The following is a 109,682-nucleotide window of genomic DNA, read 5'->3' on the forward strand; positions in this document are numbered from 1 at the left end:
GGAGTGCCTGTGGTCCCCGCTGGTCGAGGTGATCACGCCGGCCGGGCGGCGGCTGGTGGACCTGCGTGAGGCGTTCCTGTCGCGGCGGGCGCACCGCTCGTTCGCCGGGTACGCCGACGCGCAGTTCCGCCGCCTCGACCCCGAGCGGCCGAAGTGGAAGCAGGCCATGCACATGATCCGGCTGCTGCTCAGCGGCCTGCACCTGGTCCGGCACGGGGAGCCGCTGGTGGACGTGCGGGCGCACCGGGAGCGGCTGCTGGCGATCCGGCGCGGCGAGCTGCCCTGGGCGGAGGTGGACGCCTGGCGCGCCGCCCTGTCGGCCGAGCTGTCCGCCGCGCCGAGCGTGCTGCCCGAGTCGCCCGATCGGGAGCGGGTGGAGGAGTTCCTGGTGGCGGTACGAGCGGAGCACCTGCCCGCGGGGCTCGCGTGAGCCCGGTGGGCAGGAAGGACGCGAACGCGCGCGCCCGCCGGGCGGACGAGCGCGAGCGGTCAGGCGGGTGGGCGGTCAGGACGGGAGGAGGGGGAGGAGGGCCTGGGCCTCGGGTTCGGAGAGGTCGAGGCCCAGGTGGGTGCGCAGCCACGCCGCCAGCTCCGCCGCCGAGGCGAACCGCTCCTCCTCCAGCCGCACCCGGGCGTCCGCGGTCGTGCGCTGGACCAGCACGTGCCGGGTGAACGGCGACTGCGGGTAGTGGGCGACGTAGAAGTTGGCCACCTCGAAGTCGCTCGGGTACTGGGGCTCGTCCGGGCGGAACGCGTACAGCTCCGTCTCGCCCGAGGACAGCACCCAGAACTCCCCGTCCCGCCCCAGCCGCCACCGCCAGGCCCCGTGCTCCAGCGTCGCCCCCTCCTCGAACGGCATCGGCTCCACCAGCCCCTCACCGCCGAACCCGACGTCCGCCAGCCAGGTGCGGCCCTGCACCCGGACGGTGAGCGTGGCGTGGGTGCGCGGCAGGTGGTGGCGGCCCAGCCGGATCCTGGCCAGGTGCCTGGTCACGGTGAAGCCGAGGCGTTCGAGCGCGGCGGCGAAGAGCAGGTTGTGCTCGTGGCAGTAGCCGCCGCGCCCGCCGGTCACCAGCTTGTCCTGGAGGCTGCCCAGGTCGAGCGAGACGCCCTTGCCGAGCAGCACGTCGATGTTCTCGAACGGGATGGCGCGCACGTGCGCCAGGTGGACGGCGCGCAGGGTCCCGGCCGTCGGGGTGCGCGGCCCGTCGTAGGCGATCCGCCCCAGGTAGGCGTCCAGGTCGAGCTTCTCAATGGCCCATGTCATGTGATCAACGGTCATGTGATCAACAATGGCGGGTTCGGGACCCGCCGCGCATCACGCGTTCACGGGATTCGCCGACAGAACCATCCTTATGGCGAAATTTCGGTATCCGGCCCGTTCGAATGCCCGCGCCATCGGCACGTTGCCCGCGTCCGTGTCCGCCGCGATGCGCTGGACCCCGCGCGCGGCGTGGCTGCGGGTGATCTCGGCGAGCAGGTCGTCCACGTAGCCGTGCCCGCGCCGCTCCGGCACCACCCCGATGTACCCCACGACCGGCCCGGCGTTGTTGGCCGACGGCAGGGCGACGCCGACCAGCTCCCCGTCGTGGCCGTAGGCCAGCCGCCACCACGACCGGTCCCCCGGCATCGCCCGGTAGTCGCGCACGTCCTCGCGCGCCTGCTCGACCGGGTCCATGGTGCGCAGGGCCTGGCGGGTGTGGAAGTCGAGCGTCCCGACCGCCACCCGGCGGAACGCCGCGACGAACGCCTCGTCGTCGTCATCGCCGCGGAAGACGAGCCGGCCGGAGGGCTCGGGCACGGGGGCGTCGCCCGCCGTCCACGCGTAACGCAGGCGTTCCAGCTCCTCGGTCAGCCCGGCGCGCCCCGCCGCCCGCCATCTCCAGTCGACGGCCGCGCGGGCCCTGGCGTCCTCGCGCCAGCCGTTGGACAGGAAGACGTGGTACGCCGGCGCCTCCCCGTACGCGGCGTGCGCCCGGTTCAGCAGCTCGGCGGCCAGGCCCTCGCGGTCGGCGGCCGAGGGGTGCGCGTACAGGCAGTCGAGCGCGAGCGGCCGGGCCTCGCCCGGGAAGCTCCACCAGACGGCCCGCGCCATGATCCGGCCGCCCGGCTCGTCCTCGGCGAGCCAGACGCGGTCGTAGCGGTAGTTGCCGCTCTCCAGGAACGACAGCAGCCGGTCGGGATGGGACCAGCTGATCGACTCGTCGACGACACACCCGAGCAGGCGGTCTAGATCGTCCTCGACGGCGGGACGGAAACGCATGAATCCTCCGAGAAGCAGAAGCGGGCGCGGCGAGCGCTCCGGAACATGCCGAACATCTCAGCGCCTCCTTTCTTCCGGCTTTTCGGCCTCAGCGGGCACTCTAGCGCAAAGTTCACGCCAGGATGGGCGGGTGACCTCCTTCGACGACGACGACACCCTGCCCCTCCAGCCTCCGGTCCGGCTGCCCGGCGAGGCCACCCTCGCGGCGGCCGTGCGCGCGGCGCCCCTGGCGGAGGAGCTGAAGCCCGAAGGCGACGACGCGGAGGTGCTGGCCGTCTGGGCGGAGCACTGCCGCGAGCGGCTGGCCGGGGACGAGGGGCTGCTGCTGGAGCTGATCCGGCTGTTCCTGTCCAGGGAGCCGCTCCAGGGCGAGGCGTCCGGGACGCTGACGGGGCTCGGCCTGGTGCGCCAGGCGGAGCCGTACACGCTGAGCTGGCTGGGCCTGTGGGTGGCGCGGCGGATCATCGCCGAGACCACCGGGCAGGACATCCCGGTCATGGGCTCGCTGGCGGAGGCGGACGCGGCGGCGCTGCTGCACGGGCTGCGGTCGTACCCGGAGGCCGAGCGCGCGGAGGAGCTGGCGGGCTGGCTCGCGCACCGGGACGAGCGCACGGCGGCGGCCGAGATCGCCTCGGTGCTGGCCTCGGTGAGCCCGCTGAGCCGGGCGGTCGGCGTGGAGCTGCTGACCTCGGCGCTGGGCGACGAGGGCCGCGCGGCCCTGTCCAGGCTGCTGGAGGAGCCGAAGCTGGGGGCGGTGATCGCGGCCAGGACCGGGCGCGAGGAGCGGCAGCCGGCGCCCGACGAGATCGCCTGGGTGCTGGTGGACATGGCGGCGGCGCTGCTGGAGTTCGGCGGCGAGACGGGCGAGGTGATCGAGTCGATCGCGATGGGGATGGGCTCCGAGGAGCAGGCGGGCACGATCGCGATCCTGGCCTTCGGCGATCATCCGTGGACGGGGCGGGTGCTGCGGGTGTTCATCGACCACCATCCCGACGACCGGGTGGCGGCGGCGGCCCGCAAGGCCCTGCGCCGCCTGCACGGCCTGGCCGACCTCCGCGGCTGACCGTCCCACGGACGCACCACCCGCGGCGACCCCGGCGGCCCCTCCCGGGGGCGGTGGAGTGGGGCCGGCGTTGCCCGCGATGGGCGTGTGGGCGCCGGGGCGCGGGTAGAGTCGTCTTGCGTGACTGAGCATGCGATCTCCCCTCAAACCGGCATCCTGGGTGACGCGTACGCCTGCGGCTGCGGCGTCATCCTCGGCGGCCGGATGTCGGCCGAGCTGCACGCCGCCGAGAACGGGCTGTGCTCGTCCTGTCTCGGCTCCGCCGAGGAGGAGCCGGCGCCCGGCCTGACGCGCCCCTGCGCCTCCTGCGCCGGCACCGGCCGGCGGCGTGAGCAGGTCACCTGGCAGCTCGCGCACGCCGAGGCCGAGCACCTGATCACCATCACCGTCGTACGCGGCGTCGTGGCCGGGTTCGACGGCCCCTTCCGCCTGTCGGAGGTCGCCGACACGGTGCGCAACGGCCTGGGCCTGCCCGCGGGCCGGCTGCCGGTCGGCCCCCGCGTACGCGATCTGCTGCTGCAGCTCCAGGCGGCCGGCGAGATCACCATGCTGTCGGCGCCGGACGAGATGGTGGGCACGGACATGGTCCTCTACCGCGACCCGCAGTGGCAGCGCGTGCGCACGCTGGGTTTCTGAGCCCACTACTTGACGGGCGATAGCAAGTACTTGCTATCGTCTGTCAAGTGACGACGACGGAAGACCACGTCGAGCTGGTGGCCGCGCTGATCCGGCTGCTGGAGAACCGGGTGCTCGACCCGCTGGAGATCCTGCTGGCGGCGAACGCGCCCGACGAGCTGGTGGGCCCGCTCAGGGACCGCCTGCGCGTGGAGGCCGAGGTCTGGGCCGCGCAGCTGCTGGGCCGCGACCGGCGGCAGGCCGGGCTGACCGCCGCCCGGCTGATCGCGGTGCTGTTCCCGGGCGACGAGCCCTTCGACCCGCCCGAGCAGTGGTGGCGCACCCCGCTGGGCCGCGCGGTGGCGCGCGGGGCCGGGCATCCCTCCGCGGTGGCGGTGCCCTACTCCACGGCGGGGGCGATGCTCGGGATCACCCGGCAGGGCGTCCACGACCTCGTCAAGCGCGGCAAGCTCGACCGGCATCCCGACGGCGGCGTCACGACCTCCTCCATCCAGGCCCGGCTCAACCGCCCCCAGGAGAGCGTCCAGTGACGCCGCGCGACCTGATCATCGACGACCGTCCCGTCCCCCTGGCCGTCCGCGACCACGGCGGGCACGGCGCGCCCGTGCTGCTGCTGCACGGCCTGGGCGGCACTCTCCTGCACTGGGACGAGGTGGCGCCGCTGCTGACCGGCTCGCACCGGGTCGTGGCGATGGACCTGCGCGGCCACGGCCTGTCGGGCGAGGGCCCGTGGGAGTGGGAGGCGGTCCTGGACGACGTACGCGCCGTGATCGGCCACCTCGGCCTGGACGAACCCCTGGTGGTCGGCCACTCCCTGGGCGGCATGGTCGCGATCCGGTGGGCGCTGCGCCACCCCGGCGGCCCCGGCATCGTCAACCTCGACGGCCTGCGCTCGTCCGAGACGCACCCGCGCCACTACGCCGCCGCCGAAGCCGGCCTCTCGCCGGAGGAGGTATCGCGGGTCGGGCCGCATCGGGGAGCTCATGCCGGCGCTGCGCGCGGGCATCCGCCGCGACCTGCTGCCGCTCGTCGCCGACCGGCCGCACCTGCGCGTCCTGGAGCTGGACGCCAGCCACAACCTGGTCGCCGAGCAGCCCGCGCAGGTCGCGCGGGCGGTGCTGGACCTCATGGCGGAGACCGCCCGTCGCGCCTGACCGCGACGGGCGGCTCCCCTGCCGGCCCGCCCGAGCCCGGGCAGGCACGGCGGCGGCTACCAGACGCAGGTGGAGCTGGAGAGCACCTGGATGCCGAGGATCTGGTACGGCTGCGAGTAGGTGAAGCTGCCGCCCGGGCTCACGCAGTTGATGTTGATCCCCTCGGCCGGGCGCACCCGCACGGCGTACGTGCTCCAGTTGTGTATCGATGTGATGGCCATGCGCGCCCCGTAATAACCGGGTGTCCCGGGCACGCAGAGCTGTGACGCGGACCCCGAGGTGACGCACACCTGGCCGGCGGAGGTTTCGGAGGACGCGAGCGCGGTGGACGCCGATCCGGCCGTCAGCGTCAGCGCGACGGCGGCGGCGCCGACGAAAGTCCTGGTGATCGCAGACATCTTTGCCCCATTCCTTCGATTCGTCTCGTGGTGGGCAGTGCGGTCGTCACCATCTCTCCCATCGATGATCCTCATGATGGCGCCGGTTACTCAACCCTGTACGGAAGAAGAGCCCGCGACCAGGACGACCACCGGACATTCAGCAGACATTTCTCCTGAATCGGGCAAACATTGCCATATGATCGTTATTGACGGTAAAGGCCAAAGGCGCGCACATGGTGATCAGGCTTCCTCGGCGGGCCCTGCTGGCGGCGATCGTCGTGGACCTGGTGATCCTGATGGCGCTCCTCTCGGGAGGCATGCCGCCCGACATGACGGGCCTGACGGCCGCCGTGGTGGTCGCGCCGTTCTCCTTGCTGGGGTATCTGGCCGCGTACCGGATGTTCCGGGCCGCCCGCGCGGCCGGGGCGACGGCGCGGGACGCCCTCGCGACGGTCGCGGACGCGCTGGTGCGGCCGCCGCGGTGCGGGCCCTGACCGCCTGACCATCCGGCCCGGGCCTCAGGGGCGGGCCGGGACGCGGCAGACGATCTCGCCGTGCAGGATCGAGATCCAGCCGTCCTCCGCCGCCGCCCACTCCAGCCACCCCTCCGAGATGCGGCGCAGGTCCGCTTCGGTGGCGGCGCCGGTGGCCAGGGCCCGCTCGGCCATGGCGGAGCTCAGGACGCGCTCGGCCCACATCCCGCCCCACCAGGCCCGGTCTTCCGGGTCGGCGAAGCACCAGGTGGAGGAGGTGGCGGTGACGTCGGTGAAGCCGGCCGCGCGGGCCCAGGACAGCAGCCGCCGCCCCGCGTCGGGCTCGCCGCCGTTGCCGCGGGCGACCCGCTGGTACAGGGCCATCCAGTCGTCGAGCGCGGGCACCCGGGGAAACCAGGCGAAGGCCGCGTAGTCGCTGTCGCGAACCGCCACGAACCCGCCCGGCTTCGTCACCCGCCCCATCTCGCGCAGCGCCCGCACGGGGTCGCCCACGTGCTGGAGCACCTGGTGGGCGTGCACGACGCAGAACGTGTCGTCGGGGAATGCGAGGTCGTGCACGTCGGCCACCGCGAAGTCCACGTTCGCCACCCCCCGGCGGGCGACCTCCGCCCTGGCCAGGGCGAGCGCCTCCGCGTTCACCTCGGACGCCGTCACGTGCCCGACCAGGCCGGCCAGGTCGGCGGTGATCGTGCCGGGGCCGCTGCCCACGTCGAGGACCTTCATGTGCGGCTTCAGGTGGGGCAGCAGGTACGCGGCCGAGTTCGCGGCCGTGCGCCGGCGGTGCGAGCGCAGCACGGACTCGTGGTGGCCATGGGTGTAGACGGCGTCCATCGGTGAACTCCCTCGTTCTTCGCGACGATGCGATCACCCTAGCGCGAGTCTCACCATTCAAGAGAAAACGTCTTGAAATACGAGACACGGACGGATCACCGCCCGCCGATCCGTACACTTGTCGCGAATCCTCCACACCGACAGGAAGGCGTTGATCGTGGGAGAGGTCCGGCCGATCGTGCACGTGGGCGATCCGGTGCTGCACACCGCGTGCGAGCCGGTCACCCGGTTCGACGGCGAGCTGGCGGCACTGGTGTCGGACATGTTCACCAGCATGTACGCCGCCGAGGGCGTGGGCCTGGCCGCCAACCAGATCGGCGTGCCGCTGCGCGTGTTCGTCTACGACTGCCCGGACGCCGAAGGGGTGCGGCACAAGGGCGTCGTCGTCAACCCCGAGCTGGCGCTGCCCGGGCTGGGCGAGCGGCGGCTGGACGCCGGCGACGAGGGCTGCCTGTCGGTGCCCGGCCAGTACGCGCCGCTGCCCCGGCCCGACCACGCCGTGGTGCGCGGCTTCGACGCCGGCGGCGCGCCCGTCACGGTCGAGGGCACCGGGCTGCTGGCGCGCTGCCTCCAGCACGAGACCGACCATCTCGACGGCTACCTCTACATCGACCGCCTGCCGGCCAAGCGCCGCAAGCAGGTGCTGGCCGCGTACCGGGAGACGCAATCCGCTAAAGCGGACATATAGCCGCTATAGTGGAGGAATGACGGGCGAAGGGGTGCTCTCCAGCGGGCTGTCCATGGCCGAGCTGGGGCTGCGCCTGCGGGCCGAGCGGCGGGCGCGCGGGTTGTCGATCGAGCGGCTGGCCGGGCTGAGCGGCATCAGCAGGAGCATGGTCTCCGAGGTCGAGCGGGGCGCGAAGACGCCGACCGTGCTGGTGCTCGACCGGCTGGCCACGGCGCTGGGCACCTCGATCTCCCGGCTGCTCGACGAGCCCGCCCAGAGCGCGCCGCGCGTGCTGCGCCACGCCGGGCAGCGGGTGCTGCGCGACCCGTCCGGCTGGGAGCGGCGGGTGCTGTCGCCGGTGCTGGGCGAGGTGGAGTTCGAGTTCATGCGCACCACCATCGGTCCCGGCGTGGACGCGGGCGAGTTCGCGCCGCACGCGCCGGGCTCGCGGGAGTACCTCGCCGTGGAGCGCGGCAGCCTGCGGCTGACGATCGACGGCAGCCCGTACGAGCTGGGCGCCGGCGACTCGGCGTACTACCCGGGCGACTGCCGGCACGCCTTCGCCAACGACGGCGCCACCGACTGCGTCTTCTACCTGGCCATGGAGCTGGGCCGGAAGACGGGCGCGGCCGGGCACCACGAGCCCCCGCCCGACCCGGCGCAGCACCCCGCGCCACAGCATCCCGCACCACAGCACGACGAACCACGGCACGACGAACCACGGCACGACGAACCACGGCACGACGGAACACGGCACGACGGAACACAGGGGGACTAGCCCGATGGACGAGCTGCGCCTGGCCGGCGCCAAGGCGGCCGCGATCATGGCCGACCACCTGGAGGGCGTCGGCGAGCGGCCGGTGTGGCGGCCGGTCCCGGACGGCGAGCTGGCCTGGCTCACCGGGCAGGAGCTGCCCGAGACGGGGCGGCCGCTCGACGAGCTGCTGGAGGACGCGCGGGCGCACGTGCTGCCGTACCCGATGGGCAACGGGCACCCGCGCTTCTTCGGCTGGGTGAACTCGCCGCCCAACCCGGCGGGCGTCCTGGTCGAGCCGCTGGCCGCCGCGCTGAACCCGAGCTGCGCCGGCGGCGACCACGCCGGGCCGCACCTGGAGCGCACGGTGGTGCGCTGGCTGGCCGGGCTGGTCGGCTTCCCGCACCCGCCCGGCGGCGGGCTGCTGACCAGCGGCGCGTCCATGGCCACCGTGATCTGCCTGGCCACCGCCCGGCAGCGGGCGGCGCTGGCCGACGGCTGGGACGCCCGCGAGGAGGGGCTGTCGGGACGTCCCGCCATGGTCATGTACGTCACCGAGGAGGGCCACAGCTGCCTGCACAAGGCGGCCCAGCTCCTGGGCCTGGGGGCGCGGAACGTGCGCACGGTGCCGGTGGACGGCGCCTACCGGATGGACGTGGCCGCGCTGCGCGCCATGATCGACGAGGACCTGGCCGCCGGGCTGCGGCCGTTCTGCGTGGCGGGCAGCGCGGGCACCGTGAACTCCGGCGCGGTGGACCCCCTCGACGAGATCGCGGACGTGGCGGCGTCGTACGGGCTCTGGTTCCACGTGGACGGCGCGTACGGCGCGCTCGGGGTGCTGGCCGACGGCGCGGCGCCGCACTACGCGGGGCTGGCGCGGGCCGACTCGCTGGCCCTGGACCCGCACAAGTGGCTGGGCGTGCCGGTGGGCTGCGGCTGCGCGCTGCTGCGCGACCCGGCGGCGGCGCGGGCGGCCTTCAGCCTGGTGCCGTCGTATCTGGTGGACGAGAACGCCGGCGACCTGGGCTGGTTCTCCGAGTACGGGCCCGAGCAGACCCGGCCGTTCCGCGCGCTCAAGACGTGGGCGACCCTGTCGCACCTGGGCCGCTCGGGCGTCAAGCGGCTGGTGGACCACACGACGGGGCTGGCCCGCACGCTGGCCGCGATGGTCGAGCGGGCGCCGGACTTCGAGCTGCTGGCCCCCGTCACCACCTCGATCACGGCCTTCCGCCACCTGCCCGGGGACGGCGGCGACCCGGACGCGCTCAACCAGGCCATCCCGGTCGCGGTCCAGGCGCGCGGCAACGCCTTCCTCACCGGCACCCGGCTGGGCGGGCGCGCGGCGCTGCGGGCCTGCTTCCTGCACCCGGACACGACCGAGCAGGACCTGGTGGTGCTGCTGGACGAGATCCGCCTGGCCGCCAAGGCTCTGTGACCCCCGAGGCCGTGTGACGCAAGGCCCTGTGCGCCCGAGGCCGTGTGCCGCAAGGCCCCGTGACGCGCGGGGCCCTCGTGCCGCGAGGCCCCGTGGACGCCCGGGCCCTGCGAGGGGCGGGCGCCGCGTCAGGAGGAGGGCTGGTCGCTGTCCTTCAGCTCGCCCCAGCCGTGCCAGCGCTCCACCTCGATCCAGGCGCTGACCCGGCCGCGGACCCGGTCGGGGTAGGGTCCGCCGGTGTAGTGCGTGGAGACGCGGTCGATGTCCTTCAGCCCCTCATCGTCGCGCAGCTCGGTCACCCGGCCGATGAGCGTGACGTGCGTGTACCAGTCGTCGGCCAGCACGGTCAGGCTCACCCGGGGGTCGCGGCGCAGGTGCTTCAGCCGCACCCGGCCCTCGTCGAGGTTGACCAGGACGCGGCCGTCCTCCCACAGGTACCAGGTGGGCGTGGTGACCGGGGTGCCGTCCGAGCGCAGGGTCGCCATGACGCAGGGGTTCGGGCGGCGCAGCAACTCGACGGCCTCCGGCGGCAGGGGCGGCTTGGACATGGGCACTCCTCGGGCTCGGCCGGCCGGATCGGCGCACGGCCTGGACACTCGTCCTCAGGTTAGACAACGCCGGCGCCGGTGATCGGTCCGGGGGTGTCAACGGGCGGCATCGTTCTCGTGCGGAACCGATGCCCAAGTCCGGTGAATCGGCCGTTCGCGCGGGTAGGGGGTCGACCGGACCGACCTACAGGAGGATCCCATGGCGAAGACCGTGGCAGATGTGATGACCGCCCATCCGGCGACGGTTGAGGCCGACCAGCCCGTGTCCGTCGCGGCGACGCTCATGCGCGACAACGACACCGGCGCGGTCATCGTCAACGACAACGGCCGCATGAAGGGCATCGTCACCGACCGCGACATCACCGTGCGCGTGGTCGCCGACGAGCGCGGCCCCGACACGCCCGTGAGCGAGGCGTGCAGCCCGTCCGTCGAGGCCGTCGGCCCCGACACCAGCATCGAGCAGGCCGTCCAGCTCATGCGCACGCACGCCGTACGCCGCCTGCCGGTCGTCGAGGACGGCCGCGCCGTGGGCGTCGTCAGCCTCGGCGACCTCGCGGTCGAGCGCGATCCGAACTCGGCGCTGGCCGACATCTCGGCCGCGGAGGGCAACCGGTAGTAGCGTCTGCCGTGTGTTCACCGTCGATGACGTACGGCAGTTCGCGCGCACGCTCCCGCGCTCCTCGGAGCACCTCATCAGGGACCGCGTGAAGTTCCGCGTGGGAAAGATCGTCTATGTGGCGTTCTCACGTGACGAGACCCTGATGGGGTTCGGGTTCCCCAAGGAGGAACGCGCGGCCCTGGTGGCGGCCGAACCGGCGAAGTTCCTGCTGCCACGGGAGTCCGACCTGCGTTTCAACTGGGTGGTGGCCCGCACGAACGCGCTCGATCCCGGGGAGATGCGGGAGCTGGTGCTGGAGGCGTGGCGGATGTGCGTGCCCAGGAAGGTACGCCTGGAGCAGGAGCAGGCCGGAAAGGTACGCCTGGAGCAGGAGCAGGCCGCCACCCGCACCACCCCCTAGACCGTCGCACCGGCTCTCCGGCTCTCCGGCTCAGGCGAGGCGGTCGATGCCGAGGGCGCTGATGAGGAGGCGTTCCTTGCGGTTGCCGAGCAGGCGCGCCGTCCAGTCCACGAAGCCGCCGTCGCCCACCTCCAGCCCCTTGCCGTAGACCTTGAAGCACAGGCCGCCGTAATAGCCGCGGCCCTCCTCCCTCTCCGGGTACGGCGTCGCGTCCAGCTCCGCGGCCACCCGTTCGAACCGTTCGTCCAGGACCGTGACCCTGGCCTCGGCGTCGGGCACCCCGCAGGCGCGCACGGCCCCGGTCAGGACGGCCAGGTGCTCGGCCGCGTGGCGGCGCTCGAACTCCAGGTCGCCGGGGTCCCGGCCGGCGGTGACCAGGGCGAACAGGGTGAAGTGGGCGTAGCTGACCGCGCCTTCGAAGCGCTGGGCGCGTACGACGCGTTGCAGGGCCGCCAGGCGTACGGGACGGGAGGGGTCGGCGCGGCGGCGCAGCGCCGCCTCCAGGGCGAGGGCGTTGGTGGGGTCGGCGGCCACCTCGCTGTTCCTGATCGTGGAGACCACCTTGTTCTGGTCGACCGGGCCCAGCGCGGAGTGGGTGCCGAGCGGCGCGACGGGGGCCAGGGCGAGCACCTCCACCTCTCGCGGCAGCGCCGACAGCACCGCGTCCTCGGCCCGCCGCAGCCGGTGGAACGGGATCTGCGCGGGGGCCACGAAGCGGTCGTGGCCGTAGCGCCGCAGGACGTCGGCCGGGGAGAGCGCCCGCGCCCTGCGCCGCATGACCTCCAGCATCAGCGTGGTCAGGTCGGCGCCGGACAGCCGCTCGGCCAGGACGTCGAGGATCTCGGGGCCACCCGCTCGTCGGAGCACCCGGTTCAGCGCGCTTGCTCTCTCCGCCATTCTCTACAACTATCAACGATCATGACAAAGCGCGATTGGGTTACCTGACCCCAGGCGTCCATCGGCATCCGAGCCCCGGCCGCTCGCCCCCACCCGGCGGCCTGCCCGCACCCGGCCGCCCCCGGTCAGCGGGTGACGCTGCGGTAGAGGTCGCGGGTGAGGGTGGTGATGCGCTTGACCGAGGAGCTCCACGTGCCGCCCGCCGGGTGCGCGGTCAGCACGGCCATCACGTAACGCTCGTCCTTGCCCGCCAGCCCGGTCGTGTGCAGCACCGGCCGCCCGTAGTCGGGCACGCCCGAGCCGGCGGCGCGCCGCGCGATCCACGAGATGGGCGCCCCGATGGCGCCTCCGGCGGAGCGGGTGGCGTGGGCGGCGCCGGTGCACCTGACCGGCGGCGTCGTGCCGAAGCCCGACCAGCCCTGCTTGACCGCCCACGGCCGGGGCACCCCGTCGGGGATGCCGAAGGTCTGGTCGAAGCCGTCGGCCCCGCACGGGGTGGCGCGCCGCAGGTGGCCCAGGATCGTCTCCCTGACCCGGGGCTCGGCCCGGTCGAGCAGGTAGCGGTAGGTGCGCACGATGTCGTACGCGCTCAGCGAGGTGTAGCCCCAGAATCCCGGCTTGGAGGCGGGCGGCGGCGTGGTGTCGGACAGGCCGAGCCGGCGCGCCTGCCTGACGATGATCTGGCCCTTGCCGAGCCGGTCCCAGAACGCCGAGGCCGCGTCGTCGTCGCTGGCGCGCAGCATGCCCTTCAGCAGCTTCGCGTCGGCCGCGGGCACGCTCTTGCGCCGCTCCAGGTAGTCGATCGCGATGAGGATCTTGACGACGGAGGCCGAGCGGTATTTGCGGTGCGCGTTCTTCGCGGCGACGAACCTGCCGGCCTGCCGGTCGAACACCACCCAGGCCGCCGTCGTGCCCGCCGGGACCCGCGGCGTCGCGCGGGACTGCTCGGCCCGCGCGGTGTCGGCGGCGTGGGCGGGGGCCGCGAGCGCGGCGGCGACGAGGGGCCCGGTGAGGAGCAGCGGGGCCAGGGTCTTCTTCGGCACCCGCCATAAATACCAGATCCTGTCGTCCCACTCTTGACCCTCCAACGAAAACGGGTATAAACACAGAAGAAACCAACTCGAAACGGCGGTGAATCAACATCATGTACGCCGAGGAACGGCAGCAGGAGATCCTGCGGAGAGCGCGGGCCGCGGGCCGCGTCGACGTGGTGACGCTGGCCGCCGAGCTCGACGTGACCACCGAGACGATCCGCCGCGACCTGACATCGTTGGAGCGGGCGGGCGTGCTGCGCCGCGTGCACGGGGGCGCGATCCCCGTGGAGCGGCTGGGCTTCGAGCCCGCGCTGGCCACCCGCGACGAGGTCATGACCGGCGAGAAGGAGCGCATCGCCAAGGCCGCGCTGGCCGAGCTGCCGGAGGACGGCTCGGTCATCATCGACGCGGGCACCACGACGGGCCGCCTGGTGCAGGTGCTGCCGGCCGACCGGGAGCTGACGGTGGTGGTGAACTCGCCGCCGCTGGCCACCGTGCTGGCCGCCCGCGCCAACCTGCACGTGATCATGCTGGGCGGCCGGGTGCGCGGCAAGACGCTGGCCACCGTGGACGACTGGGCGCTGCGCCCGCTGGCCAGTCTCAACGTGGACGTGGCGTTCATGGCGACCAACGGCTGCTCGCTGACCCGGGGGCTGACCACGCCCGATCCGGCGGAGGCGGCGATCAAGCGGGCCATGGTCAGGGCCGCGCAGCGCAGCGTGCTGCTGGCCGACCACACGAAGTTCGGCAACACCTACCTGTCCACGTTCGCCGAGCTGAGCGAGATCGACGTGGTGATCACCGACACGGGCCTCGACGTGGCGCTGGCCGCCGACGTGGCGGCGGCGGGCCCGGAGGTGATCAGGGCGTGATCGTCACCCTGACCCTGAACCCCAGCCTCGACCGCACGATCGAGATCGCCTCCCTCGACCGGGGCGCGGTCATCCGCGCCGCCGCCGCCCGGCTCGACCCCGGCGGCAAGGGGGTCAACGTCTCGCGCGCGCTGCTGGCCAACGCCGTGGCGAGCCGCGCGGTGGTGCCGTACGGCGGGGACGAGGGCAGGCAGCTCGTCCGGCTGCTGGCCGCCGAGGGGCTGGACATGGTCACCGTCCCCGTGACGGGCCCGACCCGGTCGAACGTCACGCTCGCCGAGCCCGACGGCACCATCACCAAGGTCAACGAGCCGGGCACCGCCCTGTCGCCCGCCGAGCTGGACACGATCGCCGAGGCCGTGCTGTCGGCCGCGCACTCGGGCGAGGGCGGGGCCGACTGGGTGGTGGCCTCGGGCAGCCTGCCGCCCGAGGTGCCGGCCGACGTCTACGCCCGGCTCTGCCGCAGGTTCGCCGGGGCGGGCATCCACGTCGCGGTCGACACCAGCGGCCCGGCCCTGGCCCGCGCGCTGGGAGCCGCGCCCGCGCTGGTCAAGCCCAACCTGGAGGAGCTGTCGGCGGTCACCGGCATGCCGATCCGCAGCCTGGGCGACGTGGTGGCGGCGGCGGGCGAGCTGCGCGCGGCCGGCGCGCGCACGGTGCTGGCCAGCCTGGGCGCCGACGGCGCCGTGCTGGTCGAGGACGGCGCCGTCTGGTACGGCGAGGCCGCCGTCACCGGCCCGCGCAGCTCGGTCGGCGCGGGCGACGCCATGCTGGCGGGCTTCCTGGCGGCCGGCGGGCAGGGTCCGCGGGCCCTGGCCGGGGCGCTGGCCTGGGGCGCGGCGGCCGTGCGCCTGCCCGGCAGCCGCATGCCGGGCCCCGCCGACATCGACCCGCGCGCCGTCGTCCTCGGGCCGCCCGACCCCGGCCGCCCGCTGTCCACCGCCGTCCCCGCCCCCGTGACCCAACCCGGCTGATCAACTGCTCAACCCCCCTGAAGGAGCACGTCCATGGCCGACACCTACACACCCCCGGTCACCGGAACCGGGGTCAAGGCCACCATCCAGCGCATCGGCGGCCATCTGGCCGGCATGATCATGCCGAACATCGGCGCGTTCATCGCCTGGGGCCTGATCACCGCGCTGTTCATCCCGACCGGCTGGCTGCCCAACGAGTCGCTGGCGAAGATGGTCGACCCGATCATCAAGATCCTCCTTCCGGTGCTCATCGCCTACACCGGCGGCCGGATGGTGCACGGGCAGCGCGGGGCGGTCGTCGGCGCGGTGGCCGTGATGGGCGTCGTGGTGGGCACGGACGCGCCGATGTTCCTCGGCGCCATGGTCATCGGCCCGCTGACGGCCTGGATCCTGAAATATGTGGACAAGTTCACTGAGCAGCGGACCAAGGCCGGATTCGAGATGCTGGTGGACAACTTCTCCGCCGGCATCGTGGGCGGCGCGATGGCCATCGTCGGCTTCTACGGCATCGGCCCCGTCGTGCAGGCCGTCACCACCGCCGCGGGCAACGCCGTCGAATGGCTGATCGTCAGCAACCTGCTGCCGATCGCCTCGGTGCTGATCGAGCCGGCCAAGGTGCTGTTCCTCAACAACGCCATCAACCACGGCGTGCTGAGCCCGCTCGGCGTGGCCGAGGCCGCGGAGACGGGCAAGTCGATCCTGTTCATGCTGGAGTCGAACCCGGGGCCCGGCCTCGGCCTGCTGCTGGCGTTCCTGCTGTTCGGGCCGCGCGCGATGCGGCCGAGCACGCCCGCCGCGATGATCATCCACTTCTTCGGCGGCATCCACGAGATCTACTTCCCGTACGTCCTCATGAAGCCCCGCCTCATCCTCTCCGTCATCGCGGGCGGCGCGGCCGGGGTGTTCACGTTCATGGTCACCGGGGCCGGCCTGGTCGCCACCCCGTCGCCGGGCAGCATCTTCGCCTATCTCGCGGTCACCCCGAAGGGCGGCTGGCTCGGCTCCAGCCTGGGCATCCTCGTGGCGGCCGGCGTGACGTTCGCCGTCGCGGCCGTCCTGCTCGGCTTCGGCAGGGGCGAGAAGGCGGAGCCCGCCGCGTCAGAGGAAACCGTCACCCAGAAGGAGAGCTGAGCCATGGCCGGCATCGACAGCAAGGACATCCGCAAGATCATCGTGGCCTGCGACGCGGGCATGGGCAGCAGCGTGATGCTCGCCTCCCAGCTCAGGAAGCAGCTCAAGGAGACCGGCGTGACCGTGGAGCACACCCCGGTCAACGCCATCCCCGACGACGCCGACGTGGTGCTGTGCCACGCGGGCCTGGCCGCGCGTGCGAAGGCGGCCGCCCCGGGTAAGGTCCTGGTGCCGTTCCAGATCTTCCTCGGCGACCCGGCGGTGACGCGGCTGGTGAACACCATCAAGAACGGCGGCACGGTCGATGCGTGACGACCTGCTCGACCCGCGCGCCGTGCTGCTGCGCGAGAGCGCGCCCGACCGCGCCGCGGCCATCCGGCGGTGCGGGCGGGCGCTGGTCGAGGTGGGGGCGGTCGCGGAGCCGTACATCGAGGCCATGCTGGAGCGCGAGCGCTCCCTCTCCACCTACGTCGGCGAGGGCGTGGCCATCCCGCACGGCACCGGCGCCGCCAAGGCGGACATCCTGCGCGACGCGCTCTGCGTGGTCCGCTTCCCCGCCGGCGTCGACTGGGACGGCGAGCGCGTCACGCTGTGCGTCGGCATCGCCGCCAAAGACAACGGCCACGTCCCGCTGCTGGCGGAGCTGGCCGAGATCCTGCTCGACCCCGAACGGGCGCGGGCGCTGCGCGAGGCCACGGAGGTCTCCCACGTGATGAAGGAGCTGACGGGATGAAGGTCGCGCGTTTCCACGCGCCGGGCGACATCAGGATCGAGGAGGCGCCGGAGCCGGTCGCCGGCCCCGGCGAGCTGAAGATCCGGGTACGCAACTGCTCGACCTGCGGCACCGACGCCAAGATCTTCAAGTTCGGGCACCACCACATCGTGCCGCCGCGCGTGATGGGCCACGAGATCTCCGGCGAGGTGGTCGGCACGGGCGCGCGGGTGCAGGTGATCGCCGCGATCCCGTGCGGCGCGTGCGGCGAGTGCCGGCGGGGCCGCCAGACGGTCTGCCCCGACCAGGAGTCGATGGGCTACCACTACGACGGCGGCTTCGCCGAGTACATGATCGTGCCGGCCAAGGTGCCGGCCGTGAACGGCGTCAACGCCATCCCCGACGGCGTCGGCTTCGCCGAGGCGTCGGTGGCCGAGCCGCTCGCGTGCGTGCTCAACGGCCAGTCGCTGGCGCGCGTGGGCCCCGGCGACGACGTGGTGGTGATGGGCGCGGGCCCGATCGGCTGCCTGCACGTGCGGCTGGCGCGGGCGCGCGGCGCGGCCCGGGTGTTCCTGGTGGACGTCAACGCCCAGCGCCTCGCGATGGCCGCCGAGCTGGTCCGCCCCGACGCGGCCATCGACAGCGACCCCGTGGAGCAGGTGCTCAAGCTGACCGGCGGCCGGGGCGCCGACGTGGTGATCACGGCGGCGGCGTCGGGCGCGGCGCAGGAGCAGGCCGTGCGGATGGCGGCCAGGCAGGGCCGGATCAGCTTCTTCGGCGGGCTGCCCAAGGACGACCCGGTCATCGCGCTCGACGCGAACCTGGTGCACTACCGCGAGCTGACCATCGTCGGCGCGAACGGCTCCAGCCCCGCGGACAACGCCGAGGCCCTGCGGCTGGTGGCCGAGGGGGCGGTGCCGGTGTCCGATCTGATCACCCACCGGCTGCCGCTGTCCCGCGTGCTCGACGGCATCGACCTGGTCAGCCGGGGCGCGGCGATCAAGGTCACCATAGAACCCTGAAGGAGGTTTGCGATGGCGCAGCGAACGGTGGCCGTGGCCTCTGCCGGCGGTCTGCACGCGCGGCCCGCCAAGCTGTTCGTGCAGGCGGCCGCGAAGGCGGGGGTGCCGGTGACGATCAGGGCCGGGGAGAAGACGGTGCCCGCCAGGAGCATGCTGGGGGTGCTGTCGCTGGGCGCCGTGCAGGGCACGGAGGTCACGCTGGAGGCGGACGGCCCCGGGGCGGAGGAGGCCCTGGAGACGCTCGCGGCGCTGCTCTCCCGTGACCTGGACGCGGAAGAGGCCCTCGATGCCTGACACCGGCGTTCCCCGTCCCGGCCCAACAGCCCCGACCGGCACCGCGGGTCAGGGCGGCACCCCCGGTCAGGGCGGCGGCTCCTGGGCGGGGGCGGCCGGGCGGCTCAGCGGGCTGGGGGTCAGCCAGGGGCGGGCGGCCGGGCCGGTGATGCGGCTGGCCGGGCCGCCCGAGCTGCCCGCGCCGCGCGCCGTCACCGACCCGGGCGCGGAGGCGGCCACCGTGGCCAAGGCGCTGGCGGCGGTCGCGGCCGAGCTCAACCGCCGGGCCATGGCCGCGGGCGGCGAGGCGGCCGAGATCCTGGAGGCGCTCGCCATGATCGCCGAGGACCCGGTGCTGCTGGAGGAGGCCGAGCGGCTCACCGGCGCCGGCCACGACGCCGCGCACGCCCTCGACGCCGCCTTCGCCCGGCACCGCGAGGCCCTGGCGGCACTCGGCGGCCACCTCGCCGAACGCGCCGCCGACCTCGACGACCTCAGGCACCGCGCGGTGGCCTCCGCGCTCGGCCTGCCCATGCCCGGCCTCCCCTCCCCCGGCCATCCGTACGTGCTGGTCGCCACCGACCTCTCCCCCGCCGACACCGCGGGGCTGGGCCCGGACGTGCTGGCGCTGGTCACCGAGCGCGGCGGCCCCACCAGCCACACCGTGATCCTGGCCAGGGGCCGGGGCCTGCCCGCCGTGGTGGCCTGCGGCGGCGTCATGGACCTCGACGACGGCACGGTGATCGGGGTGGACGGCGGCACCGGGGAGATCGCGATCGGCCTCACCGAGCTGGAGACGGCCGAGGTGGCCCGGGCCGAGACCGCCCGCAGGACCCTCCTGGGCACGAGCCGGGGCCCGGGCCGGACCGCCGACGGCCACCCGGTGAAGCTCCTGCTCAACATCGGCTCCGCCGCCGACCTCCGCCCGGCGGGGACGGAAGCGGGCCTGGCCGGGGTGGGGGCCGAGGGGGTCGGGCTGTTCAGGACGGAGTTCCTGTTCCTCGACCGCAAGCGGGCCCCGTCGTTCGAGGAGCAGGTCGGCGCGTACGCGGAGGTGTTCGAGCAGGCCGAGAGCGTGGTCGTGCGCACGCTCGACGCGGGCACCGACAAGCCGCTGCCCTTCCTCGGCCTGCCGGCCGAGCAGAATCCGGCCCTGGGCGTACGGGGGCTGCGGGTGGACCGGCTGCTGCCCGGGGTGCTCGACACCCAGCTCGACGCGATCGCCGCGGCGGCCCGGGACACCGGCACGCGGCCGTGGGTGATGGCCCCGATGGTCACCACGGCGGAGGAGGCGGCCGGCTTCGCCCGCCGGGCCAGGGCCAGGGGCATCGAGCAGGTGGGCGTGATGGTCGAGGTCCCGGCGGCGGCCCTGCGCGCGGGGCGGCTGCTGCGGGAGGTGGACTTCCTCAGCATCGGCACCAACGACCTGGCCCAGTACACGTTCGCCGCCGACCGCCAGCACCCGGCCCTGGCCGACCTGCTGGACCCGCGTCAGCCGGCCCTGCTGGAGCTGATCGCCCTGTGCGCGCGGGCGGGGCGGGAGGCGGGCAAGCCCGTCGGGGTGTGCGGCGAGGCGGCCGGCGACCCGCTGATCGCGCCGCTGCTGGTGGGCCTGGGCGTGACGAGCCTGTCCATGGCCCCGGTGTGCGTCCCCGCCGTACGCGAGGCGCTGGCCGGGCTCACCCACGAGGAGTGCGGCCACCGGGCCCGCACCGCCCTGGGCTGACCTACCCGGCGCGCACCCCGGATCAGGTGGCCGGTCCGGGGTCGTGGGCTCTGAGGCGGAGGGCGTCGCCCTCGACGTCCACCGTCACCTTCCCGTGCTCCCGGACCTCCCCCGTCAGCAACATGGTCGAGAGCCGGTTGTCCAGCTCCCGCTGCACCGTGCGGCGCAGCGGCCGGGCGCCGAACTCGGGCTGGTAGCCGCGCCCGGCCAGCCAGTCCTTGGCCGCGTCGGTGACCTCCAGCGTCACGTCCTGGCCGCGCAGGCGCTGCCGGGTGCGCTCCAGCAGCAGGTCCACGATGAGGCGGAGCTGCTCGCGCTCCAGCCGCCGGAAGATGATCGTCTCGTCGATGCGGTTGAGCAGCTCCGGCCGCAGGGAGTGCCGCAGCAGGTCCATGAGCTGCTCCTCCAGCCGCCCGGGATCGCCGGCGTCGAGGATGAGCTGGGCGCCGATGTTGCTGGTCATGATGACGATCGTGTTGGTGAAGTCGACCGTGCGGCCCTGGCCGTCGGTCAGGCGGCCGTCGTCGAGCAGTTGCAGCAGGATGTTCATGACGTCGGGATGGGCCTTCTCGATCTCGTCGAGCAGGATCACGCCGTGCGGGCGGCGGCGTACGGCCTCGGTGAGCTGGCCCGCCTCCTCGTAGCCGACGTAGCCGGGCGGCGCCCCGATCAGCCGCGAGACCGTGTGGCGCTCCTGGAACTCGCTCATGTCGATGCGCACCATGTGGTCCTCGCCGCCGAACAGCGCCGCCGCCAGCGCCCTGGCCAGCTCCGTCTTGCCCACGCCGGTGGGGCCGAGGAACAGGAAGCTGCTGATCGGGCGGTTCGGGTCCGACAGGCCGGCCCTGGCCCTGCGCACGGCCTCGGCGATCGCGACGACGGCCTCGTCCTGGCCGATGACGCGCTCGTGCAGGTGCTCCTCCAGGCGCATCAGCCGGTCGCGCTCCTGCTCGGTGAGCTGGGTGACGGGGATGCCGGTGCGGCGCGAGACGACCTCGGCGATGTCCTCCACCATGACCTGCGGCACGGCGTCCGCGCCCTGCCTGGCCCGGTCCAGCTCGGGCCGGAGCTTGTCGATCTGCGCGGCCAGCTCCTTGGCGCGGTCGAAGTCGTCGGAGGAGACGGCCTGGTCCTTGTCGCGGCGCAGCCCGTCGAGGCGCTGCTCCAGCTCGCGCACGTCGCTGCCGGGCGTGCGCGAGCGCAGCCGGACCCGGGCCGAGGACTGGTCGATGAGGTCGATGGCCTTGTCGGGCAGGAACCGGTCGGAGATGTAGCGGGCCGACAGGTTGGCCGCGGCGTGCAGCGCCTCGTCGGTGATGCGGACCTGGTGGTGGGCCTCGTACGCGTCGCGCAGCCCGGCCAGGATCTCGACCGTCTGCTCCACGGTCGGCTCGGCGACCAGGATCGGCTGGAAGCGGCGTTCGAGCGCGGCGTCCTTCTCGATGTTCTTGCGGTACTCGTCGATCGTGGTGGCGGCGATGACGTGCAGCTCGCCGCGGGCCAGGGCGGGCTTGAGGATGTTGGCGGCGTCCATGCCGCCCTCGGCGGAGCCGGCGCCGACCAGCGTGTGCACCTCGTCGATGAAGACGATGGTCTCGTCGGCGTGCGCCCGCACCTCGTCGATGACCTTCTTGATGCGCTCCTCGAACTCGCCCCGGTACTTCGACCCGGCCACCATGCCGGTCAGGTCGAGCGCGACGACGCGGCGGTCCTTGAGCGTGTCGGGGACGCTGCCGTTCACGATGCGCTGGGCGATGCCCTCGACGATCGCGGTCTTGCCGACGCCGGGCTCGCCGATCAGGCACGGGTTGTTCTTGGTGCGCCGCGACAGCACCTCGATGCACTGCTCGATCTCGTCCTCGCGGCCCACGACCGGGTCGACGCGGCCCTGCCTGGCCTCCTCGGTGAGGTCGCGGCCGTACTCGTCGAGGGAGGGCGTCTCCGAGGCGCCGCGCCCGTCACCACCGGCGGCGGCCCCGCCGCCGCCCGGCCCGGCCGCGCCGGACAGCAGGGCGCGCTGCAGCTCGTTCGCCGAGACGCCCTGCTCCTGGAGCAGGCGGGCGGCGATCGAGTCGGGGTTGGCGGCCAGCGCGAGCAGCAGGTGCTCGGGGCCGATGTACGACGACCGCAGCGCCCGCGAGATGCGCTGGGCGTCGAGGATGGCCCGTTTGGCGGCCGGGGAGAGCGTGGCGGGCGGCTCGGCGGCCGCGCCGGGGCCGGCGGCGGCGTCGATGCGGTCGCGCAGCCGTCCGGCGTCCACCCCGGCCGTGCGCAGCAGCGCCTGGACGGAGCCGGCGTCGATCAGCGCGTCGAGGACGTCGAGCACGTCCAGGTCGGCGGCGCCGCGCCGGCCGGCGCCCTCCACCGCCCGGCTCAGCGCCTCCCTGGCCTCGGCGCTGAGCAGCCGGCCCACGTCCACCCGCTGGACGCTGGGCCGGGACGGCGGCCAGCCCTCCATGCCGCCGAACACGCGGCCCGTGAGCTCCTCGAACCCGCGGAACGGGTCCCCGCCGAAGAACGACCTGAACGGCATGTCCGACATCTTTGTCCCCCTCGTACTCAGGGGACATCTAGCCGCGCGCGCCGCATGCCAATGCCAGTGATCGGCAAAGCCTTCCGACCGCTCCCGGCTCGGGGACCCCGGCCGGGAGCCTCCTCCCGGGCGGCACGATCTCGTCGATGCGGCCGAGCACGTCGTCGGTTCACTCCGTCGCGACCCAGTCGATGACGGGGGTGTCGCCCGAGACGAGTTCCAGCGTGCGGCGGGCCGTGCCGGGGTTCTCCAGCAGGGCCATGATGACGGCGGCCACGTCGTCGCGCGGCACCGAGCCCGGCGGCACCTCGGGCGCCAGCCGCACCAGCCCCGTGCCGGGCTCGTCCGTCAGGCGGCCCGGCCGCAGGATCGTCCAGGCCAGCCCGTCGCGGCGGCGCAGGTCCTCCTCGGCCTCGGTCTTGGCGGTGATGTAGGCGGCCCACACCTCGTCGGAGCCCGGCGCGGGTGGCCGGCCGGCGCCCATGGAGGAGATCTGGATGAAGCGCCGCACGCCCGCGCGCTCGGCCGCGTCGGCGAGCAGCACGGACGCGGCCCGGTCCACCGTGTCCTTGCGCGCCGCGCCACTGCCGGGGCCCGCGCCGGCCGCGAAGATCACGGCGTCGGCGCCCCGTACGATCCGCGTGACCTCCTCGACGTCCGCCCGCTCCAGGTCGCACACCACGGCCTGGGCCCCCGTGGCCTCGACGTCGGCGACGTGCGCCGGGTTGCGCACCAGCCCGACCGCGCCCGACCCGAGCCGGGCGGCCAGCCGCAGCGCGATCTTCCCGTGTCCACCCGCGATGATGATCCGCATGTTCGTCATGGTGTCATGGACGCATGTACGACTTCCCGGAGGCACCCACGCCCGCGTTCCTGTTCGACCTGGACGGCACCCTGATCGACAGCGTCTATCAGCATGTGGTGGCCTGGCGCCAGGCGCTGTCCGGGATGGGCATCGACCTGTCGGTGTGGCGCATCCACCGCCGGATCGGCATGAGCGGCGGACTGTTCGTCAGCGCGCTGCTGCGCGAGACCGGGCTCAAGCTGACCCGCGAGCAGATCGACGAGCTGCAGACCACCCACGCCGACGCGTACGAGCAGCAGGTCGGCTCGGTCAAGCCGCTGCCCGGCGCGACGGAGCTGCTGGCGGAGCTGTCGGCGCGCGGCGTGCCGTGGGCCATCTGCACCAGCGGGTACGCCCGCACCGCCCGTCTCGCGCTGGGCATGCTCGGCCTGCCGGAGGACACCCCGATGGTCACCCGTGACCTGGTGCGGCGGGCCAAGCCGGACCCCGACCTGTTCCTGGCCGGTGCGGCGCTGGTCCGGGTGGATCCGGCGCATGCCATGGTGGTGGGCGACAGCGTCTGGGACCTGCTGGCCGCCCGCCGGGCCGGCTCGCTCGGCATCGGGCTGCTGTCCGGCGGCTACGGCAGGGACGAGCTGGAGCGCGCGGGCGCGTTCCGGGTCTACTCCGACCCGGCGGACATGCTGGACCGGCTCGACGAGCTCGGTGTCCGGCAGAGCGACTGACGAGGGAATATCTCTGCGAACCACCGAGCTGGATCATGCGTATCCCTTGAAGAGGAGCTGAAATGGACTTGGCAGACATCGGCGTCACCGGCCTGGCGACCATGGGGCGCAACCTGGCCCGCAACCTGGCCAGGCACGGCTACGCCGTGGCCGTGCACAACCGGTCGCACAGCCGCACGCAGGCGCTGGTGCGGGAGTTCGGCGGGGAGGGCACGTTCGTGCCGTCGGAAGACCTCGCCGGCTTCGTGGCCTCGCTGAAGCGGCCGCGGCGCGCGATCATCATGGTGAAGGCGGGGGCGGGCACCGACGCGGTGATCGACCAGCTCGCCGAGCTGATGGAGCCGGGCGACATGATCGTCGACGGCGGCAACGCGCACTTCGAGGACACCCGGCGGCGCGAGGCGGCGCTGCGCGAGCGGGGCCTGCACTTCGTCGGCACCGGCATCTCCGGCGGCGAGGAGGGCGCGCTGAACGGCCCGAGCATCATGCCGGGCGGGTCGAAGGAGTCGTGGGAGGCGCTCGGCCCCATCCTCCAGGACATCTCGGCCAAGGTGGACGGCGTGCCGTGTTCGGTGCACGTGGGCCCCGACGGCGCCGGGCACTTCGTGAAGATGGTGCACAACGGCATCGAATACTCGGACATGCAGCTCATCGCGGAGTCGTACGACCTGCTGCGGCAGGCCCTGGGGGCGACGCCGGCCGAGCTGGCCGAGGTGTTCAGGGAGTGGAACCGGGGCGAGCTCGACTCCTACCTGATCGAGATCACCGCCGAGGTGCTCGACCAGGTGGACGCCGAGACGGGCCGGCCGTTCGTCGACGTCGTGGTGGACCAGGCCGAGCAGAAGGGCACCGGCCGCTGGACCGTGCAGAGCGCGCTCGACCTGGGCGTGCCGGTGACCGGCATCGCGGAGGCCACGTTCGCCCGCGCGCTGTCCGGGCATCCGGAGCAGCGGGCCGCGGCGCGCTCGCTGGCCGGGCCCGAGCTGTCCTCCGTCGGCGGGCGCGAGCTGATCGAGGACGTGCGCCAGGCCCTGTACGCCTCCAAGATCGTCGCCTACGCCCAGGGCTTCGACCAGATGGCGGCGGCCTCGAAGGAATACGGCTGGGACCTCGACCTGGGCGCCATGGCCACGATCTGGCGGGGCGGCTGCATCATCAGGGCCAAGTTCCTCGACCGCATCCGGGCGGCCTACGACGCCAACCCGGGCCTGCCCACGCTGCTGGCCGACCCGACGTTCGCCGGCGCGCTGGAGGCTGCGCAGGACTCGTGGCGGCGCGTGGTCACCACCGCGATCCAGATCGGCGTGCCGACGCCCGGCTTCTCCTCGGCCCTGGCCTACTACGACGGGCTGCGCCGCGACCGCCTTCCGGCGGCGCTGGTGCAGGGACTGCGCGACTACTTCGGCGCGCACACCTACCACCGGGTGGACAAGGAGGGCACCTTCCACACCGACTGGTCCGGCGACCGCACGGAAAGCCCGGCGTAGCCCTCAACCCTTCCGGCCCGGCCCGGCACGGGGCCCGGCGGGCCGGCGGGCGGCGCGTACCGGCCCGCCCCTCAGCCCTTCCGGCCCAGCACGGGGTTGGCGACCGCGGTCACCACGCAGAAGCCGATGGGTCCGGCGGTGTCGTGCATGGTCACCTGGCCCGCCGCGACGCCGCCGGCGCTCACGTGCCCGGTCGACTCCACCCCGACCAGCTCGCCCTCGGGCAGCCTGGCCAGGGTCAGCGTGTAGTCGGCGTTGATGAAGCGCAGCCCGTCGGCCTGGGCGTTGGCCAGCGGGCTGGCGAAGTCGGCGGCCAGCGCGACGCGGACGAACGGCGTCAGCGGCTCGTCGTCCACCAGCGGGTGGCTCTCCCGCATCCACGCCCGGCCGGGCTCGCCGAACGGGCTCACCCACCACAGGTCGAACGGCGGCCGCCAGCCGTCGCCCGCGGCCGGCGGCTCCTGGGGCGGCGGCTCGTCCCAGGCGGGCGTGACGAGCGCCCGCCGGCCGTCGGGCTGCTCGCCCTGGCGCAGCAGCACGGCACTGGCCCGGCCGATCACGCCCTGCTCGGTGGAGAGGGTGGCGTCGGCCACCCTGATCCGGCGCCCGTCCCTGACCAGCGCCGTCTCCACGGTGACCGGCAGCAGCGGGCTGTTGCGGAACAGGTCGACGGTGAGCCGGGCGAAGTGCAGGCCGGGCTCGGCGTGGCGCTCCTCCAGGGCGCGGGCGGCCAGCCCGCCGAGCAGGCGGCCGTGCAGCATGTCGGAGGACCAGGGGCCGCGGGCGTGCGGGGCGGGGACGAACTCGTCCCCCTTGCGCGTGAAGAACGCTGACGTCGACGACACAGAATGAGATTCTAGACAAAGATCCTGGGCGCAGCGCAGGCCTCTCACGGGCTGGCCTGAGGCCCGGCCGGTCCGTATGCTCCGGTGGATGCGTGATCCAGAAGAGGACCCCCGGCCGGTCCGGGGTGCGGTACGCGAGATCCGTTCCCCGCGGGAGACCGTCACCCTGGCCTACTCCCCCGACCTCGACGGCCTGGCCGACCCTGGGGAGATCGTGTGGGCGTGGGTGCCGTACGAAGAGGACCCGTCGCGGGGCAAGGACCGGCCGCTGCTGATCGTGGGCCGCACGGGGCGGCGGCTGCTGGGGCTGATGGTGTCGAGCAGGGGCGGCGACGGGCCCGACTGGCTGGAGCTGGGGGCCTGGGACCGGGACGGCCGGGTGTCGCACGTACGGCTGGACCGGGTGTTCGTGCTGGACGAGGACGACATCAGGCGTGAGGGCGCGGTGCTCGACGGCGAACGCTTCGCCCGCGTCGCGGCCCGGCTCATGAAGACCCACGGCTGGAACGCCGGCTGACCGGAACTTTCTTGAGCGGGTGCCGGTTACCGGGGGTCCGGGTGTTCGGCGGGCGCGGGGCGGCGCAGCAGGGCGGCGGCGCGCAGGCCCAGCCAGGTCAGCAGGGCGAGCAGGCCGACCAGGACGTACTCGATCGCGGGAATCCGGACCGGCTCGGCCACCGCGCCCGGGAGGTCGCCGCGCAGGCCGTACACGAGCGTGGCGGCGGCCACGTAGCAGGCGGCCAGCGCCCAGCGGGCGGCGGCCGGCAGGCCGAGCCCGTGCATCTGGGTGACGACGAAGACCCCGAGGAAGCCGAACAGGAACATCGGCCACATCCCGTCCGGCCCGGAGGTCATGACGGCCACCAGCGTGCCGTGCACGGCCACCGTGGCCTCCAGGGTGAAGGTCCACCAGCGGTTGGTGTGCGCGCGGGTGAGGAAGAGCGAGCCCTGCAGGAGCAGCAGGAACATGTAGAAGAAGCCGATAAGGTGGCCGGAGGTCGCCTCGGCCGGGTGGTACCAGAACGTGTAGACCGCCGCCCAGGAGAACAGGTAGCCGTGGTAGCGGCGGGCGAAGCCGGCCACGGCCCGGCCGAGGGGCGCGGGCCTGCCGAAGAACAGGCCGCGCCGCCGGTTCTCCATCAGCAGCACGGCCACCAGCAGCAGGATCACCGAGCCCTGCGAGCTGAAGATCGACACGTCCTGCGCCAGCCCGTCGTAGAACAGGTGGGTCTGCAGGACGTGCAGCGCGATGAAGCCGGTGTTGACGGCCAGCGCGACGACGTTGACCCGGTGCAGGCCGCCGGTGTAGCGGCGGACCCTGGTCCGCGCGTGGTGGATGAGCCACCAGAACGCGATCTGGTGGGCGGCGTAGCCGAGCCAGGCCGACAGCCGGGTCCAGACGGTGGGGTCGGGGAGCTTCCAGTAGTACCAGGAGGCGCCCTGGTCGGGCAGCAACTCGATGCCCTGCAGCCGCCCGCCGAGCAGCCAGATCAGCCCCGTGATGGCGGCGCTGGCCAGCACGCCCAGCAGCAGGACGCGGCCGGGACCGAGACCGGGCAGCAGGCCGGGGTCCCCGGGCGGGCCCGGGTTGCGGGGCGCGCCGGGCGGTTGCGACCGTCCCGGGTCCCGTGGCGCGCCGGGGCGTGGGGACCGGCCGGGCTCCCGGGGCGGGCCGGGCTCGCGGGACGCCGTCGCCGGGCGCCGTGCCATGAGGTCTCCGTCCTGAGGTCTTTCCATCATGGAATGTTTCGATTATGGAATGATGGTCCTCATGGCAGCAACCCGGGGCGGACCGTGACGGCGCCGGACGCGTTCCGGCTGATGGTGATGATGCGCGCGCTGAACGTGGAGAGCGACCGGTTCGCCGAGCGCTTCGCGGCCCGGCACGGGCTGCACCGTACGGACCTCAACGCGCTGGTCGTCATCCTCGACGCGGCCCGCGCCGGCACCCCGCTCACTCCGGGCGGCCTGGGCGCGGCGCTCAACCTCAGCCCGCCCGCCACCACCGCCCTGATCGACCGGCTGGCGCACGCCGGGCACGTGGAGCGGCGGCGCAGCGCCACCGACCGCCGCAAGGTCGAGGTCGTGCTCAACGAGCAGGCCGCCGAGCTCGCCCGCCGCTTCTTCGCCCCGCTGGGGCGGCACCTGACGGCGGCGATCGAGACGTTCACCCCCCAGGAGCGGCAGGTGATCGGCCGCTTCCTGGACGCCGGCATCCAGGCCACCGCGGCGGCCAGGGCCGAGACCGCCGGCCAGCCGGAGAAGACGCCCGGCCAAGCGGGAAGGACACCCGGCCAGCCGGAGAAGACGCCCGGTCAGCCGGGGAAGACGGCCGCCAACTCCGGGACGCGGGCGCGGTAGCCGTCCAGCAGGCGGCGCGCCGTCGTCACCGAGTCCACCAGCGGATGCAGCGCGAACGCCGCCACCGCCAGCGGCTCCGACCCGGTCAGCGCCGCCTCGATGGCCGTCTGCTCCACCGCCTTGACCTGCTGCGCCAGGCCCAGGAAACGGCCGGGCAGCGGGCGGGTGGCCAGCGGCCGCACGCCGGAGCCGTCCACCGCGCAGGGCACCTCCACGACGGCCTCCTCGGGCAGCCCCGGCACCGCGGCGCCGTTGCGCACGTTGAGGATCATGGTGGCGGGCTCGCCGCGGGCGATGGCCGCCATGAGGGCGAGCGCGATGCCCTCATAGCCCCCGGCCTCCAGGTCGGCCGCGTCGCGCTCGCCCGCGCCCGTGGCGTCGCGCGCCTCGGCCATGTACGTCGTGTCGCGCTCCCTGCGGGCCCGCCGCCACTGCGCCGCCGCGTCACCGGGCCGGGCCCGCACGCCGGCGTAGAAGCGTTCCTGCTGCTCCAGCAGCGACTCCCCGCGGGTGGGCCCGGAGCCGGCGGCCACCGACTCGCGCGCGAAGTAGTAGTAGTACAGGTACTCGTTGGGCAGCGCCCCCAGCGCCCGCACCCAGTCCGGGCCGAGCAGCCGGGCCTCCTCGACCCGCCGCAGCGCCGCGTCGTCGGCGAGCAGGCCGGGCAGCACGTCGCGGCCCTCGTAGGTGAGGTCGCACAACCAGCCGAGATGGTTCAGCCCCACGTAGCCGGGCGACACGCGCGCCGGGTCCAGCCCGAGCGCGGCGGCGGCCCGCCGGACCAGCCCGGCCGGCGAGTCGCAGATGCCGATCACGCGGTCGCCGAGCACGCGCCGCATGGCCTCGGTGACCATCCCGGCGGGGTTGGTGAAGTTGATGACCCAGGCGCGGGGCGCGAGGGCGGCGATCCGCTCGGCCACGCGGACCGCGACGGGCACGGTGCGCAGCCCGTACGCGACGCCTCCGGGACCGGTCGTCTCCTGGCCGACCAGGCCCAGCTCCAGCGCCACCCGCTCGTCGGCGGTGCGGCCCGCCAGCCCGCCGACGCGGATGGCCGAGAAGACGAACGAGGCGTCGCGCAGCGCGGCGTCCAGGTCGGTCGTGGTGCGCACGCGGGGCGCGGCGTCGTGGCCGGCGGCCAGGTCGCGCAGCACGTGGGCGATGGTCTCCAGCCGGGCGGGCGAGACGTCGTACAGGACGACCTCCTCCACGCGCGGCCTGGCGGTGTCGCGCAGCAGCGCGCCGTACACGAGCGGAACCCGGAACCCTCCGCCCCCGAGAACGGCCAGCCTCATCCTCACCCCTTCACCTGAACGGGACCTCTTCTCCGGCGCCCGGCGGGCCCCGCGCCCTAGGCCAGCAGGACCTGGGTGCCCGCGGCCGCGCAGGCGCGCAGCGTCGGCTCGTCCGCGCCCTCGTTCGTGACGAGCACGTCGACGTCCTCGGGCCCGCAGACCCGCAGCGCGCCCGTGCCGGGGAACTTGTGGCGGTCGGCGAGCAGCACCACCTGCCCGGCCGCGGCCATCATGGCGCGCTTGAGCGGCACCTCGGCGAGCGTGCTGTCCACGAGCTGCCCGTCGGGGCGCACGCCGCTGCACCCCAGGAACACCCGATCGGCCACCACCTGGCTCAGCGCCGCCTCGGTCAGCACCCCCACCAGCGAGTGGTACGGCCGCCGCAGCCTGCCGCCGAGCAGCAGCAGCTCGACCTCCGGATCGCAGCGCAGCACGTCGAACGCGGCGAGGCTGGAGGTGACCACGGTGACGCGGCGCCCGCGCAGCCGCCTGGCCAGCCGCATGGTGGTCGTGCCGATGTCGAGCAGGATCACCTCGCCGTCGCCGACCAGCCCGGCGGCGCGCGCGGCCACGGCCTCCTTCTCGCGCTCGTCGGTGGCGTCGACCGCGGCGAAGGGCCGCGCGGCGTCGGCGTCGAGCGCCACGTGCCCGCCGGCGCCGATGTCGGCGCCGGTGCCGGCGCGGGCCAGGGCGCCGCCGCGGACCCGGCGCAGGGTGCCGTCGCGGTCGAGCACCTCGAGGTCCCTGCGGATGGTGGACGGGCTCACGCCGAGCTGGCTCGCGAGATCGCGCACGCTCGTGGCCCCCGAGCTGCGGACGCGGCGCATGATCTCGGCATGCCTGAGGCGCTGGAGCACGGCCGGATCCTATCAGTCAAAATCGCGCACAAGTAAGCATCTTCCATCAATCGCCCGCAGGTAAACACTTGAATCGGGCGAGTAAACGTGCAAGATTGCGCACATCCCGGTGTGTCGAGGAGGACCCATTCCCGTGTCTGTCCAGGCGTACGACCCTCTCGCCGGCGAGCGCACCCCCGAGGGTCCGCAGTTCGACGTCTTCCTGGCCGGGACCGTCTTCCTGGACATCATCTTCACGGGGCTGCCCGCGATGCCCGCGGCCGGCACGGAGATCTGGGCGGAGGGCATGGGCTCGTGCCCGGGCGGCATCGCCAACCTGGCCATCGCGACCAGCCGGCTGGGGCTGCGCACGTCGCTGGCGGCGGCGTTCGGCGACGACGACTACGGCGACTTCTGCTGGCGCACGCTGGAGGAGCAGGAGGCGGTGGACCTGTCGCGGTCGCGGCGCTTCGAGCACTGGCACTCGCCGGTGACGGTCTCGATGGCGGTCGACCGCGACCGCAGCATGGTCACGCACGGCCATCCGGCCCCGCTGACGGCCTCCGAGCTGATCGGCCGGCCGCCCCGCTCCCGCGCGGTGATCGTGACGCTGTCGGCGGAGGAGCCGCTCGGCACGCCCGGCGGCGCGAGCAACTGGGCGGAGCTGGCGCACCGCGACGGCGCGCTGATCTTCGCCGACGTGGGCTGGGACCCGTCGGGCGTCTGGCCGCGCTCGCTGCTGGACCAGCTCTCCGTCTGCCACGCGTTCATGCCGAACGCGACCGAGGCCATGGCCTACACCGGCACCGAGACGGCCAGGGACGCGCTCTACGTGATCGCCGACCACGTGCCGCTGGCCGTGGTGACCGACGGCGCCAACGGGGCCATGGCGATCGACTCGACGACGGGCGAGGAGGCGTTCGTGCCCGCGCCGCGCGTGACGGCGCTCGACCCGACGGGCGCCGGCGACGTGTTCGGCGCCGGCTTCGTGCTGGGCACGCTGTGCAACTGGCCGCTGGCCGACCGGCTGGCGTTCGCCGGGGTGTGCGCGGCGCTGGCCGTGCAGCAGTTCGGCGGCTCGCTGGCCGCGCCGGGCTGGGGCGACATCGCCGACTGGTGGCACGAGGTGCGCGCGGCGGCCGACCACAGCGGCGCGTACGGCAGCGCGCTGGCCCGCCGCTACGCCTTCCTCGACCGGCTGGTGCCGTCGGTCCCGGTGGGCGCGGTCCGCCGCGCCGCCGCCACCATCGCCCGCTACGCCGACGTCGGCATGCCGCCGCCCGCTTCCCCGACCCCTGCCCGCGCCCGGGGCGAGACGCCCTCCCCGTCCGAAGGGGAGGAGCAGGACCCGCCCCGCGTGCCCGCGCAAAAGGAGCAGCCATGATCGCCCCGAAGCGACGACCCCGAGGTGCGCGGGCGGCGCTCGCGCTGCTGGCCGCGAGCGCCCTGGCCCTGGCCGGGTGCGCGCCCGGCTCCGGCGCCCCGCCCGCGCAGCCCTCCGGCGCCCGCGCCGGGGCGTCGGCCACGCCGGTCAACACCGACCCCGCCTCCCTCGGCGACGTCACCCTGACCGTCTGGGACCAGGAGGTGCGCGGCGGCCAGGCCGCCCAGATGGAGCGGCTCAACGCCGCCTTCCAGGCGAAATATCCCAACATCACGCTCAAGCGGGTCTCCCGCTCCTTCGACGACCTCACCACCACGCTGCGCCTGGCGCTGAGCGGCAACGAGCCGCCGGACGTCGTGGAGGCCAACAACGGCCGCTCCTCAATGGGCGCGTTCGTCAAGGCCGGGCAGCTGCGCCCGCTGGACGCCTACGCCGAGGCGTACGGGTGGAAGGAGCGCTACCCGGAGTCGGTGCTGAAGTACTCGCGCTACAGCGCCGACGGCAAGGTCTTCGGCGAGGGCAACCTGTACGGCCTGCCGCAGGTCGGCGAGGTCGTCGGCATCTTCTACAACTCCGCCAAGCTGACCGCCCTGGGCGTCTCCCCGCCCAGGACGTGGGCCGAGTTCGAGGCCGCGCTGGCCAAGGCCGCCGCCGCCGGCGAGGTGCCCCTGCAGTTCGGCAACCTCGACAAGTGGCCGGCCGTGCACGTCTTCGGCACCGTGCAGAGCCGCGGCGTGCCCGCCGGGCAGATCGGCGCCCTGGCCTTCGGCCGCAAGGGCGCCTCCTGGAACACCCCCGAGAACGTCAGGGCCGCCGAGCAGCTCGTGAGCTGGGTGGACCGGGGCTACTTCGCCAAGGGCTTCAACGGGCAGGGCTACGACGCGGCCTGGCAGGCGTTCGGCAAGGGCCAGGGCGTCTTCCTGATCGCCGGCACCTGGCTGCTGGCCGACCTGCGCGAGGCCCTGGGCGAGCGGCTCGGGTTCATGCTGCCGCCGGGCGTCACGGCCGGCGCGCCGCCGGTGGCGACCGGCGGGACGGGGCTGCCGTTCGCGATCACGGCCAAGAGCCCGCACCCGGACGCGGCGGCGGCCTACATCGACTTCATCACCAACGCCGAGGCGATGAAGGTGCTCACCGACACGGGCAACCTGCCGGTCGCCGACACCGGCGAGCAGACCGTGCCCGAGGGGGCGCAGCGGGACGTCTTCACCGCGTTCTCCACGGTCAGCGGGAAGGACGGGCTGGTGCCGTACCTCGACTACGCCACCCCGACGTTCGCCGACACGCTGGGCGCGGCGCTGCAGGACCTGCTGGCCAGGAAGGCGAGCCCGCGGGAGTTCCTGGCGACGCTGGAGAAGGACTACAAGACCTTCGCCGAGAGCAACGGCTGAGCATGGCGGCACCCCCCGGCGAGCCGCGGCGCGTCGCCTACCTCTACCTGCTGCCCGCCTTCGCCGTCTACGCCGCCTTCCTGCTCTATCCGATCGGGCGGGCGGTGCAGATCTCCCTGTACGACTGGGACGGCCTGACCCTCGGCACCTGGGCCGGGCTGGACAACTACGTGGCCGTCGTCGCCGACGAGGGGCTGCGGGCCGCGTTCGGGCACGCCCTGGTGCTGATCCTGTTCTACGCGGCCGGGCCGCTGGTCATCGGGCTGGCGCTGGCCGCGACACTCAACCACGCCAAGGTCCGCGGGCTCGGGTTCTTCCGCACCGTCGTGTTCCTGCCGCAGGTCATCGCCATGGTGGTGGTGGCGGTGGCGTGGCGGCGCGTCTACGCCCCCGACGGCACGCTCAACGACCTGCTCGGCGCGCTGGGGCTGGACGCGCTGACGCGCGGCTGGCTCGGCGAGCACGCCTTCGCGCTGCCGGCGGTCGGGGTGGTGGGCACGTGGTTCGAGACCGGGCTGGTGACGGTGCTGCTGCTGGCCGGGATGAGCCGCATCCCGCCGCAACTCTACGAGGCGGCGCGGCTGGACGGTGCGGGCGCGGTGCGGGAGTTCTTCGCGGTCACGCTGCCGTCGGTGCGCGGGGAGGTCGCGGTGGCGCTGACGCTGACGGTGATCGCGGCGCTGCGCACGTTCGACCTGGTGTACGTCACCACGCGCGGCGGCCCCGGCACCTCCACCACCGTGCCGTCGTACGAGGTCTACCACCGGGCCTTCGGGCTGGGCCAGGTCGGGTCGGCCGCGGCCATCGGCGTCACCCTGACCGTGGTGATCTTCGTGATCTCGCTGGCCGTCAACCGCTTCGCCGACAGGAGAACCACGTGACCGCGCGCCACCACGGGGGCAGGAGCAGGCAGGAGGCGCACGCGGGTGGGCGCCGGCCCGGGCGGGAGCGCGCGTCCGCACGAGACCTTCGGAAGGGCGGCGTGAGCACCCGCCGGGGCAGCGGAGACGGGAGGGCGAGGTGATCTCGCGCGGGGAGCGGGTGGCCAACTACGTCATCCTGTCGGTGTTCGCGGCGTTCGCGCTCGCCCCCGTCGTGGTGATCCTCACGGCCGCGCTCGGCCCCGCCGACAGCGGCGGCACGGCCGGGCTCGCCAACTTCGCCGCCGCGTGGGAGATCGGCCGGTTCGGCGACTACCTGCGCACCAGCCTCGCGGTGTCGGCGTTCGTCGTGGTCGTCAGCGTGGTGTTGTCGATCATGAGCGGCTACGCGTTCGGCACGATGCGCTTCCGGGGCCGGTCGGTGCTGTTCTACCTGTTCCTGCTCGGGATCATGATGCCGAGCGAGGCCGTGGCGGTGCCGCTCTACTTCGACCTGCGCACGCTCGGGCTCATCGACACGTTCTGGTCGATCTCCCTGCCGCAGGTGGCGCTGTCGGTGGCGTTCGGCACGTTCTGGATGCGGGCCTACTTCCGGGCCTCCAACCGGGCGATCGTCGAGGCGGCCCGCATCGACGGCGCGTCGAGCTGGCGCATCCTGTGGCGGGTGCTGCTGCCGCCCGCCCGGCCGGCGATCGTCACGCTGACCGTGCTGGTCTTCATGTGGACGTGGAACGAGTTCCTCATCCCGCTGATCATGGTGACCAGCGAGTCGCTGCGCACCGCGCCGCTGGGCCTGGCCTTCTTCCAGGGGCAGTACACCTCGGGGTTCACGTTGCTGGCCGCCGGCTCGGTCATCGTGGCCACCCCGGTCGTGATCTTCTACCTGTTCCTCCAGCGTCACTTCGTCCGCGGCCTGCTCCAGGGGGCGGTCCGCGACTAACTCCGGAGGTCCGATGCGCATCACATCCGCGTCCCGCCCCGCGTCCGGCGGCCCGCCCCGGGCCCGGCCGGCCCGGCCGGCGGCGCTGTCCGCCGTGGTCACGCTCGCGCTCGTCCCCACCGCGCTCGTCCCCACCGCACTCGTCCCGAACGGGCTCATCACGAACGGGCCCGTCCCCGCCGCGATCGCCCCGTCCTCACCGGCCGGGCAGACCTCGCCGGCCGGGCAGCCGTCGCCCGGGGCCGGCCCCGTGGACCTCGACGCGCTGTTCATCGGCGCGCACCCCGACGACGAGGCGTTCACCCTGTCGACGCTCGGCCAGTGGCACGAGGAGCACGGCGTGCGTACCGGCGTCGTGACCGTCACCAGGGGCGAGGGCGGCGGGAACGCCGTCGGGCCCGAGGAGGGCCCGGCGCTCGGGCTGCTGCGCGAGGCCGAGGAGCGCGCGGCGGTCGCGAAGGCGGGCGTGCGCGAGGTGTTCAACCTCGACGACGTCGACTTCTACTACACCGTCAGCGCCCCGCTGACCGACCAGGTGTGGGGCGGCGACACCCTGGAGAAGGTCGTCCGGCTGGTACGCCAGACCCGCCCCGAGCTCCTGCTGACCATGGACCCGGCCCCGACGCCCGGCAACCACGGCAACCACCAGGAGGCCGCCCGGCTGGCCGTCGAGGCGTTCTACGCGGCGGCCGACCCGAAGGCGTTCCCCGAGCAGCTCACCCGCGAGCGGCTGCGCCCCTTCGCGCCGGCCCGCCTGCTGACCGGCGGGGCGCGCGGCGCCTCGCAGACCGGCCCCGCCTGCGCGTCGACGTTCCGCCCCGCCAACGCGGCACAGAACGTGTTCGGCGTGTGGAGCGGACGGGTCTCGCCGAGCCGGGGCAAGACGTGGGCGGCCGTGGAGCGGGAGGCGCAGCGCACGTACGCCTCCCAGGGCTGGGCCGGCTTCCCGGACGTGCCGGCCGATCCCGCCCGGCTCGGTTGTGACTTCTTCACCCAGGTGGACGCGCGGGTGCCGTTCCCCGAGCCGGGCAGCGCGGCCGCCGCGGCGCCGACGGCCGTCCTCGACGGCGCGCTCACCAGGGCGGCCGGCACGGTCCCGCTCGGCACCCGGCTCGGCCTGCGCGCCGGCGCCTTCGACGTGCGGCCCGGGGTGCCGTTCACGGTGACGGCCGAGGTGACCGCGCCGCCCCGCGAGCCGCTCGGCCGCTCCTCGGTGACGCTGCGCGTGCCGGACGGCTGGCAGGTCACCCCCGGCTCCGTCGCCGGGAAGGGCGACCCCACCGGCGCACCCGCCACCCGCGACGCCGGCCCAGCCGGGCCCACCGCCCGGCACGCCGGTGAGCAGGGCGGGGCCGGCGAACTGGGGAGGATCGGGGCGGGGAAGCGTGGTTCCGCCACGTTCACGGTGACCCCGGCGGCGGGGGCGGCGGCGGGACGGGCGCGGGTCGCGGCCGTGCTCGCCACCGAGCGGGGCCGCGGCTACACCGACCGGCAGGTCGAGGTCGGCCCGGCCGTGCGCGGCGCGCAGCAGCCGCTGCCGCAGGTGGCCCAGTACGAGCGGTGGACGGCCGAGGTGGGCGTGCCGCAGGTGCGTGGCCTGGTCGCGCCCGTGCTCACGCTCCCGTCGGGCGGCACCAGGCAGGTCGGCGTGGTGGTGACGAACGTGAGCGACACGGCCCGCTCGGGCACCGTCCGCCTGGACCTGCCGGCCGGGTTCACCGCCGACCGCACCGAGGCCCCCTACACCGGGCTGGCGGCGGGGACGACGGCGACGGTGCCGTTCACGGTCACCAACTCCGACCCGTCGCTGAAGACGTCCAACGAGGGCGGCGACTACGCGTACACGATCACCGTCACCGGCCAGGACGGGCCGGCCACCGGCCGCGCGGCCCTGGAGCTGGTCCCGGCCGCCTCCGTGCCGCGGGCCGCCGCCGCGCCGGCCGTGGACGGGGTCGCGGGCGACGGCGAGTACCCGGGAGCCGTGCTCGACGTCTCCCGCCTGTGGGAGGGCGAGGCGTGCGCGTCGGCGGCCGACTGCTCGGGCACGGCCCGGGTCACCTGGCACGACGACACGCTCTACCTGCTGGTCCACGTGCGCGACGACGTCCCGGGCACGCGGCTGGCGGCCTCCGACTGCAAGCGGCACTGGCGCACCGACGCGGTGGAGGTCGCCCTCGACCCGCGCGGCACGTCCGAGAACACCTCCACGACCTTCAAGGCCGCGGTGCTCCCGGTGACGGCCGAGGGGCCGCCCTGCCACCTGCGCGACGCCGACAACCGGCAGGGCCCCGGCGAGCGGACGGCGCCGGGCATGCGGGTCGCCTCGAAGGCGGGCGACGGCGAGTACACCGTGGAGCTGGCGATCCCGATGGAGCTGCTGCCGGGCGCCGTGGACCCCGATCACCTGGGGCTCAACATCCTGGTGTACGACTCCGACACGCAGGACCGGACCGGCCAGACCCGGATCGGCTGGTCGACGTGGGGCGGGGTGCAGGGCGACCCGTACCGCTGGGGCGTGGCCGCCCTTCCCGGCTACCGGCCGCCGCCGGACCGGCCGACGACGCCGCCCGACGCGGTGATCCCGGACAGCGCGCTGTCCAGCCTCGACTCGCCGCAGTCGCTGGAGCAGTCCGTACGCGTGCGCGTGCCGCCGGGCGGCGCACCGGAGGCCACGGCGGCCGAGAGCGGCCGGGTGACCGCCGCCTCCGCCGGCCGCGACGGGGTCCGGGTGACGCTGCGCGCCGCCGCCCCGGGCGAGGCCCACCTGTTCGTCCGGGACGCGCGGGGCACGGCGGGCAGCCGCGCCGTGACCGTGCCGCGCGGGGGCACCACGGCCGTGACGGTCCCCCTGACCCGGGCCCTCGACGGCGGGGCGACGGTCGTGGCCGGCTGGCGCGCCCCGAACGGCGCGGCCACGGCCTCCCGGACGCCCGTCCGCTGACCGTCCCGGGCGGCCCGCGTCCCGGCCCGGCCGGAACGGGGGCCGCCCGCCGACGGGGGCGGGCGTCACCAGAGCCGCCGCGGGGCATCTACGCCTGCTGCCTGCGCACCATCTCGTTGATCCAGACGGGCGCGTACGGAGAGGTGCAGCCCGGTGAGGTCGGGTAGTCCTTGAGCACTTGCAGGCGCTCGCCGATGCCGATCGCGCGAGCGCGGTGCTCCGGATGGTCGATGCCGATCTGGGCCAGGCAGTGGTTCATCGCCCACTGCAGGCGGTCGGGGGCGGCCTTCATCTCGGCCTCGATGACGTCGAGCAGCCCGGCGAGGTCGAGTCCCTCGGGCTTCCTGGCCACGCGTTCGGTGGTCAGCGCCCAGCCGGCGCTCGCGACCACGGGGTCGGGGTCGGCGGACCAGGCCAGGCGCAGCTCCTCGGCGTACGGGCTCTTCTTGACCACGTAGTTCACGAGCCAGTCGTGCACCTTGGGGGCGCGGCTCTGGCGCACCATGGCGTCCAGCTCGTCCCGCCCGAACGCCTTCGGGCGGCACACGAGCATCGCCAGCAGCCGCGCCGCGGTGTCGCCGGTCTCCCAGAGCCGGCGGGCCAGCTCCTGCTGCGTCTTCAGCCGCTTGGCGAGCGCGCGCAGCTTGCCGAGGTTGACGCCGTGGTCGTCGCCGTGCCTCTCGTTCACCGCGCGTGCCCGGGGGTCCTCCAGCGCGGCCAGCTCGGCCAGCACCTCGGCCAGCACCTCGGCCGGCACCTCGGCCGGCACCTCGGCCGGCACCTCGGCCGGCACCTCGGCCGGCACCTCGGCCGGCGTCGCCTCGGTCGATGCCGTCGCCGTCTGTGTCGTCCCGGCCTGTGTCGTGTCAGCCTGTGTCGTCCCGGCCACCTCGGCCTCCTGTCCGTCGCGTCGCGTGCGACCTGCAGCCTACGACGCTTCCGGACCCCGGCCCACCGGCCGCCACTCGATGACTGTGCGTGATTGAACAACTACAAAACGGGTACGGACGGAGAAAGCCAACATCCCCCGGCGGGGGCGGAGCGTCGCCCCCATCCCTCCGGCGTGCCCCCCGCCCTCAGGAAAGGGAATCCCCGTGCCCAGCAACGAGCGCTGCTTCACCATGCCCGTCCACCACCATCTCGTCGCCACCTCCCCCCGGTACGCGGTCGCGCTGGCCGCCATCGAGAACGAGACCTTCACCAGGAAGAACGCCAGAGCCGCCGGCCGTGAGGAGGTGGTCACGATCCCGATCGTCGTCCACGTCGTCCACGCCACCGCCGAGCAGAACATCGGCCAGGAGCAGATCGACAGCCAGCTCAAGGTCCTCAACGAGGACTTCAGGAAGGCCAACCCCGACGTCGGCAAGGTGCCCGGCGTGTGGAAGGAGCTCGTGGCCGACGCGCGGCTGGAGTTCAAGCTGGCCGACAAGGACCCCGACGGCAAGCCGACGTCCGGGGTCATCAGGAAGGAGACCTCGGTCCGGGCGTTCGAGCCGGACGACGCGGTCAAGTACGCCGAGCGGGGCGGGTCCGACGCGTGGCCCGCCGACCGCTACCTCAACGTGTGGGTGTGCGAGCTGAACGGCGCGCTCGGGTACGCCCAGTTCCCCGGCGGCCCGGCCGCCACCGACGGGATCGTGATCAAGCACAGCGCGTTCGGCACGACGGGCACGGCCGCGGCCCCGTACGACGGCGGGCGCACCGCCACCCACGAGATCGGCCACTGGTTCAACCTGCGCCACATCTGGGGCGACGACGGCGACGGCTGCTCGGGCAGCGACTTCGTCGACGACACGCCCAACCAGGCCGGCCAGAACCGCGGCATTCCCACGTTCCCGCACGTGAGCTGCGACAACGGGCCCAACGGCGACATGTTCATGAACTACATGGACTACACCGAGGACGCCGGGATGTACATGTTCACCAAGGGGCAGGCGGAGCGGATGGACGCGGCGCTGGCCGGGCCGCGCTCGTCGTTCCTGCCCTCGCAGGTCCGCGAGAGCATGCGCCTGGACACGCCCGCCTGACCCACCCACCTGACCCATCGCCCGGCCCGTCGGGCGGCGCAGGCACGGAGACTCCCGTGACGGGGTATCCGCATGACAAGTGCGCCGATCCGGTGACCGGCCCGGCGCGCCCGGACTGCGATCATTGGGGCCATGCGTGTTGTGGTGATCGGGAGCGGCATCGTGGGGGCCGGCGCGGCCTACCACCTGAGCCGCAGGGGCGCGGCGGTGACCGTGCTGGACGGCGGCGCCCGGGGCGAGGCGACGCGGGCGGGCGCGGGCATCGTGTGCCCGTGGGTGGACCATCCGGAGGACGACGCGTGGTACCGCCTGACGAGCCAGGGCGCCCGCAGCTACCCGGCGCTGGTGGAGGAGCTGGGCGAGGACATCGGCTACGCCAAGGTGGGCGCGTTGCTGGTGGCCGAGGACCCGGCCGACCTGGAGCCGGTGCGGGCGCTGCTGCGCCGCCGCCACGCCGACGCGCCCGAGATGGGCGAGATCACCGACGTGTCCAGCCCGACCGAGCTGTTCCCGCCGCTGTCCGACACGCTGAGCGCGCTCCTCGTGCCCGGCGCGGCCCGGGTGGACGGCTGTTCGGTACGCGAGGCGCTCCTGCGCGCCGCCGTGGCCCGGGGCGCGCGGGTGCTCACCGGGACCGCGGCGCTCACCCCCGGCGGCGAGGTACTCCTGTATCCCCTGGAAACGACGCCCGAGGGCGGCGCCGGGGAGGGCGGGCCCGCCGCGCCCGCGACCGGCGCGGCCGACGGGTCCTGGCGGCAGGCCGCGCCCCTCTCCCCCGCCCCCGGCGCGCCGGGCGGGCCGCAGCCGCGGCGGCCGGCCGGTGAGGGCGTCCCGATCGAGGCCGACGCGGTGATCGTGGCCGCCGGCGCGTGGACCGGCGAGGTGTGCCGGCCCCTGGGCGTCGAGCTGCCGGTCTTCCCCCGGCGCGGGCAGATCCTGCACGCGACGCTGGAGGGCGTGGACACGGCGTGGTGGCCGATCGTCCTGCCCCGGATCGGCCCGTACCTGCTGGGCTTCCCCGACTCCCGCGTGGTGATCGGGGCGACCGTGGAGGACGTGGGCTTCTCGCCGCGCGTGACGATGGGCGGGCTGGAGGAGGTCATCGAGGCGGGGCTGCGGGTGGCGCCGGGGCTGTTCAACGCGACGGTGACGGAGACGCGGGTGGGCCTGCGCCCGGTCTACGCCCCCGGTTCGGCCCTCATCGGCCCGCTGACCGACCGGGTCGTGGTGGCGACGGGGCTGAGCGCGTACGGGCTGACGGCCGGCCCGTTCACCGGCGAGATCGCCGCCGCGCTGGCCCTCGGCGAGACGCCGCCCCTGGACATCACGCCCTACGCGCCCACCGGCCACTGAATCCCACCACAGCGGACAGATCCCAACCCTGCCCACCAAGAGCGACAAGGAGCAACGTAACATCGAAAACCTCCCCACCATGACGTCGTGGGGAGGCCACCTTGCCACCATTCGCACCACACCCACGCGGTGCCCTCGCGCCGCCACGGCCGCACGAGCCCCGACCGCATGGACCGCATGGACCGCATGGACCGCTGCCGGGTGGACCGCTCACACCGCCACGGCCGTCCCCGCCCGCGCCGCGACCGCGTGGGCTGCTCGCGCTGGTCGTGCTGCTCGGGGCCGCCGCCGGGTGTGCGGGCGGCCCTGTGGCCGCGCCGCCGTCGCCGCCGTCGCCGCCCGCCGCGCCGACGGGGGCCGGGCCCGTCGTGCCCGTTCCGCCGTGGCCCGCCGGGCGGCCTCCGTCCGGTCCGGTGGCGCCGCCCTGGCCGGCGGTGCCCAGCCCGTCGCCCAGGCCGCTGGCCCCCGGGGATCGTGAGCACCCGGGCGAGGCGCGCGTCCCCCACTCGGCCTCGGGCCGCTACGCCGTGGTCGGGGGCGGCGCGCCCGCCAGGCCGGGGCGCGGGGCCGTGGTGCGGTACCTGGTCGAGGTGGAGCGGGGGCTGCCGTTCGACCCGGCCGGGTTCGCCGCCGAGGTGCACCGCACGCTCAACGACGTGCGCGGCTGGGCCCGCTTCCAGCGCGTGGACCGGGGCCCGGTACGGGTCCGCGTCGCCCTGTCCAGCCCCGCCCTGACCATCCGCCAGTGCCGCCCGCTGCGCACCGGGGGCGAGCTGTCCTGCTGGAACGGCCGCCGCTCGGTCATCAACGCCCTGCGCTGGGCCACGGGCGTCCCCCAGTACGGCGGCGACCTGGCCGCCTACCGCCGCTACCTGATCAGTCACGAGGTCGGCCACGGCCTGGGCCACCGCCACCGCTCCTGCCCGGGCCCCGGCCGCCTGGCCCCGGTGATGACGCAGCAGTCGAAGTCGCTGGGCCGCTGCCGCCCCAACCCCTGGCCCTTCCCGCACCGCGCACCCGAGGACCGCTGACGCCCAGGGAACGCCGACGCCCGAGGGACACCGGCGCCCGGGGAACGCCGACGCCGGGGAACGCCGGCGGCCCGGTCGTGAGGGCGAACGCCGTGCGGGATCACGGGCGGGTGGCGCGGAACCGTTCGCCGCGGGCGCGGCGGACGGCATATGCGCTGGATGCCGGCCATGAACCGGAAGGTTTCCCGGCGTCCGTCCAGGGGGCCGCCGGTTTTCCGCGGGGCTGCCGTTGGGCGCCGGAGCAGGAAACGGTAGGTTCTTCCAACCGGACGAGATCGCCGTTCTGGCGACCTGGCCGCATCGCCGCACGCCGGGGGGGCGTGGGCGGCGCCGGCCACGCCGCTCCGAGGCCGCGCGATCACGTCCGTCGTCCTGTCGCGACTTCGTCGCAGAAATGGGAATGCCGGGGAGTCCCGATCGGTTTGATCGGGACGCGAAGACCTTCAGGGGAGTGTGGGCGATGGCAGGGATGCGGACGGCACGACGGGTCCTCGCGGGCGGTGCGGCACTGGCCGCGGCCGGGTGGGCGCTGCGTGAGGTGCCCGCCGAGCTGGGCGTGCGGCCGCTGACGTCGGGACCGGAGCGGGCGTCGAGGATACGCCGCTCGCCGCAGTTCAGGAACGGCTCCTTCGTGAACACGATGCCGGAGCCGACCTCGGGGCCGATCGGCGCGCCGCCCGTCGGCATGCTCGCCGAGCTGGCCAAGGACAAGAACCAGCGCCACCCCGCCGGGCCCGTCCCGCTGCGGATCCCGCCGTCGGACACGCCGCCGGCCGACGGGGTGCGGGCGATCTGGTACGGCCACGCCTCCACGATGGTGGAGATCGAGGGCAGGCGGGTGCTGCTCGACCCGGTGTGGGCCGACCGCGTCTCCCCCTCGCGGCTGATCGGCCCCAAGCGGCACCATCCGCTGCCGGTGGAGCTGGGCGAGCTGCCCCAGGTCGACGCGATCGCGATCTCCCACGACCACTACGACCACCTCGACATGGCCACGGTGCAGTCGCTGAACCGCACGCAGAAGGCGCCGTTCCTGGTGCCGCTGGGCATCGGGGCGCACCTGGAGCGGTGGGGCGTGGCCGCGTACCGGATCATCGAGCTGGACTGGGAGGAGGAGGCCGAGGTCGCCGGGCTGCGTTTCGTCGCCACGGCCGCCCGCCACTTCTCCGGCCGGTCCCTGGTCCGCAACGACACGCTGTGGGGCTCCTGGGTGATCGCCGGGGCGTCCCGGCGGGTGTTCTACGCGGGTGACTCCGGATATTTCGCGGGTTATCAGGGCATCGGGTCGGCGCACGGGCCCTTCGACCTGACGCTGATGCCGATCGGCGCGTACAGCCCGGCCTGGCCGGACATGCACATGACGCCGGAGGAGGCCGTCAACGCCCACCTCGACCTGGGCGGCGAGCTGCTGCTGCCGGTGCACTGGGCCACGTTCACGCTCGCCCTGCACCCGTGGGCGGAGCCGGTGGAGCGGTTGTGGCGGGAGGCCAAGGCCCGCAACGTCAAGATCGCCGTGCCCCGGCCCGGCGAGGCCGTGACCGCCTCCGCCGCCCCGGCGGTCGAGGGCTGGTGGGAGATGCTCCACTGACCCTCGGGGAGGGCGTGCCGATCGGCCCGCGGTGGCCCGGGCGTACAGTCGTCGCGTGAGCAACCTGGAGCTTGAGCCGCGGGAGATCCGCGGCGGCGCCGACGCGGGCGCCGGTCGCGAGGTGCTGATGGGGCGGGAGGTGCCGCTGGGCGGTCCGCGCGCGATGGCGGTGAGCAGGACCCTGCCGGGCGTGTACCGGCGCATGATCGGCGCCTGGTGCTTCGTGGACGCCTACGGGCCCGAGCCGGCGACCATGCGGGTGCCGCCGCACCCGCACACCGGCCTGCAGACGGTGAGCTGGCTGCTCGCGGGCGAGGTGCTGCACCGCGACAGCCTGGGCAACCTGCAGCGGATCCGCCCCGGCCGGCTCAACCTGATGACGGCCGGGCGCGGCATCTCGCACTCGGAGGAGTCGCCGGGGACGCTGCTGCACGGGGTGCAGCTCTGGGTGGCGCTGCCCGGCGAGCACCGTGACGTCGCCCCCGACTTCGAGCACCACGCGTCGCTGCCGGTCCTGTCGGGGCCGGGGTTCGCGGCGAGCGTCCTCATGGGGACGCTGGGCGGGGTGACCTCGCCCGCCACCGCCTACAGCCCGATGGTGGGGGCCGAGATCGCGGTGGACGGCGCGTGCGCGGTGCCGGTCGATCCGGCGTACGAGCACGGGCTGCTGCTGCTCGACGGCGAGGTGGCCGAGGTGGAGCGGGGACCGCTGGTGTACCTGCCGCCGGGGCGGGACGAGGTGCGGCTGTCGGGGCGCGGGCGGGTGCTGCTGATCGGCGGCGAGCCGTTCGCCGAGGAGATCGTCATGTGGTGGAACTTCGTGGGGCGCTCCCACGACGAGATCGCCGCCTACCGCGCGGAGTGGATGGAGGGCGAGGGGTTCGGCACCGTCGTGGGCTTCGACGGCGCGCCGCTCCCCGCGCCCGTCCTGCCGGGCACCCGCCTCAAGCCACGCGGCCGCGTCCGCTGACGGGGTGCGGTCCCCGGGGCGGGGCCGCCCCGGGGAGGCGGGCGGTCAGGTGAGGCGCTGGGCCTTGCTGAGCAGGCGCTGCGCCACCACCACGAACGCCAGGAACGCGCCGCTGACCACCTGCTGGAACGCCGAGGTCAGGCTGCCCACCTGGTTGATCAGGCTCTGGATGACCCCGAGCAGCAGCACCCCGGCCACCGACCCGGTGATGCCGCCCGCCCCGCCGGTCAGCAGGGTGCCGCCGATCACCACGGCGGCGATGGCGTCCAGTTCGAGGCCGATGCCGAGGATGGTCACGCCGGAGGAGAGCCGGGCGGCGTTCAGGGCGCCGGCCAGGCCGGCCAGCAGGCCGGACATGACGTAGACGTACACCTTCGTGCGGGCGACCGGCACGCCCATCAGCGCCGCCGCCTGCTCGTTGCCGCCGATGGCGTACACGTTCTGGCCGAAGCCGGTGCGCTGGAGCAGCACCATCGCGGCCAGGGCCAGGGCGGCGGTGACGTACACGGGGTAGGACAGGCCGAGGAGCTGGCCCTGGCCGAGCGCGGCGAAGGCGCGGTCCTCGACGAGGTAGGTGGTGGCGCCCTCGTCCGAGATCGCCAGCATCAGCCCGCGCACGCCGAGCAGCCCGGCCAGGGTCACGATGAACGGCGCCATCCCCGTGCGCGCGATCACCAGGCCCTGCAGCAGCCCCACCGCCCCGCACACCGCCAGCGGCAGCAGCAGCGCGACGAGCGGCCCGGACCGCGAGCCGTAGGCGGCCAGCACCCCGCCCAGCACGAACAGCGAGCCCACCGACAGGTCGATCCCGCCGCTGATGATCACGAACGTCATGCCGATCGCGATGATCGCCAGGAACGAGGACGAGACGACCACGCTGGCGGCGTTCTCCGGCGTGGCGAAGGAGTCGAAGGCCAGGCTGCCCACGATCACCAGCACGCCCAGCACCATGGCGGCGCCGTGCTGCTGGAGCGTCCTGCTGACCTGTTCGCGGTTCATCGGGTTCCCCGCTTCCTGGTGGCGTAGACGGCGGCCAGGATGATGACCGCCTGGACCATCTGGGTCCACGACTGCGGGAGGTTGTGCTTGATCAGCGTGGCCGCGAGGAGCTGCATGAGCAGCGCGCCCATGACCGTGCTGAGCACCCGGATGCGCCCGCCGGTCAGCGGGGTGCCGCCGACCACGACGGCGGTGATCGCCGACAGCTCGATGAACTGGCCCAGCGAGGTCGGGTCGCTGGCCTGCAGCCGGGCCGTGGCCAGCACCCCGGCCAGGGCGGCGAGCAGGCCGGAGATCACGTACACGGTGAGCAGCACCCGCTTGACCGGCAGGCCGGACAGCTCGCTGGCCGACCGGTTGCCGCCGATGGCGACCACCTGCCGCCCGAACGTGGTGCGCCGGACCACGAACAGCACGATCACGGTCAGCGCCGCCGCGATGAGCACGATGACCGGGATGCCGGCGACCGAGCTGCTGCCCAGCGCGATCAGGCCGGGGTTGCGGAACTCGACGAGCTGCGGCACCAGCACGTTGGCCAGGCCGCGCACGCCGACCAGCAGCGCCAGGGTCGCCACGATCGGCTGCACCCCGACGTAGGCCACCAGCGCCCCGCCCGCGGCGCCCACGACCGCGCCGCCGATCACGGCCACGACGAGCGCGGGCAGCCAGCCGTAGCCGAGGTAGAGCACGGTCAGCGCGGCGGCCAGCGCCATCACGGAGCCGACCGACAGGTCGATGCCCTGGGTGCCGATGACCAGCGCCATGCCCAGCGAGACGATCACGATGGGGGTGACCTGGACGAGCTGGGTGCGGAAGTTGGCGGCGTCCAGGAAGTGCGGGGTGAACAGCACGTTGAACAGCAGCAGCGCCAGCACGGCCGCGTACACGCCGTAGTCCTGCACCCACGCGTAGACCTGCGGTTTGAGCACGGCGGCCCGCCCGGCGGGGCGCCCGCCGCGGTCGTGGGTCAGCTCAGCCATCGGCCTGCTCCGCGATCGTGGCCATGATCCTCTCCTCGGTCACCTCGTCGCCCGACAGCTCGCCCACCACGGCGCCCTCGCGCAGCACGAGGATGCGGTCGGCGCCCTCGACCAGTTCCTCCAGGTCGGAGGAGATGAGCAGCACGCCGAGCCCTTCGCGCGCCAGCTCGTCGATGAGCGCCTGCACCTCGGCCTTGGCGCCGACGTCGATGCCGCGGGTGGGCTCGTCCAGCAGCAGCACCTTGGGCCGCACGGCCAGCCAGCGGGCCAGCAGCACCTTCTGCTGGTTGCCGCCGGACAGCTCGGAGACGAGCTGGTGCGGCGAGGCGGCCTTGATCCTCAGCCTCCGCATGAAGATCTCGACCACCTTGTCGATCCTGGCCTCGGAGACCACGCCGGCCCGGCCGAGCGCGGGCAGGGCGGCCAGCGCGATGTTCTCGCGCACGGACAGGGTGGGGATGATGCCCTCGGCCTTGCGGTCCTCGGGCAGCAGGCTGACGCCGGCCCTGATCGCCGCGGCCGTGGAGCCGCCGCGCAGGGGCGCCCCGGCGACGAGCACCTGCCCGCCGTCCAGGGGCAGCGCGCCGACGATGGCCTTGGCCGTCTCGGTACGCCCGGCGCCCAGCAGCCCGCCCAGCCCGACGACCTCGCCGGGCCTGACGCTGACGTCCACGCCGTCGAGGACGTGCCGCCGGGTCAGGCCGCGCGCCTCGACGACCGGGGCCTGCCCGTTCGCGCGGGGCTGGCCCGCGCGGTCGAAGCTGGTCAGGCCGGCCGAGCGCACCTCGTCGAGGTCGCGGCCGAGCATGAGCGCGATGAGCCTGAGCCGGTCCAGCCCGGCCAGCGGCCCGGTGTGCGCCAGGCGGCCGTCGCGCAGGACGGTCACCCGGTCGCACACGCGGTACAGCTCGTCGAGGCGGTGGCTGACGTACATGACGGCGATGCCGCGCTCGCGCAGCTTCGCGATCACGCCGAACAGCGTCTCCACCTCGCGCGGCTCCAGCGAGGAGGTGGGCTCGTCCATGATGACGACGCGGGCGTCCACCGACACCGCCCGTGCCAGGGCGACCATCTGCTGCGCCCCGACGCCGAGCGTGCGCAGCGGGCGGCGCACGTCGGTCTCGACGCCGTAGCCGGCCAGCACGCGCTCGGCCTCGCCGTACATGGCGGCGGCGTCGATCACCCCGAACCTGCCGCGCGGCTCGCGGCCGAGCAGCAGGTTGCGGGCCACCGACATCATGGGGACGAGGTTGACCTCCTGGTAGATGGTGGAGATCCCGGCGTGCTGCGCGTCCATGGGGGTGGCGAAGGCGGCGGGGGCGCCGCGGTAGCGCAGCTCTCCGCCGTCCGGCCGGTACACGCCGGTGAAGACCTTGATCAGGGTGGACTTGCCGGCGCCGTTCTCGCCGACGAGCGCGTGCACCTCGCCGGGGCGCAGGGCGAGGGACACGCCGTCGAGCGCGAGCACGCCGGGGAAGCGCTTGGTGACGCCCCGGGCCTCCAGCACGGGCTCCGGCCCGGCCACGGAATCAGCCGTCAACTCAGTACGCCTCACCGAGTGAGTCCTTGGCGTTGGTCGTGTCGTAGTCCCGGTCGGAGATGATCACCTTGTCGGGGATCGGCTCGCCGTCGAGGAACTTGCGGGCGGTCTCGAAGGCGAGCGGGCCGAAGCGCGGGTTGGACTCGATGACCGCGTACAGCCAGCCGTCGGCGATGCTCTGGACGGCGCTGCGGGTGCCGTCCACCGAGACGATCTTGATGTCGCCCGGCTCCTTGCCGGCGCCCTTCAGCGCGGTGACCGCGCCCAGCGCCATCTCGTCGTTCTCGGCGTAGATGCCGTTGATGTCGGGGTCAATAAAGATTCAAGGATGATCTTGCTCGCTGCGGGCGTACGCCCAGGTAGAAGCCTGTTTTGAGGTAGATCACAGGGGTTCCCCGTCCAGTCCTTTATGTCCTGTTATGTCCGTTTTCAAAAGATCATCAAGGGTCCGACTGCACATGGCTGCACATGGCCGAGAGCGAAAGAAGCAACGCAGAGCGATCAAGAACTGGAACGTTGCAGCCTCAACTGGAACGTGGTAGCGTTCTCGACGTCGCCCCAACCGGGGAGGCGCAAGGCCCGGCCCGCAAGGGTCAGACAAGGCGTCTACCAGGGAAGACGACAAACCGGGAGTTGACGAGCCAACTTTAAGTTGGTAACTTAATCCCAACAGCGCACCGCCGACGAACGGACACCCCGCAAGGGGGGCCAGGAGTCAGAGCGGGGACGCGCTCGCAACATGACAATCAGTGGGCACCATCGCCAGAAGAATGGTCCGGGACAGGTAGCTAAGCCGCAAGCGACCCGCCTGTCTCGTGAGGTGGAGAAGAGAAAAAGACGGCTGTCATTCGCCGCGCCCCAGTCATAAAAAGGTCCGTGAAACTTCCGCGTCCGAAAACCATGGGCTCGCATGTGCGAGCAATACTGGCTCTGGGTTGGAACCTGATTCGATAGCTTTCGAGCGTACGGGCTCGCATCTCGTGTCCGTACGTTCGGCCTTCTGTCGAATCCCTTCCCCAATGCGAAATGATGAGAACGCAAAGATGCTTCCCCTAACTCATCCCCTTATACACGGACGCAGGTTCAACATCGGGCCACCCGTGTGACCCCTTCAGGAGTACCAATTTGAAATTATTACATGATGCCCGATAAGGACTAGAAATGGCTGATCGCAAGATTGACCCCCTCGTACTTAGGCGGATGTTCGAGGAGGGCAAGACTTACCGCGAGATTGCAACGTATTTCAACGTGACCATCAGCGGGGTACAGCAAGCCGCCGAAAAGATGGGACTTCGTCGGCAGACCGTTAGTCACAAGAAGTACATCCCCTGGACCGTTGATGTCGAGCACAGACAGACCGGGCCGATTACGAACCTGCGTAACCTCAGCAAGGTTGCGCAGGGACAGCAGGTCCCCCTGGCCAAGCTGAACACTGGCCTGCGGTGGGCTACCCGCCTCTATGAGGACGGCCTGGACATCGACTACGACCGCACTATCGGGTTCTACGAGCGCCCGGCCAACGAGGACAACTGGCACATCAAGATGGTCCTCAAAGACGTGGGCGAGGCACTGAAACCCTCTCAGTCGCAATAAACGGCGCGCGGCCCCCTCGGAAGGGGGCCGTGCCCACCCCCTCAGAGATAAGGAAAGCCGAGTGGCATTCACCGGACCAGAGGACTTCAACGACGACTACACCGGCGACTCCATGGTGAACTTCTATGAGGCCACCTTCGCGCGGGCGGATAAGTGCATCGGCCCGGCCGGCACGCTCTATGAGATCTGCGCCACCGGTGGAAACGCGACGGTCGCCAACGTCATGGCCGCGCTCTCGCAACTCCCCCAAGACGTGATACTCCGCAACGCCTTCTACGACGAGTGCGACGAGGACCCCGACGTCTTCATCACCTTCTGGCGCGCAGCTTAAAAATTTTTACTTCCCAACTGGAAGTTGGAAACGCTATTGCACAGACGAACATCGGTATCCCGCCTCACGTCCATCGCCCGCTGCGGCCTGTCCTACGAACTGGAGCGCGTCCGACATCTTTCTTCTCTCCCAGCCGGGTGGCTCATCCAGGGGACCGCCATCCACGAGGCGGCCGACGCCTGGGAGAAGTCCCTCCGGCAGATGCCCGTCGAGCAAGCCCAGGAGGTCTTCAAGGCCACCTGGAGAAAGGAGATCGCCAAGGCTGACGAGGCCGAACCCGACCGCGAACGGTGGCTCGTAGGCGGCCGGAAGAAGGTCGTCAACGACCTGCGCGACCGCTACGAAGGCGGCCTGGCCCAGGTGTACGACTACATCGACTACAACCTCAGCGACCACGGCCTACGGCCCTACCTGCTGCCGGACGGGTCGCCCGCCGCCGAGGTGGGCTTTGAGATCGAGTTCGCCGACGTGGCCGTACGCGGCTACATCGACCTGCTCATGCAAGACACCCGCACGGGCGAGCTGCTGGTCCGCGACATCAAAAGCGGGGCCAAGACGCCGGCTGTGCCCTTCCAGCTCATCGTCTACCGCCAAGCCGTGCGCGAGGTCCTGGACGAGGACGTCAGCTTCGGCGACTTCTTCATGACCCGCGACGGCAAACCCACCCCACCCATCGACCTGACCACGCTCGACGAAGAACTGATCAAGGATTGGTTCGTCCGCCAGGTCAACCTGGCCGAGCAAGGTCTCTTCCTCCCCAACCCAGGCGACGCATGCCGCACCTGCGGCGTCGCCCCCCACTGCCCTCTCATGAACTAGGAGAACCATGAACAAGATCGAACGCTTCATCGCCGAGGCGGGCAAGAAAGGCGTCTATTCCACCAAGATCTACCGCAAGTTCGGCATCACAAGGGAGGAGTTGGAGGCGGAGCTGCCGGGGATGGCCGTCGAGACCTTCACGTTTCCCAGCACAGGCGGCAGGCCCGCGCAGGTCTACCGGTACGTGGGACCCGATCTGGAGGCGGCACCGGACCTACAAGTCGGCGGGGGCGCGACCAGCCACTTCGATGAGCTCAAGCATGTAGACGAGGAGGGCGAGCACTGGTTCGCACGCGAACTGCTCATGGGTCAGACATTCAAATATGCCAGATGGAAGGACGCGGAGAAGGCAGTCCATCGCGCCGTCACTGCGATCACCAACACTCAGGGCGTTTCCGCAGGTCAGGCCAATATTCGGGAGGTCCTGCATAATGTGCGGGTCGGCTTTGGGGAACGATCCGTGAAGGACTATCGGCTCACCCGCTTCGCCTGCTACATGATCGTGATGAACGGTGACCCGACTAAGCCAGAGATCGCAGCAGCGCAAACCTACTTCGCAGTTAAGACCCGAGAGGCCGAACTTGCGCAGTCCGCCCAGCCGGTCAAGCTGACCCGTCTGGACCTGGCGAAGTACTGGCACGAGGCCGAGGAGCGAGCAGCGATCGGGTCGGCCCGTGTCAAGGAGCTGGAGTCCGAAGTCAAGGAACTGGTCCCAAGGACCGTTGCCGCCTACGCCGCCGAGGAGCGCAACGACGGCCAAGCCGTCTGGGACCTCAAGGCATCGCTCGCTGACATCTTCGGATGCAAGCAGACTCTCGTCTTGAGGGCTCTAGCGGGCCTGAGTGCGCTGACAGCCGAGAGCAGAGGAGCGGGCAGGTACAAGTACCTGGTCGCACCCGAGTGGAAGGACGTCCTCTTCAACACCCCGAGCATCTACGAGGATGAGGAAGGCGTCGAGCACGTCTACGAGGACGGCCCTGTCCGTGTGAGGTCGGGCATGCAGATCGCATTCTTGAAGCGCGTGGAAGCGGTGCACAAGCAGCGGCGGGCGCTCAGGGCCGCCTGAATGCTGCTGCTCACCCACGCGAAGCGGAAGGCCAAATCCGCGGGTGCCCCCATCCCCGTCGTGTGGCAGACCCTCGCCGACAACACAGTCCACTTCCGCCGCTCTCAGGTCGCCATGGTGGCTGCCGCCCCAGGTGTCGGCAAAAGTGCGTACACCTTGAATCTGGCGATCCGATCAGGTGCTCACGGCATCTACATGTCGGCCGACAGCGACGAGGTCACCCAGGCCATCCGAGCAGCCGCGATCCTGACCGGCGACCGCGTCCAGGACATCGAAGCCGCCTACAAGCAAGAGAAGGGAGCCAAGTACGACAAGGCCCTCAAGGAGTTCACGCGGGTCTGGTTCGACTTCGATGCGGCACCGTCTCTGAAGGCCATCGAGGAAGAGGTACTTGCCTACGCCTACATGTACGGCAAGTGGCCTGAGCTGCTGGTTCTCGACAACCTCGCCAACGTCTTCGACGAGAGCGGCGGGGAGGGCTTCACCTCTCTGGAGTCCACCATGAGCTTCCTGGTGGACCTGGCCCGCAAGACCGAGGCCGCCGTCGTCGTCCTGCACCACGTGGTGGGAGACGCCGAGTCGGGCGATCAGCCGCTCAAGCTCAAGGACATCCGAGGAAAGATCACCAAGCTCCAGACCCTCGTGCTGGGCCTGGCCTACACCGACACCTTCACCCCGCAAGGCCGAGCGCTCGGGGTGTACGTGCTCAAGAACCGAAGCGGCAAAGCCTCGGCGGCCGGCGACCTGATGATCGAGCTGAACGCCGACCTGGACCGGATGCTCATCAACGACATGGAGCAAGGAGGAGGTGTGCCCGACGATGTATGGGAGGAGTTCAAGACGGCAGTCGAGGCCGAGGGAGCACCGGAGCGGCGCATCTATGAAGAGATGTGAGCGCTGCGGTCTCAACCGCCAAGAGCGCTTCTACAGCGGGCCGCGCGGCAGGATCTGCTCGACCTGCCAGAAGAAGGCCCGATCCGACGCCCACCACCGCCGCAGAGTCGGCAAGACCTACGGGCTGGAGCCCGGCGAGTATGACGTGCTGTTCGTCGCCCAAAATGGCGCCTGCGCCATCTGCCAGGGCACCAGGCGTCAGCGCCTGTCGGTGGACCACGACCACCGCGATGGAGTCGTACGCGGCCTGCTGTGCCGCATGTGCAACGGACGGCTGCTGACGGCAGCTCGTGACAGGCCGGACGTCCTTCGGGCCGCCGCCGCCTATCTGGAACGCCCCCCAGCGATCGACGTCCTCGGGTACCGCTACGCATCCGAGGAAGCCAACAACAACAGCCGCCAGAGGAGAAAGCGATGAAGTACTACAGCTCGACCCCGCCCCGCGACCTGTCCCGTCCCCACACCCGAGACAAGCGGCCCGGCAACCCGGCTGTCATGGCAGCGCTGGAGGCTGCCCTTTTGCGTGCCCGCAAACTGGAAGTTGGAAGCTAGTGGAGCTGCCCATCACCCCGCTCCTGGAGTACTTCGGAGCGAGCGTTCCCCACGTGGAGCAAGGAGGACGTTGGCGCTCGATGCGCTGCCCCTTTCCACGACGACACCCAAGCCTCGGCCAGCGTCCGGTACGAGGCGTTCAACTGCAACGCCTGCGGCACGAAGGGCAACGCCTTCACGCTGCTGCGGAGAGTCGAGCTAGATGAAGGCGATAGTCCCCAGTCAGTCCTCCAGGACGTTTACGGAGAAGACCTCGAAGGAGTACCACGACCAGCTCGACGACGAGGCTTTGGCCTACCTGACGGGCCCGGAACGCATGCTGTCCGAAGAGGTCATCGCAAGGTACAGACTCGGCGTCGTCCGTTCTCCTAGCCCCGGCCACGAGTCCGTACGCGGCTACCTGTCCATCCCCTACCTGACCCCGTTCGGGGAGTGCATCTCGATCCGCTTCCGGCGACTCGGTGAAGGCCCCGGACCCAAGTACCGCTCTACTGCCGGAGACATCCCCCGCATGTTCGGGACCGAGGCGCTCCAGCGCGGTACACGCAACATCTGCGTGACCGAGGGCGAGTTCGACTCGATCGTGGCCGACATGTGCGGCCTGCCCGCCGTGGCCATCCCCGGAGCCAACTCCTGGGAGAACGTCTGGCGAAGGCTGCTGGTGCAGTTCGACGCCGTCTACATGCTCCACGACGACGACGAGCCCGGCCGCGAGCTGGTGGCCAAGGTCGCCAACAGCGGTCTGGACAACGTCCGCCCCATCCCGATGACGGGCGGGGACGTTACTTCTTTCTACGCCGCCCATGGCAGAGATGGGCTCCGAGCCAAGCTCGGTGCCTGAACCCCATTCCCATACCCAGATACTGGAAGTTGGTAACACAGTGAACAGCGAGCAGCTCGCCAAGGAAGTCCTCGACGCCGTCCTCGCCGTGCAGGGCCGCATCCTCAGCGTCGGCGCGCAGCAGTACGAGGAGGAGCACGGCCAGAAGTTCGAGCTGATGAGCCTCCAGGAGATCATCCAGTACGCGATGGAGGAGGTCGAAGACGGCATCGCCTACAACGTGATGCTGCGCTACAAGCTCCGCCTTCTGAAGGACGCCATCGAGTCCGCCTTCGCGGGCTACGCCACCAACAAGGCCCGCCACGCCAGGCCCGCCCAGGTCGTCCCTGACCCCACCGTCACCCCGGCCCCTGCCCAGATGCAGGCCCCGATGCAGTCGTCGGCCCCGCAGCAGCCCCAGACGCTCTACCAGCAGTACGGCTCCGTCCCGGTCGGGGGCTACAACGTGGCCGACCTCATCAACGGGCGGTCCTACTGATGCACGAGTTCATCGAGCAGGCCGCAGAGGACGCCTGGACCGCCTTCGCCGAGCTGACGGCGAACGGCTTCGACGACGACCAGGCCGCCAAGCTCGTCCCCACCATCCTGTTCACCGCCGACAGAAGGGCTGGCAAGTGAAGATCGCCGGAGAGTGGGAGCTGGCTCCGGAGGAGCTGGCCGGCCTGTTCCAGGCCAAGGGGTGGTGCTACCACGTCGATGAGGGGCTGATCATCCCCAACGCGGCCACCCTCGAATCCATGCTCGCCAGGCTGGTGAAGGAGATCCTCACCACCCGCAAGGACATGGTCCAGGGCGGACGCTTCAAGGTCGAGAAGGACCCCGAGGCCCCCTACAGCTACGACCTGTGGCTGAACCTCGGCTACATCTGGGACGACGACGCCCTGTCCGACGAGGAGCGGGCGATGCTCGACCTCGGCGACGACGAGGACGACGAGTGAACGATCTCCTCATCCGGGCCCGCTACGCCGCGCTCAAGCGGCACAAGAAGCGCCAGCAGAACGGGCTGTGGTGCGAGGCCGACTGCGCCTTCCACACCGCCGCCAAGCTCACCGCAGAGAAGGTCTGGGCCACCCACATCGGGGGCTGGACCTTCATGTACTGCGACACCGTTGATCGTCTGGCCAAGGAGGGCCTGTGGGACTGACCAAGCGAATCGTCGTGATCAGCGACACCCAGATGCCCTACGAGGACAAGCGCGCCATGCGCAACGTCATCCAGTTCATCGGCGACTACCAGCCCGACGCCGTCTACCAGATCGGCGACCTGATGGACTACCCGACGCCGTCCCGCTGGAACAAGGGCACGCGCGGCGAGTACGAGCAGCTCGTGATCAAGCACTCCGACTACGGCAAGCGCTACTTCTTCGGGCCGATGCGCAGCGTCTACTCCGGCGAGTTCGGCGTCCTTGAAGGAAATCATGATCTTCGCCCGAGGCAGTACCTCGAAGATCAGGCACCCGCCTTGGCTGAGTTCAGCCAGGCGTTCCACTTCAGCCGCCTGCTCGACTTCGACGGCTTCGGAGTGAAGCTGATCCCGCCCTTCCACAAGGTGGGTCCGGACACCGTTCTGATCCACGGCCACGAGATCAAGGGCATGTCCCAGATCGCCGGAACCTCGGCCTACAACCACGCCGCCAAGGCAGGCGCCAACGTGATCATGGGCCACACCCACAGGTTGGGCATCCGCCGGCACACCTCCCAGTACATCGGAGGCAAGGCCACCCGGCGCTGGGGCTTCGAGGTCGGCAACCTCATGGACGTCCGCAAGGCCCAGTACTTGGGCGCGGGCGGTGTCGCGAACTGGCAGCAAGGCTTCGGCCTTCTCTACGTCGGCAAATACGACGTCAGCCCGCACGCCATCGACATCTTCACGGACGGCTCGTTCGTGGTCGAAGGCGAACGCTACGGCGCGCTCAAGCGCGCATCGGACGGCAAGTTCAAAGCCGCCGCGTAATTCCGCATGCCCTGATACTGGAAGTTGGTAACCCCTCCCTTGATTACCCCAGAGCACACCGACCTGCTCATGCAGGTCGCCGAATCGGTCGGGCGCAAGTACGCCCGCCAGTACCCCGCACTCGACGCCAGCGACATCGCATCCGAGATCACCACCCAGGTCCTCGGCGAGTGGCGGCACATCGAAGCCAAGCTCGACAAGGCCGCCGAGTACGGCCGCAGCGAGTACGAAGTCCTGCACTTCCTTCTTTCTCAGCGGGCCGGCGTCTACTGCGGCAAGCAGCACTACGCCTACATGATGAACACCGCCACGGCGGTCTACACCCCGCGTGAAGTGCGGGCGCTGCTCAAAGAGGCGTACTACAACCCCGACGCCTACACCACACCCAGCAAGGACCGCGACCACGGCGTAGGCGTGGAGTCCCAGAGCATCTGGGTCAACCTCGCCGACCTCCAGGCGGCCATGGAGCGGGTCAGCGACAAGACCCACGACGTCATCCTCGCCGCCTTCGGCCCCGAGGACCTCGGCCTGGCCGAGCCCGACCGCCGCCGCGTCAGCGACGCCATCGCAGCCGTCACCCGCGAGCTGAACCGACACACCAACTCCGGCCGCGCCACCCACGAGGGTCCCGGCGCACGCCGCGCCATGACCAACTCCGCAGCACAGGCCATCACCCGCAACCAGGAGAGCATCGCTTGACCACCTTCACCTTCGGCCCGACCGGCGAAGCCGTCTACTCCCGCACCTACAGCCGCACCAAGGCTGACGGGTCCAAGGAGACCTGGCCCGAGACCGTGAGCAGGGTCGTCAGGGGCAACATCGCCCTCATCGGTGATGGACACCGCGCCACCCCGCTCACCGAGCGCGCCGAACTGTTCAACCTGATCCACGACATGGCGCTGCTCCCGGCAGGCCGGCACCTGTGGGCCTCGGGCGTCCGAGGCAGGCAGTACCTGTTCAACTGTCACACCAGCGGCTGGACCGACAGGTTCAGCGAGCACTTCGAGTTCAGCTTCCTTCGCCTCATGGAGGGCGGCGGCGTCGGCAGCAACTACGACTCCCGCCACCTCCTGCCGTACGGCCTGGTCCGCCGCACCCTCGAAGTCCATATCGTGTGCGACCCCGGACACGCCGACTACGAGGCGATGAAGGCCGCGGGCTTGCTGTCGGAGCGCTACAGCCATGAGTGGGACTGGCCCATGGTGGTGGACGACAGCCGTGAAGGCTGGGCCGATGCCCTGTCCGACCTCCTGGACGCCTTCGTTCGCGAGGACACCCGCCACTTCACCCGCGTCTTCGACGTCTCCAACGTCCGCTGCGCGGGCAGCAGGTTGAAGACGTTCGGCGGAACCGCGAGCGGGCCAGCCCCGCTGGCCAAGATGCTCCACGAGGTGGCCGGCGTGCTCAACGCCCGAGTCGGCCGGAACGTTACCGCCCTGGACGCTATGCGGATTGACCACGCTATAGCCCAGTGCGTGGTGGCCGGGGGCAACCGCCGCTCGGCCCGGATGGCGATGCTCCCCTGGGACGATCCCGAGATCTTCACCTTCCTGCGGTGCAAGGAGGCCGGCGACCACTGGACCACCAACATCAGCGTCGTCATCGACAACGACTTCATCGACGCCATTTCGGGTGAGGCCAACAAGGAGACGCAGCTCCACGCCCTGATGGTCCTGGAGGAGATCGCACGCGGCATGTTGCTCAACGGCGAGCCGGGCGTGTGGAACAGGGACCTGTCCCAGGTGGGCGAGACCGGCAAGGTGTTCGCCACCAACCCCTGCGGTGAGATCGCCCTCGAACCCTTCGAGAACTGCAACCTGGGCCACATCAACATGGCCGCCTTCGCCTACCCCGACTTCTTCGACATGGAGGAAGCCGAGAAGGCCGCCCGCCTCATAACCAGGTTCCTCATCCGCGCGACGTACGGCGACGTCAACGACCCCAACCAGGCCAAGATCCTCGCCAAGAACCGGCGTATCGGTGTCGGCCTGTTCGGCGTGCAGGAAGCGCTGGCGCTCATCGGCGAGCGCTACAGCACGGCACCCAAGCGAGCCTACATTCGGGCGATCTTCCGCAAGCTCAAGGACGTCATCCGGGACGAGGCCCGCAAGTTCTCCTTCGCCCTGCGCATCCCCGAGCCGGTCAAGGTCACGACCATCGCGCCGACCGGCAGCATCGCCAAACTGCCGGGCACGACCGAGGGCATCCACCCGATCTTCAGCCGCTACTACATCCGCCGCATCCGCTTCTCCACCATCGACCCCGACCAGATGCGCCAGGTCGAGGACTACCGCTCCCAGGGCTACAACATCGTGGACGACCCACAGGCCGCCTCCACGGTAGTCGTGGAGATCCCCACGAAGGAGGCCGTGGTCGAACGGGTGGAGGCCGCCGGCCACTCCGGCAGCATCGTGGAGTCCGCCGACGAACTGACCCTCGATGAACTCCTGGCCTTCCAGGAGATGATCCAGACCGAGTTCGCCGACAACGCGGTCAGCTTCACCGCCAACCTCGACCCCAGCAAGTACACGGTCAACGAGGTGGCCGACCACATCTGGCGCTACAGCCGCACGCTCAAGGGCTTCACCGTCTTCCCGGAGAAGGGATTCGAGCTGGCCCCCTACGAGCGCATCACCGAGCAGGACTACCTCGACTGGGTGGCCGCCACCGGCCTGGAAGCCGTCGAGGACGGAATCGACGAGGACTGCGCCACGGGCGCATGCCCCATTCGCTGACCCAACGTACTGGAAGTTGGTAACACCATGAGCACATTCGACGAAGACCCCTGGGCCACCGACGCCCCCGCCGAGGACCCCTGGGCGGCCGAGGTCACCTACGCCGACCCGCCTCGTGACGAGGCCCAGGCCACCATCCCCCCGAGCAACACCACCCCGAGCAAGGAGAGCAACACCACCGTGAGCAACAACGCCGAGGCCAAGATCGTCACCATCATCAAGTACGGCTCGGGCTTCGACGCCCCATGGACCACCTTCCACTCCGCCTCGGTCGAGGAGGCCGAGGCCACCCTCAACGAGGCCAAGGGGCTGCTGGAGCTGACGGCGAAGGTCGCCAAGTACGCCAAGACGCTCGACTCGGGCGCGTCGGCCGCAGCCCCGCGCGGCGGCAACGGCGGCGGCCAGCAGCGCCAGTCCCCGCCCCCCGGCCAGCAGGGCAAGACCTGCGCTCACGGCGAGATGAAGTACGTCACCGGCAACGGCGCGAAGGGCCCGTGGAAGGCGTACTTCTGCCCGCTCGACCGCAACGACCCCGACGCCTGCAAGGCCGTCTGGGTCAAGTAGCCCGCTTCGTCATGCTCTGATACTGGAAGGTGGTAACTGGTGCGGGTCCACCGCATGAAGCTCGCCGGTAGGCCCGTCACCGGCATCGTCGTCGAGTCTGAGGGGGACCTGCCCGCCTTCGCCAACTGGGCCAAGCAGCACCGGGAGTTCGGGTTCGACAACGAGACCTCCAGCCTGGAGGTCTACCGGCCCGACTTCCGGCTGCGGGTCTCTCAGTTCTCCGCAGGCGACCAGTCCTGGTTCCTGCCCGTCGAGCGGCACCCCCGCTTCGCCTGGTACGCCGCCCAGACCCTCCGGCACGCCAAGCAGCTCTACATCCACAACGCGAGCTTCGACCTCCAGGTGGCTGACCGCTGCCTGGGGGTCCCCATGGCCGAGCTGTGGCCCAAGACGATCGACACCGGGATCATCTCCCGGCTGGTCGACTCCAGGGCTCGTAAGGAAGGCGGGCCGGGTCACAAGCTGGAGGAACTGACCGAGATCTACGTCGATCCGGTCGCGGCCAGCCAGATCAAGGGCTCAGTCGCCCAGCAGTGCAAGGAACTGAAGCTCAAGAAGGAGGCGTACTTCTCCCAGGTCTCGATCGACGACGAGATCTACCAGATGTACTCGCTCATGGACCCGGTGCTCGCCTGGGTCCTGGCCAAGACCCTCCTGCCCAAGGTGCCGGCCAGTGCCAGGCACCTGATCCCGTACGAGCACGAGATAGCCCGCATCTGCGCCGACATCAGCAAGAACGGCTTCCTGCTCGACCGGGACTACACCAGCGACCTGGCCACCCGTCTCCGCCAGGAGGAGACCTACTGGCAGATGGAGATCGAGCGGGAGGTCGAAAAGCTCGGCTTCATCGACGTCGAGGAGTTCAACCCCGGCAGCACGGATCAGGTCTTCGAGGCGCTGGTCTACATGGGCCACCTGGAGTTCAAGCAGACTCCGAGCGGCAAGCCCCAGGTGGACGATGACCTGCTGGAGTACCTGGCCGGGAACGGCATGTACTTCGCCCGCGCCATCAAGGAGTTCCGCAAGGCGGGCAAGTGGGCGGGCACCTGGCCGGAGAGCTTCCTCGCCAACGCCGACGAGGACGGCCGCTGCCACGCCAACATCAACACCCTCCAGGCCCGCACGGGCCGGATGAGCATCACCGGCATCCCAGCACAGACCCTCCCGTCAGGCGACTGGATGGTCAGAAGGTGCTTCCTCGCCGATGAGGGCCACGTCATGGCCAGCATCGACTACGCGGCACAAGAGCTGAGGATGGCGGCGGCGCTGTCCGGCGACGAGCGCATGTACCGCGCCTTCGAGCTGGGCGAGGACCTGCACCAGATCACCGCCGACGCCGCAGGCGTCAGCCGGGCCGTGGGCAAGATGGCCAACTTTTTGGTGTGTTACGGGGGCGGTTGGAAGGCCCTGGTCGAGCAGGCCAAGGTGCCGGAAGCCATCGCCAAGAAGACCATCGCGGGCTTCAACCAGGCGTACCCCGGCGTCGCCAAGCTGGCCAAGCAGATGACACGCCTGGCTGGCAAGCAGGGCTACATCGAGACCATCACAGGCCGCCGCCTGTACGTGGACCAGCAGCGCGCCTACAGCGCGATCAACTACGCCATCCAGAGCGCATCGCGCGACGTGACCGCTCGTGGCCTGATCAAGGCCGACAAGGCCGGACTTACTTCTTTCTTGCGACTGCCTATCCATGACGAGGTCGTCGCCAGCCTGCCCCTGAAGCAGGCGCCCACCCTCGCCAAGGAGATCGGCGAGTGCCTTCGGACCCAGATCCGAGGCGTGGACTTCATCACCGACCCCGAAGTGGCGTCCCGTTCCTGGGGCTCGCTCTACGGGGCTGACTTCTAAGGACCCCTCCCGTTGCACGTCTATCCCATCGCCTACACCCGCTTCCACGCCGACATCTTCGAGCTGAAGACCGGATTCCGCAGCGAGGCCGCGGCGACCGGTCCCGACGCTCTGGCCGAGGCCGCCGGCCGCCAGTGCTACGAAGCCTTCGAGCGCAAGAACCCCGCCACCGCGACCAACCGGGGCTACCTGGCCAACATCCTCGATCACCAGCACTACAGCGTGCTGGAGCACGCCTCGGTCACCTTCCTCATCCGGGGCGTGTCCAGGTCCCTCCTGGCCGAGCTGACGAGGCACCGGCACCTGTCCTTCTCCGTCGAGTCCCAGCGCTACGTGGACCAGACCGGCAACGAGCCCGTCGTCCCGCCCGCCCTGCGAGGGACCGACATGGAGGGAGACCTGCACGCCTTCCACGACCAAGCCCTCGACCTGTACGTCCAGGTACGCAACGAGCTGTCCGAGCTGGGCGTGCCCCGCAAGAAGGCCCGCGAGGCAGCCAGAGCGTTCCTGCTCAACGCCCAGCCAGTCGGCATGGTCGTCACCGGCAACCTCCGCGCATGGCGAGAGGTGCTGACCAAGCGGCACCACGTTGCCGCTGACGCCGAGATCCAGGAGCTGGCCCACGAGCTGCTGGTCTGGCTCAAGAACATCGCGCCGCACTCCTTCCAGGACTTCGACGCAGACACCGCGATCGGCAACGAGGAGATTCGCCGTGCCGCTTAACTTTAAGTTGGTAAGAAGGTTCGGGCTCGCCGTGAGTGCGGTGGGCCTGGCCGGCCTCACCGGAATCGGCCTGCACGTCGCCGTCAACCCGGTCAGCAACGAGGACACTTACGCGGAAGACACCTACGAAGACCCGCTGCTCGACGAGTGGGCCGGGGAGACCACCAGCACCACGCCCACCCCCAGCGCGAGCATCACCCGCACACCCACCCCGAGCGCAAGCGCCAGCTCGACCCCCACCAGGAAGCCCACACCCACACCGCCCCGGAAAGCGACGACCACGCCCAGGCCGGCCACCACGACACCGTCCAGCTCGGCGCTGGTGACCGGCGTCATGAAGGCGTCCTACTTCTGGGATGACGGATCGGGCACGGCCGGGGACACCGGCAAGCCCGCCTCCGGGCAGGACATGCGCAAGGGCTGCTTCGCCAGCCCCATGTGGCCGCTCGGGACGAAGGTCACCGTCAAGGCCCGAGGCCGGACCGCCACCGGCGAAGTGTGCGACTTCGGCCCCGGCTGGCCCGCCGAGAAGGCCACCGACCCGATCCTGCTCGACCTGGACACCCACACCTTCGCCTATCTGGCCGCAGGCAAGAAGCCGAAGACCGACTACGACGCCGGAGTGCCCGAAGGACACCTCCAGCTCACCGCCTACATAACCAAGTGGGGAACCGGCCGGTCCTACAAGGACCGCGACAAGTTCTGGCGCTCGGAGTTCTGGCTGCGCTCCAAGAGCACCCCCAAGCCGTCCGCGTCGACCAGCTCGCCGAAGCCGAGCACCGGCACGGTCGGCACCACCGCCGAGAACGAGGTCGTCCGCCTCACCAACGCCGAACGCGCTAAGGCCGGGTGCAAGCCGCTCAAGCACGACGCCAAGCTCCGGGCCGCCGCCTACGGCCACTCCAAGGACATGGCCACCAAGGGCTACTTCGACCACGACTCGCCATCCGGCGAAGGGCCGGGGGACCGAATCCGCGGCTCCGGCTTCTCACCCATCAGCACCTGGGGCGAGAACATCGCGGCCGGTCAACGCACGGCCGCCGAAGTCGTCAACGGCTGGATGGACAGCCCAGGCCACCGCGCCAACATCCTCCAGTGCTCCTACACCCACATCGGTGTGGGCCTCTCCTCTTACCACTGGACCCAGAACTTCGCCTCGCACTGAAAGGACCCCGTGGCCACCTACAACCAGTTCCGCATCCCCGAGGTGAACTCCTACATGGCTCCCGAAATGCCCACGTATATCGGCCCCAAGGGACCTGACCACGTCCGAAAGATCGCATCCGAGATCAAAGGCCGCGTAGACGTCCTGGTCGCCGAGATCAGGGCCCAGGAGCTGGCCAAGGCCGAACAGACGTCCCGCCACGCAGAAGCCCTGCGCAACCTCACCCAGCAGGCCAACGACCGCAGCCTCGAAGGCAAGGCCGAGCGCCACCTGGACCGCTACCGCAAGAAGCGCGACCGCGCACAGAAGGCCGGCGACATCGCATCGGCCGCCCTCATGGACCAGCGCGTCCGCACCCTTGAAGCCCTCCTCGAACTCTGAAAGGCGCCCGCATGGAGAAAGCCATCCAAGCCGTCCTCATCGGCTTCATGACCATCCTCGGCATCTTCATCCTGGGGGCCATCGGCCTCGGAGTGCTGGCCCTGGCCAGCGTGGTGCTCGGATGAACCTGTACTTCTTCAGCCCGAGCTGCGGGCCCTGCAAGCGGATCACCCCCAAGGTAGACCTCGCCATCAAGGCCGGCATCCCCATCCGGAAGGTGAACGTCGCCGAGGAGACGGGCCGCTACCTGGCGGCCGTTTTCGGCGTCAACGCCACGCCGGCCTATGTCGAGTTCGGAACCACCAAGGTCCTCACCGGCTTGGAAGTCTGGCAGGAGTTCTGATGAGAGGTGCCCACGGCAGCATCCACCGACGCGCCAGCGTCGAAGGGGCCTACCACGACTTCGAGCAGGAACACGTAGTAGTGCTCCGCACCACCCACCACGTTCACGGCACCACCAGCCACCACGTCACCCCCCTCAGCATCGAAGCCGCCATCAGGCTCCACATCGAGCTGGGAGACCTCCTCGCCGACACGATGTGGGACGACCCGGAGCCGCCGTTCTGACCACAGAGCACTGGATCGTCCTCGTCACCTTCGTGGTGATGCTCATCGTCTTCATCGCCGGAATGAACCTGTGACACCACGCGAGCTGGCAGCCACCTTCGGGTGGCTGTCCCTCTTCCTGACCATCGCCCACGCCGTGGGCCTGCCCACCCTGGAGATCTTCTGAACGACTACGAGGAGGTCCACACCCTCAGTGACCCCTACCCCCGCCCCGTCTACACCGGCCGCGACCGGCCCGACTGGGACACCTACTTCCTCCTCATCGCTGACGCCGTCGCACTACGAGGCGATTGTGAGAGAGACCGTGTCGGAGCTGTGCTCGTCAGCCGGGATCGACGCATCGTCAGTACTGGGTACAACGGGGTCCGCAGCGGCCTTCCTGGCTGTATCGAGCGCCCCTGCGATCGCGTTTCAAAGGCGCTACGAGGAGAGGAGATCTGCCCTGGCTACAGCGATTGCCGCAGCACTCACGCTGAGGCCAACGTCCTTCTCTACGCCGACTGGAGCGCCTGCCAAGACGCCCGCCTCTACACCAGCCGGCAACCCTGCACGAGCTGCCTGAAACTCATCCGAGCCGCAGGAATCCGCCTCGTCGTCTACCCCGGCGAACGCGCCGGCTACCCGAGCTACATGAGCCTTTAGGCCTACATCGGCGTAACGCGGGGAGGTGGAGCAGGGGGAGCCGCCCAGCGCTCCGCCTCCCGATCCCACACCTGCGCAAGGACAGCCTCGCACTCGACCGCACGCGGCAGTTCGTGGTCATACCGAGCGACCAGCGCCACATCCACCAGCCGCCAGCGCTCCTCCTTCTTCTCGATGAGCAGCCCAGGAGCCGGGAGTTCATCTAGCGGGAACTCGATCACCGTGGAACTCCCGCTCCGCACAGCCACCCGATAGCGCACTTCCCGCGTCTCGTCGTCCACGCCACCATCATCCCCCTGCGCCCCGCCCTGGACCCCCTCGGTCCACGGGCGGGGCTTCTTTCTTTTTTCTACAGACCACCTCCACTCTCTGACCGGGTCAGCGGGCACGGATTGCTCACGTGCCGGTTGGGGCAGCAGATCATCCCCACGGTGATGAAGCGGCCCCCGGCCAGCCATTCGCCCCACTGCACATCGACACCGCGTGGCAACAGATCGGCCGCCAGCTCCACACGGGTCTCCAACGGGATCTGGCTCCCTACCGCTCCGTGCCGATCAAACGTCTGGGACATCCACTCGACGGCCTTGGCCGCGTCATCGAATGTCTCGGCGATCCGCGACGCAGGTTTCGCCAGCCACAAACCCGTCCGCATCGGCGGCAGGGCCGAAGTGCGAAAGTCCGGCGAGGTAGGCCGGCGTTCACCCTCGCGCGCCAGGTCCGCCCCGTTACCGAGCCACGTGTAAGCGTGCCAGTGCATCGTTCCCCGTACAGTCGAAGGGGACGGCCCCCTGCCTGATTAGGGCGGGCAGGGAGCCGTCATTGTGTTGGTGAACTAGATGGTCGCGCTCTGGAACGCCTCCAGCTCGGACCTGGTGAACCGGAGCGTCCCGGCATCCGGCCGCTTGGAGTCGCGCAGGGCGAACGCGTCGCCCGCCCCCGGAATCGGGGCGATCTCGACGCAGGACTCACCCTCGCCGTCCTCGTTGTTGTTGCCGCCACAAAGACGACGGAACTCCAGTTGGCCGAGATCCCTGGCGTACAGATCCATCTGTCTACCTCCTCCACTCGGGTCCGGGCGACCCGAGGGTGGTGGCACGGCCGGCGACCGGGTTCATCGGGCACCAGCCGTGCGTCTGTGCCAGGAGCCCTGGCCGGGAATGGACGTGGTGTGAGCCAGGCGACCAGGGCTCCCACCCCAGCGGGGAAGCTGCTGGGGGAACTGCACCCCGGCTGAGATGCGGACCGGTCGAGACAGGAACAGAACGAAAATCAGCCGGGGCCGTCTCTGCACGAGGCCCTTGATCCTGAAGGCCACGCCTTGACCTTCGTGCGGGGGCAGATCAAGGGCCTCGCTTCCTGGGGGGTTCCAGGCGTGTCACCCCCGGCCGGGGCCCCCTCCGAACCCGAACCGGGGGTAGCTCATGCGACCCCGTCGAGCGCCTTGGCCTCGGCGCTCTCCACGGTGCCTTCGGCCCAGACCCACGGGCCATGCGCCATCCCGATCTCTGGGGGCTTGAGGCCGTCGAAGCGGTCAGCGGCAGCGGCCTTCTGAAAGGCCGCGTACGCCTGCGCCGTGGTCCAGAGCACCTGGGTGCGGCGATGAGCGATCGCGGGGTCGGTAACCTCGAAGATCACGTAGTCGCCATCCCGCTTCGGGCGCAGCGCATCCGAGCGAACCTTGGCCTTGAACTCCACCCACACCTTCGCGCTCATCAAGACGCTGTCCTCGGGGTCCGCCAAGTCGCACATCTCGACGATCGTGGACCGTCCGACCCGGCGCACTGCGAGGCGACTGTCCGGAGTGGCTTCTACCTTGGGCTTCCTGGCTGTCATCGGGGTCTCCGTGATACGGCGTTCTGGGTGGCTGTGCCATTCGACGCTAGGAGGAGGTGCTGCTTGGGTTCAAAGTTCTTGCCAATGTTTGCCACTATTCGCCGAGGGCTGCTCGGGCTGCGGCGATCCTGCGTCGAGCTTGCCCACCGAAGTCCGCGATGTCCCCCAAGGCTCTGAAACGCTCTGCGTACAGGGCGATCTCCCACCCCTGGGTAATGTTCAGCTCGCCCGACACCAACTCGACCTGGACCTGCCGGTCGTCGAAGATGTTGAAGCCCTCCACCGGCACAGCGTGCGCCGAAGAGGTCCGAGACGCGGCAAGAGGGATGATCCCGAGCGAAACTGTCGGCAGCCGCGTCACCTCCTCCAGGTGTGTGAGCTGGTCCACGAGAACATGGGCCTCGTACAGCCGGTAGCGCAGGGCGGCTTCCTCGATCAAGAAGATGAATTGGCGCCCAGCCCGACGCAAGACCCGCTGACGGCTCATCCGCTCAGCCACGGCCGCCGCCACATCATCGACTTGCAGCCGGAGACGGGCGCGAACGGAGGTGAGCACGGCCGTCGCGTAGGCCGGCGTCTGAAGCAGCCCAGGAATCAGCCGGGGCTGGTAGGTGCGCACGAGGGTCGAGCGCTCCCAGATGGGCCGGACACTCTTCTGCGCGCCCCGGAGGCCGGCGCGATTGATCCGGCGAGAGTCGGTCCACATCGTGGACACGGCCTTCTGCTCGGCTAGTAGCTCCTCGGTGCGCTGCTCATCGACCCCGCACACACGGCACCAGGTCAGCACGTCGGCAACGGACGGCGGCCGGGCGGCATGCTCAATCCTGGAGACCTTATCGACACCGCTCCACCCGGCAGCACGCGCCAGCTCCGTACCGGAAAGCCCGGCACGGAGCCGTATCTCCTTGAGCTGGTCGGCGAGCGCCTGCCGGGCGCGCTGCGCACTGGTGGAGGACGAGGATGGCACGGTGACAGTGTGCTTGATCGACGCGACTAGTTCGGAGCCGCTAGATCCGGTACCCCTCATGTGGGATAGCCGCAGCCCAGCACTCCTCGAAGGCCCTGGCACACATCCCGACGATGCCGGAGTCCTCCGTGAACTGCCTCCAGTGAACTTCTCCATCCCCGCCGTAGACGGAGAAGCGCACCAAGCGGTCATCCAGCACCCAGTACGGATTGGCAGGTATGGCAATCGCCGAGGCCAGCCGCCTGGGCAGCCAGCGCAGATCCTCGCCTGCGGCGAGTTGAGTCAGCGGCGCGACCTCGTACTGCCAGCGCATGTAGTTCGAGGCGGGCTCGGAGATCATCCTGACCCGCCTGAACTTCACCCCGCGCTTGATCGCTGGGGCGAGTGTGGCCGTCCACTTCTCGGCACCGGACAGATCCGTCCACTTCTCGCCCGCGAGCCACGCCTGATACCAGGGATCAGACGTCATGTGCTCGTCATGGATCTCCAGGTGAACAGCCGAGACGTGGCACGTCTCCAGGAGTTCAGCGAAGGTCGGCACCTTCTCGCTGGCCGCGAACGTCTTCATCCGGTCGTGGGTGCTCACCGGGTGCGTACCTGCGCTTTCCGGGCTCGTAGGTGCCATTGATCGCCTCCTGGATGATCGAGATCATTTGGGGGCCCAGCGAAATCACCGCCTCCCCCGGCAAGATCCTGCTGTCGGAGTTGATCCACGCCAGGGTCTCCGGATCGGTGACCTGCGGACCTTGGAAGAAGATCCTGCCGGTTTCGTGATCGACCCACACCGACTCGCACTCGTCGGAGGTGTTGTCGGGGTCTACGCCCACGAAATGTAGCGCCATCTTGGTGCTCCCATCGAACGGCTTGCCGGAGGTTGCCCCCCTTACAGTCGGTGAGCCTGAACGGACTCCTCGCGTCCGTCAAGGGCAGGTAACGGGAAAGGTCAGGACACCGCTGTAAAGTCGGGGCGAGGGATCAAGGATCGGGAGCGCGGAGCGGGAGCGTTGGCAGAAAAGGTCATCAGAGTGTGCGACTGGCACACGGAAGAGGTAGCGGCCACTCACCATAACGAGTGGACCAACTCCAAGGGCGAGCACCGATCCAACGACCTGTGCGCCGAGGACCAGAAGATCTTCATGAAGGCGTGGGAAGCCGTCGAGCGAGGCTCCAGCCTCGCCACCACCCGGTCGACCAAAGTGCCGGCCGCCGCCGCTACCCCGAAGAAGGCCAAGGGCCCGACCGAGGCCGCCCAGATGCGGGCCTGGGCCAAGCAGGAGGGCCTGGAGGTCAGCGAGTCCGGGAAGATCAGCTTCACGATCGAGCAGGCATGGAAGGCCGCAGGACGCCCAAATGTCCTGAAAGTGAACGATCCGTGAACTACACCCCAGGAGAGTAAAGGGCATGTAAGTCCTTGGGCTCGCCTTTACCGGAGCTTGGGTCACGAAACGGACATTGGGGCTGATACCGCTCTCAAGGTGGTTTAACTTTGGACCTGTGAACGCCACCCCGCTAGACAAGCGGCCCATCAGTCCCAGAAACAACGGGCCTACCGACCGCTGTAGCCCCATCGGTGACCTGGAGGTGCTCACGCACTCCACCACTGGGGTCCAGACAGTCCGCCAGCAGTTCAAAGACGGCTACATCTACGAGTACGTCATCCCCACCGGGGTCTGCATAGACCCCGAGTCAGCCCCTTACGTCATCCCCTTCTTCCAAGGACGCGTCCTCTCGACCCTCACCGAGGAAGATCTGCACTACGTCAGCGTCTGGGTGCCCAACGAGGAGCACCTCGTCTACGACATGGCCTTCGCGGAGACCGCCCAGCTCCCCGAGTGCTCCTACAGCAAGGCCATCGGCGAACCCGAGCTACTGCACGAGGCCGGCTACTTCCGAGCGACCCGGATTCGCTACAAGACGGGCTGGATGTACCAGGTCGAGACCACTCTCGGCCTGCCGTGGCCGGCCTTCAACGAGTACAAGTGCCTCGCCCCCACCTACCAGGCCCCTGTAGTGGCCGTCTTTCGACATAACACACGTATTGCAGCCAAGTTCTGGGTGTCCGACGAGAGAGCCAAGATGACGTACCGCGTAGAGATCAACCCGAACTGAGGTCCCAATGCTCCGAATCCGTCCCCTCCGGGGGCCGATACGGGGCCCCCGTCGCAGGGATTTCAGAGGCAGTTTCCGGGTCGGCGACATGACCCAGCTCCGCAGCCGCAATTAACCCCGTTTTCCTGGCCAGAATGGCCTCTGAGCGGGGTTTTTGTGTGTAATCAGATGAGCTTCCTGAAGTGCTGTATCTCTTGTCGAAGACGTTTTTGAAGATCAGTAGTCCTGAGAAGAGATTTCATGCCAAGGAGCCCCCGTTGCTTGTCATCTGCGTTGCTGCGCCTGAGAGCGAGCCATAGGTCTAGAACTTCTCTGGAAGCATAGAGTTCCAGTTGTGCAGATAGGGCTCTAAACTCCGCGCTTCCGAGATCGAAGGGTGCTGGCGACTCTCCGGGATAGTCAAGCTGCCAGACCCACACTTGTACTGCCTCGTACGCTTCTGCACGCTTAAGCCACAGCCGCTGATCTTGAGCGAGGCGGCGCTGGTGGCGATACCCGACCAGTGTGGCCATGATGGCGAGCGAAGCGACTGTCGCTGTGAGTGCTGCCGCGATCAGCGGCACAAGCGCTGGATCGAGCTTCATGCCTCCCAATATGACCATCCAACGGACAACGTCAATGAGGGCAGTTCTAGGGTCGCCGCGGGCGCCCTCGCCGGCGATCTCGCGTCAACCTGTTCTTGGGCCTAGAAGGGCCTCCTGAGCAGGGTTTTTGCGTGTATGCACCTCCTCGCCGGCCAACCCTCGAACGGCTCTCAGAAGGGCCTACAACACGATCCCCAGACTCGTACTTGGTCGGAGGAGGCAGAACCCTCGGGCTCGTGTTGAGCATGATCTTGGGTATCCCCCCACCCCTGCTGACCAGGCGATCCCATGATCGTCACGAGGGAGTGGGGCCGATGTAGAAAGAAGTATGTTTTCCGTGGTCAAGCCCACTTCTTTCTTCTTTCTGCGTGCCATCATCATGTGCTCATCGCTCATGATCACAATGCACTCATCACTCGTGATCATCACTCATCCCATGCCCCATGCCCTCATGCCCTGACCTACACAGCGCGCTTGCTCATGCCCTTGTGTGCGGTGGCCTAGTCCCCTACTGGCAAGCGCGCTCCCGTGCTTGTGGCTTGTCTCTGTGCGTTGTGCTGTGTGTGTCGCACGGGGGAGACAGGGGAGACAGGCGAGAGCCCTTGCGCGCCTTAGAGGCGCTCTCTGTAGGGGGCTTCCCAAGGGGACATCTCTGGGGACGTCCCAAGCGGCCAGCCCTTGTCAGGGCCTGCCCAACCGTGAGCCCCGGCCTAGCCCGTTGCACCGGCTAAGAGCGACCGGCGACCGGCGAGAGTGCCCCTTGTGGGGCCACTGCAACACCTCTTGCAAGCCCTATCGAGGGCCAATTTCAAGATTTTTTATAGCCTGATCATCTAGCGCATCGTCCCAGCTCAGACGGTACAGAGGGGTTGGAAACGATCTAACTTGAACGTGGAAACTGACTCAGATCGGCTTGACGCTTCCACATTCCAGGGGGCAATGTTCTGCCTGTCGCCAGGACGGCGGCCACCGAAACCCCCACCGAAAGGAGCACAGCACCGAAAGCCCCGGACCTCCGCAAGGGAACCGGGCAGGCGGGACCACTTCCCAGCCGGTGACCAAACGGGATCGCCCCGCGACAACAGCGGGGGCCGCCAAACCGTTTCTTGAGAACTTCATAGCGCGGCAAGACTGCCGGACGCGGATGGGGTGGCCTCGTGAGAGGCACCGATCTTGACACGGGCCAACAATGCACTCGAAGGGGGTGATACGGGCCTTGTTCAGCTCCGCTATGGATGGTCGGGAGTTCGCTAAATGGCGAACGGGACGCTCGTTATAGCTAGTCGCGTAGATATCCACCGCTTCGGCGGTGGTCATGGGATCACGAAATGCGTGGTCCTCTGATCACAACCGGGAGTTTCAATGGACTTCAACCCTTGCGCCTACCCGCACCGCGACGGCATCGAAATGCGCGACGGCTTGGGCGAACTCAAGGGCTTCACGCTGCGCGTGACCGATTATCACGGCTACACCTTTCACGAGGCTTACGCACGGTTCGGCGACAAGGTTCGGTACGTGGGTGACCACGCCGACGTGTGGACGGCCTACGGAATGATCGAAACGTACTACAGCACACAGGACTACTACGGCGATTACTACAGCCCCAACAGCGACTTTGTCACTGAGCAGGAAATGTTCCGCGACCACACCCAGTTCATCGCTCACTAGTCCACGGCATATCTATGCCCTCATTCTGTAAGTTGGAAGTTGAGAGTTGCAATGAAATTCAAGAAAGAGATCCGCGAACTGAACTGCGGGTGCGTGGTTGAGGTTCGCACCGATCCAGACGGGTGGACCTCCGTTCCCGGATATTCAGCCTGGTGCAAATACGCATATGTGCTGTTCGACAAGTTCCGCACCACACGTGGCAACCGAGAAGCGACGGAAGCGATTTCGTCTGCCCTCGCATCGCACGCAATCGACGATTGATCAACAGTCCCTGACCTGCGGAAACGCGGGAGTAAGCGCCTCGCATGCGATCAGGGACACACATTCCGGATTTACACCCCCTCCGCTCAGAAAGGCTTTGTCATGCCCATTTCGATTAAGCCCGACACCGAAACTCGTGAGCGTTACGTCAACAACATCATTCGCGTATTCGACTCGGCTTCACAGGATCAGCTTGAGCGCGGAATCAACTGGTATCGCACGGCTAACCAGCTTGCGACCATGATTTCCGGTGGAAACACGGTCGCTGGTGCGGGCGTTATTGCCGCCCTTTCCGCGAATAAGTCCTGGTCCGAGAACACGAAATTGGCCGCCCGCGCCTTTCTCAAAGGTGAGCCTTCCGGGCATGTGGGTGACGCGGTCAAGAAAGCCACTCGAATCATGGCCGGTGAATCGCCCAGGGTGGTTCTGCCTATGGCGAGCAAGACGGGCCACTTCTTCCGGTGCATCGCTGACCCGACCGATTCGGATGCGATCTGCATTGACCGGCACGCACACGACATTGCCGTGGGCGAGCGTTACGGAAATGCGGATAGGGGTCTTGGGTCCAAGGGCCGGTATGCGCTACTGGCCGACGTTTACCGCGAGGCCGCATCGCGCCTCGGATACCTCCCGCAGACCGTCCAGGCCGTGACCTGGGTGGTTTGGATCGAAAGGAAGAACGGCTAATGGAATGCCTAGTCATCTTCTGCGATGACGACGCGGTGTATTCGGCGCTCGTCGATACCGGAACGGTCATCTGGAAATACGAGCTGTGCGCCGGGCACGCGACCGGCGAAAAGCACCTCAGCGGCGACGTGGTCAGCCTGGAAAGGATCTGAAATGAGCGCTACGGATATCGGGGCCGTACTCGACCGACTGAAGGACTTTGTCTTCAGCGATAACGACATCTGGGCGGGAATGCAGGTGCGCTGCGCACACTGCGAGGTCCAGGTTTACGACGTCGAAGACGGCGACTGGCTCGAATGCATCATCAGCAACGCATTCGCTCACGTCTGCAAGGCGGGCTGATGCGAACGCAATGCATCGAATGCGACATGCCTGCCCGGTATCGGGATGTCGAGTACCCGGAAGACGTCTACTGCGGAGATCACGCGGCTGAGATCGCGTGCGACGGCTCACCCATCGAAAGGATCTGAACCCCCATGGAATCCCCGGTAATCGGCCTGGATTGGCTGTTCGACCTGTTCAAGGAAATGACATGCGACATGCATGGGTGCCCGGAAAAGGCCACCCACCGCGCCACCCACCGCAGTTTCTGGGCCAACGAATCCCGCTCCGGCGTCTACTGCGCCGAGCATCTGGTGCCCATGCGAATCGGTAAGTACTTCTACCGGCTGGTGGATTCGTCCCCTATCCCCTGAACGGAAGGTTGGGCCTGGCCGCCTACGGGCGGCCTTACCGAGCCATCCGCTCAAACATTCATTGAAAGGAAATGACCATGCTTAAGACGACTCCGGCCATCAGCGTCCACTTCTGGAACCTTGCCGAATACGTGTCCGGTCGCCACGTCGGGGATTGGGTTGACCTCGACAGGTGCGAGGACTTCGACGACTTCCGGTCCAAGGTTGCGGAGGTTACCCGCAACGCTGAGGAATGGATTCTGAGCGACTACGAATCCGACTGCGGTATCGCGTTCGGCGAACTCACCAGCCTTGAGACGGTCTGGGAGGCTCACGAGTTCGTCTCCACTCTCGACGAGCAAGAGCGTGACGCATTCGGTGACTACCTGGCGAACGCCGGGGGCGTTGAGTACCTGAGTGCGGCAATCGCGGAATTCGAGGACCGCTACCGGGGTCAGTGGCGCTCGCTTGAAGAGTTCGCGATCGACTTCGGCGCGGAGGTCTACTCCGAGTTCTTCAAGAACGTCCCGCCCGGCTTTGAGGTGTCGGTGGACGTCGTGTCATTCGAGCAGGACTTCTGGATCTCCGACAACGGCCACGTCTTCTGGCGTCACTGAAAGGACACGCGGACATGTACGAGCAGCCACTGTGCGAGTGCTGTGACCTGCCCATCGAGTGGTACCACGTCAACGACGGGGCCACGGAATGCGGCTACTGCCAGCTATTCAACCTACTGGGGATCAACGGGCGCGTTAGGCGCTGATGGACGAAATCGAATGCTGTGACCGGGGCATCGAGAACGGGTGCCCCGGAACGTGTGACTGGTGCGGGTTCAGCAACTGCCCGCATGCCGACTATGACGACCAATGCAAGGGAAATGGGAACTGCCATGAATGACCCGATCAGCTACGGATTCGCGGCCCGAGACTTCTACACGAGCAACGGCCTGGGTGACCCCGCATGCGAGGTCACCACAGCAACGGACATCATCGCCGACCAACTGCGGGCCTTGTTCCCCGACCAGTGGTACGCCGTGCTCCGGTCTGCGGTCATGCACGCACACGAGGAAATCCACGGCTGGGGTTCAGCCGAGAATCTGACGCTCGACATCGATGGACTGGAGATTCGCAATGCTGCTTGAGCCTTACACCGTCACGATTTCCGGGACTGAGCGGGAAGACGGCGAAGCCCCGTACACCTGGGTTGTCAATGCGAAGAATCCCCACGACGCCACCAACAAGGCGCTCAAGATTCACCTGACGGAAGCGACGTGCGTGGATCTCGACGACCGCGCCGAAATGATCGAGGCGCTCGCAGACCTCGAAATCGAAGAAGTGTATGAGGGTCTGCCCCCGGCGGACTGCGGTTACCACTGGAACGACATGCGCGAATCCGCGCAGGCGTAGCGGTTGGGCCTGGGCCCCTGCGGGGGCCCTTACCGAGCTTCTACCCCACCACCTACTTAAGCACTGAGGGAGATTTGTCGTGCCCGCGATCGTCACCAATGAAATGCCCGTCGCCACTGACGAGATGTTCACCGGCCCGATTGGCGCGATGGTCAATGAGCTGGATCAGTACACCGAAGGGTCCAAGGTCGGTGTGCTCGTGACCCTGCTGGCCGGGTTCAGCGCGGCCTTGGGTCAGGGGCCGAGTGTGGCCACGGGCAAGGGCTCCATGCCGCTGAGCTTCTGGCCGGTCCTGGTCGGCCCCACGGGTGTGGGCCGCAAGGGTACGGCCACGGGCATCGCCATGAAGGTGATCACGTCCGGTCTGGGGGCCTTCGGGGTCAACAACGTGATCTACGGTTGCCCGGCCACCGGCCTGGGCTTCGCCGCCGAGCTGTCCGAGCGTGCGATCCGCAACGTGTCAGCTCCGCTGATGTTCGTTGAGGAGGAGATGGACACCTTCGTGTCCAACGCCAAGCGGGACACGAAGATCGGCACATACCTGCGCAAGGCGTGGGACGGGGCCACGATCAACCACCGCACGAGCCAGACGGACCTGGTCATCATGAAGCCCCACGTCTCGATCGTGGGCCATATCCAGCCCCGCAACTGGGGTGCCATCTCCGGGTCCAAGGACGCCACGGGCGGCACCTACAACAGGTTCTTCCCGGTCTGGGTCTACCAGTCCAAGAAGCTGCCGGTGTTCTCGGCCAAGAGCCCTGACGAGGCCATCGAGAAGCTGGGCAACCGCTTCCGGCAGATGGTCAACTTCGCCCAGGAGATCACCGATGTGACGGTGCCCACAAAGGTGGCCAAGGTCTTCGAGTCCAAGCACCGGGAGATTTGCGACGCACTGACCACCGGGAACGAGGCTCTTGGCCAGTACACCGAGCGGGCCATGGCGTACATGATCCGCCTGGCCGGGCTCTACGCCCTGAGCGACAAGCGCACGGAGATCAGCGTCAAGGACTTCGACGCGGCCTTGGCCCTGATCACCTACATGGTCTCCACGGTGACCTACACGCTGCCCGAGGCCGAGGCGTCCGGCGACGACATCCCCGCCCGCGTCCTGGCCTTCATCCAGGAAGCCGGGGAAGACGGCGTCACCAGCACCGAGGTTGCCCGCAAGTTCCAGCGCGTCAGGGCCGCTGAGATCAGGGCGATTGTGGACGCCTGCGAGACGGTCAAGACCTCCAAGCTCCGGTCTGAGGGTGGGCGCCCCGCCACCTTGTTCACCTGGATCGAGGGTGACGAGGACGAGCGCACCATTGCCACCGCTGACGACCTGTCCGGCATCGCCGAGCTGGCCACCGCGGATTCGCCGGCCGAGGTCGTGAAGATCACCGAGGACGAGGACCAGGACGCCCTGTTCAAGGTCGCCTGACACCCCACCGAGAAAGAAGGAAGAAGTGGCATACGAGCCTGACGCTGTCGTGTGGAAGACCAACATCCCGACCGACCGAGAGGGCGCACGGGTCCGGTACTTCGACACCGCAGACCGCTACATCCCAGGGGCCGGTGAGGTGACCTTCACCCTGGCCGGGGGCACGCACCGCTGGTTCGTCCAGCGGTCGCACTTCGGGTCCAGTGACCAGCCGCACCGCACGAAGTTCTACCCCAACCGCCGCGCCGCGCGTGAGGTGTTCGAGCACCTCGCGTACGGGTGACGCCCGAACGTTCGCCAACAGCCCCGAGCCGATCCGGCCGGGGCTTTTCCATGCCCGAGGAAGGGAACCGATGAGACCGGAACAAGGGATCGCCGAGGCGGTCAGCGCCACCTGGTACAGCCACCACGGCGGGAGCCGGATGGAGGTCCCGGTGGGTGTGGTGGCCTCCCTGATGGTCACCCACCCCGATGCGCTGATCCGGCTGCCCACCATGTCCCCCGAGGGGTTCGCGGCCCTGCTGCGGAAGGTGTGGGGGTACTGGTGGCTGGATCACCCGCACTTGGCCGAGATGGCGCGTCCCATCACGGACTGGTTGGACGAGGACCCCGACGAGCACACGCTGAAGGCGGCCAAGGCCGTCGCCGAGGTGGCCATGCGCAGGCGGATCAAGTCCGTCCAGGGTCTTGAGACCGACATCCTGAGCTACGTCGTGACCGACCTGCGCTCACACGGGGCGCGGAAGGGCCTGGGCGAGTACCACACGCCCCCGGACGTCTGCTCGACCATGGCGACGATGATGATCCCGGAGCTGCCGCCCAAGGGTGAGGAATTCGGCGAGCCGTGCGCCGGAACCGGGGGAATGGTGCGGGCCTACGCCCACCGCATCAAGCAGCTCGGCGGTGACCCCGCCGACTACGTCTGGCACATGGCCGACGTTGACGCCATCTCGGCAGCAGCCAGCGCGGTCAACGCCCTGGTCTGGAACCTGGGGCCGAACGTCTTCATCTTCCACGGAGACACGATCCGGCACGGGGACCATCCCGAGCAGGCGATCAAGCACAAGGCCGGCGCGGTCCAGCAATGGACCGGGGTGGTCGAGCAAGCGGCCGGCGTCTACCGGCTGATCAACACGATCAAGGGGTTCCAGGAACTCATGCAGGAGGAAAGCGCCTGATGGCGAAGCCGAAGAAGGCCGAAGAACTGGTCAAGGGTGACCACATCACCCTGTGGGCTCAACTGTGGGGCGAGGTCGTCGCCGAGGTGGCGGGGATCGAGGTCTGCGAGGAGGACGGAGAGGTACGGATCTCGCTCGTCGAGATCGAGTGGGCCGAGCTGGTGGTCGAGATCGGCCAGGACATCGAGATGGAAGGCTGAGAAAGAAATAAGTCGGTATGGGGTGGTTGTACGCTCATGTCGCATTCTGCGATTCGAGAAAGCGGGCACCCCATGAACATTCTGACCAAGACCCTGATCGGTACTCAGGCAGTGACCCTCGCCGGTCTGGGCTTCGCCCTCTGGGCGGCCTACGGCCCGGTGACGGAGGACGAGATGAGACGGTCACTCTTCTACATGAACGGCAGGCAGTCAGCGATCGTGATGGGGCTCGATGACCTGCCGGTCAAGGACTACACGACATGCACCGAGGCCGTTGAGCACTACTCCAAGACCGCCTATAAGGGCCCCGAGTGGTCCAAGCCGAAGGAGGATCACGACAAGGAAGCGTTCCTCCTCGGGTGCAAGGAGCAGCTCCTGGAGAACTACGACAAGAAGAACTGATCTAGGACATAACGATCAGCTACTCTGAAGACAGCGGGACCTGACTGGGGTTAGCAGCCAGGTCCCTTACCCACCAAGGTAAGGGAAGATCGAAGTGAGTATGAAGGACGCGGCCCTGAGGTTCGCGGGCGCGATCGAGACCGAGCTGATCCAGACTCGGAGCGATCAGATGGAGCTGGGCCAGGACCTCACCGAGAAGGTGAACCGCCTCCGCGAGGAGGTCAAGGGAGTCAAGGCAGAGCTTCGGGACTTCAAGGAGGCCCAGGCCAGCCACAACGAGGCCGTGATGCAGGTACTGATCGACATCCAGCGCAAGCTGTCCGCATAGCAGCCGCTAGAACCCCCGGCTTCGGCCGGGGGTTTTGTCGTTTCTGGGGCGGTACTCGACCTGCGGCCGGGTACGCCCCGCCGCATGGGGAGAGAAGGACGGTTGTCCATCGAGGGTGTGCCGGGGTCGGGGCTGGAGATCTATGACGACCGCATGACTAGCGAAGTGATCCCGAACGTGGCCACCAAGCTCAGCACGGGCCGCTGGGTGATCAGCGACTTTCAGGTGGGCCGGGTCTTCGACCGCAATCAGGCGATCACGGCCATGATGCTGCTGATCATGTACGCCCAGGGCAAGACGGCAGGAGATGACCCGATTGTTCAGGCGTGGGAAGAGGAGTTGGGGGTCGGGAACGACGAAAAGCCCTCAGCCACGTAGGGCTGAGGGCTATGGTTTCCGTCGATAAGTCCCCGGTCCCATTCAGCTCCGCTGGTGGGCTCACAGCCGGGGACTTCTTTCTTCTTTCTACGGGGTGATGCCCTGATGAGTCGTGTAGATGCGCTCAGACGTCACGGCGTGGCCCTGGCTGGCCAGCCAGGTGACCAGCGACTGCCAGAACGCCTCACCTTCGGCCAGGGCGTAGTCCCCCCTACCGCTGATCTCGAAGACGTAGATGCCGGGCCCCGAGAGCCTGAGCTTGTACTCGGCGCTGGACACGTCGTTGGTGGGAGTCTCGTATGCCATGCAGGTGTGGACCTTTCAGTTGAGGAGCCAGGAGGTGTTGAAGAAGAGGTTCTTCACGCCGGTTCGGTACTGGAAGTGCCGGAAGAACCGGACTGTGCCATCCGCTCCGACGCGGCCCGAGATGACGCTGTCGGGTGCGGCTCCCGCGTAGTCGTGTGCGCCGAAGTACACGAACTTGCTCGGCCGGTACCCGGCCGGGACGGTGATCAGCGTGTTGGTGTTGGCCAGCTCGTTGGCGTTCATGTCGTCGGTTGTGCCGTCCGTGGACGTGTTGTTGGTGAGTTCCCCTCGGAAGAACACGATGCTGCCGATCAAGCGCACCTGGGGCTGCTGGACGATGCTCACATGGGTGGTGTTCACCGAGCAGTTCACCCAGCCGGAGTCGGTGAGCCCTTCACCAGCAGGCCCCTGCGGACCCATCGGGCCTTCGGGACCCACGGGGCCCTGGATGCCTTGAGGGCCTTGGGGTCCGGTGTCGCCCTTCGGGCCTGTCGCGCCCTGGGTGCCCTGGATACCCTGCGGTCCTCGCTCGCCCTGCGGGCCCTGGGCACCGGTCAGGCCGGTGTCGCCCTTGAGACCCTGTGGGCCTTCAGGACCGATCGGGCCTTGCACACCCTGGGGTCCGCGGATGGTGCCCTGCCAGTCCCAGGCGGTGCCGCTGTAGCGGAACACGTCGCCGGAGGCCGGGTAGAGGAACATGTCGCCGGCCTTGGGGTTGGCGACGTTGGCCGGGTCTGGGGTTGCGGTCGAGGAGGAGTACCACAGCGCGCCGGGCTTCCCCTCGGGACCTTGCGGGCCCTGGGCTCCAGCGGGCCCTTGCGGGCCGGTCTCACCGGTTGGACCCTGGGGACCCTCCGGGCCGGTAGGACCCTGAGAACCTGGCAAGCCCTGCGGGCCGGTCAAACCGGTGTCTCCCTTCGGTCCCTGAGGACCGGCCGCGCCGGTCAGACCGATCGGGCCCTGAGGACCTTCCGGACCCTGAAGTCCCTGCTCGCCAGCGGGGCCGGCAGGCCCCTGAATGCCCTGGAGACCTTGCTCACCCTGAGGGCCGGCGGGCCCGGTCAGACCCTGCGGGCCCTGTGGTCCGGGATCACCCTGTGGACCTTCGGGGCCGACCAGGCTGGCCAGCCACTCGGTCTCCGTGCCGACGTACCCGTTGGCCACGGCCACCTGATAGGCGCTCTTGCCTTCGGGTCCGGGGATCGGCTCACCGCCGCCACCTGAGCCGCTGCCGGTCGTCCAGTAGGTGTCGTAGTCGGCGTCGCTGGCCTTGGTCAGCACCTGACCGGTCAGACCTCCGGGGGCGATCCCCACACCGGGCGGGCCAGCGGGACCGGCGACACCTGGGTCACCCTTCGGGCCGATGAGACCTTGAGGTCCCTCGGGCCCGATCGGACCCTGGGGGCCGATCTCACCGCGCACACCCTGGATGCCCTGAGGTCCCTCCGGGCCGATGGGTCCAGCGGGTCCTTGCGGCCCAGCCGGGCCTTGGATGCCCTGGGGACCTTCGGGTCCCTGCGGGCCGGTAGAGCCGACGGGACCCTGCGGGCCAGTCGCACCGGTTGCGCCTGCCGGACCTGCCGGGCCTTCCGGTCCTGCGGGACCGGCTACACCGGCCGGGCCGGGTTCACCTTGCTGGCCGACGAGGGAGGCGAGCCATTCCGCCTCGGTGCCCGTGTAGCCGCCTGCCACGGCGAGGTCATAGGCGCTGGCGCCGTTTTCTCCAGGCGGCCCCTGCTCACCGGGCGTGCCACCTCCACCGAAGGGGAGGTAGCCGACTTCGACGGTGTCAGCCGGGCCGACCGACTCCACGACGAGCTGGTAGTCGTCGGCCGAGACGGTGATGGTGGAGTCGTTGACGATCTCGACGACATCAGACACCCGTGGTCACCTCCGGGCTGATCGAGACCTGGCCCTGGATGAGGCGGGTGACCTGGCCGGCCGAGTCGACCACTTCGAGGTCGTAGACGCCCGACTGGGCTGTCCATGCCGTGGTCACATCGGGGGCGATCTTGATGAGGATCGTTCCGTCAGGGCCGAGCGTGAGCCCGCCGTTGGTGGTGTCGAGCCGGTGCAGCAGCGTGCCGCCGACAGCGGTTCGGATCTCCATCCGGGCGCTGGCCCCGGTGAGGTCTACGGGTAGGCCGTCGCGGAGCCAGCGGAGGGTGCGCTTGACGGTCGTGCCCTGGTCGATGTTGAAGCGGTAGGTGGCCGCCACACTGCCTCCAGACATGGAAGAGGCCCCCGCGTGAGCGGGGGCCGGCGCTTACTTCTTTCTGCGTACGGGGTTACTCGGAGGCGGCTGCGGACTTGTCGTTGTGCAGGAAGGACACGACGGCGGTCAGCACCGCCTGGCCGACCGAGATGCCGATGAGCTTCCAGTTGATCTCGGCGTCGAGCTGGAGGCTGGTGAGCACCCCGCCCACGGCGATCAGCACGGAGGCGATCAGACCCTGGTAGCCGGTTCGCGTGGCCCGATACTTGGCGTTGGCCACGTTGTTGACCTTCACGTCTCCTGTTTCCTCTGTCTCATCCAGCAGGTGGTCATCGAAGTCGAAGTAGGGGGACGGCCCGTCGAAGTCGTCCGCCGAGGTGTCCTCGGCAGCCGGAGCGAAGAGGTGCTCGAAGAAGGCGTCCGGGGTGGACTCGGGCTCGGAGGCCACGAGCACATCTGCGACGGGGGCGGACTGGACGGGCTGAGGAGTCGCCGCGGCCTTGGCCTTCTGCGCGTCCATGAGCGCCTGAAGGCTGGCGGCCAGCGCGTTGACATCCATGGGGGGCTCCTTACTTGGCGGGGGTCGAGAGGGCCTTCCAGGTGGCCGGCCCCACCACGCCGTCCACGTCCAGGCGGTGGTTCTTCTGGAAGACCTCCACCGCGTGCTCCGTGGCCGGGCCGAACTCCCCGTCCACGGCGAGCTTCCAGCCGTAGGTGTTGAGCATTCTCTGAACGGCCTTGACCTCGGTCCCTCTGTCGCCGACGCGGACCAGGTGGCCGGGGTAGCTCTTGCCGTCCCACTTCTCGGGCTCGTCGGGGACGCCGATGGCCGAGTTGGAGTAGAAGGGGCGGACGTAGCCGTAGATGCGGGAGTTCGAGCGGGTGATGACCTTGCGGTAGCAGCCGTCGCCGTTGCCCTGGATGCCGTTGGTGGCGGTGCCGCTGGTGTTGCCGCCGATGGTCGTGATGGAGGAGGCCGAGACCTTCTCGACCAGCTCGACGTGATAGATGCCGTTGACGGTGCGGTTGCTGGAGTACAGGACCAGGTCGCCGACCTGGGGAGTGCTGTACCAGCGGCCGTTCTTCTTGGCCCAGGAGTACTGGGTGAGGGTGCCGGCCGTGTGGGGGTAATCGGTGTTCGGCTTCAGGCCGGCGGCCTTGAGCCAGATCGAGGTGGCGGCGGCGCACCAGGGGTAGCCGTAGCCGCCTCCGGGGTAGCCGGGGATCTTCCCGAACTCGCGGGTGATGGGCACGAGGTTGGAACCGGCCGGGTTCTCTCGCATGCCCAGGTCAGCCCGAGCTTCCGCGATGGCCCTGGCGGGGGTCGTCAAAGGTGCCTCCAAACGAAAGGGCCCCGCCGAAGCGGGGCCCAGAGGGGACTTCTTTCTTCTTGATCAGGGGACAAAGAGCTTGATCAGTGCGATGGCCAGAGCGGCGAGTGAGCTGATCAGGGACGCCGAGATGGCGTACTTCCACTTCTCCAAGCCCCGGATACGGGTCTCGTGATCGGATGAGGCCGCGGACGAGGCGTCGAGCTTGATGTCCATCGCCTTGAAGTCGTACTTCAGCTCCAGGAGCAGCTGATAGATCTGGCTGGTGGAGATGAAGACCCCACCCAGGTTCGGGTCTGTTCGGGTCGGGTCTTGCATGATCACCCCAGCATCCATGAGATCGAGAACTCGACGCGGTAGATGGCTCCCCGTGAGGGGATGTTCGGTGCCAGCCACAGGCGTATCCCGCCATCGGTGCCCAGCGACGCCGACAGCGCGCCGGGGGCGGCGGCGTCGGTGTTGTTGTAGGCGGACACGGCGAAGTACAGCGGGTAGGACGGCCGGAAGCCGGTCGGGATCGTCAGCAGGTTCTCGCCCTTGCCCAGCAGCGCGCCCAGCGCCGTGCCGTCGGTCTTGGCCAGCGCGCCCTTCATGAACACGAGCGAGCCCGCCCGGCGCACCTGAAGCACCGTGTTGCTGTTGTAGTTGGTCAGGTCCGAGCGGACGAAAGCGACGTTCGTCCACGGGCCCGGCTGAAGCGCGGCCAGATCGCTGCGTGCCGTGGCCAGGTTGGCCTCGGCGGTGTTGAGGTCGGCCTGCGTAGCCGCCAGGTTGGCTTCGGTCGTGTCCAGGTCCGACCGTGCGGTCTCCAGCGCGGCGTACAGGTCGGTCACCTGGGTCTGGAGAGTCTGCACCTGGGAGGCGAGCGCCGAGTCGGTGTCGTTGACGAACACCTCTCGGGCCGAGACCCACGAGCCGTCCCGGCCGACCACCAGGCGGCTGCCGATCAGGTCCACCCCCAGCTCCCCGTTGCGCGGAGCGGGATCCAGGTAGATGTCCCCTCCACCCCGTATAGGGCGGACATAGCTGGACAGGAACCAGCGGCGGTCAACCGGCTCGTGGGTCAGCCCCTGGTCCTTGATGACGTCGAGCTGCACGAGCGGGATCTCGTCGCCGGGGGCTTGCAGCGTGTACGTCTTGTTGCTGACGTTGACGGTGGCCTTGATCTGGACGAACCGGAAGGTGTTGTTGGCCCGGTCCAGCCGCAGGGTGACCAGGTCACGCCGGACGCCGTAGGCATCCCAGCCGAGCGAGCCGGTGACGTCGATGTCGAGCACCTTGGGGATCTTCAGCTCGTACCAGTGGCCGTTGATGTGGGCCACGCCCGGCTGCATCTCGATCTGGGTGTTGGACACCCGCCGCGCGTACAACCCCTGGTTGCCCGCCGAGGGGACGGTGCCCGACTCCGGGACGCCGCGCACACCGCCGTTCTGCCACTGGGTGGCCATCGTCTCCCAGTCGTGGTCGGTGACCACCTGGCCCGGCCCTGCCGGGAAAGGCCAGTAGTGCTGAGAGCTGTCGGGCGTCGCCAACGTCGTCGCCGTCAGGTTGACTTCCTCACTCAATGTTCAGCTCCTCAGCGGTAGTTGTGGTGCCAGGTGACGTCCAGGCGGTTGGACCAGCCGGAGAACAACTTGTTCTGGTAGATGCGCCCCCGGTAGCCGAGCACCTTCCAGTCGTGCGGGGTGCGCTGCTTCTTGCCGTACACGCGGGTCGACCACTTGCCGTCCTTGCCGATCGTGGTCGGCTGAGGCACATAGTTGGTCTGGCCCCACGCGGTGACCCGCTCGGTCTTGAACTCCACCCGAGCGCCCGGAGTGCCGGTGCCGTAGATGGTCAGCCAGGTCCCGCCCCGCTGGTCGCGGTTGACCGGGCCGGTAATCCGCGGTGCGGTCAGCGTCGGCTGCGGGGTGCCGGTACCAGGGTCCTTCGGCGGGTCCGGCACGGTGCCGGCCACCATGTCGAAGTAGTGGATGACCTGCTCGGACTCCTGGTAGTCGCGGAAGCGGCGGGCGCGCACGTCCCACTGGCTGCCCACCGGGTGGTCGGTGGCGTTGGTGGGGATCGTGGAGGACCAGGTGCCGTCCTCGGCCGGAGGGACGAAGCCGCCCTCCGTGCCGGCCGGTGTCCAGTTGTTGGTCCCGCGTCGGGAGATCTCCAGCAGCACCCACTCGCTGCCGTCCGTCGCCAGCGGCGAGCTGGTCGTCGCCGACTGGATCACGACCGTCTCGCCGGGCGCGAACTGAGTGGCGTTGGCAGTAGGGTCCGGGGGAACCGGGGGCGGCGTGTTGCCGGTGATCGGGTACCACAACACTCGGTCATCGGCGAAGTAGGAGCCGATCTTCACCTCGCCCGACAGGGTATGCACCTTGCCATCGGCCGGGATGGTGACGGTGCGGTAGGTGGTGACCTTCGGGGTGAGGCTGATCTGCGTGCCGACCGTCTTGCCGTCCAGCAGCAGACGCACGGTGAACGTCTCCGACACCTTGCCGGTGTGGGACAGCACCACATCGACGAGCTGCTCCTTGGTGGCCGCGTTCTCGACGATCTTCAGCACCTGCATGTAGACCACGCCCTCACACGGCGTGCTCACATCCAGCTCTGAGGACTGGGCGGCCGGCGTGCCCAGCCCGCCTGGGTCGACCACGCGCACCTTGTGGGAGCGGCCGTCGTTGGGCAGCGCCAGGCGGATGGTCGTGGTCGTCCCGGCGTTGACCACCTTCGTGGCGGTGAACTTGACGCCGTCCAGGTACAGGCAGGCATTGTGCTTGACGGTGGAGGTGAACCGCACCTGGAAGACGCCGTTGTGCAGCGGGTAGTTCTTGCCGCCCGAGCTGTAGACGAGGCAGAAAGCGCCCGCATCCAGGGACACGTTGCTGAAGCTCATTACGCCGCCTTCCGCAGAACGAAGTCGGAGGTGGGGACGTCATCGAACGTCGCCTGGAGGTTTTCGCGCGCCTCCACCCCGCTGACCCGGTCCCACAGGGATCGGATCTGCGCGTACAGGTAGGGCGTCTCGGAGGTGCCGAAGGTGCCGATGGTCGGCTTGACCCTGGGCCCGTCGTCCTCGCCGGAGGACAGGCGCACCTCTCGGACGATCTCGTCGCGGACCTCGCCGTCGATGTGGACCCTCACCAGGTCACCCAGGCCGTAGTCCCGGCCGAACATCGTGTTGCCGGTCTCCATCGGGTCGATGGAGATGGCGGCCTTGGGGCCGGCCTCCAGGTTGAAGGCGGCCATCTCGTCCTGGAGGGCCCGCCACTGGGCCGACCAGACGGGCGGGTCGAGCGCCCACCCGGCAGGCTTGGCCGGGTCCTGGAGCCACGGCCAGGCCACATCGCGCCGGTCCTTGTACCGCTCGGCCGTCACGCCCCACTCGGTTTCGGTGGCGGTGAAGCCTGCGGCTGCCCAGGCCAGGGTGTGCTGCTTGTCCAGAGGCGTCTCCTCTGGGTCGCCCCACCATTCGGGGTCGTACTCGTCGGCGGCCATGTAGCCGAACCAGCGCTCGGGCCCGGACTTCTCCACCCATTCCTCGGTGTAGCCGGTCTTGTTGCCGACCTCGTCGAAGGTGTCCTTGCGCTGGAACTCCCGCCAGGTCCTGTTCTGGGTGGCGATCACGAGGCGGGTCGCCTCCGGTGCCTTGACCAGGTACTTGTAGCCGCGCAGGTTGCCCATCTCCGCGCCGAACTGGATCTCGTTGGTCATGTCGGAGATCTGCTCCAGCCTCATCAAGATGCCTGGCCCGCTGGCGTCGGGGTCGCCGTTGGATGCCCCGGTGGAGGCGGGGTCGGGGTGCCAGACGAAGGTGATGCGGAAGCCGTAGACCGCGCTCAACAGGGCGGTGAGCTGGTCGGCCTGGTCGAACTTGAGCCGGGCCACGCGGGCGGTCTCGTCATGCAGGAAGTTCACCGTCGAGCCGGCGTCCGGGATGAACAGCCGGTCCAGCCTGCGCAGGGCCTGGCCCTGGGCGTTGGCCAGGAACAGTTGGCGCAGCAGCTCGGCGACGTTGGGCCAGTTCGGGTCGGCCTGCCAGTGCTGGTAGGCGGCGGCCAGGCGGATGTCCTGGCTGGGGTTGGTCCAGGCCAGGCGTTCGGCCAGCAGGTAGTTGTCGTCCACGCCGGACACGGTCACCGACCCTGCGCCGGGGTTGCTCTCGTCCCACTCCTTCTCGATTTGCCGGATGGGGCCGGAGAAGAGGGGCTGCTTCTCGCCGTCCTGGTAGACGACGATGCCCCGGCCGGGCTTGAGCATGCGGGACTGGAGGTGGTCGGCCGGCATCTTCAGGCTCCAGGAGCCGATCGTGTTGTGCCGCATGATGGCGTCGAAGGACAGGTAGGCGTCGGCCTCGCCGACGATCGCCAGCGGGGGCAGGCCGTCGCCGCCCTCCGCCTTGGAGCGGGGGAACAGCGACTCCCGCACGTAGATCCGGAAGTTGCGCATTCAGATTCCCAGGTAGGAGGGCAGGAAGGACACGGTGACGTTGGGCTGGTTGGCCGCGTTCCAGGCGGTCTCCTCCTCCGGCGACAGCCCGTCCGGCTTGTCCACCACCAGAGCGACGGGGTTGTCCGCGCCCGGCTCCAGCGCCCACATCTCGGACGTGACGTCGTAGGCCCACCACATCGAGTTGCCTTGCGTGGGGTCGAAGTCGCCGTTGGCCGGGATCTGGTCGTACAGGCGGATCATCTGCGCGCCCTTGGCGGTCTCGATGACGAGCACCTGGTGCTGGGTGATGGGGAAGGCCGTGTGGAAGCGCAGCTCCTTGACGGTCTCGCCGGTGGCGTCTTTGAGCACGAGAGAAAAGCGCGATTCGAGGGGGCCGCGGATTTCCCACCGGGGTTGTGCCTCGACGTCGCCGGGGTTGGTGAGGGTGACCGCGTTCGTCCAGGCCGGGTTGGAGGAGATCTGAAGGCCGGCACCCTCGGTGCTGCCGTCCAGGGACAGGAACGTCGCGGGCTCGATGAACGGTTCGACGACATCGAAGACCTGGAAGGTCTGCACGGTGCGGGCCAGGGTCTGGAAGTAGGGCGTGGGCGCCCTCAAGATCAGGCCGTAGGTGGCGTAGTGGGTGCCGTTCTCACTGCCTTCACCGCCTTCCAGGCCACCTGCGGCAAAGCATGTGATGGCCCGCGTCGGCTCGGGCACCAGATCATCGAGCGTGGGCTCTCCGGTGAAGCCGGCCGGGAGAGAGAACTCGGTGGACTGGAGCTGTACCAGCCCCTTCTTGGGGTTGAGCGAGGCGATGAAGCGGCGCTTGAGCGCCATCATCTCGAAGCGGGTCGGGGCGTGGATCGTGACGGGCAGGAAGATCTCGCGCATGGCGGCGCGGGCGAACCTGACGAACCCGCCGTCGATCGCCGGGTACTCGTCGGCCTTGACGTCGAAGGTGGGAGAGTCCAGGCCCTTCGCGCCCTCGCGGAGCAGGATCGCAGCCCCGGTGAAGCTTTCGTCGGTCAGGGTGTAGAGCGCCCCGTCCACCCCCTTGATCTGCATCACGGTGGGCTTGAACAGCACGTACGAACCTCCTTGGGCAGCAAAAGGGGAGGGCCCCGGCCGGGAGGGTGTGACCGGGGCCCAGATCGTGGGAGCGGATTACTCGTAGAGCGCGTCGGCGTAGGAGAGCTGCTTGCGCAACTGCTGCTCGGTGGGGACGTTCGGGGCAGCGGTGATCGAGATGTTGTAGACCTTCGACACCTTCGTCCCGCCCGACTGCTCCTCTTCGCGGCGGTTGGCCAGTGCTCGCGCGTAGCCGGCGATTCCCTCTGCCGCCGTGGCGGCGGCGGTGGTGGACTCCAGGGCTCGGGCCACTGCCAGAGGTTCGGCCCCCATCGGACCCACCGACGAGGCCGGCGAGCTAGCCGAGGCCGAGGCGGGGATGCCGAGGCTGGCGGCCGAGGGGACGGAGCCGGTCGTCTTGACCGCGACGGTGACCGTCCACGTCTTGGCGACCTTCTGGAGGTTGGCGACCATGCTGCTCACCGCAGAGGAGACAGCGCTCTTGGCGCTGTTCATCTGGGACTGCACAGACGAGGCCATGTTGCCGAGCTTGCCTGCCGACTGTGCAGCCGTGCTGAGCTGCTTGAACTTCGTCACGCTGGAGGTGACGGTGGTGTCGATCGAGGTCTTGACCGTGTTCATTTTGGTCTTGATCTCGGAGTCCACCTTCATGGCCCGGACGCCGGCCGACATCTGCTCGGGCAGCTTCTTGAAGGCGGTCGAGCTGGCGGTGACTCCCGTGTCGATGGCCGTCTTGACGTTGGTCATCTGCTGGGTGGCCGCCGTGGACAGGGCGGACCCTCCCGAGGTCAGTGCAGAGGTCATCTGCGTCGGGAGCTGCTGGAAGGACGTGACGATGCCGGGCACCTGCGAGGTGATCGCCGTCTGGATTCCGGTCATCATCGTGTTCACCGACGAGGCCACGTCGGCGTCCACCAGGCCCTTGCCCATGCCCTCGCCCAGCGACTTGAAGGCTTGGGTCATGGCCGGTGCCTTCTCGCCGACGATCGAGGTCATCTGGTCGAGCTTGGTCCGCATCTCCTCGGGCGTCTTGGCCTCGCGGATCATCTGCGGGAGCTGATCCATCGCGGCCTTGAAGGCGTCCTGGACGACCTTGCCCTTGGTGTCCACCTGGGCCTTGGTCTCATCCAGCTTGATCCCCATGAGTTCGGCGATCTGGGCTGCCTGGACCTGGTCTTCCATGCCCTTGAGCATGGCCTTGACCTGCTCGACGTTCTTGGCACCGCCCGAGTCCAGGACATCGAGGATGGCCTGCATGTTGTTGGCCATCGACTCCGACATGGGAGCCCCAGAAGCGCGCGTTTCCGCGATCAGCTTCTGCATGTTGGACTTCCAGGTGGCGTCGAGCTGACCGCCGCTGTAGTTGACCGTCTCCATCATTTCGCCGAAGCGATCACGCAGGGTGGTCTGGACGTTGATCATCCCGGCCTGGGTGGTCTCGTCCAGCTTGTCGATCCCCTGGCCCCAGGAGTCCCAGACCTTGTTCGCGGCCTCGTCGGTGGACGAGACGATCTCGTTCCAGGAGATGTTGAGCTGCTGCTGGAGGTTGTGGGCCGCTTCCTTGGTGGAGTCGGCCTGGTCCACCAGGCCCTTCAGGTGCTCGACGCTGACGGAGGCCGACTCCTTGAAGACGTCAGTGAAGATGCCCCACTGCTGTCCCCAGATCTCGATCTCCTCGCCAACGGCGGAGGTCGTCTTGGCCGCCTCCTCGGCGATCTGGCCCGTGACGTCGATCATGGTTTCGCCGAGCTTGGTCAGGCCGGCCACCACGTCCGGGTCGGAGATCACGTCGGCGAAGGAGTTGAAGGCGTCCGCCGTGGCGGACAGGATGTCCGGGGCCATCTTGGCGAAGGCCGCTGCCGCCTTCTCGATCCCCGGTGCCATGTCGCGCAGGGCGTCGGCGAAGGCTTGGGCCGCCCTGCCGTATACGTCCTTGTTGTCCGAGAAAGCGTCGAACAGGGTCTTAAGTCCGCTTGCGAGCGAACTGACCACCCCTGGGGCGATCGAGGCGAATGCCCCCATCAGTCGGGCTATCGAGGGTGCCAGCAGGTTGGCCGCGTTGGCGATGGACTGGAACCCGGTCGAGAAGGCCGGCCCCCACTTCGACAGCTCCTTGAAGAAGTTGCCGAAGGCCGTTCCGAGGGTGCCCAGCCCGGTCTTGATCCCCTCGAAGAAGCCGTTCTTGTTCAGGTTCTGGAGAGCGGAGTTCAGGCCGGTCAGCGCGTTCTGGGCGAAGTCGAGCACGCCCTGCGTCAGCGGCCGGAGCGCGGTGGAGCTGCGCTGGAAGGCCGTGCTGAGCGCGTCGTAGAGGGGCGTGCCCTCCTGGAGCCGGGAGTTGAGTTCCCGCATCGACGACGCCAGCGCGTCGATCATGGGCTTGGCGACCTTGCCCAAGGTCGAAGTCAGGGTCTCCTTCAGCCGCTCGAACTCGGCCCGGAGCTTCTCGTTGTGCGCGGAGATCATCCCGGCGATGGCCGCGAAGGCGATCGGGACCACTGCCAGGGCGGCTACGCCGACCAGCAGGGAGGCGATGGCCGCTGCCGCCGCCACGGCGGCCACGACGATGGACCCGAGTACGGCAACGACGGTGGTCAGCACCACGGCGCTCGCGCCGACCGAGGCGATGGCCGTGACCACGCCGAGCAGCGCGGTCTGCGCGTTGCCCGCTGAGGAGCCGGCGGAGTTGGCGGCCCGCGACAGGCCGCCGAAAGCAGATCCGGCCGCCGCGCCCATCGCGCCCAGGTTCGAGACCAGGCCGCCGATGGCGGACGAGACGCCGGCCAGCACCCGGCCGACGACCTGGGAGACCCGGCTCATCGCCGACTGGTCGACGTCAACCTTGATCTTGGCGTGGCGGGTGCGCTCAAGGCGCTCCAGCTTGGCCTTGGCTACCGCATCGTCAGCCTCGATCTTGAGCTTGAGCCGCTCGGCAGCCAGGAGCTGCATCTTCTTGATCTGGGCTTCGGTCTGGGCGGTGTCCGCCTCGACCTTGACCCGGACCTTCTCGGCCGCGATCTCCTTGAGCCGGGTCTGAGCGCGTGCGACGCCCTGGTCTAGCTCGTCGGCCACATGGGCGAAGTCCTTGCCGAGCTTGTTCGTCCAGGCGGTGACCTGGCCGACGTTCTTCTCATCGACGTGGACGGACAGGACGACCTTGCGGTCCTCCGACATGGCCTCCAGGCGGACCTTGGCCGTCTTGTCATCGAGGGAGACCCGGACGTGCTTGACGGTGTCCTTGTCCAGCTCGTTGAGGCGGCGTACCGCCTCGTTGCCGACGAATCGGAGCTGGATCTTGGTGGTGCGGTCCTTGGCGGCCTTGTCGATCTGCGCCTGGGCCTTGGCGGCATCGGCCTTGACCTTGATGTCGGTCGAGTGCTTGCCGGAGGTGAGCTTCTTGAGCTTGGCCTCGAACGCCTTGGTGTCAGCCTCGACCTTGATGTCGATCTTCTCGTTGCCCCACTTGGCCAGCAGGGCTTCGAGCCTCTTCTCGAACTGTGAGGTGTCGGGAACGACGCGGACTCCGACGCGCCCGACTTCCTTGCGCGCGGGGCTTCCCGCCATATGGGTCCTCCATCCGCCCTAAGGGCGAGGAGGCGGAAGGGGGATCTTCGAGCCAGGCCCGATCTGCGGCGCAGGGGCGTCCTCGCCCCTTAGCCGGGCCAGCAGTGGGTTGGGCTTGTCTGGCTTCTTCACCGGCTCGACGCCGGGGCGTGGATAGGCCGGGAAGGGTGTGATCTTCTTCGGCTGGTCGCTCTTGGAGAGGGCGAAGAAGTAGGTCAGCGTGTTGATGGCGTCGTAGAGGTCGGCCATCAGGTAGGCGTGACGGTCCCAGCCGGTGTACTCAAGGCCACCGCGGATTGCCGTCACGTAGGCCGAGTCCATGGGGAGCTGCCTGATGAGCGCCAGAGCCAGCTTCGAGGAGAGCCGGCCGCGCACGACGTCCCGCAGGTCCAGTTGGTAGAACCTGAAGAAGTCGGCGGCCAGCTCGTCGCCGTGGCTGTCGATCAGCTCGATCAGGCTGAGGCTTCCCCCGTGTCAGCCGCCTGCATCCAGGTCTCGAAGACGCGGGCGCGGAGCTGCGGCGGGAGGTCGCCCAGCGAGTCCTTCAGCGACTTCTTCTTGTCGGCGGCGGCGATCATGATGGCGTCCATGGCGTCGATGCGGCCGAAGGTGTCCACCTTGTCGTCGCCAATCACCTTGAGCTGGACCTGTACGACCTTCAGCTCGTCCTTGGACAGCAGCAGGACGGGGCGCAGGATGACGACCTCACCGTCCTTGGCGTGGAACTCAAGGCCCTTCTCGATCTTCTCGCGCTCGACGTCGGCCAGCAGGTCTTCGTACTTCAGAACAGCCACGGGGGCACTCCTTCAGGGGTGGGAATGTGGGAATGGAAAGCCCCGCTGAACGCGCCATTCCCGAGCACGCTCAGCGGGGCAGTCAGTTACCAACTTCCAGTAAGTTGGCAAGCGAAAAGGATCAGGCGGTCTGGTCGATCGTGAAGTTCTGGCCGGCGCTCTCGCCGAAGTTGGTCTCCACGCGGACCTGAACGGCCAGGTCGCCGGTCTCGACCGGAGTGGGGACCCGGACGGTGGCCTGCGTGCCGGTCGGGGTCGTGGTGACCTCCGTGCCTTCGTAAACACCAAACCAGACGGTCAGCGGCGCGGTGAGGTTCGTGCCGTTCAGGGTGATCACCGTGCCGGGCGCGGCCGAGATCGGGGTGACGCTGGTCAGGGTGGGCGGGTTGATCGCCACAGCCTTGCCCCACATCACCGGGGAGATCTCGCCCAGACCGCTCTGGCCACCGAGGATGGTCGCCTTCACGGGCATCTCCGACAGGGCGGCCGGGTCGTAGGCGACGCCTTCAGCGCCGATCAGGGAGACCCGCTCGTAGTACTCCACGACATGCCGGTCACCATCGACGGCGACGATCAGCATGGCCTTGGTGGTCGCGGCCGGGACGGACGGGATGACGAACGAGCCGTCCGGGGAGACCGTGCCACCGCCGTAGTAGAGCTTGTAGGTCTCGATCGTGAAGTCCGCCAGGGCGAGCGTCACGGTGTAGATCTTCGGCGGGGTGGTGGTGCGCAGCGCCGGGTTCTGCCAGGTGCCCAGCACCTCGGCCTCGTCGCCCTCGCTCTCGTGCGAGATGCCGTTCTCCAGCGAGGTGTTGCCGATGCTCGCCCAGGAGATGCCCACGGACTCGCGCAGGGTGCGCAGGTTGCGGATGTCCAGGGGCAGCGTCGGCTTGGGCGTGCCCTCGGGCGCGACGAACACATAGCCAGTCGCCGGGACGAGAACCGGGTCCTTGGTCAGGTAGGTGGGTGCCATGAAGGTAATTACCAACTTCCAGTATGTGGGCAGGAGAGGGGAGGAAGAAGAAAGAAGTGGGGGTTAGCGCAGGGCCCTGACCGAGATCTGGTAGGTGCCTTGGAACATCCAGGTGTCGCCGTGCTTGGACGTCAGTCCGTCGTAGATCAGCGAGGGGGCGTTGACCTCGCGGAAGCCGAACAGGTAGCCGCCGCCTTCAGGGGTCTCGTAGCGGAAGCTGTTGCGGCTGGCCTGCGAGATGGCGGCGTTGGCCCGGCGAGCCAGCTCCGAGGCCGCTCCCCGTGCGGGGGCGAACGCCTCGATCTCGAAGTAGCAGACCGCGTACAGGTGCGGATGCCGGGAAGCTCCGCCGCCCGTGGCGCGCACTACGAGGAAGGACTGCTTGTCCCAGTCGGGCGGTGCCTGCGGGTAGATCCGGGGGCGGCCGGCCACCACCAGATCCGGCATGCTCTGCACGAGCGCCGCGATGATGACCTTCTCAGGATCGGGGATCAAGGTCACCACCTCTCCGGGGTCTCAGGGAAGATCGGCAGGACGACGTCGCCGCCGAGCCACAGGGCGTGGGCGAAGTCGCGGTAGGTCATGCGGAAGAACCCGCCGTCCCCGAAGTCGGGGCCGCGCGAGTTGGCGAAGACGAACCGCTGCTGGTCCGGCTCCCAGCCGACAAGGACGATCTCGTGGCCGCCCATGTGCTCCCCGGTGAAGGGGACCAGGGCGTCAGCTCGCGGGTCTTCGCAGGCGGTGTACCAGGGGATGCCGATCAGGCAGGGCCCGTAGTGGAGTGCCGCTATGGCCCCGGTGATCGAGCGGGTGTGCCAGTAGCCGTTGATGTAGCCGAGCCGCATCGCGGCCTTGGACACACCGACGCCTGACGAGCCGGTGTCCTTGCTCGGGTACTCGCCGGGGAACTCATCCAGCTTGGTCGCCAGCTCATACAGCTCAAGCGCCAGCTCCTCGGTGATGTCCGAGCGGCCAGTACGACCCAGGCCGTCCGTGCCGAGCACACCGGCCATCGCGTGACCGGTGCAGGAGCCGATCGAGCCCTGGTTGAAGATGGGCGCCCTTCGCTGCCAGCGGACGGGCGTCTTGAAGGGGTCGCTCACAGCCCGCCCATCGCTTGCTCGATGACGTGGCTGCCGGGGATGTCACGGTCGGCCCACAGGTTGTGGTGGCCGAAGTTGTAGGGGATCGCGCCCTCGTCGCTCATGCCGAAGAAGGCGTCCTTCGACCCCACGGCTTCGGCGCTGACACTGGCGGCCATCGCACCCGTGCGGGTGTTGATCTCTGCCTTCAGCAGGGCCGCGCCCCGGTGGGCGGTGGCGATGACTTCGGCGTGGACGCCGGGAAGGCCGGCCACGATCTCGTTGGTTCGCGGGTTGACCCAGTAGCTCACCGGGCATCGCCCTTCAGCTCGCACAGTGCCGAGACGAAGTCCACGCGCCTGGTGCGCCAGCGGCGGGGGTGGTCCACCACGGTCCACATCTGGCCTTGGGCCTCGACGCGGGACCACTCGCCGAAGTCCTTCAGCGCCTTGGTCATCTTGACCACGACCGTGACGCGGGCGGTGTCGGCCCATCCCTGCTGGGCGGCGCGCGTGTTGGCGGCCCAGCCGGCACCTGCGAAACCGGTCGGCAGAACGAACGCCTGGACCTCGACGTACTTGCTTCCAGCGGTGGCGTACCGGCCGCCGCCGTAGCCGTCGTCAACCCAGATCGTCTCGTAGACGCGGATGGTCTCCGGGGCCTTGTCCAGGATCACGCCGTACCCCCCGAGTTCGGGTCAGGTATCCAGCGGGAGACGAGCTGGATGGAGCCCAGTCCGGACTTCCAGCGGAAGGGACGCAGCGCGTCCTTGGCGTCCCGGCTCAGCACGACCACCGCGCCCCCGTAGGCGTAGCTCGTGGCCAGGTCACCGATGCGGTCGGAGGCCACTCCAGGGTCGGTGTTGAGGTAGCGCATCACCTCAAGGCAGGCGACCGCCTTGACGGCGGCCGGTGGAGCGGCGGTGGTGTAGGTGCGGCCAAGGTAGGTCTCGACCAGGCCCGTCACGTCAGCGATGAAGGACTCGACCTGGACCAGCCGCTCGTCCTCGTAGATCTGCCCGGTGCGAGCCTCGATGTCGGCGACCGTCATCAGCATGGGCGCTCCAATCGAGCAAGGGAGAACCCCCGGCGTCATCACGCCGGGGGTTCAGCGAGCGGAGGATCAGGCGCCGGCCTTGGGCAGGCCCACGACGAGCTGGTGGGGGGCAATGACCTTGGCGTCGTAGTGCATGCGCGCCTTCACGGCGTCGGTGAACTTGGCCTCGGGCTTGTACGAGGCCATCTCGACGTGCGGGATGACGGCGGCGACCGCGCCGGCCGAACCGAGGATCATGTCCACGCCAGCCGCAGCGGAGTGCGAGCGCAGGAGCTGGGACGACTTGCCCTTGCGGGTGACACGCGGGCCGACGGTGTTGGAGACGATGACCGGGACGCCCAGGATGGCCCCGATCGCGCCGGACGGCATGACCGCCTGGCCACCCCAGTGGCTGGCGTCGATGAACTCCTTGAGCTTCAAGATCTCGCTACGGATGGCCGAGCCGATGACGAGGAATCGGTCGCCCTCGGCGTTGGCGTCGTCCAGCAGCGCGACCATGTCAACGATCTGCTCGTAACGGGCGTTGGCCGTGGTGCCGCAGACGACGGACTCGACCAGGCCGTGCAGCGGCTCGGCCCTGCTGTCGCTGTTGGCGTCCTTGCCCAGACCCGAACCGGCGACGGTCTCCTGCGAGGCCAGCACGACGGCCTCGGCCACCAGGGCGTCCAGGGAGATGGCGGCCTGGCGGGCACGCTGGCGAACCAGCTCGGTCATCAGATCGATACCGGACTTCGTCTGGAGCTGGTGGAGCGAGTCCACCTCGAAGTGGAAGGAGGAGCCCTTCGCGACCTGCATCTTGATGTACTCAAGCTCGGCCCGGTCAGCCGCGCCGATCGTGCCGTAGGCGCGGACGTTGCCCTTGTCCTCGACGGTCTGGACGAAGTGCGGGATTCTGACGACGTCCCCCTCGCGACGGAACTCGCCCTCGTACGTGTTCGTAGCCAGCAGCGAGCCCAGGACAAGCTGGTCCTCCGTGTCCTGGAGGAACTGGGCGGACCACAGCTCGGGGATGAAGACGTTCTCGACGCCGGTCGTCAGACGAGCGCCGCCGTCACGGTAGATGCCGTTGGTGAAGGTGGTGGCCAAGGCGGGATTTCCTTACTTGCTCAGGGCATGCGAAAGGCCCCCGGCGTCATGCCGAGGGCCTCGGGCGGTGCGATGTAAAAGTGCTGTTAGATCTCGCCACGCATAAGCGCGTCCAGGCGGCCGTCCTTGCGGGCCTGGGCGATCTCGCGGGGAGACATGCGGTGAAGCGCCTCACGGCTGAGCTGGCCGGCAGCGCCGGAACCCTGCGGGCCAATGCCGAGGTTCTGGTCCCACTTCGGCTGCGACCACTTGGAGGCGAGAGCGGACACCCGCTCGTTGATGACCTCGGAGTTCGGCGAACCGTCCTCTCCGAGGAACTTGGAGACGTCGATCACGTCGAGCAGATCGTCCGCGTCGATCCCAGCCTTCGCGGCAGCGGCCTTGAACTCCGCTGCGGCCAGCTTGGAACCGACCTCACCCAGCACCGCCCGACGTGCGTTCTCGGCGGCCTCTGCGATGATCCGTTCCTGGTCGGCCTTGGCCCGTTCGGCGTCGCTCATACCGGCACGCTCGAAGTCCATGAGCTTGGCGTAGTTGCTCTTGGAGCGTTCCTCCCACTTGCGGGACTCGGTCTTGAGCTTCGCCTCAGCCTCTTCAAGCTGCGCGATGCGCGCCCGCAGCTCCTCGACAGACGGGGTGGCCTCGACGGTGGACTGCTCGTCCATGTATCTCCTCAATCCGTGCGGATGGCATAAGAAAGGCCCCACCCGTGCGGGCAGGGCCGGTTACACGCGCCAGGGGTCAGGCAGCCTTCTGCTTGGCTCTCTGGCGCTCCACGCTCGCGTCCTTCGACGACGGCGAAGTCTTCGTGCTCCGCTGGCCGGGCTTGCTCGCCCCGGCAGCGGCCGGCATCTGTGGTGCGGCCTCGGCCATGGCCTTGGCCTGCTTGGTGGCGAACTCCAGCTCGCGCTTGCGCTGCTCCTCGATGAGGGTCACGTTGCGCTCGATCTCGACAGGCGTGAAGCCGTACTTCTCCTGGAGGACCTCGTCGGGGACGCCGATCTCCTTCAGCTTGATCAGCGAGTCAGCCAACGCGACCTTGTTGCGGTGCTCGGGGTCGGCCCAGATGGTCTCGCAGTCGAAGGCGTCAGCTCGGGCGTCACCCTTCACGCGGAAGGCGAGCCTCATCGCGCTCTCCCAGGACTCGCCGAAGTGCAGCATGCGCTCGCGGGCCTTGGCGACGAGACCGGCTTCGGCAGCGGTGATGCTCTCGCCGGACGGTGCCTGGCCCCCGTTCAACAAAAAGTAATGGAAGGGGACGCGGCTCTGGCTGGCCATGTGCTGGACCAGCATGTCGATCAGCTTGACGTAGTTGCCCAGGTCAGCGGGCTCGAACTGGCCCCACTTGGCTTCGGGGTTGTCGAGCGTCAGGATGCGGTCGATGTAGGCCCGCATCATGGCCCGGTGTTCCTCGTCCTCGTTCTCGAACGGCTCGATGCCTGCCAAGATCCGCTGTGGATAGGCGGCGAACTCACTGCCTGTGAGCGCGTCCATGCTGACCTTGTTGATGGCGTCAGCGATCGGGATGACGTTGGTGATCTCGCTGAACGGGTCGAGCTTGAGCCTGGCCCGGTTGGTCAGCGGGACGACCGGGACGACGCCCAGCTTGTTGCGCACAGCCCTGGGAGCCAGCCAGCCCTGCTTGCCCCTGGTGGAGTTGAAGACCGTCTTGGCGGTCCACAGGGTGGCGAACTCGGTACCCCAGTCGTCGGTGTACTTCTTCAGCGCCGCCTCCAGCAGACGCCGGCTACCGGCCCGGTACTGGACCACCACCTCGTCCGCGGATTCGGGGACCACGAGCGGTTCGCCGTCCTCATCGCCCCACACGGTGATGAAGGCGGCACCCTGTACCAGCGCGTTGATGTGGGCCGCGTTGCTGTCGGCGTCCAGGAAGTTGCGCTGCCAGATCTTCTGGGCGTCCTTGTCGGCCTGGTCCTCGCCGAAGCGGAAGCCCTGGACCGACAGCCGCTCGGAGATGCTGTCCACGATCAACGGGATGAAGTTGTCACGCCAGCCGACGAAGGTCTCACCGAAGATCTCGCGGAACTTCTGCTGGGCGAAGGTGAGGCTGCTTCCCTGGACGTCGGCGTCGTAGTAGCTGGTGGGCTTGAGGATGCGTGCCCTCTGGATGGCGAGCTGGCCTTCGAGGTAGTTCATCCATTCGACCGGCGTTGTCGGCCGAGTGAGCGTTGCCAAGGGCCAGTCCTCCTGGTTTCGGGCACAAAAAAGGCCCCTGGCGCATCGCCAAGGGCCTCCATGTGAGGGGTGTCAGTAGCTGCGAAGGCGGGCCCGCTTGCGGATCTTCATCCGTCCGTCAGCGATGGCTTCCGCTCGGGCCTCATAGGCCAACACCGCCGCAATCGCGATGTCGATCTTCTTCCGGGAGCGCTTGGACTCCTTGCGGATGAGCAGTCCCTGGGGAACTTCGTACGTGACCGCGTTGCCGATGTGCCGGGCCATGTCCGGGTTGCCGTCGTGGCACACGTCCTCGGCCAGATGAGCGGCGGTGTGTAGCCGCTCGATCGCCTCGCACATCTGCTTGGCCCGGTTGGGGCTGAACTCGAAGACGATGTCCCGGCCGTCGCGGTCGGCCTCCTTGGTGTCCAGGGCCCACTGGCCCACAACGTTCTGCCAGTAGCTCGGATCGCAGAACGCCCACTCGACCTTGTAGGTGGCGAACGCTTCGCGCATCCGCTTGTCCACGAGCAGGGTGTCCACCTGCCAGTCGCGGCCGGGGATGTGCGGGTCCTCGTCCAGGTGGATCAGGAACAGCTTGCCGTCCCTCAGGCGACAGCCCACGATCGCCGTGCTGTCGGAGTAGAGGGAGCCGTCGAAGCCCACGGCGATCTGGTCGCCCGGCCGGATCGGATCGTCGTCATCGCGCAGGCCGTCCCAGATAGGCCGGCCGATCCACTGATTCGCCGATTCCTGGATCTTGTTCAGATAGAAGCGGTACGCCTGCGCCTGGCTCGTACGCGGGTCCTGGATGGCGTCGATCAGACCCTGGATGTCCACCCAGTGCGAGTCGCCGTACGCCTGCCGCAGGCCCAGCTCAACGGCCTCGATGTCGTTGAGGTCGATCTCGTCGTTGTCGGCCTCGACACAGTCATAGAGCAGCCTGCCGTCAGGCTTCTTCAGGAACGCCTCATACGTCCGCTGCGCCACCGACTCTTCGTTCGGGTTGAACGCGTTGGTCGACTCGATGTAGCGCGAGCCCTGGCCGGCCGTCTTGCGGACGTTTCTGTCCAACACCTCGTAGACGCCGATGCCACCGTTGCTGGCGATCCAGTGATGCGTCTCGTCGCCGATCACGAACGACGGGCGGGCACCTTCCAGGCCACGGCTGGAGCTGGTGACAGGCTCAATCCGGCCGGGACGCCCGTTCCGGAACTGAATCCTTTCCTTCCCGATCTCGATCTCGTACTCGTCCTCTGCCGGCGAGTTCGCCAACATCCCCCTGACCATGTCGCGCGTGTTGGCGGTCTGGTCGATCGACGTGGCAGCGATCTGGATCAGCGGCAGTCCCACCGACTTGCCGACCGGGAAGCCGTTATCGTCAAAGTGGCTGAACCGCGCCGGGCCGATGAACTCGATGATCGCCAGGGCGGCGAGGAGCGGGGTCTTTCCCCAACCCTTCGCGCGGCGAAGGCAGGCGGTGTCGTAGAGCCACTTCCCGCGCGAGTCGATCGCGTAGAGCCACAAGACGAACCGCTTTTGCTCGTTCGTCCAGACCCACGGCTGGCCGGCGTTCTCGCCGTCCGGTTGGACGATGTACGTCTCAGCCCAGCGGAGGATCGGATAGCCCAGGCTGCGCTTGGGGTGCGGTACGCCTTCGGGGAGGTTCCCGGTCTGTATGGCCGGTCACCTCCTTCAGTTATGCGCCCCCGAGCTGCCGGTACAGGTCCATGTCGGCGACGTTCTCGGGGAGCCGGTCGGGCTTGTCGGAGCCCTTCGACTGGTCGTTGTTCTTGTTCATGCGAAGGCGCATGCGGTCGGTGACCGTCGCGCCGAGGAGGCTCTCGTTCTGCCTGATCTCCGCCAACGCGTTATGGCCGGGGCGGCGGTAGTACGCCTCAACCAAGGGCGCCAACATCTGGAGCCGCTGCCAGTCGGTCGCCTTGAACGACTCGGCCTGCTCGCTGTCCACCCAGGTGTCCCACCAGCGCTGCGTGGCCACGCTGTAGCCGTCGCGCTTGAACAGCTTCTTGAGCTTGCCGTCCACCTCTTCGCCTTCGAGGTGGCTCAGGTCCACGGCGTTGCGCCTGACGGCGTTCTCCTTGGGCGCGGGACCTCTCCCGGCCACCTCAGGACTCCTCGCTCGCCCCGTAGCGGGCGCGGTGAGAGCGGTGGCCTTCGGCGTCGTCGTGCGGCACCTCGACGTCCTTGGCCTTCGGCTTGCCCGCCTTCGCAGGCACCGCGGACTCGACCTTCGAGTGCTTTCCGGCCATGCACATCACCTCCGGTGTAGAAGAAAGAAGTAAGGCGCGCGGAACCCGCCCTCACGCGCGCCGTGCCAGCCCCACCGGCTCGAAGCCCGGTTCTCGCTGGCAGCCCAACTGGCCAGGTCTATTGACCTGCATCGATAGCCATGAGTATCCAGTGGTTACGTTGCGTATGCATTGAGGTGGCAATCACAGAGGTGAGCCAATCGCGCCTCAGTTAGGAGATCGCAAACCCATGCGTCGCTTCTCAGTCGGCCTTGCCGCCGCCGCGCTTGCCACCATCGGCATGCAGACCCCCGCGCCCGCTCGGGCCGGGGTCGTCGATGATGCGCTTGGCTGCCTGATCAATATCCCCATCCTCAGCCCCAACTCCGCCGAGACTTGTCTTGTGGATGCGAACGCGAACCTGAACGTATGAGGCACGGAGCGCTGGGTGTATACGTGTAGGCCGTTAGGCCCAGTAGCCGTAGCCGACGATGCTGCTCGATCGGGGTACGCGGGCCACTGCGTTGCTGTGGTTGCCCTCGATGGCCACGATCGAGCCGTTGGCGTTGACCTTCTCGACGATGCCGACGTGGTCGATGCCGGAGCGGCTCTTGCCGCCAGACCAGTCGTAGAAGACCAGAGCACCGACCTTCGGCTTGGTGCCCCACTTGCCCTTGGCCGCGTACCAGTTGGCCCAGCCGACCGTCCAAGCCTCTGTGCCGGTCTTGGAGCGGACGCCGGCCTCCTCAGCCGCCCAGGAGATGAAGATGGCGCACCAGGCCACAGAGAGGAACTCAGAGCCCTTGTCGATGTCGTAGGCGTACCACCGGGTGTACTTGTTCGGCCGACCCGAGGTGCCGATCTCGCCTCGGGCGATCTTCAGGACGTTGGCAACCTGGGTTGCCGAAGACGGGGGCTTCGGCTTGGGCTTCGGGGTCGGCTTAACCGTCGGCTTGGCCGAGGCCGTGGGCTTGGGGGTGGCCGTCTTAGACGGCGTCGCCTTCGGCGTCGGCTTGGTAGTCGTCGTAGCAGAAGTAGTTGGAGATGCAGACTTCCGTGGAGCAGACCCCTTCGGGATCTTCCCAGCGGACGCAGTTGAGCGCGAAGGTGTCGGTGTCTTCGACGGAGTGGGCCAGCTCGTCGTAGGGGTCAGGGCCACGCTCGACGAGCGACTCGAAGGCGGCGCGATCGTCCAGGAAGCAAGGAGTGGTACAAGAGCCGCAGTAGCCGCTAGGGCCACAGTTCGGCCGGAAACGTTCATCTCTCATCGGTGACGCGCCCTCCCCCGCGCGGCCTCCTTCCGAGACTTGGATTCGTGACAGATGGGACAGATGCAGGCGAGGTTGGACAGGTCCCAGGAGCCGCCTTCGGCGACTGGGGTCACGTGGTCAACAATCCGACCGGGGCTGCCGCAGACGTAGCAGCGCTCACGGTCCCGCTTGCGCACCTTGCGCATCAGCGTCGCGGCGTTCGATGGCCGCGTCTGGTTCCTGGGGCTGGTGACTGACCAGGGCACGTAGTGCTCTGGGCACCGACCCTGATTGGTTGCCGGCCGCCGGCAACCCGACTCCAGGCACTTCTTGGGTGCTCTTGGCAACCTCACCTCCTGAGTCGGAGACGGAAGGAGGTGATCTGGGGGAGAAAGAAGTAAGAACCTGGTAGGTCACCTTCTCGGATCGGCCTGGAGGCCGATCCTCTGGTAGGTCAGTAGGTAAGACCAGGTAGGTAACTTCCTGAACCCTGTCGGGTTCAGTACTAGGTAGGTAAACCAGGTACCCCCTGTAGTCCCCCCAAGATCGGGGGACCCAGGACCCCAAGGGTGGACAATCCATCGACGTCCGGAACGAAGGTTGGGCGAGGGCCGAGAGCACGCTTGCGTTGCTGCGCTACTCTCTGGGCCCCTTCCCACCTCTATAAAGTGCGGACAATCCGGGAACTGTCCGCGCGCACGGAAAGACCCCTCCCGATCTCTCCCTCGCACCTGTGTATAGGGCGGCGCTTCCCGGATCGTCCGGCCTGCCGTTATCCGCCGAGTACGTAATCGCGGACGGCTGCGAGGGCCTCTCTCACCTGGGCGTCAGTGGCCTGGGTGTAGTGCTCGGTCGTCACGGTCTCTCCCGCGTGACCCAGGACCTTCATGATGACGTAGGGGGGAATGCCGAGCCTGTTGGCGGCGATGTTCGCCCACGAACGGCGCAGGGTGCGAACTCCGTCGATCTTTGCCCCTGAGCGACCGGCCCATTTGTTGATCTGCCCGAGCACACTGCACGGCCGAATCACCTTGCCCGGATGCCAATCCTGGGAGGTGCGGTAGCGCCTGGAGGTGAAAATCCAGTCGTCATGCCATTCGGGGTAGTGCTCGGCCTTGTGGTCGTTCTGGTGCTTCTGGTGATCCTCCAGCGCTTGCACAACGTAGGGGTCGAGCAGCGCGATACGGGACTCCCCGCTTTTCGGCGTGGGGTTGACCTGGACCTGCCCTCCCGAGAGCGCGATGGTCTCCTGGATGAGCGCAGCGGAGATTTCCGGGCTGAGGTCAGTTCGCTCCCAGGCCATCCCCAGCGACTCGCCTCTGCGGAACGCCTGGAAGAAGGTGGTGATGAAGTAGGCGTGGTAGGGGTAGGGCATGAACTCGATGAAGTCCATCACCTGATCGCGGGTGAGCACGGGGCCGCTGCCGACAGCCCCTTTGATCATCGCCGACTTCCAATCTTCGGGCCCGGACTGTTGCACGGCCACGCTCGCGCGCCAGTCGGTGGCCTTGGCAGTGAAGCGACTCAGCAGGCGCTTGACGCTGATGCCGGTACAGGGGTTCTTGATGGGCACGCCTTTGGTCACCGCATATACGAACGTCCCCGACACCAGATTCACGAGAGCTTCCATGTAGGAGCGGCTGTAGGGCTTGCCGGTCTCCTTGATGCGCTGTTCGCAGCGCTGCATCACCATGGTCTCGATGTGGCCCTTGTCGATATCCATGAGGGGCATGTCGAGTAGCCATTCGGGCAAACGGGTCGTTTGGTAGTAGTAGGAGTTCTGCGTGCCGTTGGCGTAAGAGGCTTCGGCAAGTCGTTTGGTCAGAACGTCACGTAGGGACGCAGTGGTCTCAACAGTCAATGTGCCGATGCTGGCGTTGTACTTGATCTGCTCCAGGTAGGCTTCCTGCTCGGTTTCAAATCCGGCTTTACCTGGGCGCACCTTCTCCCCCGTGACGGGGTCGAGGCGGGGTGGGGCTTGGAACCGCCAGCGGGTGCCGTTGGCGGTCTCATAGGGGCTGATGGTTCCCAGCATGATCGTCACACTCCGTTGCCAGCCCTTGAGCCCTCTGCGCAAGGTCATGCACACCGTTGCACATGGGACTTCTCGGACATGTAGTACCAACTGGGACGATCTTAGCATTCGGCCTAATGTCGGGGTTGGACTGGATGAGCTGCTCGGTGACCTGCTGCCCCTTCTCGCGGGCGAACTCGCCGGTCTGCTCGAAGGAGATCGTGATGCCGGGGGCCTTCTCCTTGACCCGGTCCTTGAAGCCGTTCGTGCGCTCGGTGGTGACGTTGTTGCCGGGGGCGCCGAGCAGGATGGCCACCTTGCCCTTGCCGGACAGCGCCTCGATCATCCGGTCGGCGGCGCGCTTTCCCTGCTCGTAGAAGTCGGAGCCGATGAAGGTGAGGTAGTCGCTGCACGGCTTGGCGTTGATCTTGCGGTCGACCGTGATGATGGGGATCTTCTTGGCGGCGGCCTGCTGGAGCACCGGCTCCCAGCCGTCGGAGTTGAGCGGCGCGATGACCAGGAGCCGCACGCCCTGGGCGATGAGCTGCTGCACGTCGGTGATCTGCTTGGAGAACTGCGACTGGGCGTTGGTGACCTTCAGGTTGGTGATGCCCAGCCTGGCGGCCTCGTCCTTGATCGACTTGGTCTCGGCGATGCGGAACGGGTTGGCCTCCTTCTCCGACTGGGAGAAGCCGACCGTGGCCGTCTTGAGGTCGAACTTCGTGCCGCCGAACTGCTGCAGCGTGCACGTGGGGCCGGAGCCGCCGGCGCTCGGGGTCTGCACGACCTGCTGCCCGGCCGTGCCGGTGGCGGCGGGCGCGGCCTGCGGCTCCTCGGCCCTGGCGCACGCGGCCGCGGTGAGGAGGACGGCCAGCGCCAGCGCGGCCGTCCGGATGCGGGGGGTCATCGCGGGTCCTTCCTCTCAGGTGCGGCGCCCCGGGCCACGCGGGCCCGGGGCGCGGCGGTGCTCAGCCGCAGGTGGGGTTGATCGCGCCGGTGAGCGCCTGGTGAGCGTCGCGGACGCGCTTGACGTCCGGCTTCGTGATCGCCCTGTCGTAGGTCATGAGGCCGTTGATCTCGGTCTCGACGTCGATCGTCTGGGTGTAGATGGCGGCGCTGAGCTGCTCGCAGGCGTGCAGCCGGGCGAGCTCGCCGATCATGCGCACGTACCGGTCGGTGAGGGCCCGCGGGTCGGGCTCGACCGCGTAGCCCCAGCCGCCGCCGGTCCAGGTGTGGCCGACGACGGGCAGGGCCAGGCCGCCGTACTCGCCGATCACGTTGGCCCGGTTGCCCGACGGCTTGCCGGGGTTGCCGGGGCCGGGGTAGATGTGGAAGTCCTTGACGTCGCCGTTGCCGCCGTCCACGGCGCCGCAGCAGTTGATGCCGCTCATGTTGTTCACCAGGCGCGAGGGGTCCCAGCTCTTGACCAGGTCGGCGATGCGCGCCTGGTCGTACTGGCCCCAGCCCTCGTTGAACGGCACCCACATGACGATCGACGGGCTGCTGCGGTGCTGGTCGACCAGCTCGCGCAGCTCGGCCTCGAACTGCGGCCTGTCGGTGGTGCGGACGGCCGACGGCATGTCCTGCCAGACCAGCAGGCCGAGCTTGTCGGCGTGGTGGTACCAGCGGTCGGACTCGACCTTGACGTGCTTGCGCACGGCGTTGAAGCCGAGGGCCTTGGTCTGCTCCAGGTCGTAGCGCAGGGCCTCGTCCGTGGGCGGGGTGTAGATGCCGTCGGGCCAGAAGCCCTGGTCGAGCGGGCCGATCTGGAAGACGGGCCGCCCGTTGAGCAGGATGCGGTTGCCGGCGACGGAGATGGAGCGCATCCCGAAGTACGACTCCACCTTGTCGTGCTTGAGCCTGACCTCCAGGTCGTACAGGTGGGGGTCGTCGGGCGACCACAGCTTGGGGTCGCGCACGGGGAGCCTGAGCTCCTGGCCGGTCCGGCCGCGGACGACGCCGACGACCTTGCGGCCGTCCCTGGCGATCACGGTGGCGGTGCCGGGCGAGCCGTGCACGGTGACGTACAGGGCCTGGCCGCGCAGGTCGGGGGTGGTGTCCACGCGCTCGATGCGCTCCTCGGCGACCGGCTCGATCCAGACGGTCTGCCAGATGCCCGACACGGAGGTGTACCAGATGCCGCCGGGGTTGAGCCGCTGCTTGCCGATGGCCTGGGCGCCGTTGTCGGTCGGGTCGTGCACGCCGACGACCAGCTCCTGCTTTCCGGAGCGCTTGAGCGCGCCGGTGACGTCCACGCTGATGCGGTCGTAGCCGCCCTTGTGCGTGGCGACCCGCTCGCCGTTGACGTAGATGGTGGCGTCCCAGTCCACCGCGTCGAGGTGCAGCATGAGCCGCTCGCCGCGCCAGGTGCGGGGCACCTCGAACGTCCTGCGGTACCACATGCGCTCCTCGTGCCGCCCGATGCCGGACAGCTGCGACTCCACCGGGTACGGCACCACGATGCGTTCGGGCAGCTCCTTGCCGATCGGCGCGGCCTCGCCCTGCCGGGCCGGGGCGAACTGCCAGACGCCGTTGAGGCTGCGCCAGCGGTCGCGGACGAGCTGCGGCCTGGGGTACTCGGGCAGCGGGTCGTTCCTGTCCACCTCGTCGGTCCACCGGCTCTTGAGCACGTAGGTGGAGGCGTTGACGACGTGCGCGAACGGGTAGGCCGCCAGCGGGGCGCCGTCGGCGTGGGTGATGCCGCCGGCGCCGTCGTAGGAGGTGCGCACGGTGCTGCCGGCCTTCGCCGGGACGGGATGGGCCAGCTTCAGCTCCACGGTCTGCGGGGTCGTGAGCGTGGCGGAGGTGACGGGCCAGGCGGCGGCGCCGACCGTGACGGCCAGCTTCCGCGCGGCGTCGGCGGGCAGCGCGGCCAGCGGCTTGAGGAAGGTCAGCGTGGCGACGTCGCCGGCGGCGTTCAGCCTGGCGTCGTACGGCCCGTCGGGCTGGAAGTCGGCGGGCACGGTGAGCGCGTCCATGGGCACGACGGCCTTCGGCCGGCTGGGGCTCTGCCAGCGCAGCCGCAGGTTGGCGCCGCCGTAGTGCTCGAAGTACTCGACCTTGATGTCGTACTTCCTGCCCGCCTCGAGGGCGATCGGGGTGCCGATCTGCTCCTTGTCCCAGTCGTCCACCCAGTGGTCGATGATGGGCTGCCCGTCCACCCACAGGCGGAAGCCGTTGTCACCGATGATGGAGAAGGTGTAGGTCTCGGAGTGCTCGGGCGTGATCTGCCCCGTCCACCTGACGGTGACGTCGTCCTCCCTGCCGGTGAGCAGCTTGAACGTGGGGTTCAGGTCGGCCAGCTCCAGGTTCGGGTCGATGATGCTCGCCTTGAGCTCGGCGAAGTCGAACTTCCCCGCCGCCGAGGCGAGGTAGTAGTCGCCGCGCAGCCCGTTCCGCTCCACGGGGGCGGCGGTGGCGGGGTTCGTCGGCATCTGCCATAACACGGACATCAGTACGGCCAGCAGCAACGCGAGGCGCTTACGCACGGGGGGTCCTTTCGAAACGCGCCGATCAGGTTCGGACAGCTTTTGACCCTGACACGCTCCAAAGTAAGCACCGGCGGAGCGACCCGGTCAAGATTTTCGATCAAATTCGTTCTCGTTCGGTCAGAGGTGAACCGGCGTTGGCCGATCGACTATGATCGGGCCGTGAGCGACACGCAGAGTGACGGACGCAGGCCCGTGTTCGCCGCCGAGCGACGGCAGCGCATCCTGGAGCTGGTGCGTGCCAACGGCGCCGTGTCGCTGCGCGAGCTGGCCCAGGCCGTGCACTCCTCCGAGGTCACCGTCCGCCGCGACCTGCGCGCGCTGGAGTCCGAGGGCCTGCTCAACCGCCACCACGGCGGCGCCACCCTGCCGGGCGAGCTGTCGCGCGAGGCCGGCTACGCCCACAAGGTCTCGCTGGAGTCGGCCGAGAAGGCCGCCATCGCCGACCTGGCCGCCGCCCTCGTCGAGGACGGCGACGCCATCGTGGTCGGCCCCGGCACCACCACGCAGGAGTTCGCCCGCCGCCTGACCCGCCACTCCGAGCTGGCCGTGGTGACCAACTCGCTGCTGGTCGCGCAGGTGCTGGCCGCCTCGCCGCGGGTGGAGGTGATGCTGACCGGCGGCACGCTGCGCGGCTCGATCCTGGCCCTGGTGGGCAGCGCGGCCGAGGGGTCGCTGGCCGGGCTGCGCGTGCGCAGGGCCTTCGTCTCGGGCAACGGCCTGAGCGCCGAGCGCGGCCTGTCCACGCCCAACATGCAGGTGGCGGGGGTGGACCGGGCGCTGGCGGCGGCGGCCGAGGAGGTCGTCGTGCTGGCCGACCACACCAAGGTCGGCGTCGACACCATGGTGCAGACCGTGCCGCCCGACCGCATCGACCACCTCGTCACCGACGACGCCGCGCCCCGTGACGTGCTCGACGAGCTGAGCGCGCGCGGGGTCCGGCTGCACGTCGCCCCATTCTGATCGAATGTGACAATTCCGTTACTGGATTGTTTCCTTCCTCGATCACTATCGAGGCG

General features: G+C 69.3%; 131 protein-coding genes and 1 pseudogene (1 of these 132 cut by a window edge). 76 read left to right on the forward strand and 56 right to left on the reverse strand.

The window, feature by feature from the left end:
• On the forward strand, positions 1-430 hold the 3' portion of the coding sequence (locus IO39_RS05785; protein ID WP_043617122.1) for a nucleotidyltransferase domain-containing protein. It extends 224 nt beyond the left edge of the window; 430 of the gene's 654 nt are visible here — the last part of the coding sequence; its start codon lies beyond the left edge, outside the window; its stop codon occupies positions 428-430.
• 75 nt (positions 431-505) lie between these two features.
• Here the strand turns inward: IO39_RS05785 and IO39_RS05790 are convergent, their stop codons facing one another.
• Both IO39_RS05790 and IO39_RS05795 read right to left on the reverse strand, forming a co-directional pair.
• Positions 506-1,267 carry an arylamine N-acetyltransferase family protein gene (locus tag IO39_RS05790; RefSeq protein ID WP_052422489.1) on the reverse strand — a complete coding sequence of 254 codons (762 nt, stop codon included), beginning with the start codon at positions 1,265-1,267 and terminating at the stop codon, positions 506-508.
• A 51-nt stretch (positions 1,268-1,318) separates the two neighbouring features.
• A complete protein-coding gene (locus IO39_RS05795) occupies positions 1,319-2,263 on the reverse strand; it encodes a GNAT family N-acetyltransferase (RefSeq protein WP_043617127.1) in 945 nt (314 codons plus the stop codon).
• A 130-nt stretch (positions 2,264-2,393) separates the two neighbouring features.
• Between IO39_RS05795 and IO39_RS05800 the strand changes: the two genes are divergently transcribed.
• The 4 genes and pseudogenes from IO39_RS05800 to IO39_RS59595 all read left to right on the forward strand — a co-directional run.
• Positions 2,394-3,326, forward strand: a complete 933-nt coding sequence (locus tag IO39_RS05800; protein ID WP_043617130.1) for a hypothetical protein — start codon at positions 2,394-2,396, stop codon at positions 3,324-3,326.
• A 120-nt stretch (positions 3,327-3,446) separates the two neighbouring features.
• Complete coding sequence (locus tag IO39_RS05805) at positions 3,447-3,962, forward strand: hypothetical protein (protein WP_043617131.1); 516 nt, start codon at positions 3,447-3,449, stop codon at positions 3,960-3,962.
• 47 nt (positions 3,963-4,009) lie between these two features.
• Positions 4,010-4,492, forward strand: a complete 483-nt coding sequence (locus tag IO39_RS05810) for a hypothetical protein (protein ID WP_043617136.1) — start codon at positions 4,010-4,012, stop codon at positions 4,490-4,492.
• Between the two features lie 74 nt (positions 4,493-4,566).
• Positions 4,567-5,052 (forward strand): annotated as a pseudogene (locus IO39_RS59595) (alpha/beta fold hydrolase); the annotation flags it as partial.
• Positions 5,053-5,172: 120 nt separating this feature from the next.
• Here the strand turns inward: IO39_RS59595 and IO39_RS57440 are convergent.
• Positions 5,173-5,514 carry a hypothetical protein gene (locus tag IO39_RS57440; RefSeq protein ID WP_043617146.1) on the reverse strand — a complete coding sequence of 114 codons (342 nt, stop codon included), beginning with the start codon at positions 5,512-5,514 and terminating at the stop codon, positions 5,173-5,175.
• 215 nt (positions 5,515-5,729) lie between these two features.
• Between IO39_RS57440 and IO39_RS05825 the strand changes: the two genes are divergently transcribed.
• The gene (locus IO39_RS05825) at positions 5,730-5,990 is read left to right on the forward strand and encodes a hypothetical protein (RefSeq protein ID WP_043617148.1); all 261 of its coding nucleotides are present in this window, start codon (positions 5,730-5,732) and stop codon (positions 5,988-5,990) included.
• Positions 5,991-6,014: 24 nt separating this feature from the next.
• On the opposite strand, the gene IO39_RS05830 is transcribed toward IO39_RS05825, so the two are convergent.
• Positions 6,015-6,821: a class I SAM-dependent methyltransferase gene (locus IO39_RS05830; protein WP_043617150.1), complete on the reverse strand. Its 807-nt coding sequence runs from the start codon at positions 6,819-6,821 to the stop codon at positions 6,015-6,017.
• A 157-nt stretch (positions 6,822-6,978) separates the two neighbouring features.
• Here IO39_RS05830 and def point away from each other — a divergent pair, with 157 nt between their 5' ends.
• Genes def through IO39_RS05845 form a run of 3 tightly spaced genes read left to right on the forward strand, consistent with a single transcriptional unit; the run spans position 6,979 to position 9,677 of the window.
• A complete protein-coding gene (gene def, locus IO39_RS05835; protein WP_439331469.1) occupies positions 6,979-7,509 on the forward strand; it encodes a peptide deformylase in 531 nt (176 codons plus the stop codon).
• A 16-nt stretch (positions 7,510-7,525) separates the two neighbouring features.
• A complete protein-coding gene (locus IO39_RS05840; protein WP_245641826.1) occupies positions 7,526-8,266 on the forward strand; it encodes a helix-turn-helix domain-containing protein in 741 nt (246 codons plus the stop codon).
• 4 nt (positions 8,267-8,270) lie between these two features.
• Positions 8,271-9,677, forward strand: coding sequence for a pyridoxal phosphate-dependent decarboxylase family protein (locus IO39_RS05845; protein ID WP_043617152.1), 1,407 nt, complete (start codon positions 8,271-8,273; stop codon positions 9,675-9,677).
• Between the two features lie 128 nt (positions 9,678-9,805).
• On the opposite strand, the gene IO39_RS05850 is transcribed toward IO39_RS05845, so the two are convergent.
• Positions 9,806-10,225, reverse strand: a complete 420-nt coding sequence (locus IO39_RS05850) for a PPOX class F420-dependent oxidoreductase (protein WP_043617155.1) — start codon at positions 10,223-10,225, stop codon at positions 9,806-9,808.
• A 199-nt stretch (positions 10,226-10,424) separates the two neighbouring features.
• Here IO39_RS05850 and IO39_RS05855 point away from each other — a divergent pair, with 199 nt between their 5' ends.
• Positions 10,425-10,841 (forward strand): CBS domain-containing protein, encoded by a 417-nt coding sequence (locus IO39_RS05855; RefSeq protein ID WP_043617158.1) that lies wholly within the window; start codon positions 10,425-10,427, stop codon positions 10,839-10,841.
• A 13-nt stretch (positions 10,842-10,854) separates the two neighbouring features.
• Entirely contained in the window at positions 10,855-11,244 is a 390-nt protein-coding gene (locus IO39_RS05860) for an MmcQ/YjbR family DNA-binding protein (RefSeq protein ID WP_052422490.1), read from the forward strand.
• 30 nt (positions 11,245-11,274) lie between these two features.
• On the opposite strand, the gene IO39_RS05865 is transcribed toward IO39_RS05860, so the two are convergent.
• Together IO39_RS05865 and IO39_RS05870 are read right to left on the reverse strand one after the other, a co-directional pair.
• On the reverse strand, positions 11,275-12,141 hold the full coding sequence (locus tag IO39_RS05865) for a hypothetical protein (protein WP_157547927.1): 867 nt from the start codon (positions 12,139-12,141) through the stop codon (positions 11,275-11,277).
• Between the two features lie 125 nt (positions 12,142-12,266).
• Positions 12,267-13,229, reverse strand: coding sequence for a D-alanyl-D-alanine carboxypeptidase family protein (locus IO39_RS05870; RefSeq protein WP_211266902.1), 963 nt, complete (start codon positions 13,227-13,229; stop codon positions 12,267-12,269).
• Positions 13,230-13,285: 56 nt separating this feature from the next.
• Between IO39_RS05870 and IO39_RS05875 the strand changes: the two genes are divergently transcribed.
• Genes IO39_RS05875 through ptsP form a run of 8 tightly spaced genes read left to right on the forward strand, consistent with a single transcriptional unit; the run spans position 13,286 to position 19,885 of the window.
• Positions 13,286-14,047, forward strand: coding sequence for a DeoR/GlpR family DNA-binding transcription regulator (locus tag IO39_RS05875; protein ID WP_043617160.1), 762 nt, complete (start codon positions 13,286-13,288; stop codon positions 14,045-14,047).
• Positions 14,044-15,021, forward strand: coding sequence for a 1-phosphofructokinase (gene pfkB / locus IO39_RS05880; RefSeq protein ID WP_043617164.1), 978 nt, complete (start codon positions 14,044-14,046; stop codon positions 15,019-15,021). Before IO39_RS05875 ends, pfkB begins: the two co-directional genes overlap by 4 nt.
• Before the next feature lie 33 nt (positions 15,022-15,054).
• Positions 15,055-16,152, forward strand: coding sequence for a mannitol-specific PTS transporter subunit IIC (gene mtlA, locus IO39_RS05885; protein WP_043617166.1), 1,098 nt, complete (start codon positions 15,055-15,057; stop codon positions 16,150-16,152).
• Positions 16,153-16,155: 3 nt separating this feature from the next.
• The gene (locus IO39_RS05890; RefSeq protein ID WP_043617169.1) at positions 16,156-16,464 is read left to right on the forward strand and encodes a PTS sugar transporter subunit IIBC family protein; all 309 of its coding nucleotides are present in this window, start codon (positions 16,156-16,158) and stop codon (positions 16,462-16,464) included.
• Positions 16,457-16,885: a PTS mannitol transporter subunit IIA gene (locus IO39_RS05895; protein WP_043617173.1), complete on the forward strand. Its 429-nt coding sequence runs from the start codon at positions 16,457-16,459 to the stop codon at positions 16,883-16,885. Before IO39_RS05890 ends, IO39_RS05895 begins: the two co-directional genes overlap by 8 nt.
• Entirely contained in the window at positions 16,882-17,886 is a 1,005-nt protein-coding gene (locus IO39_RS05900) for a zinc-dependent dehydrogenase (protein ID WP_043617176.1), read from the forward strand. The genes IO39_RS05895 and IO39_RS05900 overlap by 4 nt, the downstream gene beginning before the upstream one ends.
• Positions 17,887-17,898: 12 nt before the next feature.
• Complete coding sequence (locus tag IO39_RS05905; RefSeq protein ID WP_043617179.1) at positions 17,899-18,180, forward strand: HPr family phosphocarrier protein; 282 nt, start codon at positions 17,899-17,901, stop codon at positions 18,178-18,180.
• Entirely contained in the window at positions 18,173-19,885 is a 1,713-nt protein-coding gene (gene ptsP / locus IO39_RS05910; RefSeq protein ID WP_084772335.1) for a phosphoenolpyruvate--protein phosphotransferase, read from the forward strand. The genes IO39_RS05905 and ptsP overlap by 8 nt, the downstream gene beginning before the upstream one ends.
• Before the next feature lie 22 nt (positions 19,886-19,907).
• Here the strand turns inward: ptsP and IO39_RS05915 are convergent, their stop codons facing one another.
• A complete protein-coding gene (locus IO39_RS05915) occupies positions 19,908-22,427 on the reverse strand; it encodes an ATP-dependent Clp protease ATP-binding subunit (RefSeq protein WP_043617182.1) in 2,520 nt (839 codons plus the stop codon).
• Between the two features lie 160 nt (positions 22,428-22,587).
• Entirely contained in the window at positions 22,588-23,232 is a 645-nt protein-coding gene (locus IO39_RS05920; protein ID WP_043617486.1) for an SDR family oxidoreductase, read from the reverse strand.
• Positions 23,233-23,255: 23 nt separating this feature from the next.
• Here IO39_RS05920 and IO39_RS05925 point away from each other — a divergent pair, with 23 nt between their 5' ends.
• Both IO39_RS05925 and gnd read left to right on the forward strand, forming a co-directional pair.
• The gene (locus IO39_RS05925) at positions 23,256-23,948 is read left to right on the forward strand and encodes an HAD family hydrolase (protein WP_043617185.1); all 693 of its coding nucleotides are present in this window, start codon (positions 23,256-23,258) and stop codon (positions 23,946-23,948) included.
• Positions 23,949-24,010: 62 nt separating this feature from the next.
• Entirely contained in the window at positions 24,011-25,435 is a 1,425-nt protein-coding gene (gene gnd / locus IO39_RS05930) for an NADP-dependent phosphogluconate dehydrogenase (protein WP_043617188.1), read from the forward strand.
• 71 nt (positions 25,436-25,506) lie between these two features.
• Here the strand turns inward: gnd and IO39_RS05935 are convergent, their stop codons facing one another.
• Complete coding sequence (locus tag IO39_RS05935; RefSeq protein ID WP_043617192.1) at positions 25,507-26,280, reverse strand: acyl-CoA thioesterase domain-containing protein; 774 nt, start codon at positions 26,278-26,280, stop codon at positions 25,507-25,509.
• Positions 26,281-26,368: 88 nt separating this feature from the next.
• Between IO39_RS05935 and IO39_RS05940 the strand changes: the two genes are divergently transcribed.
• Positions 26,369-26,797: a type II toxin-antitoxin system PemK/MazF family toxin gene (locus IO39_RS05940; protein ID WP_043617489.1), complete on the forward strand. Its 429-nt coding sequence runs from the start codon at positions 26,369-26,371 to the stop codon at positions 26,795-26,797.
• 26 nt (positions 26,798-26,823) lie between these two features.
• On the opposite strand, the gene IO39_RS05945 is transcribed toward IO39_RS05940, so the two are convergent.
• Positions 26,824-27,990 carry a hypothetical protein gene (locus tag IO39_RS05945; protein WP_245641827.1) on the reverse strand — a complete coding sequence of 389 codons (1,167 nt, stop codon included), beginning with the start codon at positions 27,988-27,990 and terminating at the stop codon, positions 26,824-26,826.
• A gap of 84 nt (positions 27,991-28,074) precedes the next feature.
• On the opposite strand from IO39_RS05945, the gene IO39_RS05950 reads away from it, so the two are divergent.
• A complete protein-coding gene (locus IO39_RS05950) occupies positions 28,075-28,641 on the forward strand; it encodes a MarR family winged helix-turn-helix transcriptional regulator (protein WP_063765221.1) in 567 nt (188 codons plus the stop codon).
• Here the strand turns inward: IO39_RS05950 and IO39_RS05955 are convergent.
• Both IO39_RS05955 and IO39_RS05960 read right to left on the reverse strand, forming a co-directional pair.
• Positions 28,596-29,936, reverse strand: a complete 1,341-nt coding sequence (locus IO39_RS05955; protein ID WP_043617195.1) for a 6-phospho-beta-glucosidase — start codon at positions 29,934-29,936, stop codon at positions 28,596-28,598. The two genes, IO39_RS05950 and IO39_RS05955, sit on opposite strands and share 46 nt — an antisense overlap.
• A gap of 56 nt (positions 29,937-29,992) precedes the next feature.
• Complete coding sequence (locus IO39_RS05960; RefSeq protein ID WP_043617198.1) at positions 29,993-30,793, reverse strand: DeoR/GlpR family DNA-binding transcription regulator; 801 nt, start codon at positions 30,791-30,793, stop codon at positions 29,993-29,995.
• 133 nt (positions 30,794-30,926) lie between these two features.
• Between IO39_RS05960 and IO39_RS05965 the strand changes: the two genes are divergently transcribed.
• From IO39_RS05965 to IO39_RS05985, 5 genes are all read left to right on the forward strand, one after another.
• Positions 30,927-32,156 carry a carbohydrate kinase family protein gene (locus IO39_RS05965; RefSeq protein WP_043617201.1) on the forward strand — a complete coding sequence of 410 codons (1,230 nt, stop codon included), beginning with the start codon at positions 30,927-30,929 and terminating at the stop codon, positions 32,154-32,156.
• Entirely contained in the window at positions 32,153-33,547 is a 1,395-nt protein-coding gene (locus tag IO39_RS05970) for an extracellular solute-binding protein (RefSeq protein WP_043617205.1), read from the forward strand. Before IO39_RS05965 ends, IO39_RS05970 begins: the two co-directional genes overlap by 4 nt.
• Before the next feature lie 2 nt (positions 33,548-33,549).
• Complete coding sequence (locus IO39_RS05975) at positions 33,550-34,428, forward strand: carbohydrate ABC transporter permease (protein ID WP_043617208.1); 879 nt, start codon at positions 33,550-33,552, stop codon at positions 34,426-34,428.
• 139 nt (positions 34,429-34,567) lie between these two features.
• A complete protein-coding gene (locus IO39_RS05980; protein ID WP_043617211.1) occupies positions 34,568-35,368 on the forward strand; it encodes a carbohydrate ABC transporter permease in 801 nt (266 codons plus the stop codon).
• A 13-nt stretch (positions 35,369-35,381) separates the two neighbouring features.
• Positions 35,382-38,309 (forward strand): sugar-binding protein, encoded by a 2,928-nt coding sequence (locus tag IO39_RS05985; RefSeq protein ID WP_084772339.1) that lies wholly within the window; start codon positions 35,382-35,384, stop codon positions 38,307-38,309.
• An 88-nt stretch (positions 38,310-38,397) separates the two neighbouring features.
• On the opposite strand, the gene IO39_RS05990 is transcribed toward IO39_RS05985, so the two are convergent.
• The gene (locus IO39_RS05990) at positions 38,398-39,039 is read right to left on the reverse strand and encodes a DNA alkylation repair protein (protein WP_439331470.1); all 642 of its coding nucleotides are present in this window, start codon (positions 39,037-39,039) and stop codon (positions 38,398-38,400) included.
• A gap of 364 nt (positions 39,040-39,403) precedes the next feature.
• Between IO39_RS05990 and IO39_RS05995 the strand changes: the two genes are divergently transcribed.
• From IO39_RS05995 to IO39_RS06015, 5 genes are all read left to right on the forward strand, one after another.
• The gene (locus tag IO39_RS05995) at positions 39,404-40,336 is read left to right on the forward strand and encodes a zinc metalloprotease (RefSeq protein WP_211266903.1); all 933 of its coding nucleotides are present in this window, start codon (positions 39,404-39,406) and stop codon (positions 40,334-40,336) included.
• Positions 40,337-40,468: 132 nt separating this feature from the next.
• Positions 40,469-41,689 carry an NAD(P)/FAD-dependent oxidoreductase gene (locus tag IO39_RS06000; protein ID WP_043617214.1) on the forward strand — a complete coding sequence of 407 codons (1,221 nt, stop codon included), beginning with the start codon at positions 40,469-40,471 and terminating at the stop codon, positions 41,687-41,689.
• Between the two features lie 434 nt (positions 41,690-42,123).
• Positions 42,124-42,720: a DUF3152 domain-containing protein gene (locus IO39_RS06005; protein ID WP_245641828.1), complete on the forward strand. Its 597-nt coding sequence runs from the start codon at positions 42,124-42,126 to the stop codon at positions 42,718-42,720.
• A 460-nt stretch (positions 42,721-43,180) separates the two neighbouring features.
• A complete protein-coding gene (locus IO39_RS06010; RefSeq protein WP_052422493.1) occupies positions 43,181-44,305 on the forward strand; it encodes an MBL fold metallo-hydrolase in 1,125 nt (374 codons plus the stop codon).
• Between the two features lie 55 nt (positions 44,306-44,360).
• Positions 44,361-45,275: a pirin family protein gene (locus IO39_RS06015; RefSeq protein ID WP_043617218.1), complete on the forward strand. Its 915-nt coding sequence runs from the start codon at positions 44,361-44,363 to the stop codon at positions 45,273-45,275.
• A 45-nt stretch (positions 45,276-45,320) separates the two neighbouring features.
• Here the strand turns inward: IO39_RS06015 and IO39_RS06020 are convergent, their stop codons facing one another.
• From IO39_RS06020 to IO39_RS06035, 4 genes are read right to left on the reverse strand one after another with little or no spacing between them, the layout of a single operon-like run.
• A complete protein-coding gene (locus IO39_RS06020; protein ID WP_043617221.1) occupies positions 45,321-46,274 on the reverse strand; it encodes an ABC transporter permease in 954 nt (317 codons plus the stop codon).
• Complete coding sequence (locus IO39_RS06025; protein WP_043617223.1) at positions 46,271-47,254, reverse strand: ABC transporter permease; 984 nt, start codon at positions 47,252-47,254, stop codon at positions 46,271-46,273. The genes IO39_RS06020 and IO39_RS06025 overlap by 4 nt, the downstream gene beginning before the upstream one ends.
• The gene (locus IO39_RS06030; RefSeq protein ID WP_211266904.1) at positions 47,247-48,794 is read right to left on the reverse strand and encodes a sugar ABC transporter ATP-binding protein; all 1,548 of its coding nucleotides are present in this window, start codon (positions 48,792-48,794) and stop codon (positions 47,247-47,249) included. Before IO39_RS06030 ends, IO39_RS06025 begins: the two co-directional genes overlap by 8 nt.
• 1 nt (position 48,795) lies before the next feature.
• A complete protein-coding gene (locus IO39_RS06035; protein WP_342671404.1) occupies positions 48,796-49,116 on the reverse strand; it encodes a substrate-binding domain-containing protein in 321 nt (106 codons plus the stop codon).
• Between the two features lie 839 nt (positions 49,117-49,955).
• Here IO39_RS06035 and IO39_RS06040 point away from each other — a divergent pair.
• The 22 genes from IO39_RS06040 (at position 49,956) to IO39_RS59600 (ending at position 65,468) form a co-directional block, all read left to right on the forward strand.
• Complete coding sequence (locus tag IO39_RS06040; protein ID WP_043617228.1) at positions 49,956-50,387, forward strand: hypothetical protein; 432 nt, start codon at positions 49,956-49,958, stop codon at positions 50,385-50,387.
• A 61-nt stretch (positions 50,388-50,448) separates the two neighbouring features.
• The gene (locus IO39_RS06045) at positions 50,449-50,718 is read left to right on the forward strand and encodes a hypothetical protein (protein WP_043617231.1); all 270 of its coding nucleotides are present in this window, start codon (positions 50,449-50,451) and stop codon (positions 50,716-50,718) included.
• A gap of 36 nt (positions 50,719-50,754) precedes the next feature.
• Positions 50,755-51,537 (forward strand): RecB family exonuclease, encoded by a 783-nt coding sequence (locus IO39_RS50300; protein WP_169789025.1) that lies wholly within the window; start codon positions 50,755-50,757, stop codon positions 51,535-51,537.
• 7 nt (positions 51,538-51,544) lie between these two features.
• Positions 51,545-52,603 (forward strand): hypothetical protein, encoded by a 1,059-nt coding sequence (locus tag IO39_RS50305; protein ID WP_052422495.1) that lies wholly within the window; start codon positions 51,545-51,547, stop codon positions 52,601-52,603.
• On the forward strand, positions 52,604-53,497 hold the full coding sequence (locus IO39_RS06065) for an AAA family ATPase (RefSeq protein WP_084772340.1): 894 nt from the start codon (positions 52,604-52,606) through the stop codon (positions 53,495-53,497).
• Positions 53,484-53,915: an endonuclease VII domain-containing protein gene (locus IO39_RS52265; protein WP_043617235.1), complete on the forward strand. Its 432-nt coding sequence runs from the start codon at positions 53,484-53,486 to the stop codon at positions 53,913-53,915. Before IO39_RS06065 ends, IO39_RS52265 begins: the two co-directional genes overlap by 14 nt.
• Positions 53,916-54,251: 336 nt before the next feature.
• Positions 54,252-54,890: a toprim domain-containing protein gene (locus IO39_RS06080; protein WP_052422497.1), complete on the forward strand. Its 639-nt coding sequence runs from the start codon at positions 54,252-54,254 to the stop codon at positions 54,888-54,890.
• Between the two features lie 40 nt (positions 54,891-54,930).
• Positions 54,931-55,368, forward strand: a complete 438-nt coding sequence (locus IO39_RS06085; RefSeq protein ID WP_043617240.1) for a hypothetical protein — start codon at positions 54,931-54,933, stop codon at positions 55,366-55,368.
• Positions 55,368-55,508: a hypothetical protein gene (locus tag IO39_RS54130; protein WP_157547929.1), complete on the forward strand. Its 141-nt coding sequence runs from the start codon at positions 55,368-55,370 to the stop codon at positions 55,506-55,508. Before IO39_RS06085 ends, IO39_RS54130 begins: the two co-directional genes overlap by 1 nt.
• Positions 55,505-55,828 carry a hypothetical protein gene (locus IO39_RS06090; protein ID WP_043617243.1) on the forward strand — a complete coding sequence of 108 codons (324 nt, stop codon included), beginning with the start codon at positions 55,505-55,507 and terminating at the stop codon, positions 55,826-55,828. The genes IO39_RS54130 and IO39_RS06090 overlap by 4 nt, the downstream gene beginning before the upstream one ends.
• Complete coding sequence (locus IO39_RS06095) at positions 55,825-56,034, forward strand: hypothetical protein (RefSeq protein ID WP_043617246.1); 210 nt, start codon at positions 55,825-55,827, stop codon at positions 56,032-56,034. Before IO39_RS06090 ends, IO39_RS06095 begins: the two co-directional genes overlap by 4 nt.
• A complete protein-coding gene (locus IO39_RS06100) occupies positions 56,025-56,843 on the forward strand; it encodes a metallophosphoesterase (protein WP_211266905.1) in 819 nt (272 codons plus the stop codon). Before IO39_RS06095 ends, IO39_RS06100 begins: the two co-directional genes overlap by 10 nt.
• A gap of 39 nt (positions 56,844-56,882) precedes the next feature.
• Positions 56,883-57,542 (forward strand): hypothetical protein, encoded by a 660-nt coding sequence (locus tag IO39_RS06105; RefSeq protein ID WP_157547931.1) that lies wholly within the window; start codon positions 56,883-56,885, stop codon positions 57,540-57,542.
• Positions 57,539-59,578, forward strand: coding sequence for a ribonucleoside-triphosphate reductase, adenosylcobalamin-dependent (nrdJ, locus tag IO39_RS06110; protein WP_043617251.1), 2,040 nt, complete (start codon positions 57,539-57,541; stop codon positions 59,576-59,578). The genes IO39_RS06105 and nrdJ overlap by 4 nt, the downstream gene beginning before the upstream one ends.
• Before the next feature lie 27 nt (positions 59,579-59,605).
• On the forward strand, positions 59,606-60,142 hold the full coding sequence (locus tag IO39_RS50310) for a D29-gp49 family protein (protein ID WP_052422498.1): 537 nt from the start codon (positions 59,606-59,608) through the stop codon (positions 60,140-60,142).
• A 39-nt stretch (positions 60,143-60,181) separates the two neighbouring features.
• On the forward strand, positions 60,182-61,990 hold the full coding sequence (locus tag IO39_RS06120; RefSeq protein ID WP_084772342.1) for a DNA polymerase: 1,809 nt from the start codon (positions 60,182-60,184) through the stop codon (positions 61,988-61,990).
• 12 nt (positions 61,991-62,002) lie between these two features.
• The gene (thyX, locus tag IO39_RS06125) at positions 62,003-62,713 is read left to right on the forward strand and encodes an FAD-dependent thymidylate synthase (RefSeq protein WP_052422499.1); all 711 of its coding nucleotides are present in this window, start codon (positions 62,003-62,005) and stop codon (positions 62,711-62,713) included.
• A 31-nt stretch (positions 62,714-62,744) separates the two neighbouring features.
• Complete coding sequence (locus IO39_RS52270; RefSeq protein ID WP_211266906.1) at positions 62,745-63,878, forward strand: CAP domain-containing protein; 1,134 nt, start codon at positions 62,745-62,747, stop codon at positions 63,876-63,878.
• 9 nt (positions 63,879-63,887) lie between these two features.
• Complete coding sequence (locus tag IO39_RS06140; protein ID WP_043617259.1) at positions 63,888-64,259, forward strand: ferritin family protein; 372 nt, start codon at positions 63,888-63,890, stop codon at positions 64,257-64,259.
• 121 nt (positions 64,260-64,380) lie between these two features.
• Positions 64,381-64,602: a thioredoxin domain-containing protein gene (locus IO39_RS06145; RefSeq protein WP_043617261.1), complete on the forward strand. Its 222-nt coding sequence runs from the start codon at positions 64,381-64,383 to the stop codon at positions 64,600-64,602.
• Entirely contained in the window at positions 64,602-64,826 is a 225-nt protein-coding gene (locus IO39_RS06150; protein WP_043617264.1) for a hypothetical protein, read from the forward strand. The genes IO39_RS06145 and IO39_RS06150 overlap by 1 nt, the downstream gene beginning before the upstream one ends.
• A 162-nt stretch (positions 64,827-64,988) precedes the next feature.
• Complete coding sequence (locus tag IO39_RS59600) at positions 64,989-65,468, forward strand: deoxycytidylate deaminase (protein ID WP_084772377.1); 480 nt, start codon at positions 64,989-64,991, stop codon at positions 65,466-65,468.
• Positions 65,469-65,470: 2 nt separating this feature from the next.
• On the opposite strand, the gene IO39_RS06160 is transcribed toward IO39_RS59600, so the two are convergent.
• The 7 genes from IO39_RS06160 to IO39_RS06190 form a co-directional block, all read right to left on the reverse strand.
• Positions 65,471-65,749, reverse strand: coding sequence for a hypothetical protein (locus IO39_RS06160; protein WP_043617267.1), 279 nt, complete (start codon positions 65,747-65,749; stop codon positions 65,471-65,473).
• A gap of 68 nt (positions 65,750-65,817) precedes the next feature.
• On the reverse strand, positions 65,818-66,225 hold the full coding sequence (locus tag IO39_RS06165) for a hypothetical protein (protein ID WP_043617270.1): 408 nt from the start codon (positions 66,223-66,225) through the stop codon (positions 65,818-65,820).
• Between the two features lie 75 nt (positions 66,226-66,300).
• Complete coding sequence (locus tag IO39_RS06170; RefSeq protein ID WP_043617273.1) at positions 66,301-66,516, reverse strand: DUF397 domain-containing protein; 216 nt, start codon at positions 66,514-66,516, stop codon at positions 66,301-66,303.
• A 371-nt stretch (positions 66,517-66,887) separates the two neighbouring features.
• Positions 66,888-67,301, reverse strand: coding sequence for a hypothetical protein (locus IO39_RS06175; RefSeq protein WP_157547933.1), 414 nt, complete (start codon positions 67,299-67,301; stop codon positions 66,888-66,890).
• 94 nt (positions 67,302-67,395) lie between these two features.
• Positions 67,396-68,268: a helix-turn-helix domain-containing protein gene (locus IO39_RS06180; protein WP_043617541.1), complete on the reverse strand. Its 873-nt coding sequence runs from the start codon at positions 68,266-68,268 to the stop codon at positions 67,396-67,398.
• Positions 68,269-68,308: 40 nt separating this feature from the next.
• Positions 68,309-68,836, reverse strand: a complete 528-nt coding sequence (locus IO39_RS06185; RefSeq protein ID WP_043617277.1) for a DUF6879 family protein — start codon at positions 68,834-68,836, stop codon at positions 68,309-68,311.
• Complete coding sequence (locus tag IO39_RS06190; RefSeq protein WP_043617280.1) at positions 68,793-69,110, reverse strand: hypothetical protein; 318 nt, start codon at positions 69,108-69,110, stop codon at positions 68,793-68,795. The genes IO39_RS06185 and IO39_RS06190 overlap by 44 nt, the downstream gene beginning before the upstream one ends.
• A 162-nt stretch (positions 69,111-69,272) precedes the next feature.
• Here IO39_RS06190 and IO39_RS52280 point away from each other — a divergent pair, with 162 nt between their 5' ends.
• The gene (locus IO39_RS52280) at positions 69,273-69,644 is read left to right on the forward strand and encodes an Lsr2 family DNA-binding protein (RefSeq protein WP_084772345.1); all 372 of its coding nucleotides are present in this window, start codon (positions 69,273-69,275) and stop codon (positions 69,642-69,644) included.
• A gap of 118 nt (positions 69,645-69,762) precedes the next feature.
• Entirely contained in the window at positions 69,763-70,377 is a 615-nt protein-coding gene (locus IO39_RS06200) for a hypothetical protein (protein ID WP_157547935.1), read from the forward strand.
• Between the two features lie 164 nt (positions 70,378-70,541).
• On the opposite strand, the gene IO39_RS54135 is transcribed toward IO39_RS06200, so the two are convergent.
• On the reverse strand, positions 70,542-70,961 hold the full coding sequence (locus IO39_RS54135; protein ID WP_157547937.1) for a hypothetical protein: 420 nt from the start codon (positions 70,959-70,961) through the stop codon (positions 70,542-70,544).
• Between the two features lie 1,362 nt (positions 70,962-72,323).
• Between IO39_RS54135 and IO39_RS06205 the strand changes: the two genes are divergently transcribed.
• The 16 genes from IO39_RS06205 (at position 72,324) to IO39_RS06270 (ending at position 79,566) form a co-directional block, all read left to right on the forward strand.
• A complete protein-coding gene (locus IO39_RS06205) occupies positions 72,324-72,629 on the forward strand; it encodes a hypothetical protein (RefSeq protein WP_043617290.1) in 306 nt (101 codons plus the stop codon).
• 51 nt (positions 72,630-72,680) lie between these two features.
• Positions 72,681-72,890 carry a hypothetical protein gene (locus tag IO39_RS54140; protein WP_157547939.1) on the forward strand — a complete coding sequence of 70 codons (210 nt, stop codon included), beginning with the start codon at positions 72,681-72,683 and terminating at the stop codon, positions 72,888-72,890.
• 102 nt (positions 72,891-72,992) lie between these two features.
• The gene (locus IO39_RS56625) at positions 72,993-73,577 is read left to right on the forward strand and encodes a DUF7178 family protein (protein WP_211266908.1); all 585 of its coding nucleotides are present in this window, start codon (positions 72,993-72,995) and stop codon (positions 73,575-73,577) included.
• Positions 73,577-73,729, forward strand: a complete 153-nt coding sequence (locus IO39_RS54145; RefSeq protein ID WP_157547941.1) for a hypothetical protein — start codon at positions 73,577-73,579, stop codon at positions 73,727-73,729. The genes IO39_RS56625 and IO39_RS54145 overlap by 1 nt, the downstream gene beginning before the upstream one ends.
• A gap of 1 nt (position 73,730) precedes the next feature.
• A complete protein-coding gene (locus IO39_RS06215) occupies positions 73,731-73,919 on the forward strand; it encodes a hypothetical protein (protein ID WP_043617294.1) in 189 nt (62 codons plus the stop codon).
• A 134-nt stretch (positions 73,920-74,053) separates the two neighbouring features.
• Entirely contained in the window at positions 74,054-74,272 is a 219-nt protein-coding gene (locus IO39_RS06220; RefSeq protein ID WP_043617296.1) for a hypothetical protein, read from the forward strand.
• Positions 74,273-74,349: 77 nt separating this feature from the next.
• On the forward strand, positions 74,350-74,868 hold the full coding sequence (locus tag IO39_RS06225; protein ID WP_169789026.1) for an antirestriction protein ArdA: 519 nt from the start codon (positions 74,350-74,352) through the stop codon (positions 74,866-74,868).
• A 272-nt stretch (positions 74,869-75,140) separates the two neighbouring features.
• Positions 75,141-75,392 carry a hypothetical protein gene (locus tag IO39_RS06230; RefSeq protein ID WP_043617302.1) on the forward strand — a complete coding sequence of 84 codons (252 nt, stop codon included), beginning with the start codon at positions 75,141-75,143 and terminating at the stop codon, positions 75,390-75,392.
• Positions 75,382-75,657 carry a hypothetical protein gene (locus IO39_RS06235; RefSeq protein ID WP_043617305.1) on the forward strand — a complete coding sequence of 92 codons (276 nt, stop codon included), beginning with the start codon at positions 75,382-75,384 and terminating at the stop codon, positions 75,655-75,657. The genes IO39_RS06230 and IO39_RS06235 overlap by 11 nt, the downstream gene beginning before the upstream one ends.
• 79 nt (positions 75,658-75,736) lie before the next feature.
• Positions 75,737-77,080: a DUF3987 domain-containing protein gene (locus IO39_RS06240; protein WP_157547943.1), complete on the forward strand. Its 1,344-nt coding sequence runs from the start codon at positions 75,737-75,739 to the stop codon at positions 77,078-77,080.
• A gap of 25 nt (positions 77,081-77,105) precedes the next feature.
• Positions 77,106-77,363: a hypothetical protein gene (locus IO39_RS06245; RefSeq protein ID WP_157547945.1), complete on the forward strand. Its 258-nt coding sequence runs from the start codon at positions 77,106-77,108 to the stop codon at positions 77,361-77,363.
• Positions 77,364-77,433: 70 nt separating this feature from the next.
• Positions 77,434-78,258, forward strand: a complete 825-nt coding sequence (locus IO39_RS06250; RefSeq protein WP_043617313.1) for an N-6 DNA methylase — start codon at positions 77,434-77,436, stop codon at positions 78,256-78,258.
• On the forward strand, positions 78,258-78,458 hold the full coding sequence (locus tag IO39_RS06255) for a hypothetical protein (protein WP_043617316.1): 201 nt from the start codon (positions 78,258-78,260) through the stop codon (positions 78,456-78,458). Before IO39_RS06250 ends, IO39_RS06255 begins: the two co-directional genes overlap by 1 nt.
• Before the next feature lie 72 nt (positions 78,459-78,530).
• Complete coding sequence (locus IO39_RS06260) at positions 78,531-78,860, forward strand: hypothetical protein (RefSeq protein ID WP_157547947.1); 330 nt, start codon at positions 78,531-78,533, stop codon at positions 78,858-78,860.
• Positions 78,861-78,954: 94 nt separating this feature from the next.
• Positions 78,955-79,188, forward strand: coding sequence for a hypothetical protein (locus IO39_RS06265; protein WP_157547949.1), 234 nt, complete (start codon positions 78,955-78,957; stop codon positions 79,186-79,188).
• Positions 79,189-79,290: 102 nt separating this feature from the next.
• Positions 79,291-79,566 carry a hypothetical protein gene (locus tag IO39_RS06270; RefSeq protein ID WP_043617324.1) on the forward strand — a complete coding sequence of 92 codons (276 nt, stop codon included), beginning with the start codon at positions 79,291-79,293 and terminating at the stop codon, positions 79,564-79,566.
• Positions 79,567-79,653: 87 nt separating this feature from the next.
• Here the strand turns inward: IO39_RS06270 and IO39_RS06275 are convergent, their stop codons facing one another.
• From IO39_RS06275 to IO39_RS54150, 25 genes are all read right to left on the reverse strand, one after another.
• Complete coding sequence (locus tag IO39_RS06275) at positions 79,654-79,872, reverse strand: hypothetical protein (RefSeq protein WP_043617326.1); 219 nt, start codon at positions 79,870-79,872, stop codon at positions 79,654-79,656.
• A gap of 15 nt (positions 79,873-79,887) precedes the next feature.
• Positions 79,888-81,753 (reverse strand): collagen-like domain-containing protein, encoded by a 1,866-nt coding sequence (locus IO39_RS58775; protein WP_084772347.1) that lies wholly within the window; start codon positions 81,751-81,753, stop codon positions 79,888-79,890.
• Positions 81,746-82,105 carry a hypothetical protein gene (locus IO39_RS06285; RefSeq protein WP_043617328.1) on the reverse strand — a complete coding sequence of 120 codons (360 nt, stop codon included), beginning with the start codon at positions 82,103-82,105 and terminating at the stop codon, positions 81,746-81,748. The genes IO39_RS58775 and IO39_RS06285 overlap by 8 nt, the downstream gene beginning before the upstream one ends.
• Positions 82,106-82,160: 55 nt before the next feature.
• Positions 82,161-82,646, reverse strand: a complete 486-nt coding sequence (locus IO39_RS06290) for a hypothetical protein (RefSeq protein ID WP_043617331.1) — start codon at positions 82,644-82,646, stop codon at positions 82,161-82,163.
• A gap of 10 nt (positions 82,647-82,656) precedes the next feature.
• A complete protein-coding gene (locus IO39_RS50335; RefSeq protein WP_052422506.1) occupies positions 82,657-83,370 on the reverse strand; it encodes a peptidoglycan-binding protein in 714 nt (237 codons plus the stop codon).
• Positions 83,371-83,481: 111 nt separating this feature from the next.
• On the reverse strand, positions 83,482-83,742 hold the full coding sequence (locus tag IO39_RS06300) for a hypothetical protein (protein ID WP_043617334.1): 261 nt from the start codon (positions 83,740-83,742) through the stop codon (positions 83,482-83,484).
• The gene (locus tag IO39_RS06305) at positions 83,739-84,983 is read right to left on the reverse strand and encodes a hypothetical protein (RefSeq protein ID WP_043617337.1); all 1,245 of its coding nucleotides are present in this window, start codon (positions 84,981-84,983) and stop codon (positions 83,739-83,741) included. The genes IO39_RS06300 and IO39_RS06305 overlap by 4 nt, the downstream gene beginning before the upstream one ends.
• Before the next feature lie 11 nt (positions 84,984-84,994).
• Positions 84,995-86,305 (reverse strand): hypothetical protein, encoded by a 1,311-nt coding sequence (locus IO39_RS06310; RefSeq protein ID WP_043617340.1) that lies wholly within the window; start codon positions 86,303-86,305, stop codon positions 84,995-84,997.
• Positions 86,305-87,858, reverse strand: coding sequence for a Gp37-like protein (locus IO39_RS06315; protein WP_043617342.1), 1,554 nt, complete (start codon positions 87,856-87,858; stop codon positions 86,305-86,307). The genes IO39_RS06310 and IO39_RS06315 overlap by 1 nt, the downstream gene beginning before the upstream one ends.
• Positions 87,859-88,929: a phage tail family protein gene (locus IO39_RS06320; protein ID WP_043617346.1), complete on the reverse strand. Its 1,071-nt coding sequence runs from the start codon at positions 88,927-88,929 to the stop codon at positions 87,859-87,861.
• 78 nt (positions 88,930-89,007) lie between these two features.
• On the reverse strand, positions 89,008-92,493 hold the full coding sequence (locus tag IO39_RS06325) for a hypothetical protein (protein WP_043617349.1): 3,486 nt from the start codon (positions 92,491-92,493) through the stop codon (positions 89,008-89,010).
• Positions 92,494-92,511: 18 nt separating this feature from the next.
• Complete coding sequence (locus IO39_RS50340; protein ID WP_157547951.1) at positions 92,512-92,814, reverse strand: hypothetical protein; 303 nt, start codon at positions 92,812-92,814, stop codon at positions 92,512-92,514.
• 131 nt (positions 92,815-92,945) lie between these two features.
• A complete protein-coding gene (locus tag IO39_RS06335; RefSeq protein WP_043617352.1) occupies positions 92,946-93,287 on the reverse strand; it encodes a hypothetical protein in 342 nt (113 codons plus the stop codon).
• A gap of 121 nt (positions 93,288-93,408) precedes the next feature.
• Complete coding sequence (locus IO39_RS50345) at positions 93,409-94,260, reverse strand: phage tail tube protein (RefSeq protein ID WP_052422508.1); 852 nt, start codon at positions 94,258-94,260, stop codon at positions 93,409-93,411.
• Positions 94,261-94,323: 63 nt separating this feature from the next.
• The gene (locus IO39_RS06345; RefSeq protein ID WP_157547953.1) at positions 94,324-94,755 is read right to left on the reverse strand and encodes a phage tail termination protein; all 432 of its coding nucleotides are present in this window, start codon (positions 94,753-94,755) and stop codon (positions 94,324-94,326) included.
• A gap of 2 nt (positions 94,756-94,757) precedes the next feature.
• On the reverse strand, positions 94,758-95,363 hold the full coding sequence (locus tag IO39_RS06350; protein WP_043617357.1) for a C1 family peptidase: 606 nt from the start codon (positions 95,361-95,363) through the stop codon (positions 94,758-94,760).
• Positions 95,360-95,653: a DUF5403 family protein gene (locus IO39_RS06355; protein WP_043617360.1), complete on the reverse strand. Its 294-nt coding sequence runs from the start codon at positions 95,651-95,653 to the stop codon at positions 95,360-95,362. The genes IO39_RS06350 and IO39_RS06355 overlap by 4 nt, the downstream gene beginning before the upstream one ends.
• On the reverse strand, positions 95,650-96,018 hold the full coding sequence (locus IO39_RS06360; RefSeq protein ID WP_043617363.1) for a hypothetical protein: 369 nt from the start codon (positions 96,016-96,018) through the stop codon (positions 95,650-95,652). Before IO39_RS06360 ends, IO39_RS06355 begins: the two co-directional genes overlap by 4 nt.
• Entirely contained in the window at positions 96,015-96,398 is a 384-nt protein-coding gene (locus IO39_RS06365) for a hypothetical protein (protein ID WP_043617366.1), read from the reverse strand. Before IO39_RS06365 ends, IO39_RS06360 begins: the two co-directional genes overlap by 4 nt.
• A 66-nt stretch (positions 96,399-96,464) precedes the next feature.
• Complete coding sequence (locus tag IO39_RS06370) at positions 96,465-97,484, reverse strand: phage major capsid protein (RefSeq protein WP_052422509.1); 1,020 nt, start codon at positions 97,482-97,484, stop codon at positions 96,465-96,467.
• A gap of 86 nt (positions 97,485-97,570) precedes the next feature.
• Positions 97,571-98,149, reverse strand: coding sequence for a hypothetical protein (locus IO39_RS50350; protein WP_052422510.1), 579 nt, complete (start codon positions 98,147-98,149; stop codon positions 97,571-97,573).
• 76 nt (positions 98,150-98,225) lie between these two features.
• Complete coding sequence (locus IO39_RS51825; RefSeq protein WP_211266909.1) at positions 98,226-99,680, reverse strand: phage portal protein; 1,455 nt, start codon at positions 99,678-99,680, stop codon at positions 98,226-98,228.
• Positions 99,681-99,752: 72 nt separating this feature from the next.
• Positions 99,753-101,186, reverse strand: coding sequence for a terminase large subunit domain-containing protein (locus tag IO39_RS52290; protein WP_084772348.1), 1,434 nt, complete (start codon positions 101,184-101,186; stop codon positions 99,753-99,755).
• Positions 101,187-101,358: 172 nt separating this feature from the next.
• Positions 101,359-101,787, reverse strand: a complete 429-nt coding sequence (locus tag IO39_RS06390) for a phage terminase small subunit (RefSeq protein WP_052422511.1) — start codon at positions 101,785-101,787, stop codon at positions 101,359-101,361.
• Between the two features lies 1 nt (position 101,788).
• The gene (locus tag IO39_RS54150; RefSeq protein WP_157547955.1) at positions 101,789-101,932 is read right to left on the reverse strand and encodes a hypothetical protein; all 144 of its coding nucleotides are present in this window, start codon (positions 101,930-101,932) and stop codon (positions 101,789-101,791) included.
• 229 nt (positions 101,933-102,161) lie between these two features.
• Here IO39_RS54150 and IO39_RS06395 point away from each other — a divergent pair, with 229 nt between their 5' ends.
• Positions 102,162-102,344, forward strand: a complete 183-nt coding sequence (locus IO39_RS06395) for a hypothetical protein (protein WP_043617369.1) — start codon at positions 102,162-102,164, stop codon at positions 102,342-102,344.
• 33 nt (positions 102,345-102,377) lie between these two features.
• Here the strand turns inward: IO39_RS06395 and IO39_RS55920 are convergent, their stop codons facing one another.
• The gene (locus tag IO39_RS55920) at positions 102,378-102,695 is read right to left on the reverse strand and encodes a CHAP domain-containing protein (RefSeq protein WP_052422512.1); all 318 of its coding nucleotides are present in this window, start codon (positions 102,693-102,695) and stop codon (positions 102,378-102,380) included.
• A gap of 103 nt (positions 102,696-102,798) precedes the next feature.
• On the opposite strand from IO39_RS55920, the gene IO39_RS55925 reads away from it, so the two are divergent.
• Positions 102,799-103,185 (forward strand): hypothetical protein, encoded by a 387-nt coding sequence (locus IO39_RS55925; protein ID WP_169789027.1) that lies wholly within the window; start codon positions 102,799-102,801, stop codon positions 103,183-103,185.
• Here the strand turns inward: IO39_RS55925 and IO39_RS59605 are convergent.
• The 4 genes from IO39_RS59605 to IO39_RS58780 form a co-directional block, all read right to left on the reverse strand.
• Positions 103,176-103,367, reverse strand: coding sequence for an HNH endonuclease (locus tag IO39_RS59605; protein WP_084772352.1), 192 nt, complete (start codon positions 103,365-103,367; stop codon positions 103,176-103,178). The two genes, IO39_RS55925 and IO39_RS59605, sit on opposite strands and share 10 nt — an antisense overlap.
• Before the next feature lie 566 nt (positions 103,368-103,933).
• Positions 103,934-105,196, reverse strand: a complete 1,263-nt coding sequence (locus tag IO39_RS06410) for a tyrosine-type recombinase/integrase (protein ID WP_245641833.1) — start codon at positions 105,194-105,196, stop codon at positions 103,934-103,936.
• Positions 105,171-106,082: a substrate-binding domain-containing protein gene (locus tag IO39_RS06415; protein WP_084772356.1), complete on the reverse strand. Its 912-nt coding sequence runs from the start codon at positions 106,080-106,082 to the stop codon at positions 105,171-105,173. Before IO39_RS06415 ends, IO39_RS06410 begins: the two co-directional genes overlap by 26 nt.
• Before the next feature lie 61 nt (positions 106,083-106,143).
• Positions 106,144-108,663: a PA14 domain-containing protein gene (locus tag IO39_RS58780; protein WP_211266910.1), complete on the reverse strand. Its 2,520-nt coding sequence runs from the start codon at positions 108,661-108,663 to the stop codon at positions 106,144-106,146.
• Positions 108,664-108,825: 162 nt separating this feature from the next.
• Here IO39_RS58780 and IO39_RS06425 point away from each other — a divergent pair, with 162 nt between their 5' ends.
• On the forward strand, positions 108,826-109,626 hold the full coding sequence (locus IO39_RS06425) for a DeoR/GlpR family DNA-binding transcription regulator (RefSeq protein WP_211266911.1): 801 nt from the start codon (positions 108,826-108,828) through the stop codon (positions 109,624-109,626).
• Positions 109,627-109,682: the final 56 nt, after the last annotated feature.

The organism is Nonomuraea candida (assembly GCF_000725485.1).
Classification (GTDB): Bacteria; Actinomycetota; Actinomycetes; order Streptosporangiales; family Streptosporangiaceae; genus Nonomuraea; species Nonomuraea candida.

What these genes read in the sequence shown, in the direction of transcription:
- IO39_RS57440 (WP_043617146.1), bottom strand. Translation starts at nt 5,514, where the DNA reads ATGTCTGCGATCACCAGGACTTTCGTCGGCGCCGCCGCCGTCGCGCTG.
- IO39_RS05855 (WP_043617158.1), top strand. Translation starts at nt 10,425, where the DNA reads ATGGCGAAGACCGTGGCAGATGTGATGACCGCCCATCCGGCGACGGTT.
- IO39_RS50305 (WP_052422495.1), top strand. Translation starts at nt 51,545, where the DNA reads ATGAACAAGATCGAACGCTTCATCGCCGAGGCGGGCAAGAAAGGCGTC.
- mtlA (WP_043617166.1), top strand. Translation starts at nt 15,055, where the DNA reads ATGGCCGACACCTACACACCCCCGGTCACCGGAACCGGGGTCAAGGCC.
- gnd (WP_043617188.1), top strand. Translation starts at nt 24,011, where the DNA reads ATGGACTTGGCAGACATCGGCGTCACCGGCCTGGCGACCATGGGGCGC.
- IO39_RS50350 (WP_052422510.1), bottom strand. Translation starts at nt 98,149, where the DNA reads ATGGACGAGCAGTCCACCGTCGAGGCCACCCCGTCTGTCGAGGAGCTG.
- IO39_RS54135 (WP_157547937.1), bottom strand. Translation starts at nt 70,961, where the DNA reads ATGAAGCTCGATCCAGCGCTTGTGCCGCTGATCGCGGCAGCACTCACA.
- IO39_RS05845 (WP_043617152.1), top strand. Translation starts at nt 8,271, where the DNA reads ATGGACGAGCTGCGCCTGGCCGGCGCCAAGGCGGCCGCGATCATGGCC.
- IO39_RS06040 (WP_043617228.1), top strand. Translation starts at nt 49,956, where the DNA reads ATGGCTGATCGCAAGATTGACCCCCTCGTACTTAGGCGGATGTTCGAG.
- IO39_RS05945 (WP_245641827.1), bottom strand. Translation starts at nt 27,990, where the DNA reads ATGGCACGGCGCCCGGCGACGGCGTCCCGCGAGCCCGGCCCGCCCCGG.
- IO39_RS06165 (WP_043617270.1), bottom strand. Translation starts at nt 66,225, where the DNA reads ATGCACTGGCACGCTTACACGTGGCTCGGTAACGGGGCGGACCTGGCG.
- IO39_RS06205 (WP_043617290.1), top strand. Translation starts at nt 72,324, where the DNA reads ATGGACTTCAACCCTTGCGCCTACCCGCACCGCGACGGCATCGAAATG.
- IO39_RS54145 (WP_157547941.1), top strand. Translation starts at nt 73,577, where the DNA reads ATGGAATGCCTAGTCATCTTCTGCGATGACGACGCGGTGTATTCGGCG.
- IO39_RS06020 (WP_043617221.1), bottom strand. Translation starts at nt 46,274, where the DNA reads ATGAACCGCGAACAGGTCAGCAGGACGCTCCAGCAGCACGGCGCCGCC.
- IO39_RS06275 (WP_043617326.1), bottom strand. Translation starts at nt 79,872, where the DNA reads ATGGCATACGAGACTCCCACCAACGACGTGTCCAGCGCCGAGTACAAG.
- IO39_RS59605 (WP_084772352.1), bottom strand. Translation starts at nt 103,367, where the DNA reads ATGCGCAAGGTGCGCAAGCGGGACCGTGAGCGCTGCTACGTCTGCGGC.
- IO39_RS06365 (WP_043617366.1), bottom strand. Translation starts at nt 96,398, where the DNA reads ATGCTGATGACGGTCGCCGACATCGAGGCTCGCACCGGGCAGATCTAC.
- IO39_RS06315 (WP_043617342.1), bottom strand. Translation starts at nt 87,858, where the DNA reads ATGCGCAACTTCCGGATCTACGTGCGGGAGTCGCTGTTCCCCCGCTCC.
- IO39_RS06175 (WP_157547933.1), bottom strand. Translation starts at nt 67,301, where the DNA reads ATGACAGCCAGGAAGCCCAAGGTAGAAGCCACTCCGGACAGTCGCCTC.
- IO39_RS06310 (WP_043617340.1), bottom strand. Translation starts at nt 86,305, where the DNA reads ATGAGCTTCAGCAACGTGTCCCTGGATGCGGGCGCTTTCTGCCTCGTC.
- IO39_RS05915 (WP_043617182.1), bottom strand. Translation starts at nt 22,427, where the DNA reads ATGTCGGACATGCCGTTCAGGTCGTTCTTCGGCGGGGACCCGTTCCGC.
- IO39_RS05900 (WP_043617176.1), top strand. Translation starts at nt 16,882, where the DNA reads ATGAAGGTCGCGCGTTTCCACGCGCCGGGCGACATCAGGATCGAGGAG.
- IO39_RS06185 (WP_043617277.1), bottom strand. Translation starts at nt 68,836, where the DNA reads ATGAAGACGTTCGCGGCCAGCGAGAAGGTGCCGACCTTCGCTGAACTC.
- IO39_RS06395 (WP_043617369.1), top strand. Translation starts at nt 102,162, where the DNA reads ATGCGTCGCTTCTCAGTCGGCCTTGCCGCCGCCGCGCTTGCCACCATC.
- IO39_RS54150 (WP_157547955.1), bottom strand. Translation starts at nt 101,932, where the DNA reads ATGGCCGGAAAGCACTCGAAGGTCGAGTCCGCGGTGCCTGCGAAGGCG.
- IO39_RS05895 (WP_043617173.1), top strand. Translation starts at nt 16,457, where the DNA reads ATGCGTGACGACCTGCTCGACCCGCGCGCCGTGCTGCTGCGCGAGAGC.
- IO39_RS06190 (WP_043617280.1), bottom strand. Translation starts at nt 69,110, where the DNA reads ATGGCGCTACATTTCGTGGGCGTAGACCCCGACAACACCTCCGACGAG.
- IO39_RS05940 (WP_043617489.1), top strand. Translation starts at nt 26,369, where the DNA reads ATGCGTGATCCAGAAGAGGACCCCCGGCCGGTCCGGGGTGCGGTACGC.
- IO39_RS05905 (WP_043617179.1), top strand. Translation starts at nt 17,899, where the DNA reads ATGGCGCAGCGAACGGTGGCCGTGGCCTCTGCCGGCGGTCTGCACGCG.
- IO39_RS06215 (WP_043617294.1), top strand. Translation starts at nt 73,731, where the DNA reads ATGAGCGCTACGGATATCGGGGCCGTACTCGACCGACTGAAGGACTTT.
- IO39_RS06220 (WP_043617296.1), top strand. Translation starts at nt 74,054, where the DNA reads ATGGAATCCCCGGTAATCGGCCTGGATTGGCTGTTCGACCTGTTCAAG.
- IO39_RS50340 (WP_157547951.1), bottom strand. Translation starts at nt 92,814, where the DNA reads ATGGACTCGGCCTACGTGACGGCAATCCGCGGTGGCCTTGAGTACACC.
- IO39_RS06010 (WP_052422493.1), top strand. Translation starts at nt 43,181, where the DNA reads ATGGCAGGGATGCGGACGGCACGACGGGTCCTCGCGGGCGGTGCGGCA.
- IO39_RS06080 (WP_052422497.1), top strand. Translation starts at nt 54,252, where the DNA reads ATGAAGGCGATAGTCCCCAGTCAGTCCTCCAGGACGTTTACGGAGAAG.
- IO39_RS05970 (WP_043617205.1), top strand. Translation starts at nt 32,153, where the DNA reads ATGATCGCCCCGAAGCGACGACCCCGAGGTGCGCGGGCGGCGCTCGCG.
- IO39_RS05925 (WP_043617185.1), top strand. Translation starts at nt 23,256, where the DNA reads ATGTACGACTTCCCGGAGGCACCCACGCCCGCGTTCCTGTTCGACCTG.
- IO39_RS52265 (WP_043617235.1), top strand. Translation starts at nt 53,484, where the DNA reads ATGAAGAGATGTGAGCGCTGCGGTCTCAACCGCCAAGAGCGCTTCTAC.
- IO39_RS05830 (WP_043617150.1), bottom strand. Translation starts at nt 6,821, where the DNA reads ATGGACGCCGTCTACACCCATGGCCACCACGAGTCCGTGCTGCGCTCG.
- IO39_RS06235 (WP_043617305.1), top strand. Translation starts at nt 75,382, where the DNA reads ATGCTGCTTGAGCCTTACACCGTCACGATTTCCGGGACTGAGCGGGAA.
- IO39_RS06025 (WP_043617223.1), bottom strand. Translation starts at nt 47,254, where the DNA reads ATGGCTGAGCTGACCCACGACCGCGGCGGGCGCCCCGCCGGGCGGGCC.
- IO39_RS50335 (WP_052422506.1), bottom strand. Translation starts at nt 83,370, where the DNA reads ATGCGAGAGAACCCGGCCGGTTCCAACCTCGTGCCCATCACCCGCGAG.
- IO39_RS05875 (WP_043617160.1), top strand. Translation starts at nt 13,286, where the DNA reads ATGTACGCCGAGGAACGGCAGCAGGAGATCCTGCGGAGAGCGCGGGCC.
- IO39_RS54140 (WP_157547939.1), top strand. Translation starts at nt 72,681, where the DNA reads ATGAAATTCAAGAAAGAGATCCGCGAACTGAACTGCGGGTGCGTGGTT.
- IO39_RS06260 (WP_157547947.1), top strand. Translation starts at nt 78,531, where the DNA reads ATGAACATTCTGACCAAGACCCTGATCGGTACTCAGGCAGTGACCCTC.
- IO39_RS05825 (WP_043617148.1), top strand. Translation starts at nt 5,730, where the DNA reads ATGGTGATCAGGCTTCCTCGGCGGGCCCTGCTGGCGGCGATCGTCGTG.
- IO39_RS05955 (WP_043617195.1), bottom strand. Translation starts at nt 29,936, where the DNA reads ATGAGGCTGGCCGTTCTCGGGGGCGGAGGGTTCCGGGTTCCGCTCGTG.
- IO39_RS06285 (WP_043617328.1), bottom strand. Translation starts at nt 82,105, where the DNA reads ATGTCTGGAGGCAGTGTGGCGGCCACCTACCGCTTCAACATCGACCAG.
- IO39_RS05920 (WP_043617486.1), bottom strand. Translation starts at nt 23,232, where the DNA reads ATGCGGATCATCATCGCGGGTGGACACGGGAAGATCGCGCTGCGGCTG.
- IO39_RS50310 (WP_052422498.1), top strand. Translation starts at nt 59,606, where the DNA reads ATGAGCACATTCGACGAAGACCCCTGGGCCACCGACGCCCCCGCCGAG.
- IO39_RS05975 (WP_043617208.1), top strand. Translation starts at nt 33,550, where the DNA reads ATGGCGGCACCCCCCGGCGAGCCGCGGCGCGTCGCCTACCTCTACCTG.
- ptsP (WP_084772335.1), top strand. Translation starts at nt 18,173, where the DNA reads ATGCCTGACACCGGCGTTCCCCGTCCCGGCCCAACAGCCCCGACCGGC.
- IO39_RS50345 (WP_052422508.1), bottom strand. Translation starts at nt 94,260, where the DNA reads ATGGCACCCACCTACCTGACCAAGGACCCGGTTCTCGTCCCGGCGACT.
- IO39_RS05790 (WP_052422489.1), bottom strand. Translation starts at nt 1,267, where the DNA reads ATGACATGGGCCATTGAGAAGCTCGACCTGGACGCCTACCTGGGGCGG.
- IO39_RS05840 (WP_245641826.1), top strand. Translation starts at nt 7,526, where the DNA reads ATGACGGGCGAAGGGGTGCTCTCCAGCGGGCTGTCCATGGCCGAGCTG.
- IO39_RS05850 (WP_043617155.1), bottom strand. Translation starts at nt 10,225, where the DNA reads ATGTCCAAGCCGCCCCTGCCGCCGGAGGCCGTCGAGTTGCTGCGCCGC.
- IO39_RS06410 (WP_245641833.1), bottom strand. Translation starts at nt 105,196, where the DNA reads ATGCTGGGAACCATCAGCCCCTATGAGACCGCCAACGGCACCCGCTGG.
- IO39_RS06065 (WP_084772340.1), top strand. Translation starts at nt 52,604, where the DNA reads ATGCTGCTGCTCACCCACGCGAAGCGGAAGGCCAAATCCGCGGGTGCC.
- IO39_RS05795 (WP_043617127.1), bottom strand. Translation starts at nt 2,263, where the DNA reads ATGCGTTTCCGTCCCGCCGTCGAGGACGATCTAGACCGCCTGCTCGGG.
- IO39_RS06255 (WP_043617316.1), top strand. Translation starts at nt 78,258, where the DNA reads ATGGCGAAGCCGAAGAAGGCCGAAGAACTGGTCAAGGGTGACCACATC.
- IO39_RS05865 (WP_157547927.1), bottom strand. Translation starts at nt 12,141, where the DNA reads ATGGCGGAGAGAGCAAGCGCGCTGAACCGGGTGCTCCGACGAGCGGGT.
- IO39_RS06230 (WP_043617302.1), top strand. Translation starts at nt 75,141, where the DNA reads ATGAATGACCCGATCAGCTACGGATTCGCGGCCCGAGACTTCTACACG.
- IO39_RS06145 (WP_043617261.1), top strand. Translation starts at nt 64,381, where the DNA reads ATGAACCTGTACTTCTTCAGCCCGAGCTGCGGGCCCTGCAAGCGGATC.
- IO39_RS06415 (WP_084772356.1), bottom strand. Translation starts at nt 106,082, where the DNA reads ATGACCCCCCGCATCCGGACGGCCGCGCTGGCGCTGGCCGTCCTCCTC.
- IO39_RS06325 (WP_043617349.1), bottom strand. Translation starts at nt 92,493, where the DNA reads ATGGCGGGAAGCCCCGCGCGCAAGGAAGTCGGGCGCGTCGGAGTCCGC.
- IO39_RS54130 (WP_157547929.1), top strand. Translation starts at nt 55,368, where the DNA reads ATGCACGAGTTCATCGAGCAGGCCGCAGAGGACGCCTGGACCGCCTTC.
- IO39_RS06170 (WP_043617273.1), bottom strand. Translation starts at nt 66,516, where the DNA reads ATGGATCTGTACGCCAGGGATCTCGGCCAACTGGAGTTCCGTCGTCTT.
- IO39_RS06290 (WP_043617331.1), bottom strand. Translation starts at nt 82,646, where the DNA reads ATGGATGTCAACGCGCTGGCCGCCAGCCTTCAGGCGCTCATGGACGCG.
- IO39_RS06150 (WP_043617264.1), top strand. Translation starts at nt 64,602, where the DNA reads ATGAGAGGTGCCCACGGCAGCATCCACCGACGCGCCAGCGTCGAAGGG.
- IO39_RS06250 (WP_043617313.1), top strand. Translation starts at nt 77,434, where the DNA reads ATGAGACCGGAACAAGGGATCGCCGAGGCGGTCAGCGCCACCTGGTAC.
- IO39_RS05985 (WP_084772339.1), top strand. Translation starts at nt 35,382, where the DNA reads ATGCGCATCACATCCGCGTCCCGCCCCGCGTCCGGCGGCCCGCCCCGG.
- IO39_RS05890 (WP_043617169.1), top strand. Translation starts at nt 16,156, where the DNA reads ATGGCCGGCATCGACAGCAAGGACATCCGCAAGATCATCGTGGCCTGC.
- IO39_RS56625 (WP_211266908.1), top strand. Translation starts at nt 72,993, where the DNA reads ATGCCCATTTCGATTAAGCCCGACACCGAAACTCGTGAGCGTTACGTC.
- IO39_RS06000 (WP_043617214.1), top strand. Translation starts at nt 40,469, where the DNA reads ATGCGTGTTGTGGTGATCGGGAGCGGCATCGTGGGGGCCGGCGCGGCC.
- IO39_RS06225 (WP_169789026.1), top strand. Translation starts at nt 74,350, where the DNA reads ATGCTTAAGACGACTCCGGCCATCAGCGTCCACTTCTGGAACCTTGCC.